A 107,913-nucleotide genomic window follows, 5' to 3' on the forward strand; every position below is an offset into this window, starting at 1 on the left:
CCTGATCCCATCCCGAACTCAGAAGTGAAACGATGCATCGCCGATGGTAGTGTGGGGTTTCCCCATGTGAGAGTAGGTCATCGTCAAGATTAAATTCCGGAACCCCAACTGCGAAAGCGGTTGGGGTTTTGTTTTGCCCGCAGGAAAGTTTCTGGACGCATCCAGCCGTCGCACCGGCACCACCGTTGAAGGAATTCCTTCTGAAGTGACCCGGCAGTTTTTGGTATGGTGCAGCTCGTTTTTTAACGGACTGATGTCACGCCCATGGATCGGCGCTCATTTTGTCAAAGAGTGGCTGCAGAAATGCCCGAACCCATTCCGATCAAGGATCACGAGAAAGAGACGCGCCTGGTCAACAAACGGCTGATCGCCTGCGCGTTGTTTGTCTTTGCGATCAGTTGCGCACTGGTGGTGCGCCTGTACATCCTGCAGGTGGTGGAGTTCGACTACCACTCGACCATCTCGGAAAACAACCGCGTACACGTCTTGCCGATCCCGCCGACCCGCGGCCTGATCTATGACCGCAACGGCGTACTGCTGGCCGACAACCGCCCCAGCTACAACTTGACCATCACCCGGGAACGCGCCACCAACGTCAGCCAGGAACTGGACGAGGTCATCGAGCTCCTGCACCTCCCCGCCGAAGACCGCACGGTGTTCGACAAGGCCATGAAGCAGTCACGCCACCCGTTCACGCCGGTGACGTTGTTCTACGAGCTGACAGAGGAACAGATCGCCGTACTGGCGGTGAACGAGTTCCGCTTGCCGGGCCTGGATGTCGAACCGCAGTTCGTCCGTCACTACCCGCTGGGTGCGCACTTTGCCCATTCCATCGGCTATGTCGGTCGAATCAACGAAAAAGAATCCAAGACCCTCGATTCCGTGGAATACCGCGGCACCCAGTCCATCGGTAAGACCGGCATCGAGCGCTTCTACGAGGCGCAGCTGCATGGCCACGTCGGTTATGAGGAAGTCGAGACCAACGCCCAAGGCCGTGTCCTGCGTGTGCTCAAGCATACCGATCCGGTGCCGGGCAAGAACATCGTCCTGAGTCTGGACGTCAAGCTCCAGGAAGCGGCCGAAGCGGCTTTGGGGGACCGGCGCGGTTCGGTGGTGGCGCTGGATCCGGCCACCGGTGAGGTGCTGGCCATGGTCAGCAACCCCAGCTTCGACCCGAACCTGTTCGTGACGGGCATCAGCTCCAAAGAGTACTCGGCGCTGCGCGACTCCATCGACCGGCCGCTGTTCAACCGCGTGCTGCGGGGCCTCTATGCGCCGGGCTCGACCATCAAGCCGGAAGTGGCCATCGCCGGGCTCGATGCTGGCATCGTGACGCCGCAGACCCGGGTCTTCGATCCCGGTTACTACCAACTGCCTGACTACGATCACAAGTACCGCAACTGGAACCACAGCGGCGACGGCTGGGTGGACATGGATGCCGCGATCATGCGCTCCAACGACACTTACTTCTATGACCTGGCGCACAAGCTCGGCATCGACCGCCTGCACGATTACATGGCGATGTTCGGCCTTGGCGAGAAGGTCTCGCTGGACATGTTCGAGGAGTCGCCGGGCCTGATGCCTTCCCAGGCCTGGAAGCGCGCCACCCGCCGTCAGGCCTGGTTCCCGGGTGAGACGGTGATTCTCGGCATCGGCCAGGGCTACATGCAGGTCACGCCGTTGCAACTGGCCCAGGCCACGGCGCTGATCGCCAACAAAGGCGTGTGGAACCGCCCGCGCCTGGCCAAGACGGTCGACGGTGTCGCGCCGGTGGACGAACACCCGATGCCGAACATCCGGCTCAAGGATCCGCGTGACTGGGAACAGGTCAACCACGGCATGCAGATGGTGATGCACGATGCCCGCGGCATCGCCCGTGCGGCGGCGGCCGGCGCGCAGTACCGCATCGCCGGCAAGAGCGGCACGGCGCAGGTGGTGGCGATCAAGCAGGGCGAGCGCTACAACCGCGAGAAGACTTTGGAACGTCACCGCGACAACGCCTTGTTCGTCGGCTTCGCCCCGGCGGAGCATCCGCAGATCGTGATCTCAGTGATGATCGAGAACGGAGAGGCGGGCGGTCGGGTCGCAGGTCCCGTGGTGCGGCAGATCATGGATGCCTGGCTGCTCGATCAGGACGGCCACCTCAAGCCGCAGTACGCCGCGCCGACCAAGCCCCAGGGCGATCCTCACGTCTGAGCCGGCAAAGGCTTACAGCACAGGCTCACGCAGGCTGAGCATGTGCTGGAAGCTGTCGAGGAACACGGTCTCGGCCTGGGTCATCTTCTGCTCGCGGTTCCACAGTAGCTGTATATCGAAATCCACCACCCCCTCTTCCGGCGGCAAACGCCAGAGCAGACCTTGCTCGACGTCCCGCCGCACCAGGTGAACCGGCAGGCAACCAATGCCGAACCCTGCGCAGATCAAGCGGTAAATCTCTTCGAAACTGGTGGATGAGGCAACGATCTTGCCGGTGAAGCCCTGCTGGTCACGGAACAGTGTCAGGGGTGAAAGGTTGCCGCCGAGCTGGTCGCTGGTGAAGCTGACGAAGTGTTCCGCCGCAAGCTGCTGAAGGGTCAGATTCTCCTGTCCGAAAAGTCGATGCCGTTGCCCGCAAAAGTACGCGTAACGCTCGCGGAACAGCACCCGCTGCTCAAGCCGCGGCTGCGGCAAGCGACACAGGCCGACGCCCACCGTGGCGGTTTTCTGCAGCAGAGAACTGATGATGTCCGAGCTGCCCATCACTTCGACTTCCAGCTCGATTTTCGGGTGGGTTTCATGGAAATCGGCGAGGAAGTCATCGTAATGCCGCGCCTGCACACCACTGACGGTGAGGATGCGGATCTTGCCGACCACGTCGTCGTGGCGATTCTCCACCACCGTCCCCAACCGTGAAATGTCGCCGTAGATGTCGGCGGCGATGCGCAAGACTTCTTCCCCGGTTTCCGTCAGGTCGAACCGCCGACCGCTGCGGGCGATCAACACGCAATCCAATTGCTCTTCGAGCCGTTTAAGCGCCTGGCTGACCGCCGACTGGGTGATGTGCAGCCGGGCGGCGGCGCGGCTCATGCTGCCTTCCTGGCCGATCACCAAATAGGTGCGCAACAGGTTCCAGTCGAGGCGGTCGTTGAGAAAGCGGCGGCCCGCCCAAGGGGTGGAAGTCGAGGTCATGCACGCTCCATGTAGTAGCAAGGCTAATAGTAAGGATAAGTTTTTGAAAATTGACTAATCCTTTCACGGAAGCGATAAAGCCCACAAGCGCCACAGAGCGCCACCGCCAGCCGCTTCGACACCTGCCCAAAACTATAAATACACAGGGTTCTTGCATGCACACCACCGCTCAGCCGCGCCGTGCCGCCGCCGCTGCCTTCATCGGCACGACCATCGAGTTCTACGATTTCTACATCTACGCCACGGCCGCCGCCCTGGTGCTCGGACAGGTGTTTTTCCCCAGCGGCGATCCGGTGACCAGCACGCTCGCCGCGTTCGGCAGCTTCGCCGTCGGCTTCATCGCCCGCCCCATGGCCGGCATGGTGTTCGGCCATCTGGGCGACCGCCTCGGACGCAAGAAAATGCTGCTGGTGACCATGGCCCTGATGGGGTTGGCGACCACCGGCATCGGCCTGTTGCCCAGCTATGCCAGCGTCGGCATCTGGGCGCCCGCGGGCCTGATCGTGCTTCGCCTCATCCAGGGCATTTCCGTCGGCGGCGAGTGGGGCGGGGCGGTGCTGATGGCCAGCGAGCATGCGCCGGCCGGGCGCAAGACGTTCTATGCCTCGTTCGCGCAACTGGGCAGCCCCGCCGGGTTGCTGCTGGCGTTGATCGCATTCCGCCTGGTGACGTCGCTGGAGCCTGAGGACTTTCTGGCCTGGGGCTGGCGTCTGCCGTTCCTGGCCAGCGGCGTGCTGATGACGGTCGGGCTGATGATCCGCTCCGGCGTGCACGAGTCGCCGGAGTTCGCCAAAGCCAAGGCCAGCCACCAGACCGCCCGGCACCCGGTGAAGGATGTGATCCGTCAGTGCTGGCGGCAGATCCTGTTCGCGGCCGCCGCCGTCACCATCGGTTCGGCCGGGTTCTTCTTCACCAACACCTTCATGATCACGTACGTCACCCAGTATCAGGGCATCCCGAGGGCGACGATCCTCGATTGCCTGTTTCTGGTGACGGTCATTCAGTTGCTGTCGCAGCCGCTGTCCGCGCTGTTGGCCGAGCGCATCGGCGAGGGCCGCTTCCTGACGCTGGTCGCGTTGCTGTGCATGGTCACGCCGTACCCGATGTTCCTGCTGGTCGGCACCCAGGACATCGTGTTGATGACGCTCGGCATCGCCGTGGCGGTAGTGATCCTGTCGGCGCTGTATGCGGTGGTCGCGGGGTACATGACCCAGGCGTTCCCGGTGCATCTGCGCTATTCGGGGATTTCCATCGCCTATCAGTTGAGCTGCGCGGTCGCCGGCGGCACCACGCCGCTGATCGGCACGCTGCTGGCCAGCAAGTTCTCCGGGCAGTGGCTGCCGCTGGCGGTGTTCTTCACGCTGCTGTCGGCCCTGTCCCTGATCGGCGTCTGCGGCCTCGCCCGGTTGCGCGCCAATCCCGCCGTCCTTCATTCCAACCAAGAGGTGTATTCGTGAGTGCTTTTATGAGTAGAACGGCCCAAACCGACCCGGTCGAATGGCAGGCGCGCTGCGAACTGGCCGCGCTGTATCGCCTGATCGCGCACTTTCGCATGACCGACCTGATCGACACCCACATCACCCTGCGCATTCCGGGGCCGGAGCATCATTTCCTGATCAACCGCTACGGGGTGATTTTCGACCGCATGCGCGCCTCCGACCTGGTGCGCATCGACCAGAACGGCCGCATCGTCGACTCCGCGTACGCCGGGCACCGGGTCAACGCCGCCGGTTTCGTCATTCATTCGGCGATCCATATGGCGCGTCCGGACCTGAACTGCGTGATCCACACCCACACCGCCGCCGGCATGGCGGTGGCGGCGCAAAAGCACGGGTTGTTGCCGATCAGCCAGCATGCGCTGAAGTTCTACGGAAAACTGGCTTACCACACCTACGAAGGCATCGCGCTGTCGCTGGACGAGCGCGAGCGACTGATCGCCGATCTCGGCCCGCACCGGGCGATGATCCTGCGCAACCACGGGTTGCTGGTGGGCGGTTCCGGCGTGGCCCAGGCGTTTCAGGAAATCCACTTCCTGGAGCGCGCCTGCCAGGCCCAGGTGCAGGCACTGGCCGGTGGCTCGGAACTTCACTTCCCGTCGCCGGAGGTCTGTGCCCACACCGCCGAGCAGTTCGACCGTGACGAGCAGGACAACATCATCGACCTGGCCTGGCAGGCCGCGTTGACCCTGATCGAGTCCCAGCGCGAGTCCTACACATCTTGAGCGCCGACATGAACACCGTCGCGCTGCTGTCCCGCGACACGCTGCTGCTCGCGCAATTGCAGGACGCCTTCGCCCGTCGTGCGCCGCACTTGTCGGCGGTGCTGGCCGAAGATCCGCAGGCGATCCAGGCGCAGGTGGCGGCGTGCTGGTTTCCGTTGCCGGGTAGCCTGGGCGCGTTGCCGAACCTGCAGGTGATCCATTCGGTGGCCGCCGGCATCGATCACCTGGCGCACGACCCGTCGTGTCCGGAACTGCCGGTGTGCCGGGTGGTCGATCCCGGCCACCGCCAAGGCATGACCGAATACGTGCGCTGGGCGGTGATCCACTATCACCGGGGATTCGACCGGGTGCTCGACCATCAGGCGGACCGACATTGGGAGCGCCCGCCGCAACGTCCGGCGAACCGCTTCAGGGTCGGGGTGATGGGGCTCGGTTCGCTCGGCAGCGCAATTGCGCAGGATCTGGCCGGCGCCGGTTACGGCGTGCGCGGCTGGGCCCGCAGCGCCAAGGCGTTGCCGGGGGTGCAGACGTTTGCCGGCGCCGGGGCCTTCGATACGTTCCTCGATGGGGTGGAGCTGCTGGTCAACCTGCTGCCGCTGACGGCCGAAACCCGGGGCATCCTCAACCGCCGCACGTTCGAACGCCTGGCCGATGGCGCCGCGCTGGTCAACGTCGGGCGCGGCGCGCACCTGAATGCCGATGACCTGCAACGGGCGCTGGCCAGCGGAAAACTGCGCGGCGCGCTGCTCGATGTGTTCGAACGGGAGCCGCTGCCCGCCGACCATCCGTTGTGGACGACCCCCGGCGTCACCGTCACGCCGCACATGGCGTCGGCGGCGTCCCACGACTGCATCGCCGAGCAGATCGCCGAGAACGTCCGGCGCCTGAACGCCGGCGAGCCGCTGCTGAACAGTGCGGACCGCCTGCTGGGTTACTGATCCGCCAGGCACGCCTGCAAGCGTTCGATGAACAGCGTTTCGGCGCGGCTCATGCGTTGCTCGCGGTTCCACAGCATGTGGATGTCGACATCGGCGATCCCCTCGTGGGGCGGCAGGCGCCAGAGCAATCCGGCCTCGACGTCCGCCGCCACCACGTGTTCCGGCAGGCAGCCGATGCCGAACCCGGCGATCACCAGTCGCCGGACTTCCTCCAGGCTCGGCGAGGACGCGACGATGCGCCCGCTGAAGCCTTGTTGATCACGGAAAATGGTCAGCGGCGAGAGCATCCCGCCGATCTGGTCGCTGGTGAAACTGACGAAGTTCTCGCGCTGCAGATCGCTCTGGCTGACGTCCTGCCGTCGGAACAACGGGTGGTGCTTGCCGCAGAAAAACGCGTAGCGCTGGCGCAGGAACAGGCGCTGTTCCAGGCGCGGCTGCGCACGCCGGTTGAGGCTCAGGCCCAAGGTCGCGGTCTTCTCTTGCAGGGCGCTGACGATGTCCGAGCTGCGCATCACCTCCACCTCCAGGTCCACGCGGGGGAATTGGCGGTGGAAGTCGGCGAGAAAATCGTCGAAACGCTGGGAAAAGATCCGGCTGATGATCAACAGCCGCACCTTGCCGATCACTTCGTCCGCCGGCTCGCCCAGCAGGCTGCTGACCTGGGACACCTGTCCGTAGATTTCGCCGGCCAGCGCCAAGAGCTGTTCGCCGACCTCGGTGAGGGCGAAGCGCGGGCCGCGCCGGGCGATCAGTTGGCGGCCCAGTTGTTCTTCCAGGCGCTTGAGGGCCTGGCTCACCGCCGGTTGGGTCAGGTGCAGGCGCGCGGCGGCGCGGCTGATGCTCAGTTCCTGGCCGATCACGCGGAAGGTGCGCAGCAGGTTCCAGTCGAGGCGGTCGTTGAGCAGGCGTTGCAGGTCGCGTTCGGCCATGGCGGCCCTCGATTATAAGGTGGCGTAATAATCGGAATAATAAATAGAAAATTGACTGATCATAGCCCCGGAACGATAAATCCCTCCACGACAGGCGCCAGCAGAGCGCCGCGATTTGCCGTTCAACTCCTGCCAGAAAAATAACCAAAGGAGCCCGACCCATGAAGCCCCACGCTTCGAACCAGCCGCGCCGTGCGGCGGCCGCCGCCTTCATCGGCACGATGATCGAGTGGTACGACTTTTACATTTACGCCACGGCCGCCGCGCTGGTGTTCGGCGCCTTGTTCTTCCCCTCCGGCGATCCGCTGTTCAGCACCATGGCCGCCTTCGGCACCTTCGCGGTGGGCTTCTTCGCCCGGCCCTTGGGCGGGATCGTTTTCGGCCACATCGGCGACCGCATCGGGCGCAAGAAATCGCTGGTCGTCACGCTGCTGATGATGGGCGTGGTCACCGTGTGCATCGGCCTGCTGCCGACCTATGCGCAGATCGGCGCGACCGCGCCGGTGCTGCTGATCCTGCTGCGGGTCGTCCAGGGCATCGCCGTCGGCGGCGAGTGGGGCGGGGCGGTGCTGATGGCCGGCGAGCATGCGCCGAAAGGCCGGCGCAATTTCTTCGCGTCGTTTGCGCAGTTGGGCAGTCCGGCAGGTCTGATTCTGTCGCTGCTGGCGTTCGGCGCCGTGACCCGTCTGCCGGAGGAAGATTTGATGAGCTGGGGCTGGCGGGTGCCGTTCCTGGCCAGCGCATTGTTGCTGGTGGTCGGTCTGGCCATTCGCCTGGGGGTGAACGAATCGCCGGAGTTCCTCGCCGGCCGCGAGCAGGCCCGGCAGCAGGCCCGCAAGGAACAGGCACCCGTGATGGAAGTGCTGCGCACCGCGTGGCGGCCGCTGCTGCTGTGCATCGGCGCCAACACCCTGGGCATCGCCGGGGTGTATTTCACCAACACCTTCATGATCGCCTACACCACCCAGCAATTGGCGCTGCCGCGCTCGCTGATCCTGGAGTGCCTGTTCTTCGTCGCGATCATCCAGTTCTGCATCCAGCCGCTGGCGGCGTGGATGGCCGAGAAAATCGGCGCGACGCGGTTCCTGTGCCTGGTGTCGCTGCTGGCGATGGCGTCGCCGTACCCGATGTTCGTGCTGGTCAGCTCGGCCCAGGCGCCTTTGATCATCCTCGGCATCGCCCTGGCGGTGGTGTGCATGGCCTCGTTCTATGCGGTGATCGCCGGTTACGTCAGCGGCATGTTCGAGACCCGCGTGCGCTACACCGCGATCTCGCTGGCCTATCAGGTCTGCGGCGCGCTGGCCGGCGGCCTGACGCCGCTGATCGGCACGATGCTGGCGCACCGGTTCACCGGCCAGTGGTGGCCGATGGCGGTGTTCTACAGCCTGATCGCCGCCGTTTCGCTGGTCTGCGTGCTGTCGCTGGCGCGCCGTCACGCCCTTGCCCACCGCGCGGAAACGGTCCGCGCCTGATGACTGTTCTGGAGAGTTTCATGCTGAAGATCAACGGTGAACGCCTGTGGGCGAGCCTGATGGCCATGGCCGAAATCGGTGCGACGGCCCGGGGCGGCAGTTGCCGGTTGGCGCTGAGCGACGAAGACAAGGCCGGTCGCGAACTGTTCGCCCATTGGTGCCGCGAGGCCGGCATGACCGTGAGCGTCGATGCCATCGGCAACCTGTTCGCCCGCCGCCCCGGCACCGACCCGGACGCCGCGCCTGTGATGATGGGCAGCCACCTCGACACCCAGCCCGAAGGCGGACGCTTCGACGGCGTCTATGGGGTGCTCGCCGGGCTGGAAGTGGTGCGCCGCCTCAATGACCTGAACATCAGCACCCGCAAGCCGCTGGAGGTGGCGGTGTGGACCAACGAGGAGGGCGCCCGGTTCACCCCGGCGATGTTCGGTTCGGCGGTGTTCACCGGCCTCATGGATCTGGACGCCGCGCTGGCCGTGCGCGACGCCGACGGCATCAGCGTCGCCCAGGCCCTGCAGCGCACCGGTTATGCCGGGAACCGTCCGTTGGGCGGCAAGGTCGACGCCTATTTCGAGGCGCACATCGAGCAGGGCCCGATCCTTGAGGACAACGCCAAGAGCATCGGCGTGGTGACGGGCGGCCAGGCGATCCGTTGGCTCGACGTGCGGGTCGAAGGCATGGCCGCCCATGCCGGCACCACGCCGATGGCGCTGCGCAAGGATGCCTTGTACGGCGTGGCGCGGATGATCCAGGCCATCGAAGGGCTGGCGGCGGATTTCGCGCCCGAGGGCCTGACCACGGTGGGCGAACTGTCCATCAGCAAGTCGTCGCGCAACACCATTCCGGGCCTGGTGAACTTCACCGTCGATCTGCGTCATCACCGCGACGATGCCATCGCGGCGATGGAAGCTCAGGTGCGCGCACGCTTGCAGGCGATCGCCGACGGACGGGGCCTGACCCTCACCGTCACGCCGCACTGGATCAGCCCGGCCACGCCGTTCGACGCCGGGTGCGTGGCGGCGGTGCAGGAGGCCGTCGATGCGCTGGGCTACGCTCAGCAACCGATCGTCAGCGGCGCCGGTCATGACGCGATCCACCTGGCCCGGCATTGCCCGACGGCGATGGTGTTCATCCCGTGCGTCGGCGGCCTGAGCCACAACGAGGCCGAAGACGTGCTGCCCGACGACGTGCGCCAGGGCACCGATGTGTTGCTCAACGCCGTGCTGGCCCGTGCCGGGCGGGCTGACTGAGTAGCGCCCTGACCGACGCCTTCGCGGGCAAGCCCGCTCCCACAGGAACCGCGTACAAAACTGTGGGAGCCAGCCTGCTGGCGATAGGGCCCGATCAGACACCCCTCATTTCGATGACACACCGCTATCGCCAGCAGGCTGGCCCCCACAAGGGATCGCAGCCGACTGCATGCCTTAAGCGGACAGACAGGAATTTCACCCCATGCGCAGTTTTTTCCACCCCGAACAATTGCTCCACCATCCTCGCAGCTACTACTCACGCGGGCAGATGCGCACGCCCCAGGAAGTCCCCGAGCGCGCGCAGCGGCTGGTCCAGGCCGCCCACGGTCTGGGCTTTGCCGTCGAGCCACCGGCCGATGCCGGCCTCGCGCCGTTGCTGGCGGTGCACGGCGCGCCCTATCTGGCCTTCCTGCAGGAAGCCCATGCGCGCTGGAAAGAGATCCCCGAAGACTGGGGCGACGAAGTGATGTCGAACATCTTCGTGCGTGAGCCCAACGCCTTGCGCGGCGTCCTCGCCCAAGCCGCGCGCTACCTGGCCGACGGCAGTTGCCCGGTCGGCGAACAGACGTGGCGCTCGGCCTACTGGTCGGCGCAGTGCGCGGTGGCCGGTGCCCAGGCGCTGATCGATGGCGAACCGGCGGCCTACGCCCTGTGCCGTCCGCCGGGGCACCATGCCCGTGCCGAAGCGGCGGGGGGCTTCTGCTACGTGAACAACGCGGCGGTGGCGGCGCAGGTGCTGCGCGGCGCCTTCGGCAAGGTCGCGGTGCTCGACACCGACATGCACCACGGCCAGGGCATCCAGGAAATCTTCTACGACCGCGATGACGTGCTTTACGTCTCGGTGCACGGCGACCCGACCAACTTCTACCCGGGCGTGGCCGGGTTCGCCGACGAGCGCGGCACCGGTGCGGGGGAGGGCTTCAACCTCAACCTGCCGATGGCCCACGGGGCGAGCGAGGCGGACTTCCTCGCTCAACTGGATATTGCGCTGGCGGCGGTGCGCGGGTTCGGGGCGCAGGTGCTGGTGCTGTCGCTGGGGTTCGACATCTATGAGCTCGACCCCCAGAGCAAGGTGGCGGTGACCCGTGAAGGGTTCGCCGCGCTGGGCGAGCGCATCCGCAGCCTGGGCTTGCCGTGCCTGATCGTGCAGGAGGGCGGGTATCACCTGGAGAGCCTGGAGGACAATGCGCGGGCGTTCTTTGTGAATGCCCAGGTGTGGCAGCGCTGAGTTTGTCGGTGAGGACGCCACAGGACAAACCACCTGCTCTCTCTGCGGACTTGGGTTAAACCCGGTATGTTCATTCAATGCCGCAACCCAGGCGCCATAAGGCTATTGCCATCGTCCTGACGTTAACGTAAACATTGGCGTCAGGACGCTTGAAAAAGCGCAAAGCGGACCGCTCCGGAGCGCTTGATGACTCTAATAAAAAACACCGGCCCCAAGCCCCACCCCGAAGCCCGCCTGGCCCGGGAACGCCTGCACCTGGAGGGGCAAGTCCCCGACGGCGTGCTGCGTGCCGAGATCGACGCCTCGTGGCGGCGCAGCCTGAGCCACGGCGTGCACTTCAACGCCAAGCATGAGCTGGCGCTGGCCTCCGGCGCGAGCCTGGAGGTGCTGCTGGCGGGCAACCGTTTGCTGATCGACGCCGCGACGCCGGCCATCGACTACCTGGCCGAGCGCCAAGGCAAGGAAGGCCTGATCATCCTCGCCAACGCCGACGCCACCATCCTGGCGGTCGAAGGGCGCGCCGACCGGCTCAAGGGCAGCGGCCTGCAGGACATCACCCTCGGCGCCTGCTGGAGCGAAGCGGCGCGCGGCACCAATGCTCTGGGCACGGCGCTGGTGGAGGCCCGGCCGACCCTGATCGACTGCGGCGAGCATTACCTGGACCGCCTCACCGATTTCTCCTGCACCTCGGTGCCGATCCGCTGTCCTCAAGGCGACATCCTCGGCGTCCTCGACCTGACCCGCGAAGGCCCGCTCGGCCGCGTGCACGACAGCACCGCGCTGCTGAGCCTGGCGGTCAGCCAGATCGAGAGCCGGGTGTTCCGCAACAGCTTTCCCGATCAGATCGTGCTGGCGTTCCACAGCCGTCGGCAGTACCTCGAATCGCCGTGGCAAGGGTTGCTGGCGGTCAGTCTCGGCGGGCAGATCCTGGCGGTCAGCGCCCAGGCCTGCCAATTGCTGGGGGCCGAGCGCGGGGCGCTGGTGGGGCGGCGCTGCGAAGAGTTTCTCGGCGTCGATGGCGTGCAACTGCTGAGCCGCCTGCAACAGGGCGGGGTCGGCAGCGTGCAGACCGCCAAGGGCGAATTCTTCTACAGAACCCTGCGTGCCCCGGCCCGTTCGGTCAACCTCGGCGGCCCGCCGCGCAGCGTGGCGAAAGCCGCCAAGCCGCAACCGGACCTGGACGCCCTGTCCGGCGGCAACGCCCGCTACGCCCGCGCCCTGCGCATGGCCCGCCAAGGCCTGGCCAATGAATTGCCGGTGCTGTTGCTGGGCGAAACCGGCACCGGCAAGGAAGTGGTCGCCCGTGCCCTGCACATGGCCGGCAGCCGTTGCGACAAGCCGTTCGTCGCGGTCAATTGCGCGGCCATCCCCGAAGGGCTGATCGAATCGGAACTGTTCGGCTACCGCGAAGGCGCGTTCACCGGTTCGCGCCGGGGCGGCATGGTCGGGCGCCTGCAGCAGGCCCACGGCGGCACGCTGTTCCTCGACGAGATCGGCGACATGCCGCTGGCCTTGCAGGCGCGGCTGCTGAGGGTGCTGCAGGACCGCAAGGTGGCGCCGCTCGGCGCCGGAGAAGAACAGGACATCGACGTGGCGCTGATCTGCGCCACCCACCGTGACCTCAAGCGCCAGGTCGAGGACAAGCAGTTTCGCGAAGACCTGTTCTACCGGGTCAACGGCATCAGCGTGAAGCTGCCGGCCCTGCGCGAGCGCGATGATTTCAGCGCGCTGGTCGCCCGCCTGCTGGGCAAGCTCGATGCGCCGCACGCGGTGCTGCACGATGAGCTGGCCCGGCTGTTCGCCGCCTATCACTGGCCCGGCAACATCCGCCAACTGGAAATGGTGTTGCGCACCGCTTTGGCCATGCGCGAACCGGGCGAGACCGTGCTGACCCTCGATCATCTGCCCGACAGCCTGCTGGACGAACTGACGGACATCGACAAGCCCCAGGCCGGCAGCCTGCGCGAGAATGAGCTGGACCTGATCCGCCAATCCCTCGACACCCATCAGGGCAATGTCTCGGCCGCCGCCGACGCCCTGGGCATCAGCCGCGCGACCCTGTACCGCAAACTCAAGCAGTTGCGCCCGTGATGCAGCGCCTGATCGTGCGCCTGATCGACAGCCAGAACCCTGCGGCACTGCAGGCGGCGCTGCGCTGGCTGTACGGTTTCGTGCGGCCGCAGCGCTGGGCGATTGCCGGCCTGCTGGCCCTGTCGGTGTGCGCGTCGCTGCTGGTGCTGGTGCAGCCGTGGCTGGTCAAGCTGCTGATCGACGACGGCCTGCTGGCGCGCAATTTCCCGGTGCTGGTGCTGATCGCGGTGCTGATGATCGTCGCCGGGCTGCTCGGCACGGCGCTGTCGGGGATCAACCGCTACCTGCACACGCGGTTGTCCGGGCGGATCCTGTTCGCCCTGCGCGACGACCTCTACCGGCATTTGCAGACCCTGTCGCCGGGCTTCTACGGCCAGCGGCGCATCGGCGACCTGATGTCGCGGCTGGACGGCGACGTCGCGGAGATCCAGCGCTTTGCCGTGGACTCGCTGTTCTCGGCGGTGTCGAGCGTGATCGGGCTGGTGGCGGCCATTGCCATGCTGCTGACGCTGTCGTGGAAGCTCTCGCTGCTGGCGCTGGTGCTGATTCCGCTCGACGTCGTGTGGCTGCGCTGGATGCGGCGCAAGGTCGAGCGCGATGTGCGGCATTTGCGCGAGCGTTCGGCGGACATGTCGTCGTTCATGGTCGAGACCTTGCCGGTGATGAAGTTCATCCAGTCCGCCGGCCAGCAGCAACGCGAGGCGCGGCGCCTGGAAACCCTGGGGCAGGGCTACATGGATCAGCTGCTGCGCCTGCAGGTCACGGAGTTCTTCACCCAAGCGGTGCCGGGGACGCTGACCTCGCTGTCCCGGGCCTGCGCGTTCCTGATCGGCGGCTATTGGGTGGTGCAGGGCACCTGGCAATTGGGCGCGCTGATCGCGTTTTCCACCTATCTGGGCATGGCCGTCGGGCCGGTGCAGAGCCTGCTGGGGCTGTACGTGGCGATTCAGCGCATGACCGTCAGCCTCGGCCGGGTCATGGAGCTGCGCGGCGAAGCGCCGACCGTGCGTTCGCCGGACGCGCCGCAACCGCTGCCGGCCTCGGGCGAACTGCGTTTCGAGCAGGTGCACTTCAGCCACCCTGGGCGGACGGGCACTTTGCGCGGGATCGAGGCGACGATTCCTGCCGGGGTGAAGGTGGCCTTGAGCGGCGCGTCCGGTGTCGGCAAATCCACGCTGATCGATCTGTTGCAGCGCCACCACGATCCGCAGTCCGGGCGGGTGCTGCTCGGTGGGGTGGATCTGCGTGAACTGGACCTGTTCGCGTTGCGTCGGCGCATCGCCGTGGTCAGTCAGGACATTGTGCTGTTTCGCGGCAGCCTGGCGGACAACCTGGCCTACGCAGTGCCGGATGCCGGCCGCGAGGCGGTGGCCGAGGTGGCGCGGCTGGCGCAGCTCGACAGCCTGGTGGACACGTTGCCCGAAGGCCTCGACAGCCCGTTGGGCGAGCGCGGCCAGCAATTGTCCGGCGGCCAGAAACAACGGATCGCCATCGCCCGGGCACTGTTGCAGGATCCACAGATCCTGGTGCTCGACGAGGCCACCTCGGCGGTGGATGAAGCCACCGAGCGCGAGGTGATCGAGGCCATCGACCGCCTGTTTGCCGGCCGTACGCGGATCCTGATCAGCCATCGGCCTTCGACGCTGGCGGATGCCGACCTGCGCTTCGAGCTGACCGACGGCGTCCTGGTGTGCAAGACCTGCCTTGAGAACGGTGCGGCATGATGCCTGAGTTGCGGATCGGTGTGGTGGACAGCGGGCATTCGGCGCCGCAGCAGGACCGGGTGCTGGTCGGGCAGCGTTTTGTGCTGGCGGACGAGGGGCTGACGCAATCGGCGCTGCAGGGTGATCCCCTGGGCCACGGCACCGCCGTGTTCGACGCCATCAGCCGCCGCGCTCCGGAAGCGCGGATGTGCGTGGCGCAAGTGTTCGACCGGCGTGGCGTCACCAGCGCCTTGCAGATTGCCGCAGCGATCGACTGGCTGGTGGCGCAGGACGTGCGTCTGATCAACCTGAGCCTCGGCCTGCGCCAGGACCGCAGCCTGTTGCGCGAAGCCTGCGCGGCGGCAGTGGCACGTGGGGTGCTGGTGTGCGCGTCGAGCCCGGCCCAGGGCGCGGCGGTATTCCCGGCCAGCTATCCGCAGGTGCTGCGGGTGACCGGCGACGCCCGCTGCACGGACGGACAATGGTCGTGGCTCGACAGCGCGCAGGCGGATTTCGCCGCGTGCGTGCACGGCACGCATCCGGGGCAGTCCGGCGCCAGCCTCGGGTGTGCGGCGTTGAGCGGGCACATCGGCGCCTTCCTGTCGGCCCATCCCGAGGCGAGCAACGGCCAGGTGCTTGATTGGCTGCGGGCCAACGCCTGCTATCGCGGCCCTGAGCGGCGGCTCGGCCCATGACCGCACGGATCGTGATTCTCGGTGCGGGGCCGGCCGGTGCGGCGGTGGCGCTGGGGCTGCGGCGCTTGGGCCACGCGGTGACGCTGGTCAGCGAATGGCGGCGCTTCGCGGCGCTGGAAGGCGTGTCGCAGCGGGTGCTGGAGGCCTTGCGCGGCGCGAGCCTGAATCGGGCGCTGGCGGAGGCGACGTTGCCGTCGCAACGGCAGGTGATCTGGAACGGTCAGCGGCATGCACAGAACATCGAATGGCTGTTGGATCGCCCGGCCTTCGACCGGGGGTTGCGCGAAGACTTGCGCCTGGCCGGTGTCGAGGTGGTCGAAGGTCGGGTGCTGAGCGTGCAGTCTTCGGCGGATGGCCAGCGGGTCGAACTGGACGGCGGTCAGGCGCTGGCGGCGGATTTTCTGGTGGAGGCCCGCGGACGCCAGGCGCCGGCGTCCGGCAAGGGCGTGCGCGGGCCGGAGACGGTCAGCCTGCTCAATCGCTGGCAAGGGACGCCGGGCGCGACCGCCAGCGCCGTGGAAAGCCTGGAGGAGGGTTGGGCCTGGATGGCGCGTCGGGCCGACGGCCAGTGTTATTGGCAGTGGACGGTGGACGTGAACAGCGCGCAATTGCCGGCCAAGGCGCAATTGCTGGAGCACTGCCGGGAGCGGCGCAGGTCATCGCCGCTGGCGCGGATGTTCTTCGCTGACGACGCCGAGACCGACCTGCAGCTGCATGCCCGCAGCAGCACGGCGATCCTGGCGCCGCAGGTGTGCGGCGAGCGTTGGATCCGCGTCGGCGATGCGGCGATGGCGGTGGATCCGTTGTCCGGCAACGGGATTTTCCAGTCGCTGTCGTCGGCCTTGCAGGCGCCGGCGGTGATCAACACGCTGCTGCGCAAGCCGGAACGGGCGGCGCTGGCGCAGCGCTTTCACCGGCAGCGGGTGGAGCAGTTGTTCCTGCGCTTCGCGCGCATCGGCCGGGATTTCTATGCCGATGAGCGACGCTGGGCGGACCGGCCGTTCTGGCAGGCGCGGCAGCAGTGGCCGGATGCTGAGGAGGCTCACGCGGCGGCGGACTTCACCGCGCTGCGGATCGAGCGGATGCCGGTGTTGCGCGACGGGTTTGTCGATGAGGCCGAGGTGGTGGTCACGCCGGATCAGCCGTTGGGGATCTGGCATGTGCACGGCGTCGAAGTGGCGCCGCTGATGCGACGGCTGCGCACCGAGCCGGCGCAGCAGGTGCTGGCCGACTTGACGGCGGAGCAGGGGCGGGCGGTGCGCGGCTGGCTGCTGGCCCAAGGGTTCAAGCCTTGAGCCGTGTGTCGGCAGGCCGGGCCTCTTCGCGGGCAAGCCCGCTCCCACAGGGATTTCAGGTGAATGCAGAGTCCGAGATCACAGCTGAAACCTGTGGGAGCGGGCTTGCCCGCGAAGGCGGCGCATCCAGCTCCGATGTGCCGGACAGGCCGCCATCGCTGGCAGCTGCGCACCGACGAAGAGGCCCTTGAAGGCACCGAAAGCCTTACAGCTTGATCAACACCGACTTCAGCTCGGTGTAATGCTCGATCGCCGCGTAGCCCATTTCCCGCCCGACCCCGGACATCTTGTAGCCGCCGAACGGCAGCGCCGGATCCAGCGCGCTGTGGCAGTTGACCCACACCGAACCTGACTTGATCCGCGGAATCATCCGGTGCACCGCCGCCAAGTCGTTCGACCAGATGCTGGCGCCCAGGCCGTAGGGGCTGTCGTTGGCCATGCGCAGTGCGTCGGCTTCGTCATCGAACGGTATCGCCACCAGCACCGGGCCGAAGATTTCCTCCTGCACCAGCGGGTGCTTCTGATCGACGTCGACGATCACCGTCGGCTTGACGAAGAACCCCGGCCCGAACTGCTCGCCGCCGCAGGCGATGGTCGCGCCGCTGTCCCGGCCGGTTTCGATGTAGCGGTAGACCCGCTCCTGCTGGCGGGCGGAAATCAGCGGGCCCATCTCCACGCTCGGGTCGAGGCCGTTGCCCAGTTTCATGGCGTTGGCGATGTCGCTGATGTCGGCCACCACGTTGTCGAAATGCTTGCGCTGCACATACAGGCGCGACCCTGCGCAGCAGACCTGGCCCTGGTTGAAGAAGATCGCGCTGGCCGCGCCGGCGGCTGCGGTCTTGAGGTCGGCGTCGGCCATGACGATGGTCGGCGACTTGCCGCCCAGCTCCAGGGTGACGCGGGTCATCGAGTCCATGGCGATCTTGCCGATCTGCTTGCCCACGGCGGTGGAGCCGGTGAAGGTCAGCTTGTCCACCAGCGGGTTGTGGGTCAGGGCTGCGCCTGCGGTGATGCCGGTGCCGGTGACCACGTTGAACACGCCTTCCGGGTATCCGGCCTCCATCACCAGCTCCGCCAGTTTCAGGGCGGTCAGCGGGGTTTCGTCGGCGGGTTTGAGCACCACGGTGCAGCCGGTGGCCAGGGCCGGGCCGAGTTTCCAGCAGGCCAGCAGCAGCGGGAAGTTCCAGGCGACGATGGCGCCGACCACGCCCACCGCTTCACGGCGGATGAAGCTGTGGAACTGGTCGCCGGGCATCAACGGCAGCGACACGTCGACGCTGGTGCCTTCGATCTTGGTCGCCCAACCGGCCATGTAGCGCAGGAAGTCGATGGCCAACTGCACATCCATCACCTGCGCGACCGCCGCGCTCTTGCCGTTGTTCAGGCATTCCAGCTGGGCCAGCAGTTCGGCGTCGCGCTGCATCAGGTCGGCGAGTTTCCACAACAGGTTCTGCCGCTCCCGAGGGCGGGTGCGGCTCCAGGCCGAATCGTCGAAGGCCCGCCGGGCGGCCAGCACGGCACGGTCGACGTCTTCCGGCGTGGCCCGGGGCACCACGCACAGCACCTCGCCGGTGGCCGGGTTGTGCAGGGGCATGGTCTGGCCGTCGGCGGCTTCGGTCCAGTCGCCGCCGATCAGCATGCGCGGCGGACGCTGGATGAAGGCCGAGGTGGCGGGAAGCAGATACGGCAGGGGCATGGCGAGAACCTCTTGTTGTTCGATGGGATCGGGAGGGGGGCTTTCGCAATGGCAGTCGCAATGGCCGTGCCAAGGGCTGTAAGCGGGTGTGGCTGTGCACTGGCGCGGAGCAGGACGGGCTAGAAGGAGGGGATTTGTCGCAAAACGCGACAGTCGGTGAGATGCCGGATACGGGGCGCCGCCGTTCAGCCTGGGCCGGATCCCGCTGGGCATGATCGGTCGAGGGCGCGATTGTGTGTCCGAGTGTTGAATCCGGCTGGTGGATTCAAGGGGCCGACGCTACCTTTCGTCTCCATGAACGTTTCGCAGGCGGCATGGGGGGCGGATTCCCGATTGCCGTCATGCGGTGAACCCTGCCACGGAGTTGGCGGGAGAATGTCTGGCAAGGATGTCGATGAACAACAAAACCATTCGATGGATGACCAACCTGCTGTTGTGCATCGGTACGGGATTCATGGTGACGGGGGCCGCGGCTTTGTTGATCGGCGACGTGGTCGAGGCTGAAGAGGTTCGTACGGGGGCCTCGATGGCTGTCGTCAGCTTCTTTGTGATCGTTGCGTCCTATGTGGTCGCGGTACTTGAGGAGGATTTATGACGGTTCTGATCTTGTCCTTGTGGTCGCTTGGCATTCTTTTGCTGATCGCCTTTGCGGTCTACAGGGATCTGCGTATGTCCCCACCGGCCAACCGGAGGCAGCGCCAAAGAGACAGGAAGCAGGCAAGCGGGGCGGTTCCGGCAGAGCAAGGGCTCGCCTGTCGCGAGCCGGGCGCACGGTACGAGGTGCATCCAGACAAGCCTGTTCGCTAGCGCCTGGTAAGGATCGAACGCGCCCGGAACGGGTGAAGGCCGATTCCGGGCAGGCACAACGAAGGACAATCAGGTGCCAGAGGGCTCTTGGCGGAATATTCAGCAGGCGACTTGGCGGGAGATCTCTTGGTAGGTGTCGCTGTCGGCGGCGATCAGCAGGCGGCGCCGGTCCTTGAGGGTCGCCAGGAACGTCACTTCGGTTTCGTGGCCGGCGAGCATGAACCCGGCGATGGCGCCGATGGGGCCCAGCAGCATGGCCCCGGCCACGCCGTAGCCGATGGCGTCCTTGAAGTTGCTGATCGACTCCTCGTTGGCGACTTCGAGGGTCTTGATCGATGAGAGCGGCAGGGTAAGGCCCGGCCATGGGTGCAACGTTGTCCTGAGCGTAAGGCTTCCGTCCCGGTACACGCCGTCACCTTGCAGAAAATCCCCCGCCAGGACCGTGATGTTTGCCATGACGCATCTCCCTGTCAGCACTGGGTGAACAACCATTTCGCGCCGGGACGGGGGGTACGTCAATCGCCGGGCGATGAACTGCCCTGTGACCGGTTGCCGCTGATCGGGCGCGCACGTACGGCCTGCCAGCCGGACGTCCGCGCCGTCAGCGGCGGTTATTGGGCGAAGACTTTGTGTCCGCCCTTCCAGGTTTCCCTCACGGTGATTTCACGGATCTTGCTGGCCGGGACTTTTTCGTCGAGCGGATCGTCGTCCAAGATCACGAAATCGGCGAAATGCCCGTCCTTCAGCGAGCCGGCCCACTGGTCGGCATGGCACTGCCAGGCCGCGTCGTAGGTGATGGCTTTCAGTGCCTGCTGCCGGGTCAGGCACTGGCCTTCGTTGAGCACCGGCTGGCGGGCGGCATCCGTGACGAACTTGCCGTTCTCACGCTTGCCTTCCATTTTGCGGGTGACGGCCTGTTCCATGGAGCGCAGCGGGCCCAGCGGCGTGACGGTGCAGTCGCTGTGCAGCGAGATGCGCAGGCCCCGGTCCAGGGCGTCCTGGCACAGGTCGAGCATGCGCGTGGCCTTGTCTTCGAAAATGGCGTTCTCGAACGCGTAGCCCCAGTAGCCGACGTGGCCGATCAGGAAGCTTGGGGAAATGCCCACGCTCTGCAACTGATCCAGGGTGCGCGGGGTGAGCAGCGAGCAGTGTTCGATGCGGTGACGCTTGTCCAGGCCGCTCTTGCCCTTCAGCGCGGTCTTGTAGGCCTGCAGCGTGAACTCGATGGCCCGGTCGCCGTTGGCGTGGATCATCAGCGGCCAGCCGGTGGCCACGGCGTTGTTGAGGGTGGTCTGGTAGGCGTCGGGGAGAGCTTCAGGGGTCGTGTTGTCCGGGCCTGGGTCGCAGAAGTTGAAGTTGCCCACCGGCCGGTCGGTTTTGCAGCAGTACGGTGTGGCCTGATAGCCGGTCAGCCCCTGGTTGGAGCCATCCGACACCAGCTTCACCGAGCCCTGGTAGAAGTGCCGGGCGGCTTCCTTGGTCACCGGCTTGTACGGTGGGATGTGGCTGAAGTCCACGCCGTTGCAGGAGGCCGCATAGCCGATGCGCAGGTTGCGCGGGTGGGTCAGGCCGTAGGCTTCCAGGATCAGTTTGGAGGTCGGGTCCACCATCGCGTCATACAGCAGCGTGATGCCGCGGCTGGACGCCGTATGGAAGTAGTCCTTCATGTACTTGAAGATGTTCACCACGTCCAGCGCCTGCACCAGCGGGATCGACAGGAGGGCGGGCGTGATGCCGGCCTCTTCCTGCAGGTTGCCCTTGGTCACCGACAGGAAATTCTCAAAGGTCTTGTAGGTGTCGCGCAGCGCCTGGCTGGCCTTGTCCTGATGGTGATACACCACGTCGCAGGCGGCGGTGTTGAGGTAGACGGTGTGCATGGAGGCGCTGATCAGCAGCAGCGGCCGCTCGGACACGATGCTGTCCAGGTTGCCGGTGGTGTCGGCGTCCTTGGCGAAATCGGCCTTGCAGTAGAACGCGGTGAGCGTGTTCAGCACGCCCGGCTGCCCGGATTCGGTGAACGGCATCAGCGCGGGGTCGACCATGCGCCCCAGGAACCAGCGCGATCGATCGGCGAAATCCGCTGTGCCGAGTCTGTCCTGGATCCTTGCCTTGAGCCAGGCCCAGTCATAGGGATCTTTGAGCTTCTGGGTTTTCTCCTCGATCGGCCCCAGGTCCTCCCAGCCTTCCATGACGCAGGACTGCACGATGTGCGCGTGCGGTTCGATGAGGCCCGGCAGCAGGGTCTTGCCGCCCAGCGAGCGGGTCTGGTAACGGATGCCCCGGGCTTTCATGCGGGCCTCCACCTCGGCCAGGCTGCCCGAGGCGACCACGTCGCCGCCGTGGATGCCCAGCGCTTCGACCCGTTGGGTCATGTTGCCGTCAATCAAGGGGTAGATGGTGCCGCCGGTGAAGACCAGCGATTCGCTGCCGGGCTCCGGCAGCAGCCCGGCGGCCTTGCCGGCGAAGGCCTTGAGGTCGACGGTGTGCTTGAGTGCGTTCCATACCGGGTTTTCGCAGCCGCAATGGGTGCAGCCGTGACCCTTTCCATGTGATCCCATGATCCATTCCTCAGGTTTTCGGTGGTGTGAGGCGTGACGCACTGGCTGTGCGAACAGCAAGCGTAGCAGGCACTTTGATATCGGGGTGTCAGTCGTCGGTCGCGGCGCCGCAGACGTGGCCGTTGTGCTTGTCTCACACTGCAACAGCTGTCGCGAAATGGGACGCGCGGGCCCGTCGCCGGCAGGGTACGGACGCTGCGGTGTGCACGTAACTGCTTGATCGCAAAGCCTGTCCGCAAGCTGGCACGCTCTGTGTATTGCTCAGCTCAGACGTTTCGCTTGCCTCCGTCCGCGCAGCGCCGCCGACGGCGAAACCATAAGAACGACAAGCCACAACAATAAGAAAGCACCGTGCGAGGTTCGACGTTGATGAAGAGAAGACTCCGATCAGGCATGGGCGCCAGCCTGCTGGCCGTGGCCGCTTGCGTGGCCCTGCATTCGCCGCACAGCCTGGCAGCCCGCGACGCCCAGACCATCCTCAGGGAAACCTGCCAGGGCTGTCACACCCCTGAAGCCGGCGACAAACTGAGCCGCATCAGCCACCAGCGCAAGACTCCGGAAGGCTGGCTGATGAGCATCGCCCGCATGCAGACCATGCACGGCCTGCAGATCAGCGACGAGGACCGGCGCACGCTGGTCAAGTACCTGGCCGACACCCAGGGCCTGGCGCCCAGCGAAACCGACGGCGTGCGCTATGCGCTGGAGCGGCGGCTCAACACCGTCGAGCAGTTCGACGAAAAGACCGCGCAGATGTGCGGTCGCTGCCACTCCGGCGCGCGCGTGGCCCTGCAACGGCGCCCGGCCCAGGAATGGGAGCGGCTGGTGAACTTCCACCTCGGCCAATGGCCGTCGCTGGAGTACCAGGCGCTGGCGCGTGACCGCGACTGGTTCGACATCGCCCGCAAAGAGATGGTGCCGCTGCTGGCCAAGCGTTATGCGCTGGACAATCCGGCGTGGCAGGCCTGGCTCAAGACCGCACCCAAGGCTGCGGCGCTGGCGGGGGACTGGAGCTTCAGCGGCCACCTGCCGGGCAAGGGCGAACTGGCCGGGGTGATGAGCGTCACCGCCGACGGCAGCGATACCTTCAAGGTCAGCGTCAAAGGCCAGTACGCCGACGGCAGCCCGTTCAACGGCGACGGCAGCGCCATCCTCTACAGCGGCTACGAATGGCGCGGCAACGTCACCGTCGACGGCGTGACCCTGCGCCAGGTGTTCGCCGCCCAGGGCTCGGCCATGCAAGGCCGGATGTTCGAGGCCGAGCACGATGAGCGGGGCCTGGATTTCGTTGCCGCCAAACAGGGCTCCCAGCGTCTGCTGGCGGTGCAGCCGGGGTATGTGAAGGCCGGCGGCGAGGCCGAAGTGACCCTGATCGGCAGCGGCCTGAACGGCAAACCGGACTTCGGCAAGGGCGTGCAGGTGCTTGCAGTGCTTGAGCAGGACGCCGACCGGATCAAGGTCAAGGTCAAGGCGGCGGCCGATGCCCTGCCGGGCCTGCGAACGGTCAGCGTCGGCGGCCTGAAAGGCCCGAGCCTGGCGGTGTACGGCACGGTCGACTCGGTCAAGGTGGTGCCGGCGTTTTCGGTGGCGCGGATCGGCGAGGGCGGCGGCTCGACGCCGAAAGTCCAAGGCCGTTTCGACGCCGAAGCCTGGGGCAAGGGCGCCGACGGCAAGCCGTACCGCATCGGTGTGTTCCCGGCGCAATGGAAAGTCGAAGCCTTCGACGAGCGCGCCAAGGAGGACGAAGACGTCAAGTTCGCCGGCACCATGCAGGGCGACGCGGGCGTGTTCACACCGGGCGATGCCGGGCCGAACCCGGCGCGCAAGATGTCCACCAACAATGCCGGCAACCTCAAGGTGATCGCCGCCGTCGACGATGCGGGCAAGTCCCTGACCGGCGAAGGTCACCTGATCGTCACCGTGCAGCGCTGGAACAATCCACCCATTCCGTGAGACGGCCTGAACGCACGAGCTTCAGACACTTTTAGGAATGACCGCCGGCCCCGCCAAGCGGGGCCTGCACAGGAGGTTTGCAATGGGCGCCATCTTGAATCTGGTCGAACGCAACCTGCACGAAGTGCACGTCGACGCCGACCGCATGCTGTTCCATATCCCCAGCAGTTCGCTGTTCGCCAGCGATGAACTGACCGGCACCATCATCGATGCGTTGCGCGGTTCCGGCTGCTCCCCGGAAGACCTGGTCCGGCGCCTCGGCGCGCAGTTCGACGGCGAGGCGATCCACGAGACCCTGCGCGAGCTGATCTCGCTGGAGCTGGTCAGCGACGGCTCGCCGCTGACCCCGGACATCGCCGCCAAACGGGTCGAGCGCACGGCCATCAACACCGTGGTGCTCAACGTCAATACCGGCTGCAACCTGAGCTGCACCTACTTCTACAAGGAAGACCTCGACAAGCCGTCCGCCGGCAAGAAGATGGACGTGGAGACCGCCGTCGCCTCGGTGGAAATGCTGCTGCGCGAGTCGCCGGACGAAGAGCGGTACACCGTGGTGTTCTTCGGCGGCGAACCGCTGAGCAACCGCAAACTCATCGAGTACATGGTCGATTACTGCGAAAGGCGTTTCGGCGAGGCCGGCAAGTCGGTGGAATTCGTCATGACCACCAACGCCACGCTGCTCACCGAAGAGACCGTGGACTACCTCAACGCCCACCGCTTCGGCTTGTCGGTGAGCATCGACGGGCCCAAGACCGTACACGACCGCAACCGCATCACCGTGGGCGGGCAGGGCACCTACGACGTGGTGCGGCGCAAGGCGCAGATGCTGCTGTCGCGCTACGACAGCCGCCCGGTCGGCGCCCGGGTGACGCTGACCACCGGTGTCACCGACGTCGAGACCATCTGGGATCACCTGTTCAACGAGCTGGGCTTTGCCGAGGTCGGTTTCGCGCCGGTGACCTCGGGCGACATCAGCAGCTTCAACCTCACCGGCGCCGAGCTGGTCGAGGTGTTCGCCAACATGAAGAAGCTGGGCCGGCGTTACCTGGAGGCGGCGCTGGAGCACCGCAACATCGGCTTCTCCAACCTGCACCAGTTGATCACCGACATCCATGAGGGCCACAAGAAAGCGCTGCCGTGCGGCGCCGGGCTGAAGATGCTGGCGGTCGACCACAAGGGCGAGTTGAACCTGTGCCACCGCTTCACCGGCTCGTCGCTGCCGACGTTCGGCAACGTTCACGGCGGCGTGAAACAGGTGGAACTGAACGACTTCCTGTCCCAGCGCCTGGACCGCACCGGCACCGGTTGCCACGACTGTCGGATCCGCAACCTCTGCTCCGGCGGCTGCTACCACGAGAGCTACGCCCGCTACGGCGATCCGGCCCACCCCACCTATCACTACTGCGAACTGATGCGTGACTGGGTGGACTTCGGCATCGAGGTCTACACCCGGATCATGGCCGTCAACCCTGCGTTCATCAGCCGCTACATCACTCCGCGCAAGGCTCACTGACATGAAACATCTCAAGGCAATCAACAACAAAGCGCAGAAGCTCGATCAAGCCGCGGCCGAGAACCGCATCGAAGAGGTGGTGGCGATGAGTTCCGTCGCCGGCTGCGCCTCGACCACGGACCCGGGCTGGGAAATCGATGCGTTCGGCGGGGTGTCGTCGCTGTGCCAGCCGATGGAGGCGGACCTGTACGGCTGCTCCGACCCGTGCTGGTGGCCGGCCCAGGTGCCGGACATGATGAGCACCTACCCGGACTGGAACAAGGATGCCCAGGCGTCCAACGACAATTGGCGCAACCTCGGCACCGTCTTCCCCAAAGACAAATGATCGGTCAGACAAAGGATTCCAGCATGCACAGCATCAAAGCCTGCGGCCTGGCCGCGTTCGCCGTCCTGAGCGCCTGTTCGCTCAGCGCCCTGGCCGATGAGAACACGGCGTTGCAAGACGGTCACGAATACATGTTGACCACCAACTACCCCAACAACCTGCACGTCATCGACCTGGCCACCGACAGCCTGTTCAAGACCTGCAAGATGCCCGACGCCTTCGGCCCCGGCACCGTGCAGCTGTCGCCGGACCGCAAGACCGCGTACGTGCTGAACAACCATTACGCCGATGTCTACGGCGTGGCGCTGGACACCTGCAAACAGGTGTTCCATGCCAGCATCACCCAGCAGCCGGGGGAAAAGGCGCGTTCGATGTTCGCCTTCACCGTCAGCCACGACGGCAAGGAACTGTACGCCATCGCCAACCCGACGCAGATGCTCAACGACCGCTACGAGGTCAAGCAGCCGCGCCTGGACGTGTACGCGACCGACGCCGGGATGAACGCCAAGCCGGTGCGCAGCTTCCCGGCGCCGCGGCAGCTGACGATCATGCAGAGCGGCGACGACGGCACGCTGTATGTGGCGGGGGCCGACGTGTACAAGGTCGACGTGAAGACCGGCAAGTTCGACGTGCTGATCCCCAGCCGCCATTGGAAACGCCCCAACTACAGTGCGCCGGACGTGCTCTATGTGTGGAACCAGCAGACCTATCGGCATGATTTCTCGCTGCTCTACACGGCGGCGAAGTTCAAGGACAAGAAGCAGGATCCGGCCACGGCCGACTACCTGTACGGCCTGTTCAGCGTCGACCTGAAGACCGGCAAGACCGAAACCACGGACTTCGGCCCGTTGACCGAGATCTACTTCAGCGGCATGCGCTCGCCCAAGGATCCGAACCTGATGTTCGGCGTGCTCAATCGCCTGGCCAAGTACGACATCAAGCAGAAGAAGCTGATCCAGGCGGCGAACCTGGATCACTCCTACTACTGCATTTCGTTCAACAAGGACGGCAGCAAGATCTACCTGGCCGGCACCTTCAACGACGTGGCGATCTTCGATGCCGAGACCCTGAAGCAGACCGGCAGCATCAAGCTGCCGGGCGGGGACATGGCGATCACCACGGCGCAGGTGTTTGTCCGGTAAGGGGCGGCGTCTTCGCTGACGCCATCGCCAGCAGGCGGGCTCCCACAGGGAATCGAGGTGTTCACGCATTCTCTGTGGGGGCCGCTGTTTCATTCGCGCCGCCGACCTTGTGCGAGCGGGCTTGCCCCGGGCGGCGATCCGACGATGAGGCCATCAGGGCCAGACAAGCATCAAGCGCCCGGCACCGGGCAGCCCAGGTCCCCTTCCTCGCATTTCAGGTACTGCTTGAGCGCCTCGGTCCGCGCCTTGGTCACCGAGGTGATGCAGTTGTTGTAGATCAACGGATAGACGCTCCCGCCCGTCACCCCGGACGCCGAGAACTTGCATTCGGCATCGCGGAAGCCGATCCACGCCCGTTGGGCGCCCACCAGCAGCTTCTTGCCGTCGGGGTTGTCCTTCAGGCGCGCGGTGATCTGCTGGTAGACCGCGTTCAGTTCCTTGTCCGCCGCTTTGTTTTCCTGCGCTGCGCACTGGTTCATGGTCGACTGGTCGCTGGCGTTGGCGCAATCGGCGGCCGCGTGGACGAGCGGGGTGAAAAGCAGTGGCGCAAGGGCCAGGAGCAGGCGTGGTGACATGGATTTTCTCGTTGTCTGCGTTAAGGGGACTGTGAAGTTTAGTCGCATCGGGTGCGACGTTTGATACAACTTCGCATTGGACATGTGGTCGAACAGGCCTAGTGTTCAAAACAGGAGGTGACGTATGAAACCAGTACCCAATAGCTTTGAACGCAAGATCACGCTCAAGTCGCCGCGCCCCCATGTCTGGCGCGCGCTGGTCGATGCCGAAGCGTTCGGCCAGTGGTTCGGCGTGGCGCTGGAAGGCCGGCGGTTCATCGCCGGCGAATGGACGCAAGGGCAGGTCACGTACCCAGGCTATGAGCACGTGCTGTGGAACGTGCTGGTGGAGCGGGTCGAGCCGCAGCAGCTGTTTTCGTTCCGCTGGCACCCCTATGCGGTGAACCCGAAGATCGACTATTCCCAGGAGCCGACCACGCTGGTCAAGTTCGAACTGCAGGACTACGAGAACGGCACGCTGCTGAAGGTGTCCGAGTCGGGCTTTGCGCACATCCCCGACGTGCGCCAGAAGGAGGCCTACTACATGGACAGCCGAGGCTGGGAAGAGCAGTTGAGCCGGTTGGAGCATTTCCTGACCGAGAGCGAACGGGCCCGCGAGCGTGAAGGTGGCTGAGCGCGACGTGTTCGGGCCGTGGCTGCGGCGCTGGGCGCTGGTGCCGGACGGCGAGCCGGTCATCACCCTCGGCAGCCGCCTGCTGCCGGTGCGTCAGGGCGATGCTCCGGCGATGCTCAAGGTCGCCGTGGACGCCGAAGAGAAATTCGGCAACCTGCTGATGACCTGGTGGGACGGCGAGGGCGCAGCGCGGGTGATCGCCCATCACGGCGACGGCCTGCTGCTGGAACGGGCCATGGGCCGCCGTTCGCTGATGCGCATGGCGCTCAACGGCGAGGACGACAAGGCCAGCCGGATCCTCTGTTCGGCGTTGGCGCGCCTGCATGCCCCGCGTCCGTCGCCGCCTCCGCCGCTGGTGGAGCTGGCGCCGTGGTTCGCCTCCCTGCGCCTGGCGGCCGAGCGCCACGGCGGGCCTTACGTGAAGAGCCTGCGCACCGCCGAAGCCCTGCTTGCCGAGCCGCAGGACGTGGTGGTGCTGCACGGCGACATGCACCACGACAACGTGCTCGATTTCGGGCCGCGGGGCTGGCTGGCCATCGATCCCAAGCGGGTGCGCGGCGAGCGTGGATACGACTACGCCAACCTGATCTGCAACCCCGAACTGCCGACGGCGGGCGATCCCGGACGCTTCCGCCGGCAGGTCGAGGTGATCGCCGAAGCGGCGGGGCTGGAACGCCGGCGGCTGCTGCAATGGGTGTTGGCGTTCGCCGGCCTGTCGGCCGCGTGGTTCCTGGAGGATGACGACCGCCAAGCCGCTGCCGGGCAGCTGCAAGTCGCGCAGTTGGCGGCTTCGGCCCTCGAAGCCTGACAGGCGTAGGGGATTTCGGAAGGGGTGCTATAGCGAATGTCTTACACGCACTGGTAGCTTTTTCGACTTTTCCAGATTGGATCCGATGCGTAATCTAGCCACATCAACTGAAGCACAGGGAGTGTTTCAGGATCATGGATGATCGACCATGAGCAAGGATCGCTGCCGACAGGGAGTCGATAATGGTCTTGGGAAAAACCCGCTTCGGCGGGTTTTTTTTCGTCTGCAGGAAAGTGCCCTTGTGGCAAGGGAGCTTGCTCCGGTTGGCGCGCGCAGCGGGCCAATAAAGCAGGCCCGCTGCGCAGTCCGACGGGCATGCGCCCCTCAGGACGCGATCAACTGCCGCAGCACGTAATGCAGGATCCCGCCGGACTTGAAGTACTCCACCTCGTTCAGGGTGTCGATGCGGCACAGCACCTCGACCTTCTCCTGACGCCCGTCCTCCCGGGTGATCACCAGCGTCAGGTTCATCCGCGGCGTCAGTTCCGCGCCGCTCAGGCCCTGGATGTCCAGGGTTTCCCGACCGGTGAGGTTCAGGCTCTTGCGGTTCTGATCCAGCTTGAACTGCAACGGCAATACGCCCATGCCCACCAGGTTGGAGCGGTGGATGCGTTCGAAGCTCTCGGCGATCACGGCCTTCACGCCCAACAGATTGGTGCCCTTGGCTGCCCAGTCACGGCTGGAGCCTGTGCCGTACTCTTGGCCGGCGATCACCACCAGCGGCGTGCCCGACGCCTGATAGCGCATCGCCGCGTCGTAGATCGCCAGTTTTTCGCCGGTGGGGATGTACAGCGTGTTGCCGCCTTCCTCGCCGCCGAGCATTTCGTTGCGGATCCGGATGTTGGCGAAGGTGCCGCGCATCATCACTTCGTGGTTGCCCCGGCGAGAGCCGTAGGAGTTGAAGTCCCGCGGCTCCACGCCCAGCTCGCGCAGGTAACGCCCGGCCGGGCTGTCGGCCTTGATGTTGCCGGCAGGGGAGATGTGGTCGGTGGTCACCGAATCGCCCAGCAGCGCCAGGATCCGCGCGCCCCGGACATCGCCGATCGCCGGCAGGGGGCCTGCGACGTCGTCGAAGAACGGCGGGTGCTGGATGTAGGTCGAGTCCGCCTGCCAGACGTAGGTCGCGGCCTGCGGGACCTGGATGGCTTGCCACTGCTCGTCGCCGGCGAACACCTCGGCGTACTCCTTGTGGAACATCGCGGTGTTGACCTGGTTCACCGCGTCGGCGATCTCCTGGCTGCTGGGCCAGATGTCGCGCAGGTACACCGGACGGCCTTGCGCGTCTTCGCCCAACGGCTCGCGGCTGATGTCGGTGCGCACGCTGCCGGCCAGGGCATAGGCGACCACCAGCGGCGGCGAGGCCAGCCAGTTGGTCTTCACCAGCGGATGCACACGGCCCTCGAAGTTGCGGTTGCCGGACAGCACCGACGCCACGGTCAGGTCGGCCTGCTGGATGGCTTTCTCGATCGGCTCCGGCAGCGGTCCCGAGTTGCCGATGCACGTGGTGCAGCCATAGCCGACCAGCGAGAAGCCGAGCTGGTCGAGGTACTTCGTCAGTCCCGCCGCCCGGTAATAGTCGGTGACCACCTTGGAGCCCGGCGCCAGCGAGCTCTTGACCCACGGCTTGCGGGTCAGGCCCTTTTCCACGGCTTTTTTCGCCAGCAGGCCGGCGGCCATCATCACGCTGGGGTTGGAGGTGTTGGTGCAGGAGGTGATCGCGGCGATCACCACCGCACCGTTTTTCAGGCGATAGGTACTGCCCTCGTACTCGTAATCGGTTTCGCCGGCCATGTCGGCGTTGCCCACCGCCACACCGCCGCCGCCCTCGCTTTCGAGGCGGCCTTCGTCTTTGCTGGCGGGCTTGAACTGCAGATCGAGGAAGTCGCTGAACGCCTGGCCGACATCGGGCAGCGCCACCCGGTCCTGCGGCCGTTTGGGACCTGCGAGGCTGGCTTCGACGCTGCCCATGTCCAACGCCAGGCTGTCGGTGAACAGCGGCTCCTGGCCGGGCAGGCGCCACAGGCCCTGGGCCTTGGTATAGGCCTCGACCAGTTTGACCACCTCAGCGGGGCGGCCGGACAGTCGCAGGTAGTCCAGCGTGACGTCATCGACCGGGAAGAATCCGCATGTGGCGCCGTATTCCGGGGCCATGTTGGCGATGGTCGCACGGTCGGCCAGCGGCAGGTCGGCGAGGCCGTCGCCGTAGAACTCGACGAATTTGCCGACCACGCCTTTCTTGCGCAGCATCTGGGTCACGGTCAGCACCAGGTCGGTGGCGGTGATGCCTTCCTTGAGCTTGCCGGTGAGCTTGAAGCCGATGACCTCCGGGATCAGCATCGACACCGGCTGGCCGAGCATCGCCGCTTCCGCCTCGATCCCGCCGACGCCCCAGCCGAGCACGCCCAGACCGTTGATCATGGTGGTGTGGGAGTCGGTGCCGACCAGCGTGTCCGGGAAGGCATACGTGCGGCCGTCCTCGTCCCGGGTCCACACCGTGCGTCCCAGGTATTCGAGATTGACCTGATGGCAGATCCCGGTGCCCGGCGGCACCACGCTGAAGTTGTCGAAGGCGCTCTGGCCCCAGCGCAGGAACGCATAGCGTTCGCCGTTGCGCTGCATTTCGATGTCGACGTTCTGTTCGAAGGCGCTGGCGGTGGCGAACTTGTCCACCATCACCGAGTGGTCGATCACCAGGTCCACCGGCGACAGCGGATTGATCCGCTGCGGGTCGCCGCCGGCCTTGGCCACGGCGGCGCGCATCGCCGCCAGGTCGACCACGGCGGGCACGCCGGTGAAGTCCTGCATCAGCACACGGGCAGGGCGGTACTGGATCTCACGGTCGGAGCGGCGCTCCTTGAGCCAGGCGGCGATCGCCTTGAGGTCGGCGCCGGTGACGGTCTTGCCGTCCTCCCAGCGCAGCAGGTTTTCCAGCAGCACCTTGAGCGACATCGGCAGCCTGTCGATGTCGCCCAGGCTTTTGGCGGCCTCCGGCAGGCTGAAATAGTGATAGGTCTTGCTGTCGACCGGCAGGGTCTTGAGGGTGTTCAGGCTATCGAGGGACGGCATTGCGATCACTCCTTTGAATCCGCACGGCTACGGATTGAGGGGACGAACTGAGCTTTAAACCTAGCCCCGTTTCCGGTAGCTGGCTAATCACTCGACTCTATAGACAGAACCAAGGTTCCGAACTCGGCTATCATGCGCCGGTTTTCGTGACAGGCTTTGCTACAGGGCAAGTTTGCGCATCGACCCATTGCCAGTTGCCCAGGAGATTCAATGAACACCCTATTCATGCACTGCCGGCCAGGCTTCGAAGGCGAAGTCTGCTCCGAGATTTCCGACCTCGCCGCCCGGCTGAACGTGGCCGGCTACGCCAAGGCCAAGCCGTCCAGCGCCTGCGCCGAGTTCGTGTGCAGCGAAGCCGACGGCGCCGAGCGGCTGATGCGTGGCCAACGCTTCGCCGAATTGATCTTCCCGCGCCAATGGGCCCGCGGTGTCTTCATCGATCTGCCGGAAACCGACCGCATCAGCGTGATCCTCGCGCATATGGCCGAGTTTCCGGTGTGCGGCAGCCTGTGGCTGGAAGTGCTCGACACCAACGACGGCAAGGAGCTGTCGAACTTCTGCAAGAAATTCGAGGCCCCTCTGCGCAAGGCGCTGACCGGCGCCGGCAAGCTGGTGGACGACGCCGGCAAGCCGCGCCTGCTGCTGACCTTCAAGAGCGGCCGCGAAGTGTTCCTCGGCCTGGCCGACGCCGGCAACTCGGCGATGTGGCCGATGGGCATTCCGCGCCTGAAGTTTCCCCGGGAGGCGCCGAGCCGCTCGACCCTGAAGCTGGAGGAGGCCTGGCACCACTTCATCCCGCGTGACCAATGGGAAGAGCGCCTGCACAGCGACATGACCGGCGTCGACCTGGGTGCCGCGCCGGGCGGCTGGACCTGGCAACTGGTGAACCGGGGCATGCTGGTGACGGCCATCGACAACGGCCCGATGGCGCAAAGCCTGATGGACACCGGCCTGGTGCAGCACCTGATGGCCGACGGCTTCACCTTCAAGCCCAAGCAGCCGGTGGACTGGATGGTCTGCGACATCGTCGAAAAACCGGCCCGCAACGCAGCGATGCTCGAGGAATGGGTCGGCGAGGGCCACTGCCGGGAAGCGGTGGTCAACCTCAAGCTGCCGATGAAGCAGCGCTACGCCGAAGTCAAACGCCTGCTCGAACGCATCGCCGACGGTTTCAAGGCCCGGGGCGTCAAGGTCGACATCGGCTGCAAGCAGCTGTACCACGACCGCGAGGAAGTTACCTGCCACTTGCGCCGGCACGACACGAAAAAGTCCAAATCCCGCGGATGACGGAAATGAACACGGTGGCGAGGGCCTTTGCCGCCCGGCGGGGGGGCGCTCGCTCGCCACGCGCCCGGCAATGCGCGACAATGCCGGCCTGCTTCAGGAGTGAACCATGAGTGAAATGATCGATACCCCGGTGGACGGCACCCTCGACGCCACCGGCCTCAATTGCCCGGAACCGGTGATGATGCTGCACCAGCACATCCGCGACCTGGTGCCCGGCGGCCTGCTCAAGGTGATCGCCACGGATCCCTCGACCCGCCGCGACATCCCCAAGTTCTGCACGTTCCTCGACCACGAACTGGTGGCCCAGCACGAAGAGGCCGGCACCTACCTGTACTGGATCCGCAAGAAGCAAGGCTGAACCCGGTAAGGGCTCAAAACCCACTGTGGGAGCCAGCCCGCTGGCGATGAGGCAGTCGGTTCAACATCAAGTTGACTGACTTGCCGCCATCGCCGGCAGGCGGGCTCCCACAGTTTTTTGTTTCGGCTGAACGGGCCTCAGCCCGCCGGATGGCCGGTGCGAATGCGCTTGCGGGCGCTGCGGATCAGCCGCACCGACAGCATCAGCGCCGCGCAGCTCAGGCCGACGATCAGGCCCTGCCACAGGCCGCTCGGGCCACGGGGCTCGCCGAGCCAGTCGGTCAGGCCCAGGGCGTAACCCACCGGCAGGCCGATGCCCCAGTAGGCGAACAGGGTCAGGATCATCGTCACCCGGGTGTCCTGGTAGCCGCGCAGCGCCCCGGCGGCGGTGACCTGGATCGCGTCGGAGAACTGGAACAGCGCCGAATACACGATCAGCATCGCCGCGATGTGGATCACCGTCGGGTCGGCGGTGTAGATCGCCGCGATCGGCTCGCGCAGCAACAGCATCATGCTCGCCGAGAGGCACGCGTAGGCCAGCGCGCTGCCCATGCCGACCCCGGCGGCGAAGCGCGCCTCACGCGGCTCCCCGCGCCCCAGGGCCTGACCGACCCGCACGGTCACGGCCATCCCCAGCGAATACGGGATCATGAACACCAGCGAGCTGACGTTGAGCGCGATCTGGTGCCCGGCCACCACCGTGGCACCCAGGCTGCCGATCAGCAGGGCGATCACGGCGAAGATGCTCGACTCGGCGAACACGGCGATGCCGATCGGCAGGCCGATGGCCAGCAGGCGCTTGATTACGGCCCATTGCGGCCAGTCGAAACGGCTGAACAGTTCGCTGGATTTGTAGGCGGGCGCCCAGCGCTCGTAACCGGCCAGGCCCAGCGCCATCACCCACATCACGATCGCCGTGGCCCAACCGCAGCCGACGCCGCCCATGGCCGGCATGCCGAAATGGCCGTAGATGAACACGTAGTTCAGCGGAATGTTCAGCGCCAGGCCGCACAGGCCCAGCACCATCGCCGGGCGGGTGCGGCCCAGGCCGTCGCTGAAGCAGCGCAGCACATGGTAGAGCGCCACCGCCGGCAGGCCGCTGGCGATGCCGTGCAGGTATTGCATGCAGGGGCCGATCAGCTCCGGATCGACCTTCATCAGGTGCAGGATCGGCTCGGCGCAGACCAGCATCGCGGTCGCCATCAGCCCCACCGCCAGCGCCAGCCACAGCGCCTGGCGCACCAGCGGACCGATTTCGCCGTGGGTGCCGGCGCCGAAGCGCTGGGCGACTTTCGGGGTGGTCGCCAGCAAGGTGCCGGTCATCAGCAGGAACACCGGCACCCAGATCGAGTTGCCCAGGGCCACGGCCGCCAGGTCCCGGGGCCCGACGCGGCCGGCCATCACCGCATCGACGAAGCCCATGGCGGTGGTCGCCAGTTGCGCGATGATGATCGGCAGGGCCAGGCCGAGCAGGCTCTTGAGCTCCAGACGGATCCGGGCGGGGCGGTCGGGGGAAACGGCGGCGGGGCGTTGGGTCACGGAGTTCACAGGCAAAGCGTCCAAGGGTTGATGCGCAGGGCGGCGCATTCTACGCTGCTGACGCATCGGTCAGGAAAAATCCCGTGTTGGGGATTTGTAATCGCGGCATGGGGCGGGAGGGCTCAGGGCGCGCAATGTCCGCTGGCTCATCGCAGTGTCAGCGCCTACACTGCCGATCCGCCCAAGGAGCCCCTGCCATGCTGATTGTCGCCGACGAAAACATCCCGCTGCTCGATGCGTTCTTTGCCGGTTTCGGCGAGATCCGCCGGGTGCCGGGCCGGGCCATCGACCGCGCCACGGTCGAACAGGCCGATGTCCTGCTGGTGCGTTCGGTGACGAACGTCGACCGGGCCCTGCTCGAAGGCAGCCACGTGCGCTTTGTCGGCACGTGCACCATCGGCACCGATCATCTGGATCTCGACTACTTCGCCGAAGCCGGCATCGCCTGGTCCAGCGCCCCCGGCTGCAACGCCCGGGGCGTGGTCGACTACGTGCTCGGCAGCCTGCTGACCCTCGCCGACATCGAAGGCGCGGACCTGAGCCGGCGCACCTATGGCGTGGTGGGCGCCGGCCAAGTCGGCGGGCGTTTGGTCAAGGTGCTCAAAGGCCTGGGCTGGAGCGTGAAGGTCTGCGACCCGCCGCGCCAGGCCGCCGAAGGCGGCGATTACGTGAGCCTTGAGCAGATCATCGAGCAGTGCGACGTGATCAGCCTGCACACCCCGTTGACCCGCACCGGCGACGACGCGACCTGGCACCTGTTCGACCGCGGGCGTCTGCAGCGGCTCAAGCCCGGCGCCTGGCTGATCAACGCGGCCCGCGGCCCGGTGATCGACAACGCCGCACTGCGCGAGGTGCTGCTGGCCCGCGAAGACCTTCAAGCGGTGCTCGACGTCTGGGAGGCCGAGCCCGAGGTGGACTTGGCGCTGGCCGACCTCTGCGTGCTGGCGACGCCGCACATCGCCGGCTACAGCCTCGACGGCAAGCAGCGCGGCACCGCGCAGATCTACCAGGCCTACTGCGACGTCATCGGTCATCCGGCCAGCATCCGTCTCGAAGACTTGCTGCCGGCGCCGTGGCTGGCCCAGATGACCCTGCATGCCGACACCGACCCGGCCTGGGCCTTGGCGGCGCTGTGCCGCGGCGTGTACGACCCGCGCCGGGACGATGCGGACTTCCGGCGCAGCCTGGTGGACGATGTCGGCGCGCAGCGGGCGGCGTTCGATGCGTTGCGCAAGGGGTATCCGGTGCGGCGCGAGATCGAAGGGCTCAAGGTCAGGATCGAGGGGGAGTCCCCGGCCCTGCGGCAGATCGTGGCGGCGCTGGGGGCTGTGGCGGTCTGATGAACCGGGGCGGCTTCATCGCCAGCAGGCTGGCTCCCACCGTGTCGGTCTGCGCCGCAACCGATGTGGGAGCCAGGCCGCTGGCGATGGCGTCAGTGAGTGCGTCGCGGCCCTTGGCCGGCAGGCATAAAAAACCCGGCCATCAGGGCCGGGTCAGGAAGACGTTGGCGACATCACTTTTGTTCGGCAGGCTTGACCAATCGCTGATCCAGTTCGCGGCAGGCCTTCTGGATCATCTCTTCGGTGATCGGCACTTCGCGGCCGTCCTCATCGATGATCGAGCAACCCAGAGCTTGACCGGGCTTGGTGCGGATCACTTGAATCTTGTCGTCGCTGCTGTTTTGCAAGGACATGGCCTGTCTCCTCATCAGGTTGTGTGCCTAGGGTAAAACCGTCAGGTGACCAGGCTGTGACAACTCCCTGCGGTCTGTCCGGGACGGCATCTCCACTCAAACAGAAATGGCGGTGTGTCTCAACCGTGAGATTAGACCAATAGCGTCTAGCCTCTAGTCGTGACGGTCATAATTAACCTGACTCGTTGTGATTCGCACAGTTCCACCCCATTTCAGCGTGTAGGCTGATCCCATTCACCTGCACAAGACGTGAACCCGAATGATCCCGATGCTTTCCCCGCGACACCGCCGGGCCCTGCGCCTGGCCAACCGGTTCCTGGCGCCGTACCGCTGGCAGGCGTTCGGCGCCTTGCTGGCGCTGATCGTCACCGCCGGCATCACCCTGTCGATGGGGCAGGGCAGCCGCCTGCTGGTCGACCAAGGGTTCATGACCCAGTCGCCGCACCTGCTCAACCAGTCCATCGGCCTGTTCATGCTGCTGGTGCTCGGGCTGGCCGTGGGCACGTTCGCCCGGTTCTACCTGGTGTCGTGGATCGGCGAGCGCTGCGTGGCCGACATCCGCCGGCAGGTGTTCAACCATCTGGTCTACCTGCACCCGGGCTTCTACGAAAACAACCGCAGCTCGGAGATCCAGTCCCGGCTGACCGCCGACACCACGCTGCTGCAATCGGTGATCGGCTCGTCGCTGTCGCTGTTCCTGCGCAATCTGCTGATGGTGCTGGGCGGGATCGTGCTGTTGTTCATCACCAACCCCAAGCTCACCAGCATCGTGGTGATCGCCTTGCCGCTGGTGATTGCGCCGATCCTGATCTTCGGCCGACGGGTGCGCAACCTGTCGCGCCTGAGCCAGGACCGGATCGCCGACATCGGCAGCTACGTGTCCGAGACCCTGGGCCAGATCAAGACCGTGCAGGCCTACAACCACCAGGTGCAGGACGAACAGCGCTTCGCCGCCACCGTCGAGCAGGCGTTCGACACGGCGCGCAAGCGGATCTTCCAGCGGGCGTGGCTGATCACCCTGGTGATCGTGCTGGTGCTGGGGGCCGTGGCGGTGATGCTGTGGGTGGGCGGCATGGACGTGATCGCCGGGCGCATCTCCGCCGGCGAGCTGGCGGCGTTCGTGTTCTACAGCCTGATCGTCGGCAGCGCCTTCGGCACATTGAGCGAGGTGATCGGTGAGTTGCAGCGGGCGGCCGGTGCCGCCGAGCGCATCGCCGAGCTGCTGCGCTCGGAGAACATCATCCAGCCGCCGGCCAACGGCCTGGTGACGTTGCCGGAGCGGGTCAAGGGTGAACTGGCCTTGCAGGATGTGCGGTTTTCCTACCCCTCGCGTCCCGACAGCTTCGCCGTCGACGGCTTGAGCCTGACGGTCAGGGCGGGGGAGACCCTGGCGCTGGTGGGGCCGTCGGGCGCCGGCAAGTCCACGGTGTATGACCTGCTGCTGCGTTTCTACGACCCTGACGCTGGCCGGATCCTGATCGATGGCGTGCCGCTCACAAGTCTGGATCCCTTGGACCTGCGCCGCTGCTTCGCGCTGGTGTCGCAGAGCCCGGCGCTGTTCTTCGGCAGCGTCGAGGACAACATCCGCTACGGCTGTCCCGACGCGACACCGGAGCAAGTCAGGGAGGCCGCCCGGATCGCCCACGCCCACGACTTCATCGAGCGGATGCCCGAGGGCTACCGCACGCACCTGGGCGACGGCGGGCTGGGCCTGTCCGGTGGCCAGCGCCAACGGCTGGCCATCGCCCGTGCATTGCTGGTGGATGCGCCGATCCTGCTGCTGGATGAAGCTACCAGCGCCCTCGACGCCCAGAGCGAACACCTGATCCAGCAGGCGCTGCCGAGCCTGATGCGCAACCGCACCACACTGGTGATCGCCCACCGGCTGGCCACAGTGAAAAACGCCGACCGGATCGCCGTGCTGGATCAGGGCAAATTGGTCGCGATCGGCACGCACCAGGAACTGATCGCCGGCAATCCGCTGTATGCGCGGTTGGCGGCGCTGCAGTTCAGCGATGGTGTTCTTGATTCGACTGCCCCGGTAACCGACTGACCCAACGGCTCGGTAGGACGCCATGAAAAATGCCCGCATCGGATGCGGGCATTTTCATTTCACGGGATTGCAGCTTCGGCTCACAGATCGTCAAAGTAGCGCTCGTGCCAATCCACTAGCGGTTGCGGCGAATTGAGCTTCTGGCCGTAGATCACCGAATAAGACAGCACGTTCTGCACATACTGACGGGTTTCGTCGAACGGGATGCTTTCGACCCAGACATCGAAGCTCAGGTGGTCGGCACCGCGCAGCCATTGGCGTACGCGGCCGGGGCCGGCGTTGTAGGCGGCGGAGGCGAGCACGCGGTTGCCGTTGAACTGGCTGTGCACCTGGCTGAGGTAGGCGGCGCCGAGCTGGATGTTCTTGTCCGGGTCGAGCACCTGCTGCGGCGAAGCCAGCGGGATGCTGAACTTGCGTGCGGTTTCCTTGGCGGTGCCGGGCATCAGTTGCATCAGGCCGCTGGCGCCGACGCTCGAGCGGGCGTCGTCCATGAAGGCGCTTTCCTGGCGGGTGATGGCGAACACCCAGCTCGAATGCAGGCCGCGCACCTTGGCTTCGCGCACCAGCGTGTTGCGGTGGGCCATCGGGAAACGGATGTCCAGGTCGTCCCAGTATTGGGCCTGGCTGATGGTGCGGATCGCCGGGAAGTACCATTTCAGGTCGTAGGCCAGCTTGGCCTGGGCGACCATTTCGTCGCGGCTGAAATGGCGGCTGACGTGATACCACTCGCGCCGTCCGTCGACGATCTGCCCGCGGGCGTGGAATTCCAGTGCCCGGCGCACGCCCGGGGTATTGCGCACCTTGTTGATGGTCGCCTGGCTGAGCACCAGCGGCTTGTTGACCAGCGAGTAGGGCGACTGGGAACGGTCGGCGGCGAGGAAACCGTAGAAGTCCCGCTCGCGGGCCAGGTTCTTGTACAGGGCCTGGGCTTCCGGGTTCTGCGGTTGCGCCAGTTCCAGGCTACGGGCCTGCCAGTAGCGCCAGCGGTTGGTGGTGGCCAGGTCCTGCGGCAGGCGGCGGGTCAGCTGGTAGGCGTCGTTCCAGCGGGCCAGGCGCAGCAGCAGGCGCAGGCGCCACTCCGACACGGTGTTGTCGCGCAGTTCCGGATCGTACTGGGTCATCACGTCCAGGGCGCGGCTGTCGAAGCGGCGGGCGAGGGTCAGGCCGATTTCCCGGGCGATCGCGACCTTTTCGTCGCGGGAGAAATGCATGCTGCTGGCGTAGCCGTCGAGCAGGGCCATGGCCTTGTCCGGATCCTGGCGGGCGAGGCGGCGCAGGCCGAGGCTGACCACGTCGGACATCGGCTCATCGGCAGGAATGAAGCGCGAAGGCTGGTTGAGCAATTCGGGCTTCTGCGCCACGTCCACCAGCAGGCGGCCGCGCGGGGCGAGGGTGGTCAGGCCGTTGACCAGGCTGTTGGCCAGCGGGTAATTGCGGTGCTGGGCGGCGAGTTTCGCCCGTTCCCAGCGCTTCTGCTCGGTCAACTGGCCTTCGGCGGCCCACATGCCGAACAGCGCGTCGCAGGCGGCGGGCTGGGACTTGCCGGTCAGCCACAGTTTCTCGGCGTTGGCATAGCCCTCGGCCTTCTTGTTGTGGCTGATCTGGTACTGCGCGTTCAGGCAGTCCAGTTCGGTGAAATTGAGTTTCGGGTCGTAGTACTTGACGAAGGTCGCCCAGTCATCGCGTTCGGCCAGCCAGCGCAACCAGCGCAGCTTCATCCAGTTGGCCTGGGGCAGGTCGCCGTGCTCGGCGAGGAATTTCTCGATCTCGGCGTTGCTCGCGGTCTTCAGCCGGGCGGTGAGTTCGTCGTAGGCCAGGTAGGGTTCCAGCGGATAATCGGCCAGGGCCTGGCTGTAGCGGAAGTACGGGCCGGTATCGCCCTTGGCCAAGGCGCGCTTGGCCTCATCGTAGTACTGGCGTTGGGTGGACAGATCCACCGCCTGGGCGGACTGGGCGGCAGCGGCGGAAAGCAGCAAGCAGGACAAGACACTGAAAAGGCGACTGCGCATGAGACATCCGGGCACATGAAAACAGGACAAGCGCCGGCAAGGACCGGCGCTGAATTGTCTGTAGCTTAGCCTTTTGCCAGCAGGCGGCGAAAGCTTTGCCGGGCTTGAGCCGCAAGATCGCAACAAATGTTATGCAGAGTGCTTCGACGGTGAAATTGCCGGCCTGCTGGAGCCCCGATTCAGGTAGAATGCGCGCCCGGTTTTTGGAGAAGCTCATGACCCTGCTCAAATTCAGCGATGTGTCCCTTGCGTTCGGCGCCATGCCGTTGTTGGACAAGGTGTCCTGGCAGATCGCCCGTGGTGAGCGGGTCTGCATCATCGGCCGCAACGGCACCGGCAAGTCCAGCATGATGAAACTGGTCAAGGGCGACCAGAAGCCTGACGACGGCGCGGTATGGCGTGCACCCGGTCTGAAGATCGGCGAATTGCCGCAGGAATTGCCGGTGGCCGACGAACGGACGGTGTTCGACGTGGTGGCCGAAGGCCTCGACGGCGTCGGCGCGCTGCTGGCCGAGTACCACCACCTGAGCCAGAACATCGTCACCGACGCCGATCTGGAAAAGCTTATGCACGTCCAGCACGACCTCGAAGCCCGTGACGGCTGGCGCCTGCAGACCCTGGTCGACAGCACCCTGAGCCGTCTGCAGCTGCCGGCTGACAAGACCCTCGCCGAGCTGTCCGGCGGCTGGCGTCGCCGTGTGCTGCTGGCGCAGGCGCTGGTGTCCGAGCCGGACCTGCTGCTGCTCGACGAACCGACCAACCACCTGGACATCGGCGCGATCGCCTGGCTCGAAGAGGCGCTGAAGGACTTCCAGGGCGCGGTGCTGTTCATCACCCACGACCGTTCCTTCCTGCAGAACCTCGCCACCCGCATCCTTGAGCTGGACCGCGGCGGGCTGATCGACTGGAACGGCGACTACGCCAGCTTCCTCGTTCACAAGGAAGCCGTGCTGGCGGCGGAAGAGACCGCCAACGCCTTGTTCGACAAGCGCCTGGCCCAGGAAGAAGTCTGGATCCGCCAAGGCATCAAGGCCCGCCGCACCCGCAACGAAGGCCGCGTACGTGCCCTGAAGGCCTTGCGGGTGGAGCGCAGCGAGCGCCGCGAACGCACCGGCAAGGCCAACATCCAGCTGGAGACCGCCGAGAAGTCTGGCAAGCAGGTGATGGTGCTGGAGAACGTCAGCTTCGCCCACCCGGGCGGCCCGTTCCTGGTCCGCGACTTCTCGATGGTGCTGCAGCGCGGCGACCGCATCGGCCTGCTGGGCGCCAACGGCACCGGCAAGACCACCTTGCTCAAACTGATGCTCGGCGGCCTGCAACCGAGCAGCGGCACGGTCGAGGAAGGCACCAAGATCGATGTGGCCTATTTCGACCAGTTGCGCCATCAGCTGGATCTGGAAAAGACCGTGATCGACAACGTCGCCGAAGGCCGCGACTTCATCGAGATCGACGGCCAGAGCCGCCATGTGCTGAGCTACCTCGGCGACTTCCTGTTCAGCCCGCAGCGTGCGCGCACTCCGGTCAAGGCCTTGTCCGGCGGCGAGCGTGCGCGCCTGCTGCTGGCCAAGCTGTTCAGCAAGCCGGCCAACCTGCTGGTGCTCGACGAACCGACCAACGACCTCGACGTGGAAACCCTCGAACTGCTCGAAGAGGTGCTGCTGACCTTCAGCGGCACCGTGCTGATGGTCAGCCACGACCGGGCGTTCCTCGACAACGTCGTCACCAGCACCCTGGTGTTCGAAGGTGAGGGCAAGGTGCGCGAGTACGTCGGCGGTTACCAGGACTGGATTCGCCAGGGCGGCTCGCCGCGCCTGCTGGGCGTGACCGAGAGCAAGTCGGGCAAGGCCGACCTGAACTCGGCGGTGGTCAAGGCCGAGCCTGCGCCGGTGGCGGCCCCGGTGGCCGAGGCACCGGCCGCGAAGAAGAAACTGAGCTACAAGCTGCAGCGCGAGTTGGAAGCGCTGCCGGGCGACATCGACGCCAAGGAGCAGCAGATCGCCGCCGTGGAGGCCGAAATGGCCGAAGCCGGCTTCTACCAGCGTCCGCCGGCGGAGACAGCTGAAGTGCTGGCGTCGCTGGAGCGCCTGCAGGCGGAGCTGGACGCCCTGGTGGAGCGTTGGGCCGAACTGGAGGCCTGACCGCCCCGCAGACGGAAAAGCCCGGCGTCCAGTGATGGGCGCCGGGCTTTTCGCATCCGGGTTGGACGCTGGAGAGAAACTCAGCGCTTGATCAGGTGCACCGCCAGCACATCGCACGGCGCGCCGTGCAGCACATCGTTGGCGGTCGAACCCAACAGCAGCGCCAGGCCGTGCCGGCCATGGCTGCCGACCACGATCAGGTCGCATTCCTGCTCTTTGGCGAAATGGTGGATTTCCTGGCGCGGCTGGCCGTAGGTCAGGTGGCAGTTGGCGCTTTCCAGCTCGCTGTACTTGTGCTTGAGGCGCTCCAGGCGTTCCTTGGCCTGGTCGAACTGCTGCTGTTGCAGTTGTGACAGATCCATCGGCACGTCACCGCCGAAGGCCATGGCCATCGGCTCGACGATGTGCACCAGCGACAGCTTGGCGCCGTTGCTCACCGACAGCTCGCGGGCGCGGTGGATCACGGGGTCGCATTCTTCGGTCAGGTCGACGGCGACCAGGATGTGGTGGTAGGGCATGGTGGCGCCTCCAGAGGATTCGATAGTGTTAAGTATGGCTGGTTTCAAGCGCATTGGTTCCGAACTGAAGCAATGGGCTCATCCAAAAACGGGAGTAGAGATATGACGGTCTGGCTGGTGGTGTCAATCCTGCTGGTGGTGTTGAGTCCGCTGGCATGGTTGCGCCCGTCACGTGTGCAGAGCGGCCGCATGGCCCTGCGCATGGAGGCGCGGCGCCTGGGCCTGGCCATGCAGTTGGCGCCCCAGGAATGGCCGCACTGGCTGTCGCAGGAGCCGCCGAGCCCGTGCGCGCAGTACCACCGGCCGCGGCGCGGCAGCCGGCCTGCGTGCTGGGCCTACTGGCAGAAGTCTGCCGGGGTCTGGGTCAATCAGTGGCAGGAGGCCTGCGAAGACCCGGCGCTGCTCGATCATTTCCTGAAGTTGCCGGCCAATGTCTTCAAGGTCGAGGCAGATAAGCAGATGATCGCCCTGTATTGGGGCGAGAAAGGCGAGGCCAGCGTCTTGCAGGACATAGACGCCACGCTGAAAGCGCTGGCGTGATCCAGGGACGTTTCGTGCCGCAACGGTGCGAAACGTCCGGCAGACGCGCAATAAAAAGCCCGACATGATTCATCGGGCGGGGTTGGCCAGGCAGGCCGGAAAATCTTCTGGGGCGTAGCGCGATCCTGTTCGTTCGCCTGGATGCGGCTGTTTTCCTGCGTCCTCCCGAGAGCGTAGCCCGTTGTGCGGGGCTCGCCGGGAATTAGGGCGACTTTTCTAATGATTGATCTTATGAATGTACTCACATGCAACCGTGAGCGGTGGCCTGTGTCCTACGGAAATGACCGTAAGGTCGCGTTTGAACCGGTATTTCGGGCGATTGACAATTGTCGGAAATTCCGTGAATGTGGCGTACCCAAATCAAACGGGCGTATGAATTGAGCGTTTGTATTGCAGACTGCTCCTACAGATTCCCGACTATCGCGTTGGCGGGTGTGCCGGGTGGATTGGCGTCAGCATCGACGAAAAAAACGTCCTGCGAGCCGGTTGCCTGCGTCCGACGTGTACTGTTCAGCTTCCATATCGTGGAGATCAGTTGATGATTTACGAAGGTAAAGCCATCACGGTTAAAGCTCTTGAAAGTGGCATCGTCGAATTGAATTTCGACCTCAAGGGTGAGTCCGTCAACAAGTTCAACCGTCTTACCCTGAACGAACTGCGTCAGGCCGTGGACACCATCAAGGCAGATGCTTCGATCAAGGGCGTGATCGTCAGCAGTGGCAAGGACGTCTTCATCGTCGGCGCCGACATCACCGAATTTGTCGACAACTTCAAGCTGCCGGATGCCGAGCTGGTTGCTGGCAATCTCGAAGCCAACAAGATCTTCAGCGATTTCGAAGACCTCAACGTGCCGACCGTGGCCGCGATCAACGGCATCGCCTTGGGCGGCGGTCTGGAAATGTGCCTGGCGGCCGATTACCGCGTCATGTCCACCAAGGCCAAGATCGGTCTGCCGGAAGTCAAGCTGGGCATCTACCCGGGCTTCGGCGGCACCGTGCGCCTGCCGCGCCTGATCGGTGCCGACAACGCCATCGAGTGGATCGCCGCCGGCAAGGAAAACCGTCCTGAAGACGCGCTGAAGGTCGGCGCCGTCGACGCGGTGGTCGCTCCCGAGAAGCTGCACGACGCCGCTGTGCAACTGATCAAGCGCGCCATCTCCGGCGAGTTCGACTTCAAGGCCAAGCGTCAGCCGAAGCTGGACAAGCTCAAGCTCAACGCCATCGAGCAGATGATGGCTTTCGAAACCGCCAAGGGTTTCGTGGCCGGTCAGGCCGGTCCGAACTACCCGGCCCCGGTCGAAGCGATCAAGACCATCCAGAAAGCCGCGAACTTCGGTCGCGACAAGGCCCTGGAAGTCGAAGCCGCCGGCTTCGTCAAACTGGCCAAAACCTCCGCTGCGCAGAGCCTGATCGGCCTGTTCCTGAACGATCAGGAACTGAAGAAAAAGGCCAAGGCCTACGATGAGATCGCCCAGGACGTGAAGCAGGCCGCCGTATTGGGCGCCGGCATCATGGGTGGCGGCATCGCCTATCAGTCGGCCTCCAAAGGCACGCCGATCCTGATGAAGGACATCAACGAGCACGGCATCGAGCAAGGTCTGGCCGAAGCGGCCAAGCTGCTGGTGAGCCGCGTCGACAAGGGCCGCATGACCGCAGCGAAGATGGCTGAAGTGCTCAACGGCATCCGTCCTACGCTGTCCTACGGCGATTTCGGCCACGTCGATCTGGTGGTCGAAGCGGTCGTCGAGAACCCGAAAGTCAAGCAAGCCGTGCTGGCCGAAGTGGAAGACCAGGTCAAGGAGGACACCATCCTGGCGTCCAACACCTCGACCATTTCCATCAGCCTGCTGGCCAAGGCCCTCAAGCGTCCGGAAAACTTCGTCGGCATGCACTTCTTCAACCCGGTGCACATGATGCCGCTGGTGGAAGTGATCCGTGGCGAGAAGTCCAGCGAGCTGGCCGTCGCCACCACCGTTGCCTACGCCAAGAAAATGGGCAAGAACCCGATCGTCGTCAACGACTGCCCGGGCTTCCTGGTCAACCGCGTGCTGTTCCCGTACTTCGGCGGTTTCGCCAAGCTGGTCAGCGCCGGCGTGGACTTCGTGCGCATCGACAAGGTCATGGAAAAGTTCGGCTGGCCGATGGGCCCGGCCTACCTGATGGACGTGGTCGGCATCGACACCGGCCACCACGGCCGTGACGTGATGGCTGACGGCTTCCCTGACCGTATGAAGGACGACCGTCGTTCGGCTGTGGACGTGCTGTACGAAGCCAAGCGCCTGGGCCAGAAGAACGGCAAGGGCTTCTACGCCTACGAGGCCGACAAGAAAGGCAAGCAGAAGAAGGTCGCCGACCCGTCGGTGCTCGAAGTGCTCAAGCCGATCGTCTACGAGCAGCGCGAAGTCACCGACGAAGACATCATCAACTGGATGATGATCCCGCTGTGCCTGGAAACCGTTCGTTGCCTGGAAGACGGCATCGTCGAAACCGCCGCCGAAGCCGATATGGGCCTGGTCTACGGCATCGGTTTCCCTCCATTCCGTGGCGGTGCGCTGCGCTACATCGATTCGATCGGTGTTGCCGAGTTCGTTGCCCTGGCCGACCAGTACGCTGACTTGGGCGCGCTGTACCACCCGACCGCGAAGCTGCGCGAAATGGCCAAGAACGGCCAGAGCTTCTTCGGTTAAGCGCCCCCAAACTAGAGTGAGAGTGAACGTATGAGCTTGAATCCTAGAGACGTCGTGATCGTCGACTTCGGTCGTACTCCGATGGGCCGCTCCAAGGGCGGCATGCACCGCAACACCCGCGCCGAAGACATGTCGGCGCACCTGATCAGCAAACTGCTGGAACGCAACACCAAGGTCGACCCGGCGGAAGTCGAGGACGTGATCTGGGGCTGCGTGAACCAGACCCTGGAGCAAGGCTGGAACATCGCGCGCATGGCGTCGCTGATGACCCAGATCCCGCACACCTCGGCCGGCCAGACCGTCAGCCGCCTGTGCGGTTCGTCGATGAGCGCCCTGCACACCGCAGCGCAAGCGATCATGACCGGCAACGGTAACGTGTTCGTGGTGGGCGGCGTCGAGCATATGGGTCACGTGAGCATGATGCACGGCGTCGATCCGAACCCGCACATGTCGCTGTACGCGGCCAAGGCGTCGGGCATGATGGGCCTGACGGCCGAAATGCTCGGCAAGATGCACGGCATCACCCGTGAGCAGCAGGACGCCTTCGGCCTGCGCTCCCACCAGCTCGCCCACAAGGCGACCGTTGAGGGCAAGTTCAAGGATGAGATCATCCCGATGCAGGGCTACGACGAGAACGGTTTCCTGAAAACCTTCGACTACGACGAAACCATTCGTCCGGAAACCACCCTGGAAAGCCTGGCGACCCTGAAGCCGGCCTTCAACCCGAAGGGCGGCACCGTGACGGCGGGCACTTCGTCGCAGATCACCGACGGTGCCTCGTGCATGATCGTGATGTCGGCGCAGCGCGCACAGGACCTGGGCATCCAGCCGATGGCGGTGATCCGTTCGATGGCGGTGGCGGGCGTGGACCCGGCGATCATGGGCTACGGCCCGGTGCCGGCCACGCAGAAAGCCCTGAAGCGTGCGGGCCTGGGCATCAATGACATCGACTTCTTCGAGCTCAACGAAGCGTTCGCGGCACAGGCCCTGCCAGTGCTCAAAGACCTGAAAGTGCTCGACAAGATGAACGAGAAGGTTAACCTGCACGGCGGCGCGATCGCCCTGGGTCACCCGTTCGGTTGCTCCGGTGCACGGATTTCCGGCACCTTGCTCAACGTGATGAAGCAGAATGGCGGCACCTTCGGGGTGGCCACCATGTGCATTGGTCTTGGCCAAGGCATCTCCACCGTCTTCGAACGCGTTTAAGCGACTCGTCGACGGAAGCCGGGGCCCAGTGCCCCGGTTTTTGTTTTTGCGGTTTTTTTGTTTTTATTTTGAAAAGATTTGAGTGAGGGCCGAAGCATGCCGATACAACCTGGGCTGTACCAGCATTACAAAGGTCCGCAGTACCGCGTATTCAGTGTCGCGCGGCATTCCGAGACCGAAGAGGAAGTGGTCTTTTACCAAGCCCTGTATGGCGATTACGGCTTCTGGGTACGTCCCTTGAGCATGTTTCTGGAGTCCGTCGAGGTTGACGGCGAGCAGGTGCCACGCTTTGCTTTGGTGCAGGCCGAACCGAGCATTTTTACCGGGCCGTGAGGCGAGTGCGCGCAGAACCCTGCGCTTGACCTCACCTTGTAGCCACTATATATAGCGGTGCCGCGTCAGGCGCCAACCGCCTTTCACTTCTAGAATTCAGGAATTTTCCGATCCATGGGCAAATCGCTGGTCATTGTGGAATCCCCGGCTAAGGCCAAGACCATCAACAAGTATCTGGGCAACCAATACGTGGTGAAGTCGAGTATCGGCCATATCCGAGACCTGCCCACCAGCGGTTCGGCTAGCGCCACCAAGGAGCCTGCCGCCAAGCGCGGCAAGGCCGCCGCCGGCGAGGCCCCCGCGCTGTCGCCGAAGGAAAAGGCGCGCAAGCAGCTGGTTTCGCGCATGGGTGTGGATCCCGACCACGGCTGGAAAGCCAAGTACGAGATCCTTCCGGGCAAGGAAAAGGTCATCGAAGAGCTGCGCCGCCTCGCCAAGGACGCCGACACCATCTATCTGGCGACGGACTTGGACCGCGAAGGGGAAGCCATTGCCTGGCACCTGCGCGAAGCCATCGGCGGTGACGACAGCCGCTACAAGCGCGTGGTGTTCAACGAAATCACCAAGAAGGCGATCCAGGACGCCTTCTCGGAGCCGGGCGAGCTCGACATCGACCGCGTCAATGCCCAGCAGGCCCGCCGTTTCCTCGACCGCGTCGTCGGCTACATGGTTTCGCCGCTGCTGTGGGCCAAGATCGCCCGTGGCCTGTCCGCCGGCCGCGTGCAGTCGGTGGCGGTGAAGCTGGTGGTCGAGCGCGAGCGTGAGATCCGTGCCTTCAACCCGGAAGAGTACTGGGAGGTGCACGCTGACCTCGGCACCGCCAAGGGCTCCACCGTGCGCTTCGAAGTGGCCCGCGAAAAGGGTGAAGCCTTCAAGCCGCTGAACGAGGCCCAGACCCTAGCCGCGCTGGAGAAGCTCAAGGCGTCCAGCTACAGCATCGTCAAGCGCGAAGACAAGCCGACCAGCAGCAAGCCGTCGGCGCCGTTCATCACCTCCACCCTGCAGCAGGCCGCGAGCAACCGCCTGGGCTTCGGCGTGAAGAAGACCATGATGATGGCTCAGCGCTTGTATGAGGCCGGCTACATCACCTATATGCGTACCGACTCCACCAACCTGTCGGCCGATGCCGTGGCGATGGCGCGCACCTACATCGAAAGCGAGTTCGGCAAGAAGTACCTGCCGGAGTCGCCGAACGTCTACAGCAGCAAGGAAGGCGCCCAGGAGGCTCACGAAGCGATCCGTCCGTCCGATGCCAACACCGTACCGAGCAAGCTGTCGGGCATGGAGCGCGACGCCGAGCGCCTCTACGAGCTGATCTGGCGCCAGTTCCTGGCCTGCCAGATGCTTCCGGCGCAGTACCTGTCGACCACCGTCAGCGTGGCGGCCGGCGACTTCGAGCTGCGCGCCAAGGGCCGCATCCTCAAGTTCGACGGCTACACCCGGGTCCTGCCGCAGATCGCCAAGCCCGGCGATGACGACGTGCTGCCGGACATGGCTCAAGGCGACGCGATGAAGCTGATCAAGCTCGATCCGTCCCAGCACTTCACCAAGCCGCCGGCCCGCTATTCGGAAGCCAGCCTGGTCAAGGAAATGGAAAAGCGCGGCATCGGCCGTCCGTCGACTTATGCGGCGATCATTTCGACCATTCAGGATCGCGGTTACGTGACCCTGCATAACCGTCGTTTCTATTCGGAAAAAATGGGCGACATCGTCACCGAACGTCTCTCGGAGAGCTTCTCGAACCTCATGGACTACGGTTTCACCGCCGGCATGGAAGAGAACCTCGACGACGTGGCCGAAGGTGAGCGCGACTGGAAGAACGTGCTGGACGAGTTCTACGGCGACTTCAAGAAGAAGCTTGAGGTGGCAGAGAACCCGGACAGCGGCATGCGCGCCAACCAGCCCGTGATGACCGACATTCCGTGCCAGACCTGCGGCCGTCCGATGCAGATCCGTACTGCGTCCACGGGTGTGTTCCTCGGCTGCTCGGGCTACAGCCTGCCGCCGAAGGAACGCTGCAAGGCCACCGTCAACCTGGTGCCGGGCGACGAAATCGCGGCGGACGACGAGGGCGAATCGGAGTCCCTGGTGCTGCGCGGCAAGCATCGCTGCCCGATCTGCAGCACAGCGATGGACGCCTACCTGCTCGACGAGAAGCGCAAGCTGCACATCTGCGGCAACAACCCGGATTGCGCCGGCTACGAGATCGAAGAGGGCAGCTACCGCATCAAGGGCTATGAAGGCCCGAGCCTGGAATGCGACAAGTGCGGCAGCGAGATGCAGCTCAAGACCGGTCGTTTCGGCAAGTTCTTCGGTTGCACCAATGCGACCTGCAAGAACACCCGCAAGCTGCTCAAGAGCGGTGACGCGGCGCCGCCGAAGATGGACCCGGTGAAGATGCCTGAGCTCAAGTGCGAAAAGGTCGATGATACCTACATCCTGCGCGACGGTGCTTCCGGTCTGTTCCTGGCCGCCAGCCAGTTCCCGAAGAACCGCGAGACGCGCGCGCCGCTGGTGCTTGAGATCCTGCCGCACAAGGACGAGATCGATCCGAAGTACCACTTCCTGTGCGAAGCGCCGCAGAAAGACCCTGACGGCCTGCCGACGGTGATCCGTTACAGCCGCAAGACCAAGGAGCAGTACGTGCAGTCCGAAGTGGACAGCAAGCCGACCGGCTGGAAGGCGTACTACGACGGCGGCAAGTGGACGGTCGAAGACAAGCGCCCGGCGAAAGCCAAGGCTTGATCGGGCAATAGCCCGGCATTGTCGGCGATCTGAACGCAAAGGCCGGATGGAACCCAAGGTTTCATCCGGCCTTTCTGTTTTGTGCTTGCGGACGCATCGGATGATCCATGACACTGTCCGACCTGTGTGACGCAATCATTTCGATGTGGGGACTGCCGGCATGGCACATGAGCTCTATACCCGTACCAACCAGAAAATCTATTTTGCCGGTTTGTCGCTGGAGGCCTTGGCCAGGGCCGAAGAAGGGCGGGCCATGAACGCGTTGGCGTTGATCCAGGCCGGGCGCGAGTCGGCGCTGTTTCACCTGTACGGTGCGTTGCTGGGGCTCTGCCATGAGATCGCCGGTTTCTACCGGCTGCCGCAGGCAGGTGCGTCACGGGCGGAAGCGTTGCTGAACCGCGATGTGCTGGAGTCGATCGCGATTCCGGAACTGGCCGAGATGATCGAGCTGGCGGGCAATCCGGAAACCTGGCTGGCGAAGCTGCTGGCTGCGCATTCGGCCATGTTCCAGCCGCCTCGGGTGCCGCACAAGCCCAAGGGGGATGTGACGCAGCCGTTGATTCAGGCGGTTAACCTGGATGAGGAAGAGGCGCCTGCAGAGCTGGGCCGGGAAGAGTTGGAAGCCTGGCGGCAGAATCTCAAGGAATTGGCGATTCGCTTCCGCGAAGGACTGAACGAGTGCTGACGGGCTGCGGGGCACGGGTGGCAGCCAACATGCTGCTGGTCAAGATCCCGAGCGAAGCCTTGACGATCTCTATATAATCGCTGCCTTTCGTGGAGAACAGACCCATATGCCAACGTCCTTTCTAGAGATTGTCGAGTTACCAGACGGCCGAATCGAACTGCGCAGGGCCGAAGATGAAGGCTCCCTGGTGACTCTGGATTTCTCCGAGGATGCCAAGGCGTTCCTTCAGGGTCAGCACGTGGAAATCGCCAAGGCGATGCTCAGCGTCGGTGTCCAGATGGCAGGTCGCATGGTCGAAGGCGAGTTCGACAAAGAGGAAGGGCCACGGGTTCTGCATTGATCCCGTCGGTCGGGCTTCTCTGTCCCTGGAGAGGCCCGGAGCTTGAAACAGAGCGTTCCTCGCTCAGTCAACCCAATCGAATGTTCAGGCTTTGAGCGTCCCCGGCACGGGCGGCGCCGATAAGCTGTTGTCGTGAGCCAGGGCTGAGAGGGTTGAGCCAGGTGACCACGGTGTGGCTGCGCCCCAGGCGCAATGCCTCACAGGCCAGTTGCTGAGCGCTTTGGGCGCCGCGTGGTTGCAGCAGCAGGATCCGTTCGCGGTTCAGGCCGGCATCCCGCAGCCAGGCCTGGGTCAGGCTTGCGGGTGGCGCGATCAAGGTCAGCCAGCGGGCGTCCTGCTCTTCGCTCAGGTCACGAAGAATGGGGGCCAGCAGGTTCAGGCAGTTCCCGGCAGCGCCTCGCAGTGACAGTTCGCTGAAGGCTTCGGGGGCGGCATTCCAGGGACGCTCGACGATGTCCTTCAGGACTGGCGCCATCGGTTGCGCCAAAAAAGCTTCGAACAATGGCAGTTGGGTTTGCTGAGGTGTGTGAGGGAACTGCATACAGCCTCCTTTAGCGGCGGATCACGCCGACACTCAAACCTTCGATGACCAGTTCCTGGTCCTGGAGGTTGACTTCGATAGGGGCGAACTCAGGGTTTTCGGCGATCAGCCAGACCTTGCTGCCGTCGCGCTTGAAACGCTTGACGGTCACTTCGTCACCGATCCGGGCCACGACGATCTGGCCGTTGCGGGCCTCCCGGGTGGTGTGAACCGCCAGCAGGTCACCGTCGAAAATGCCGATGTCCTTCATGCTCATGCCGTGCACGCGCAGCAGATAGTCGGCGCGCGGATGGAAGAAGGCAGGATTGATGTTGCAGGACTCTTCGATATGTTGCTGGGCCAGGATGGGGGCGCCGGCAGCCACGCGGCCGATGATCGGCAGTGTGGATTCGTCGACCTTGGCTTCGAAATCGGGAATGCGGATGCCGCGGGAAGCGCCGGGCGTCATCTCGATCGCGCCCTTTCGGGCCAGGGCCTTGAGGTGTTCCTCGGCGGCGTTGGGGGACTTGAAGCCCAGTTCCTGAGCGATTTCCGCACGGGTCGGCGGGTAGCCGTTGTCTTCGAGGCAGCGTTTGATAAAGGCCAGAATCTCGGCTTGGCGTGGCGTCAGCTTAAGCATATTGATCGCTCTGTCTTTTTATACAGTGACTGGGATTATATACAGTGGGAGAGGCTTGGCAATGCTCGTTTTTCGGCAGCCCGCCGGACGGTCGGCGACGGCGCCCGTCAAAGGCGCGGCCTTGTGTGGTTAAATACCTGACCGACCGTTCTCAAAACGAACCGGCAGGCTTGACAAGGCATGGGCTGAAACGTATGTTTCAAACAAGTGTTTGTCAGGCGGAGTAGCCATGGCCCAGTCGGAAACCGTTGAACGCATTCTCGATGCTGCCGAGCAATTGTTCGCGGAGAAAGGTTTCGCCGAAACCTCGTTGCGTTTGATCACCAGCAAGGCCGGGGTCAACCTGGCGGCGGTGAATTACCATTTCGGTTCCAAGAAGGCGCTCATCCAGGCGGTCTTCTCTCGGTTCCTCGGGCCGTTCTGCATCAGCCTCGACAAGGAGCTGGAGCGCCGCCAGGCCAAGCCGGAGCACAAGGCATCCCTTGAGGAGCTGCTGGAGATCCTGGTCGAGCAGGCCCTGGTGGTCCAGCCCCGCAGCGGCAACGACCTGTCGATCTTCATGCGCTTGCTGGGCCTGGCCTTCAGCCAGAGCCAGGGGCACCTGCGCCGTTACCTCGAAGACATGTACGGCAAGGTGTTCCGCCGCTACATGCTGCTGGTCAACGAGGCCGCTCCGCGCATTCCGCCCATCGAGCTGTTCTGGCGCGTGCATTTCATGCTCGGTGCCGCCGCGTTCAGCATGTCCGGGATCAAGGCGTTGCGCGCCATCGCCGAAACCGATTTCGGCATCAACACGTCCATCGAGCAGGTGATGCGTCTGATGGTGCCGTTCCTCGCCGCCGGCATGCGCGCCGAAAGCGGCGTCACCGATGACGCCATGGCCGCCGCGCAACTGCGCCCCCGCAGCAAAACCGCCCCGGTGGCCGCCAAGGCCTGACCAAACGGGTGGGCGCGGCGGCGGACATCCGCTAAGCTAGCCGCCCATGCCGACTCTCGTTCTGAACCCGTTCCCCGATGAAATCGCCGACCCGCCGGGCAATGCCCCGGGCGGCGGTTGTCCGTGGAGCGGGTTTTTCGTTATCAAGGAATTCCTATGACTGCTGGCCTGCAAGGCTCGTTGATGGTGGACGTCGCCGGTACCTGGCTGACGGCCGAAGATCGCCAACTGTTGCGTCAGCCCGAAGTGGGCGGCCTGATCATTTTCGCCCGCAACATCGAACACCCGCGTCAGGTGCGGGAGCTGAGCGCGGCGATCCGCGCGGTGCGTCCCGACCTGTTGCTGGCGGTGGACCAGGAGGGCGGCCGGGTGCAGCGTCTGCGTCAGGGCTTCGTGCGGCTGCCGGCCATGCGGGCGATCGCCGACAACCCGAACGCCGAATACCTGGCCGAACAGTGCGGCTGGATCATGGCCACCGAAGTGCTGGCGGTGGGGCTCGACCTGAGCTTCGCGCCGGTGCTCGACCTGGATCACCAGCGTAGCGCCGTGGTGGGCACCCGTTCCTTCGAAGGGGATCCCGAGCGTGCCGCGCTGCTGGCCGGCGCCTTCATCCGCGGCATGAACAGCGCCGGGATGGCGGCCACCGGCAAGCACTTTCCCGGCCATGGCTGGGCTGAGGCGGACTCCCACGTGGCGATTCCGAACGATGAGCGCAGCCTCGACGAGATCCGCGCCAAGGATCTGGTGCCTTTCGCCAGGCTGAGCAAACAGTTGGCCGCCGTAATGCCGGCCCACGTCATTTACCCACAGGTCGACGCGCAGCCGGCCGGGTTCTCCCGTCGCTGGCTGCAGGACATCCTGCGCGGCGAGCTGCAGTTCGACGGCGTGATCTTCAGCGACGACCTGTCAATGGCCGGCGCCCATGTGGTGGGCGATGCCGCCAGCCGAATCGAGGCGGCGCTCAGCGCGGGTTGCGACATGGGCCTGGTGTGCAACGACCGCGCCGCCGCCGAGCTCGCCCTGAGCGCGGCGCAGCGCCTGAAGGTCAAGCCGTCCGCACGCATTGCCAGGATGCGCGGGCAGGCGTTCGCCAGCACCGACTACCGTCAGGATCCGCGCTGGCTCACCGCCCTCGGCGCGCTCAAAGACGCTCAACTGATTGATTAAGGAGTCTTCGCTATGACGGTTTACGCGATTATCGGCGGCACCGGGCTGACCCAGCTGGAAGGCTTGAGCATCCGCCGCTCGCTGGCGCTGGACACGCCCTATGGAGCGCCCTCGGCCGAGGTGCAGATTGGTGAGTACGCCGGCAAGGAAGTGCTGTTCCTGGCCCGCCACGGCCACCCGCACCGTTTCCCGCCGCACAAGGTCAACTACCGCGCCAACCTGTGGGCGCTGAAGCAGGCCGGCGCCGAAGCGATCATCGCGGTCAACGCCGTGGGCGGGATCCATCCGGCAATGGGCACCGGGCATTTCTGCGTGCCGCACCAGATCGTGGATTACACCAGCGGCCGGGAGCACACCTTCTTCGCCGATGACCTGGAGCATGTCACCCACATCGACTTCAGCTTTCCCTACAGCGAGCCGCTGCGCCAGCAGTTGATTGCCGCGCTGGCGGCCGAGGGCTGCGAATACAGCGACCAAGGCGTCTATGCCTGCACGCAGGGCCCGCGCCTGGAAACCGTGGCGGAAATCGTGCGCCTGGAGCGTGACGGCTGCGACATCGTCGGCATGACCGGCATGCCGGAAGCCGCGCTGGCCCGTGAGCTGGAACTGGACTACGCCTGTCTGTCGCTGGTGGTGAACCCGGCGGCGGGCAAGACCACGGCGGTCATCACCATGGTCGAGATCGAACAGGCGCTGCACGACGGCATGGGCAAGGTGAAATCGACGCTGGCGCGGGTGCTCAAGGGCTGAATCCGGCCCTGCGCCGCGTTGCAGTTCATGGATCCCGTGGGCAGCCGAAATCCCTGTGGGAGCCAGTCTGCTGGCGATGGCGTCAGTGAGGACACCGCCGGTGCCGGCCTCATCGCTTGCAGGCAAACGCCCACAGGGGTTGCCCGCAAGCGTTCAAGGCCCTAGCGCTTGTCGAACTTGTCCGGCAACGGCGCAAACAACGCTTCGATGTCATCGTTCTGCAGCTTCCAGTCTCCGGCCTTGCGCCCATCCAGCACGCCGGCCGCCAGGTCGGACTTTTCTTTCTGCAGGTGCTGAATCTTCTCTTCGACGGTGCCCCGGGCAATCATCTTGTAGACGAACACCGGCTTTTCCTGGCCGATCCGGTAGGCGCGGTCGGTGGCCTGGTTTTCCGTTGCCGGGTTCCACCACGGGTCGTAGTGAATCACCGTGTCCGCTTCGGTCAGGTTCAACCCGACGCCACCAGCCTTCAGGCTGATCAGAAAGATCTGACGCTTGCCGCTCTGGAATTCCTTCACCGGCGTGCGTCGGTCCCGGGTCTGGCCGGTCAGCAGCGCGTAATCCACCTTGCGTTTCTTCAGTTCGTCTTCGATCAGCGACAGCATCGAGGTGAACTGCGAGAACAGCAGGATCCGCCGGCCCTCGTCGAGCAGTTCCTCCAGCATCTCCATCAGGCTGTCCAGCTTGCCCGACGTGCTGCCGCGGGCGGGCGGGGCGGCGTCGCTGACCAGGCGCAGGTCGCAGCAGACCTGACGCAGCTTGAGCAGGGCTTCGAGGATAATGATCTGGCTGCGCGCCACGCCTTTGCGGGTGATCTCGTCGCGGACTTTCTTGTCCATGGCCAGGCGCATGGTTTCGTACACGTCGCGCTGGGCTTCGTTGAGTTCGACCCAGTGGATGATCTCGGTCTTGGGCGGCAGCTCGGTCGCCACCTGTTCTTTGGTGCGGCGCAGCAGGAACGGCTTTATCCGACCGTTGAGGTGCGAAAGCCTGACTTCGCTGGCGCGCTTTTCGATCGGCACCCGGTAATCGGCATTGAAGCTTTTGACGTCGCCGAGCCAGCCGGGCAGCAGGAAGTGGAACAGCGACCACAGTTCGCCCAGATGGTTTTCCAGCGGCGTGCCGCTCAGGCACAGGCGCTGGCGGGCGTTCAGCTCACGGGCGGCCTGGGCAGCCTTGCTGCCGGGGTTCTTGATGTATTGCGCCTCGTCCAGCACCAGCACATGCAGCGGTTGCCGGACGAGGTGCTCGATGTCCTTGGGCAGCAGCGCGTAGGTGGTGAGGATCAGATCGTAATCCTCCAGGTGCCCGAAGTGCTTTTTGCGGCCGGCGCCGTACAGCGCGAGCACCTTGAGCTGCGGAGTGAAGTGCGCCGCCTCGTCGAGCCAGTTCGGGATCAGGCTGGTGGGCATCACCACCATGCTCGGGCGATCCAGGCGTCCGGCGTTCTTTTCGCAGAGGATGTGCGCCAGTGTCTGCAGGGTCTTGCCCAGGCCCATGTCGTCCGCGAGGATCCCGCCGACCTCCAACTGGCGCAGCGACTGCATCCAGCTCAGGCCTTCGAGCTGATAGGGACGCAGCGTCGCGTTCAGGCCTTTGGGCGCCTTGGCGGAGTAGTCGCGGATGTCGCGCAGGCGCTGGGCGAAACTGCGGATCTGCTCGCCGCCTTCCCACAGCAGCGGCAGGCCTTCCAGCGAATTGAGCCGGGTGGCGTCGGCCTTGCTCAGGCGCAGGGCGGTTTCGCCCGGTTCCTGCAGATAGAACTCGCCGAGCGTCGCCAGCACCGGTTTCAGTCGGCCTAGGGGCAGGGCCACTTGCAGGGGGCCATGCTCGCTGTTGCGCTGGGGGATGTTCACCAGGATCAATTCGTCGTCGCGCCGGCGGGCGAGACGTTCCGGGTTGAGAATCTCCGTGTGCGAGCGCATCAGGTTGAGCAGGATCGGCAGCAGGCTCAGGCGTTCGCCGTTGACGATGATCCCCAGTTCCAGGTCGAACCAGTCGCGCTCGGGCGTCTGTTCGACGGTGGCGTACCAATCGTCGACGGCGGTGAGGTCGAAGCCGAATTCGTCGTCGATCTGCAGCTCCCAGCCTTGGGTGCGCAGTTTCGGCAAGTCGTTGAGGGTGAAGGTCAGCCAGGCGCTGTCGTTGACCATCTCGTAGAGTTCGCCGGCGCTTTCGGGCAGGGCCTTGCTCTGCCGGGTGGCGATGCGGAACCCGAGGATGCGCAGTTGCTCGCGGTAGGTCTGCTCGATGTCCGGGTGGCGTTTGATCCGCAGCGTCTGCGCTTCCTGGCGGATCAGGATGTCGCTGTTCTTCTGCCCGCTGACGTACTCGTCCAGATAGCTGAACGACAGCGCCGCGCGGTGCTGAATGTAGCGCTGCATCTTGCCGTTGCGCGGCTCGAACGCGCTGAACTCGACGCTGGCCAGCCACAGGCGCGGCACCGGCTGGACATTGTCCACCAGCACTTGGGGCGGTGCCTTGGGGCTGCGGCTTTCGAGGACGGCCTGGAGTTTTTCCAGCAGTTCGGCGTCCTTCGCCGCCGCCGGGTACTCAAGGGTTTCCTGCACCTGCAAAAGGACCGCCGCGCAGTGTTTGCAGTTGCTGTGGGCCGGGCAGGTGCACGTGGCGTCGACCATCAGCAGCGTGCCCTTTGCCGACTCGCGCAGGCGAATGATCTGACGGTAGACGTTGCCGCCGGAGCCTTCGCAGCTGGCGGTGATGGTGGCGTCGCCGGCCTCGACGATCCGCACCCGGTTTTCCAGCGCGTAGCGGCGGCCGCGTTCCAGGCTCTGTTCCTTGAACCGGCCGGCCCAGGAGGGTGCCAGCGGTTTGCTCAGGGGCGATGGCATGACGACGTCGATCAGTCCGGCACGACTTCAGGCGCTTCGCGAGGCGCAGGCGCCGTCAGTGAAGTGATCTTGATCAGCAGGGCCAGGTGGCCGTTGTCGAGGTAGTTGAGCTGGCCGTTCTTGGTGTGGCTGTCCTGCTTCAGCCGTTCGCTGGCCGTGACCATGCCGTTGCCGTCGATTTGGTTGACCCAGAAATCGGCATTCACGTCGGTGAAGCGCCCCAGTTTCATTTCCAGCGTCCCTTCGATGGGGAACTGGCCGAACTGCTCCTGGCCTTCGCTGACCGCCACTTTCGCCGGCGCTTCGCCCAGGGTCTGCTGCCAGGCCTTGTGCATCAGCACGCTGTACTCGCCGCTGGCGGTGAGCTTGGCGGCGACGTCGCCCAGGGCCGGGGTGCGCCGGCTGTCGTCGCCCAGGCGCTGGGCGCCGGCGGCCCAGTCTTCCGGTGCGGCGCGGCTGACGATCGCCGGCACGGCGTTCTGGCGCACCAGGATCATTTCGACCTGATACAGGTCATCGGCAAACGCGGTGGGGGCGACCAGGGTCATCAACAAGGTCAGTGAGCGGAACAGGCGCATGCGGCGTCCTTCAAGCAGTTGTCGGGATGAGGCGCTCGAACAGCGCCTCCACAGTATTGAAGCGCTCTTCCGGGCGCTCCATCGGCACCATGAACTTGAACATCGTGGCGCCTTCGAATTTGTAGCGTTTGGGCTGGCCCTGGATCAGTTTGATCAGGGTCAGCGGGTCGACCGGCGTCTGGGCGGCGAACTCGATGCGCCCGCCCTGCGGGCCGCCGTCGACTTTCTTGATGCCCAGCTGTTCGGCCTTAAGCTTCAGCGCGGTGAGGCGCATCAGGTTCTTGGTCGGCTCCGGCAGCAGGCCGAAGCGGTCGATCATCTCCACCTGCAGGTCCTTCAGGCCTTCCTCGTCGGTGGCCGACGCGATGCGCTTGTACAGGATCAGGCGGGCGTGGACGTCCGGCAGATAGTCCTCGGGAATCAGCGCAGGCACCCGCAGGTTCACTTCCGGGCCGCCGCCGAGCGGCTGCTCCAGGTTCGGTTGCTCGCCCTTGCGGATCGATTTCACCGCGCGTTCGAGCATCTCCATGTACAGGGTGAAGCCCACGGCCTGGATCTGCCCGCTCTGGCCGTCGCCGAGCAATTCGCCGGCGCCGCGGATCTCCAGGTCGTTGGTGGCCAGCACGAAACCGGCGCCCAGGTCCTGGGTGTTGGCGATCGCCTCCAGGCGCTTCTCCGCGTCGGCGGTGATCTGCTGGCGCGGCGGCGTCAGCAGGTAGGCGTAGGCCTGGTGGTGGCTGCGTCCGACTCGGCCGCGCAGTTGGTGCAGTTGGGCCAGGCCGAACTTGTCGGCGCGCTCGATGATGATCGTGTTGGCGCTCGGCACGTCGATGCCGGTCTCGATGATGGTCGAGGCGATCAGCACGTTGAAGCGCTTGTGGTAGAAGTCGCTCATCACCTGTTCGAGCTCGCGCTCGCGCATCTGTCCGTGGCCGATGCCGATCCGCGCTTCCGGCACCAGTTCGGCCAGGTCGGCGGCGCACTTCTCGATGGTTTTCACGTCGTTGTGCAGGTAATAGACTTGGCCGCCGCGCAGTAGCTCACGCAGCAGCGCCTCTTTGACCGTGCTCTTGTTCTGCTCCATGACGAAGGTGCGCACCGACAGGCGCCGGGCCGGCGGCGTGGCGATGATCGACAGGTCGCGCATGCCCGACACCGCCATGTTCAGCGTGCGCGGGATCGGCGTGGCGGTCAGGGTCAGGATGTCGACTTCGCTGCGCAGGGCCTTGAGCTGTTCCTTTTGGCGGACGCCGAAGCGGTGCTCTTCGTCGATGATCACCAGCCCCAGGTTCTTGATCTTGACGTCGTCCTGCAGCAGCTTGTGGGTGCCGATGACGATGTCGATCTTGCCTTCGGCCAGGTCGGCCACGGCGGCGTTGACTTCCTTGGCCGACTTGAAGCGGCTCATCACCTCCACGGTCACCGGCCAGTCGGCGAAGCGGTCGCGGAAACTGTTGTAGTGCTGCTGGGCGAGCAGGGTGGTCGGCACCAGGATCGCCACCTGCCGGCCGCCGTGCACCGCGATGAACGCGGCGCGCATCGCCACTTCGGTCTTGCCGAAGCCGACGTCGCCGCAGACCAGACGATCCATCGGCTTGGGCGCGAGCATGTCCTCGCGCACGGCTTCGATGGTGGCCTGTTGGTCCGGGGTTTCCTCGAACGGGAAGCCGGCGCTGAACGTGGCGTAGTCGGCCTTCGGGTCGGCGAAGGCATAGCCTTCGCGGGCGGCGCGGCGGGCGTAGATGTCGAGCAGTTCGGCGGCGACGTCGCGCACCTGTTCGGCGGCCTTGCGCTTGGCTTTCTGCCAGGTCTCGGAGCCGAGGCGGTGCAGCGGCGCGAGTTCGTCGTCGCTGCCGGTGTAGCGGGCGATCAGGTGCAGGTTCGCCACCGGCACGTACAGCTTGGCGCCCTCGGCGTATTCCAGGGTGAGGAACTCGGCGGCCTGGTTGTCGATCTCCAGGATCGACAGGCCCAGGTAACGGCCGACGCCGTGGTCGATGTGCACCACCGGCGCGCCTTCGCGCAGTTCCGTGAGGTTCTTGATCACCGCGTCGTTGTTGGCGTCGGCGCGTTTTTCGCGGCGCCGGCGCTGCATCACCCGTTGACCGAACAGCGGGCTTTCGGCGATCAGCGCCAGCGACGGCTCGTCCAGCATCAGGCCTTCGTCGAGCGGGGCGATGGTGATCGCCAGGCGCTCCTTGCCGGCGACGAAGTCCGGCCAGCTGTCGACGGTCTTGGGGCGCAGCTTCAGGCGTTCGAGCAGTTCCAGCAGTACTTCGCGGCGGCCTGCGGATTCGGCGGTGAACAGCACGCGCCCGGGGAACGCGTCGAGGAAGGCGGAGAGGGCCGCCAGCGGCTGGCTGGCCTTGGCTTCGATGGCCAGGTTCGGCAATGCCTGAGCGGGGAAACGTTCGCGGCCGACGCCGGTGTCCGTCTCCTGCTGGCTGGCGGTGACGCGGGGCCAGCTCTTGAGGCGGGCGAAGCAGTCTTCCACCGGCAGGAACAGTTCGGCCGGCGGCAACAGAGGACGTGACGGATCGACGCGGCGTTCCTCATAGCGGTTGCGCACGTCGTTCCAGAAGTTTTCCGCCGCCTGCTCGATGCCCGGCAACGAGAACACCTGGGTGTCCTGGGGCAGGTAGTCGAACAGGGTCGAGGTCTCTTCGAAGAACAGCGGCAGGTAGTACTCGATGCCGGCCGGGGTGATGCCGCTGCTCAGGTCCTGGAAGATCGGGCAGCGACGGAAATCGACATCGAAACGTTCACGGAAGCGCGCCTTGAAGCGGGTCACCGCTTCCTTCTGCAGCGGGAATTCCTTGGCCGGCAGCAGCTTGACCGAGTCGACCTTGTCGATGGAGCGCTGGTTCTCCGGGTCGAAGGTGCGCAGGGTCTCGATTTCGTCGTCGAACAGGTCGATGCGGTAGGGCAGTTTGCTGCCCATCGGGAACAGGTCGATCAGCGCGCCGCGCACGGTGAATTCGCCGTGCTCGTAGACCGTGTCCACATAACGGTAGCCGCTGGCTTCGAGCCGGGTGCGCATCTGCTCGACATCGAGCTTCTGGCCGACGTCCAGCACCAGGCTGCTGCCGAGCAGGAACTGGGTCGGCGCCAGGCGGTGCAGGGCGGTGGTGATCGGCACCACCAGCACGCCGTGCGCAAGTTCCGGCAGGCGGTACAGGCTGGCGATGCGCTGGGAAATGATGTCCTGGTGCGGCGAGAACAGGTCGTAAGGCAGGGTTTCCCAGTCCGGGAAATGCAGCACGGGCAGATCCGGGGCGAAGAAGCTCAGCTCCTGCTCCAGCCGCTCGGCGCTTTGGCTGTCGGCGGTCAGCAGCAGCGTAAAGCGCTTGGCTGCGCTGGCAGCCTCGGCGATCACCAGGCTCAGGGCGGCACCGGGCAGGTTGCCCCAATGCTGTTTACCTGCCGCGGCAGGGAGTGGCGGTAGACGCAGAACGGGCACGGAAGGTCGGGCTCCAGGCGGTGCGACAAAGTCGGTAATTGTAGCGGCGTCGGGTGCCGCCTGTCAGTTGCAGACTGCGTCTATCTGCGCGGTTTGGGCAAAATGTAGTGGTAAAGACAAAAATGGGCGGTTTTTTGGTGGAAATGTAGTGCCGAAAACCAGGGGTGTTACGGAGGGTTACAGACATGGCTGTTTGGGTGTCGAAAAATTGACAGCGCTGGAAGCCCCGGTTTTGCTGGGCTGGCGAGGGGCGCAATTTTTTCGGCCGGTCATTTGTTACCGATTGCGCGACAGGCGCGCATTGCTACGCGAGGGACTCGGCGGCATAATGTAGCCCCTTTTTTCTGCCCCTACATGTGGAAGGTTCCCGTGACTCAGAAGCCCGACCAGTGTCTTGGTGAATGGATCGACCGTGAAGCACTCGCAGAAGCGATGATTCCGCTTATCGGTCAGCTCTACCGCAACAACAACGTGGTGAGCTCGATCTATGGCCGCAGCCTGATCAACCAGTCTGTCATCGCGATTCTCAAAGCCCACCGCTTTGCCCGCCATCGCGCTGCCGACGACAGCGAACTCTCCGTCCACGAAACATTCCCGCTGCTCAAGGCCATGAGCGAGCTCAAGCTCGGCGCGGCTTCGGTAGACCTGGGCAAGCTGGCGTTCAAGTTCCGCAACGAAGCCAACGGCCGCACCGCCGAGCAATTCGTGCGTGAAGAGATGGCCGAAGTGGTCGGTCAGCAGAACGCTTCGGCCCGCAAGGGCACCGACGTCGTCCTGTACGGTTTCGGCCGCATCGGCCGTCTGCTGGCGCGCATCCTGATCGAGAAGACCGGTGGCGGCGACGGCCTGCGCCTGCGGGCCATCGTGGTGCGCAAGGGCGCCGAGAACGACCTGACCAAGCGCGCCAGCCTGCTGCGCCGCGACTCGGTGCACGGTTCGTTCAACGGCACCATCACCATCGATGAAGCCAACAACACCATCACCGCCAACGGCAACCTGATCCAGGTGATCTACGCGAAGAACCCGACCGAGGTGGACTACACCCAGTACGGCATCAAAGACGCGCTGCTGGTGGACAACACCGGTGTGTGGCGCGACGCCGACGGCCTGGGTCAGCACCTGCAGTGCCCGGGCATCGACCGTGTCGTTCTGACCGCGCCTGGCAAGGGCAAGCTGAAGAACATCGTTCACGGCATCAACCACAACGAAATCACCGCTGACGACAAGATCGTCTCCGCCGCTTCCTGCACCACCAACGCCATCGTGCCGGTGCTGAAGGCTGTGAACGACAAGTTCGGCATCGTCAACGGCCACGTCGAGACCGTTCACTCGTACACCAACGACCAGAACCTGATCGACAACTTCCACAAGGGCGACCGCCGTGGCCGCAGCGCTGCGCTGAACATGGTGATCACCGAGACCGGCGCCGCCACCGCTGCCGCTAAGGCCCTGCCTGAGCTGGCCGGCAAGCTGACCGGCAACGCGATCCGCGTTCCGACGCCGAACGTGTCCATGGCCATCCTCAACCTGAACCTTGAGAAGGCCGCCACCCGCGAAGAGATGAACGAGTACCTGCGCTACATGGCGCTGCACTCGGACCTGCACAAGCAGATCGACTTCGTCAATTCGCAGGAAGTGGTTTCCACCGACTTCGTGGGCTCGCGCCACGCAGGCGTGGTGGACGCCGAGGCGACCATCACCCAGGACAACCGCGTCGTTCTGTACGTCTGGTACGACAACGAGTTCGGCTACAGCTGCCAGGTGATCCGCGTGATGGAAGACATGGCCGGCGTGAACCCGCCAGCGTTCCCGCGCTAAGCCTTAGCGGTAGATGAAAACGCCCCGACCTTGGTCGGGGCGTTTTTGTTTGTGTGCCTGTCGCAATTGGGCTGGCCCCATCGCTAGCGGGGCGGGCTCCCACAGGGGCTGTGGCGATGCAAAATCCCTGTGGGAGCCAGCCCTGCTGGCGATGGCGGCCGGTCAGGCACCGCCGCCCACGGCCGCCTGCGCCGCGCGCTGTTCGTGCCGGTTGCCGCGGAACAGCACCAGCGTGGCAATCAGCCCCAGCACCGCCGCGCCGCTGAGCCAGATGCCCGGCGCCGCCTTGTTGTCCAGCACATGGATCAGGTAAGTGCACGCCGCCGGGGTGAAGCCGCCGAACGTGGCGGTCGCCAGGCTATAGGCCAGCGAGAAGCCGGTCGTGCGCACCTCCACCGGCATGATCTCGGTCAGCGCCACCACCATGGCGCCGTTGTACGAGCCGTACAGGAACGACAGCCACAACTCGACGATCAGCAGATGGCTGAAGCTCGGGTTCGCCACCAGCCACGACAGTGCCGGGTAGGCCGTGACGATGGCCAGGATCGTCGCCGCCAGCAGCAGCGGTTTGCGTCCGATCCGGTCCGACACCGACCCCATCACCGGCAGCCAGAAAAAGTTCGACAGGCCGATGCACACCGTCACCAGCAAGGCATCGAAGTCAGACAGATGCAGCTCGGCCTTGCCGAAGGTCGGCGTGTAGGCGGTGATCAGATAGAACGACACGGTGGTCATCACCACCAGCGCCATGCCGGCGATGACGATGCCGAAGTTCTGGCTGATGGAGCGGACAATGTCCGACAGGGTAGGGCGATGCTTGCGCGCCTGGAACTCCGGGGTTTCCTCCAGCGAGCGGCGGATGATGAAGATCGCCGGGACGATCATGCAGCCGACCAGGAACGGCACGCGCCATCCCCAGTCGCCCATTTGCTCGGGGCTCAGCCAGTGGTTGAGGCCGACGCCGAGCAGGCCGGCGAAGACCACGGCCGCCTGTTGGCTGGCGGACTGCCAACTGACGAAAAAGCCCTTGCGCCCTGGCGTGGAGATTTCCGCCAGGTACACCGAAACCCCGCCCAGCTCGACACCGGCGGAGAAGCCTTGCAGCAGGCGTCCGAGCAGCACCAGCAGCGGTGCGGCGACGCCGAGGGTCGCGTAGCCGGGCACGCAGGCGATCAGCACGGTGCCGGCGGCCATCAGGGCCAGCGTGATGATCAGGCCCTGGCGGCGGCCGTGGCGGTCGATGTAGGCGCCGAGGAAGATCGCCCCCAGAGGGCGCATCAGGAAGCCGGCGCCGAAGGTCGCCAGCGACAGCATCAGGGAGGCGAAGGCGCTGTCGGCCGGAAAGAAGGCTTTGGCGATGGCCGTGGCATAGAAGCCGTAGACCATGAAGTCGAACATTTCGAGGAAGTTGCCGCTGACAACGCGAAAGATCGCCTTGCCTTTGCCCGGGGAGGAGGACATATCCAGATACTCGCTGTTGGATTTTGTATGAGGGCGTTGCGTACGTGCGGAGCGCGCGGGCGCTTTGATTCATAATGGCCGGCGCGGTTTTGCGGGGAGATGAAGAATTGTTAACTGGACGGTGGCTTGGGCTTGTGATCCTGGCGGGTGCGCTGTGCGCCTGTGGCGCCGGCGACACCCTGGAAACCCTGGGCGGGCCGACCATGGGCAGCACCTGGTCGGTCAAGTACGTGCGGCACCCGGGGCTGCCCGATCCTGCGCAGATGCGCGGCGAAGTCGAGGGCATCCTGGCCGGCGTCGACCGGCAGATGTCCACCTACCGCAGCGACTCCGACATCTCGCGCTTCAACGGCTTGCCCGCCGGTGGCTGTCAGGCCATGCCGGCGTCGGTGCTTGAGTTGGTTCGGGTCGGCGAGCGTCTGTCGCAGCAGAGCGAAGGTTCCTACGACCTGACGGTGGAACCGCTGATGAACCTGTGGGGCTTCGGCCCGCAAGGCCGTGAGGAAAAGGTGCCGGATGACGCGGCGCTGGCGCAGGCTCGGCAGCGTGTCGGCCATCAGCATCTGCGCATCGAGGGCGAGCGGCTGTGCAAGGACGCCGCCGTCGAAGTCGACTTCGACAGCATCGCGGCCGGTTACGCGGTCGATGCGATCGCCGCCAGGCTCGAAGCCCTGGGCATCCACGATTACCTCGCCGAGGCCACCGGCGAACTCAAGGCCAGCGGCAAGAAGCCTGACGGGGCTGCGTGGCGCATCGCCCTGGAGGAGCCCCGTGACGACCGACAGGTGACGGAACGCGTCATCGAAGTCGACGGCTACGGCGTTTCCACCTCCGGCGACTACCGCAACTATTTCCGGCAGGACGGCCAGCGTTATTCCCACACGTTCGATGCCCGCACCGGCAGGCCCGTCCTGCACGATCTGGCGTCCGTGACGGTGATTGATCCTTCGGCGCTGATGGCCGACGGGCTCTCGACGCTGCTGCTGATCCTCGGGCCCGAAAGGGGTTGGGACTATGCGCAAAAGCACGGCGTCGGTGCATTTTTCGTGATTCGTGCCGATACAGGTTTCGTCACGCGCGCAAGCCCTGCTTTCGAGCGGCTCAGTCGCGGGAAACCTGACTGAGGACAATGCGAAAACTGGCGTTGTAGTGCAGGCAGAAGTAGCCTACGACGCGACCAAGGGTTAATGTGCGCGGCGTTGACGCTTCTATAGACTGTGTCCGGGTTTTTTCACTGGCCCCCAATTGTTCCTTCGCGCCGCCATCCGGCGTGATTTAGCCGCCGGTGCCGTTGGCGCCGCGGCCTGTTCTGAGGAGTACGCATGGCTGTCTACAACTACGACGTGGTGGTGCTGGGTTCCGGCCCGGCGGGAGAAGGCGCGGCAATGAACGCCGCCAAGGCGGGGCGCAAGGTGGCGATGGTCGACAGCCGCCGTCAGGTCGGCGGCAACTGCACCCACCTGGGCACCATCCCGTCCAAGGCCTTGCGTCACTCCGTGCGGCAGATCATGCAGTTCAACACCAACCCGATGTTCCGGGCCATCGGCGAGCCGCGCTGGTTCTCCTTCCCGGACGTGCTGAAAAGCGCCGAGAAGGTCATCTCCAAGCAAGTCGCCTCGCGCACCGGCTATTACGCCCGCAACCGCGTCGATGTGTTCTTCGGCACCGGCAGCTTCGCCGACGAGCAGACCATCGAAGTGGTCTGCGCCAACGGCGTGGTCGAGAAGCTGGTGGCCAAGCACATCATCATCGCCACCGGTTCGCGTCCGTACCGTCCGGCGGATATCGACTTCCACCACCCGCGCATCTACGACAGCGACACCATCCTCAGCCTCGGCCACACCCCGCGCAAACTGATCGTCTACGGCGCCGGCGTGATCGGCTGCGAATACGCCTCGATCTTCAGCGGCCTGGGCGTGCTGGTGGAGCTGGTGGACAACCGCGGCCAACTGCTGAGCTTCCTCGACTCGGAAATCTCCCAGGCGCTGAGCTACCACTTCAGCAACAACAACATCACCGTGCGCCACAACGAAGACTACGACCGGGTCGAAGGCGTGGACAACGGCGTGATCCTGCACCTGAAGTCCGGCAAGAAGATCAAGGCCGACGCCTTGCTCTGGTGCAACGGACGCACCGGCAACACCGACCAGTTGGGTCTGGAGAACATCGGGATCAAGGTCAACAGCCGCGGCCAGATCGAAGTCGACGAAAACTACCGCACCTGCGTGCAGAACATCTATGGCGCCGGTGACGTGATCGGCTGGCCGAGCCTGGCCAGTGCCGCCCACGACCAGGGCCGTTCGGCCGCCGGCAGCATCGTCGACAACGGCAGCTGGCGTTTCGTGAATGACGTGCCGACCGGCATCTACACCATTCCGGAGATCAGTTCGATCGGCAAGAACGAGCAGGAGCTGACCCAGGCCAAGGTGCCGTACGAAGTGGGCAAGGCGTTCTTCAAGAGCATGGCGCGGGCGCAGATCGCCGGCGAGCCTCAAGGCATGCTGAAGATCCTGTTCCACCGCGAGACGCTGGAAGTGCTGGGCGTTCACTGCTTCGGCTATCAGGCCTCGGAGATCGTGCACATCGGCCAGGCGATCATGAACCAGCCGGGCGAGCTCAACACCCTGAAGTACTTCGTCAACACCACGTTCAACTACCCGACCATGGCCGAAGCCTATCGGGTAGCGGCGTACGACGGCCTCAACCGGCTTTTTTGAGCGGCTCCGGCCGGTGGCCTGAGCCGGCCGGGGAGACCGATTTCAGCAATTCTCGAGGGTGGCAGTGGCCAAACCGGGAAAGTCTGTAATCAGGCTGTCAACGCCGAAGTCGGCGAGCCTGCGCATCAGCGCGGGCTCGTTGACGGTCCACACCGAGACGTGCAGTCCTTGGCGCTGCGCCTTCTGCAGGCGCTCCGGCGTGCACAGCGTCCAGTTCAGGGCCAGGATCTCGCAACCGTAGTTCTGCGCGACCTTCAGCGGGTCCAGCCAGGCGTACTCGGCCACCAGGCCGCGGGACACGTCCGGCACCAGGTCCTGCGCTGCCTTCAACACTTCCCGTGAGCTCGAGGTGATCGTCACCTTGTCGAGCAGGCCATGCCTGACCGCCATTTCGCGGATCGCCAGCACCGTGGTCGCGGCGCGGGTGCGCGAGGCGCTCTTGACCTCCAGTTGCCAGTGCTCGAAGTCGCATTTCTCGAACAGCTCTTCCAGCGTCGGGATCGGGCAGGGCTTGATCCAGCCCGGGCCGCCCTTGCGCGCATCGTAGGTCACCAGTTCGGCGGCCGTGTGCTCGACGACCTTGCCGCGCCGCTCGGTGGTGCGCTTGAGGGTCGGGTCGTGGATGACCATCAGTTCGCCGTCCTTGGACAGGTGCAGGTCCAGTTCGCAGCGGCGCACGCCGTGCTTGAGGCATTCCTGAAAGCTGGTCAGGGTGTTTTCCGGTGCTTCGCCCTTGGCGCCGCGGTGGCCGTAGATGAGGGTCACGGTTCTTCCTTAATTCAAATGCCTGATTCGTTCTGTTCGCGGGCCAGGCGTCGTTCCTGGGCCTGCTTCTGCAGGATGTAGCGGGCGAGCAATTGGCGCTGGGCATCGGTCAGGTGCTCGAACTCGGTGCCGACGTCATAGCCGTCGCCCTTGCGGTCGCAATGGGTCACGCGGGCGCGCAGCAGCAGGCCGAGGGCCTGGGGCATCAGCACCAGCTTGACCGACAGCCGCGCGCCGACGGCCACGGGCGTCGGGTGCTGGAAGTCGATGCCGCCTTCGGAGATGATCACCGGCTGCGGCTCGCCGATGTGGCCGAGCACGGTCAGGGCGACCACCTGGCTGAGCAGGTCGATGCGTTTGTTCTGGGTCTTCAGGAACGCGGCGATGGCGCGGTCGCGCTCGCTGATCTGGCGCAGCAGGTGCTGCGACTCGAATTCGCTCAGGTGCAGTTCGCTGAGCAGGTTGAAGAGGGGGGAAGCATCCTGCAACACTTCCTCGCCCGCCGCTTCGGGAGCGGACAGGGGCCTAATTTCCAGTGCGATCATGTCCTCGATACGGTAGTATTCGCGGCGATCTTCTTCATCTAATGTCGACATGGCGAACCCATGGTAGCGGCGGTGGTCTGAGTGTAAAGCTGGTTATCGACCCCCGCCACAAGGACGTTCCTTTTCCCTCCGAACAAGCCCCGACATGTTCAGACCTCTCTTCGTATTCATCGGCACGCGTTACACCCGTGCAAAGCGTCGCAATCATTTTGTCTCCTTCATTTCCCTGACTTCGATGATCGGGCTCGCCCTTGGCGTGGTCGTGATGATCGTGGTGCTGTCGGTGATGAACGGCTTCGACCATGAGATGCGCACCCGCGTGCTGGGCATGGTGCCCCACGCCACCGTCGAGTCCGGCGAAGCCATCAGCGACTGGCAGGGCCTGGCCGACAAGGTCAGGCAGAACCCTCAGGTGACGGCCGTCGCGCCGTTCACCCAGATGCAGGGGCTGCTGACCAACAACGGTCAGGTGTCCAAGGTGCTGCTCAACGCCATCGACCCGGCGCTGGAGCGCAACGTGTCGATCATCGACAACTTCATGCGGCAGGGCAAACTCGACGACCTGACCCCGGGCAGCTTCGGCATCGTCATCGGCGACAAGGCCGCGGCCAAGCTCGGCGTGGGCCTGGGCGACAAGATCACGTTCGTGGCGCCGGAGGTCAGCGTGACCCCGGCCGGCATGTTCCCGCGCATGAAACGCTTCACGGTGGTCGGCATCTTCCACGTCGGCGCCGGCGAGATCGACGGCTACCTGGGCGTCACCAACCTGCAGGACCTGGCGAAGCTGCACCGCTGGAAGCCGGATCAGGTGCAGGGTTTGCGCCTGAAGTTCGACGACCTGTTCCAGGCCCCGCGCGAGGCGTGGAACATCGCCCGGCAGCTGGGCGAAGACCGTTACTACGCCCGCGACTGGACCCGCACCCACGGCAACCTGTACCAGGCGATCCGCATGGAAAAAGCCATGATCGGCCTGCTGTTGCTGCTGATCGTCGCCGTGGCGGCCTTCAACATCATTTCCACGCTGGTGATGGTGGTCAACGACAAGAAGGGCGACATCGCGATCCTGCGCACCCTGGGTGCCACGCCCGGGACGATCATGCGCATCTTCATGGTGCAGGGCACCGTGATCGGCGTGGTCGGCACCGCCATCGGCGCGGTGGTCGGGATCTTCGCCGCGCTCAACGTCAGCGCCGCGATCTCGGCCCTCGAAGGCCTGATCGGCCACAAGTTCCTCAACGCGGACGTGTACTTCATCGATTACCTGCCGTCGCAGGTGCAGAGCCAGGATGTGGTGATGGTCTGCTCCGCCGCGTTGGTCCTGAGTTTCCTCGCCACCCTGTATCCCGCCTGGCGTGCCGCACGCACCCAGCCGGCGGAGGCGCTACGTTATGAGTGAGTCGGGCATGAGTCAAAAAGCGATCTTGAGCTGCCGCAGCCTGGGCAAATCCTACGAGGAAGGCCCGGAGTCGGTGGAAGTGTTGGCCAATCTGCAGCTGGAGTTGTTCCCCGGCGAGCGGGTGGCCATCGTCGGTACGTCGGGTTCGGGCAAGAGTACCTTGCTCAACCTGCTGGGCGGCCTCGACACGCCGACCAAGGGCAGCGTCTGGCTCGCCGGCGAAGAGCTCTCGGCACTGAGCGAGAAGGGCCGCGGCCAGCTGCGCAACCGCGCGCTGGGTTTCGTGTACCAGTTCCACCACCTGCTGCCGGAGTTCACCGCGCTGGAGAACGTCTGCATGCCGCTGCTGATCGGCAAGACGCCGATCCCGGAAGCCCGTCAGCGTGCGACGGCGCTGCTGGAGCGGGTCGGCCTGGCCCATCGTCTGGAGCACAAGCCCGCCGAGCTGTCCGGCGGTGAGCGTCAGCGTGTGGCGATCGCCCGCGCGCTGGTGAACAAGCCGGGGCTGGTGATGCTCGACGAGCCGACCGGCAACCTCGACTCCCACACCGCCCAGGGCATTCAGGACCTGATGCTCGAACTCAGCACCTCGATGCGCACGGCGTTCCTGGTGGTGACCCACGACATGAACCTGGCCCGCCAGATGGACCGCGTCCTGCACCTGCAGGAAGGTTGCCTGACCCCCATCTGACGCCCGCAGCCCGATGCCGGTGAAGGTGTCGGGCCTTTTATTCCCAAACGGTGCCCCAGCGAATGTTCAGACCGTTATCGATCTTCATCGGCGCGCGCTACACCCGCGCCAAGCGCCGCAACCGCTTTGTTTCGTTCATCTCGATGACTTCGATGATCGGGCTCGCCCTCGGCGTGCTGGCGATGATCGTGGTGCTGTCGGTGATGAACGGCTTCCAGCGCGAAATGAGCTCGCGCATCCTCGGCATGGTGCCCCATGCGACCATCGTCGGCGTCAACCCCATCGACGACTGGCAACCGGTGGCCGCCGCCGCGCTGAAGAACCCTGAAGTCACCGCCGCCGTGCCGTTCACCGAAATGGAAGGCATGCTCTCCTACAAGGGGATGATGCAGCCGATCCAGATCAGCGGCGTCGACCCGGCCCAGGAAGGCAAGGTGTCGATCGTCGCGCAGCACATCGTGCAGGGCCGTCTCGATGCCTTGAAGCCGGGCGAATACGGCGTGGTGCTCGGCGAGATCACCGCGCGGCGCTTCCGCCTGAACGTGGGCGACAAGATCACCCTGATCGTGCCTGAAGTCAGCACCGCACCCGGCGGCATCACCCCGAGGATGCAGCGCCTGAACGTGGTGGGCGTGTTCAAGGTCGGCGCCGAGCTCGACGGCTCCATGGGCCTGATCCATGTGGCCGACGCCGCGCAGATGCAGCACTGGGAACCGAACCAGGTGCAGAGCGTGCGCCTGGCGGTGAAGGACCTGTACGCCGCGCCGAAGGTTTCCTCCGACATCGCGACGGGCCTGGGCGCCGGCTACAAGGCCGACGACTGGACCCACACCCAGGGCAGCCTGTTCAGCGCGATGAAAATGGAAAAGACCATGATTGGCCTGCTGTTGCTGATGATCGTCGCGGTGGCGGCGTTCAACATCATCGCGACCCTGATCATGGTGGTGAACGACAAGGGCGCGGACATCGCGATCCTGCGCACCATCGGCGCCACGCCCCGGCAGATCATGGCGATCTTCATGGTGCAGGGCACGGTGATCGGGATCGTCGGCACGCTGATCGGCGGCGTGCTCGGCGTGATCGCCGCGCTGAACGTCAGCGAGATGGTGGGCTGGATCGAACGGGTCACCGGGCAGCACATCTTCAGTTCGGACGTGTACTTCGTCAGCAACCTGCCGTCGGAGCTGCAAGGCGGCGACGTGCTGCTGATCTGCTCGGCGGGCTTCATCATGAGCTTCCTGGCCACCGTGTATCCGGCGTGGCGGGCGGCGAAGGTCGAGCCGGCGCAGGCCTTGAGATACTCCTGAGCCTCAGGATCGCCATCGCCAGCAGGCTGGCTGGTTCCCACAGGGATGGATGACACAGATCCCATGTGGGAGCCAGCCTGCTGGCGATGAGGCCGCAACGGCCGGCCTCAATCCCCCTTCGGCAACTCGATCACAAACCGCGTCCACCCTTGGGCCGATTCGCAATGAATCTGCCCGCCATGGGCGCGGACGATGGATTGGGTGATCGCCAACCCCAGCCCGGCGTGTTCCTGGCTGCCTTCCTGGCGGGCCGGATCGGCCCGGTAGAAACGGTCGAACAGGCGCGGCAGCAGCTGCGCCGAAATCCCCTCGCCGGTGTTTTCCACGCTCACCCTCAATGACGTCGGCTGCTCGGCGATCAGCAAGCGCACCTGGCCCTCGGCCGGGGTGAAGCGCAACGCGTTGTCCAGCAGGTTCGACAAGGCCCGGCGCAGCATGCCGCGGTCGCCGTCCAGGCGCCCGTGGCCTTCGCGGCTGAGCGTCACGCCGGCGTCTTCGGCCAGCGGCGCGAAGAATTCCAGCAGCGTGTCGGTCTCGTCGGCCAGTTCCAGCGGCTCGCGCGTGGGCATCAGCAAACCGTGGTCGGCCTTGGCCAGGTACAGCATGTCGTTGACCAGTTGCGCCATCCATTGCAGCTCTTCGAGGTTGCTGTGCAGGGCTTCGCGGTAGTCCTCCATGGAGCGCGGGCGGGTGAGGGTGACCTGGGTGTGGGTCAGCAGGTTCGACAGCGGCGTGCGCAGTTCATGGGCGATGTCGGCGGAGAACGCCGAGAGCCGCTGAAAGGCGTCGTCCAGGCGGCCGAGCATGGCGTTGAAGCTTTGCGCCAGTTCCGAAAGTTCCGGCGGCATCTGCTCCTGGGGCAGCCGTGCGTTGAGCGATTGCGCCGAGACGCCGCGCGCCACCGCACTCATGCGCCGCAGCGGACGCAGGCCGCTGCGCGCGGCCCAGGCGCCGAGCAGCGCGGTGGCCAGCGCCGACAGACCGACGGTCAGCCAGATCAGGTGCTGCATGCGTTGCAGGAAGTGTTGGTGATGGGTGATGTCCAGCAGCAAGGTCAGCTGTGGTGAGTCGGCCTTGTCCGGATAGAGTGCCGCGTTCAGCACCCGGTAATCGGTGCCGTCGTCGCTGACCGTGGCCAGGCCGCTCGCCCGGGGCAGCGTTTCGGGCAACCGGTCCGAACTGTCGTACCAACGCTGGCCATCGCTGCCGCTGATGCGCAGCGACAGGTCGGCCTGTCGGCTCAGTTCGTCGGCCAGCCGCGCCTGGCGCTGATGGTCCGGCACGTCCTGCAGGGCCCGGCGCAGGCCGATGAGCTTGCTGTCGAGCAACTGCTGATCCAGTTCAATGAAATGCGCCTCGCTGGCGCGGCTGAACAGCACCCCGGCCACCAGCGACACAGCGGCGGTGCAGGCGGCGAACAGCAAGGCCAAGCGCCCGCTCAAGGAAAGCCTGCGCATCAGTCGGCCCGCTCTTCGAGGACGTAACCCATGCCGCGCACGGTGTGGATCAGCTTGTTGGGGAAATCGTCGTCGATCTTCAGGCGCAGCCGCCGGATCGCCACTTCGATCACGTTGGTGTCGCTGTCGAAGTTCATGTCCCAGACCTGCGAGGCGATCAAGGATTTGGGCAGCACTTCGCCCTGGCGGCGCAGGAGCATTTCCAGCAGGGCGAATTCCTTGGCCGTGAGGTCGATGCGCTGGCCGCTGCGCTCTACCCGGCGGCGGATCAGGTCCAGGCGCAGGTCCGCCAGTTGCAGGCTGGTCTCCTGGGGCGTGGCGCTGCCGCGCCGCAGCAGGCTGCGCACCCGGGCCAGCAGTTCGGAGAAGGCGAACGGCTTGACGAGGTAGTCGTCGGCGCCCAGCTCCAGGCCGTGCACCCGGTCTTCCACCGCATCCTTGGCGGTCAGGAACAGCACCGGCGTATCCAGGCCGGCGCCGCGCACGGCCTGCAGGATCTGCCAGCCGTCCCGGCCGGGCAGCATCACGTCGAGGATCAGCAAGGCATAGTCGCCGCTCAGCGCCAGTTGCTGGCCGCTGTTGCCGTCGGCCACAAGTTCGGTGTTGAACCCCGCTTCGGTCAGGCCCTGGCGCAGGTAATGACCGGTTTTCGGTTGGTCTTCGACGATCAGCAGTTTCATGGGCGGCTCGGGTGAGGTTTCGGGGCGTTATACCGTGGACGGTCGCCACGCAGGCCAACCTGACAAAGTTGTAATCTGCCTGTCAGGTTCGCGCCAGCGCAGACGGGCTAGAGTTTCCCACAGGCTGAACCTTTCTTTGTTGGAGTACGACCATGTTTTTGCGCAACCGTCTGACCGTCGCCGCCTGTCTGCTGGCGCTGAGTTCGCCTGTGTGGGCGGCCGGGGCGCACACCTACGATTTCGGCCAGCCGGCCCCGGCGGCCAAGGCCAGCCGCAGCATCGAAGTGGTGATGGGCGACATGTCGTTCGATCCCAAGGCCATCGAGGTCAAGGCCGGTGAGACCGTTCGTTTCGTGCTGGTGAACAAGGGGCAACTGCTGCACGAATTCAACCTGGGCGATGCGGCGATGCATGCCAGCCATCAGCAGGAAATGCTCAAGATGCAGCAAAGCGGCATGCTCACGCCTACGGGCATGAAAGAAATGTCCCACGACATGGCCGGCATGGACCACCGCGCGATGGGCCACGACGCCATGGCGATGGGCGCGATGAAGCAGGGCATGAAGCACGACGACCCCAACAGTGTGCTGGTGGAGCCAGGCAAAACCGCCGAGTTGACCTGGACGTTCAGCAAGGCCGTCAATCTTGAGTTTGCCTGCAACATCCCCGGCCATTATCAGGCCGGCATGGTCGGCAAACTGACGGTCAGTCAGTAAGCACTCAAAGGCGGGGGCAAAGGCTGGTAGAATCCGCTGATTCTTCAGTCAGGTTTCCGCCATGCATCCCGCAGCCGAACATTCGCCGCTGGGCAAATCCAGCGAATACATCGCCACCTACACGCCGTCCCTGCTGTTTCCGATCCCGCGTACCGCCAAATGGGCGGAGCTGGGGCTGACCGCAGACACCCTGCCGTACAAGGGCGTGGATTTCTGGAACTGCTTCGAGCTGTCGTGGCTGCTGCCGTCGGGCAAGCCGGTGGTGGCGATCGGCGAGTTCAGCATCCCGGCGGATTCGCCGAACATCATCGAGTCCAAGTCGTTCAAGCTGTACCTGAACTCGCTGAACCAGACGCCGTTCGCCGACACCGCCAGCCTGGAGGCGACGCTGGTCAAGGACCTGTCCGCCGCCGCCGGCAAGCCGGTGGGCGTGCGGATCCGCAGCCTGAAGGACGTCGAGGCCGAAGGCGTCACCGCGCTGCCGGGCGTGTGCATCGACGACCTGGACATCCGTGTCAGCAACTATGAGCATCCGCGCCCCGAACTGCTGCGTTGCGACGATTCGCGAGTGGTGGAGGAGAGCGTGCACAGCCACCTGCTCAAGTCCAACTGCCCGGTGACCAGCCAGCCGGACTGGGGCAGTGTGGTGGTGGAGTACCGCGGCGCGGCGCTGGACCATGCCAGCCTGCTGGAGTACATCGTCAGCTTCCGCCAGCATTCGGACTTCCACGAGCAGTGCGTGGAGCGGATCTTCCTCGACCTGCAACGGTTGCTCAAGCCAGAGAAACTGACCGTCTATGCCCGCTACGTGCGCCGCGGCGGCCTGGACATCAACCCGTACCGCAGCACCGAAAGCGCGCAGTGGCCGAACCTGCGTCTGGTTCGCCAGTAAAGACTTTCGCCACAGGCGGTGTTCGCGCCGGCCTCATCGCCAGCAGGCTGGCTCCCACAGGGTTCTGCGGTGAATCCAGAATCTGTGTTCACCGCCAAACAGGGTGGGAGCCAGCCTGCTGACGAAGGCGCCCGTGAAGGCACCGCACATGAAAAAGCCCTGCCGGCGACGGCAGGGCTTTTTTTGTGCTGGGGTTCAGATGCCCATGCTGACCAGTGAGTTCATGATGTTGCGCAAGGTGCCGGCGATGGCAGGGTGTTCGACCTCGAAGCGTTCGACCGCCAGGTTCACGCCATCGGCAATGTTGGTGTCCTGAGTGGATTTATCCAGATCGAGCTCGGATTTGATCTGCTCCATGAGCTGGTGCAGATGTTCGCGCTCGGCATCGGACAGCGGCGGATTCTGTTCCAGTTGCTCGCGCAGGGTGTTGAGCTGTTCTTGCAGTTCGCGGGCGGGCATGGCGGTTTCCTTTTGTCGAGAGGCACTGGCATAGACAGCAGCCGGGCGCCAAAGGTCTATGGCTCCCCTTAAGACTAATCCACTCTCGAGGCGCGTGCATGATCCCGGTCAGGGCTTCTCGCCTTTGAGCCTGCGCAGGCTGATGTCGGCCAGGCACGTGTCGAGCTCGCCCAGATGGTCGATCACCGAGTGCACGCCCAAGCCGTACAGCTGCAGCGTCGCCTTGCCGCGCAACTGTTCGCGTTCCTTCTGCTCCAGGGCGTGCCATTGCTCCGGCGACAGGCCGCAGAGCGGGCCGCAGGAGGCCAGCCCGATGGTCCACAGCCCGGCGTTCAGGCCCGATTGCAGCAGGCGCGGTTCGCCGCTGACCAGCACGCAGCCGTCGAGCCGTTCGACGTTCAGGGACATCAGCGCTTGCCAGCAAGCGCCCGGGGCCGGCCATGGATTGATTGTTGCCGAATATTGCGACGGCTGGATCCATGACGGCAACGCGGCGGTCAGGGGGTGGGCGAGGGCGGGCGGCAGTTCGTCGAGCCAGGCGCAGGGGATTTGCTGGCGCTGCAGGCTGTCGAGGCTGTCCAGGGCGCCGGGGGTGGCCTGGGTGTGCTCCTGCAGGACTTCGCCGTGGCGGGCGCGGGCGCCGAAATCCACCAGGCAGCCGCTGAGCCCGAACAGCACGGCGGTCAGGTTGGAGGCGCAGTGGGGCAAGGTTTCGGCGTGCGGCATGAAAACGTCCCTGAAATAGCCAAAGGCTAGGGGAGGCCGGTGACAGTTGGATGACACATTGGTGAAAGCGGCCGTAGGAGATGTCGCACGTTGTCAGCGCGACTGCCTGCCCAAAGCGGCTTTTGCGCTTATACTAGCGCCCATATCGCCGGGGCGGATTCGTCCTGCGCCATCCCCATCCAAGGAGTTTCCTTTTATGCGCTGGAGCAATCCTCTCGCTCAGATCTGTCTATGTGCCGGTGTGTTGCTGGCCCCGTTCGCCGCCCAGGCCGCGACGGAAGAAGACCCTTGGGAAAGCGTCAACCGTCCGATCTTCCAGTTCAACGATTTCGTCGACACCTACGCGCTGAAGCCGCTGGCGCAGGGCTATGAATATGTGACGCCGCAATTCCTCGAAGACGGCATCCACAACATGTTCCGCAACGTCGGCGACGTCACCAACTTCGCCAACAACGTCCTGCAGGCCAAGCCGGCCGCCGCCGGCGTCGATGCGGCGCGCCTGATCTTCAACACCACCTTCGGCCTGCTCGGCTTCTTCGACGTCGGCACCAAGATGGGCCTGCAGCGCAGCGACGAAGACTTCGGCCAGACCCTCGGCTACTGGGGCGTGGGCAGCGGCCCCTACGTGATGCTGCCGCTGCTGGGCCCGAGCACCCTGCGCGATGCGCCGTCGAAGTACGTCGACAGCTACACCGGCCCTTACCGCTACATCAACGACGTGCCGGTGCGTAACTCGATCTTCGGCCTGAACATCGTCGACACCCGCGCCAGCCTGCTCTCCAGCGAGAAGCTGATCAGCGGCGACAAGTACACCTTCATCCGCAACGCCTACCTGCAGAACCGCGAGTTCAAGGTCAAGGACGGCCAGGTCGAAGACGATTTCTGATCGTCTGCGTCGATCGCCGGACATCGAAGGCGGCCGTCAGGCCGCCTTTTTTCATGGCGACGACCTTCCAACGGGTTACGGATGGATGGGTTCTTATAACTCTCTGTGATTTGACAAACAAAGTCGTCAGGTGGCGATCGGCGCATGCTTGAAACGCCCCGCGGATGGGAGTACCGTCTGCGCCTTAGAAGGGCACCTCTGGTGTGATCGCGTTCGGGACCGTTGTCCGAAAGCGCTGCAACAGAGAGGCTAGAAAGCGAATCCAGTAGTCTGCGCCGGGCCTGTCGCCCCGCCTGCTACGCCAACCCCATTCTGGCGCCGTTTGCCCACATGCCAAAAACCAGTGCCACGCTGCTGATAATCGATGATGACGAAGTAGTGCGCGCGAGCCTCGCGGCCTATTTGGAAGACAGTGGTTTCAGCGTCCTGCAGGCCGGCAACGGTCAGCAGGGACTTCAGGTATTCGAGCAAGACAAGCCCGATCTGGTCATCTGCGATCTGCGCATGCCGCAGATGGGCGGTCTCGAACTCATCCGTCAAGTCACCGAACGCTCGCCGCAGACGCCGGTGATCGTGGTATCGGGTGCCGGCGTGATGAACGATGCGGTGGAGGCCCTGCGCCTGGGCGCCGCCGATTACCTGATCAAGCCCCTCGAAGACCTGGCTGTGCTCGAGCACTCCGTGCGCCGGGCCTTGGATCGTGCGCGGCTGCTGCTGGAGAACCAGCGCTACCGCGAGAAGCTCGAAAAGGCCAACCGCGAGCTCGAAGCCAGCCTGAACCTGCTGCAGGAAGACCAGAACGCCGGGCGCCAGGTGCAGATGAACATGCTCCCGGTCAGCCCCTGGAGCGTCGACGAACTGCGCTTCGAACACCAGATCATCCCGTCCCTGTACCTGTCCGGCGATTTCGTCGACTATTTCCGGGTCGATGACCATCGGGTGGCGTTCTACCTGGCGGACGTCTCGGGCCACGGCGCGTCCTCCGCGTTCGTGACCGTGCTGCTGAAGTTCATGACCACGCGCCTGCTGTTCGAGTCCAAGCGCAACGGCACGCTGCCGGAGTTCAAGCCGTCGGAAGTCCTTGGCCATATCAACCGGGGACTGATCAGCTGTAAGCTGGGCAAGCATGTCACGATGGTCGGTGGCGTCATCGACGAGGAGACCGGTTTGTTGACCTATAGCATCGGCGGCCATCTGCCGTTGCCTGTGCTGTACACGCCTGAGGGCGTGCGCTACCTCGAGGGCCGCGGGCTGCCCGTGGGGCTCTTCAACGAGGCCACCTACGAGGATCACGTGCTGGAGCTGCCGCCGACGTTCAGCCTGACGCTGATGTCTGATGGCATTCTGGATCTTTTGCCAGAGCCCACACTCAAAGAAAAAGAAGCCGCCTTGCCCCAACGGGTCAAGACGGCGGGCGGCAGCCTGGATGGTCTGCGCCAGGTGTTTGGATTGGCCACGCTCGGGGAGATGCCGGATGATATCGCCCTGTTGGTGTTGAGCAGGAACCTTCAATGAGTACCGGTAGAATCCAGTTCGCCGAGCAGGACGGCACCTTTGTCCTGAAGTTCGTCGGTGAAGTACGCCTGACCCTGTGTTCGGCGTTGGATGCGACTATTGAGAAAATCTTCACCGCGTTGAACTTCAACGCGATCGTGATCGATTTGACCGAAACCCGCAGTATCGACAGCACCACCCTGGGCCTGTTGGCCAAGCTGTCCATTCTGTCGCGGCAGAAGGTCGGCCTGTTGCCGACCGTCGTCACCACCCACGATGACATCACCCGTCTGCTGCAGTCGATGGGCTTCGAGCAGGTGTTCAACATCGTCAACCACCCTGTGCCGTGTCCGGAGTGTCTCGACGACCTGCCGGATCAGGACCAGTCGGAGGAGGTGGTGCGGATCAAGGTGCTAGAGGCGCACAAGATCCTCATGGGGCTGAACGAGTCCAACCGTGAGGCGTTCCATGACCTGGTGAACGCGCTCGAGCGGCATTGACCGTCCCGGCGGCGGGAGCAAGCTTCCTCGCCACACGAATGAAAAAGGGCGAACCCGTGAGGGTTCGCCCTTTTTGCGTTGGCCGTCAGCCGGTCACAGCTTGGCTTTGAGCAGCGCTTCGAGCTTTTCCTGGTCGCGGGCGAACTGGCGGATGCCTTCGGCCAGTTTCTCGGTGGCCATCGCGTCTTCGTTGGACAGCCAGCGGAACTGCGCTTCGTTCAGCGGCAGACGGGCTTCGCCGGTGTGGCCCGGCGCCAGTTTGCGCTCCAGCTTGCCGGTGTCTGCGGCCAGCTTGTCGATCAGGTCGGGGCTGATGGTCAGGCGGTCGCAGCCGGCCAGCTGTTCAATCTGGCTCAGGTTGCGGAAGCTGGCGCCCATGACCACGGTCTTGTAGCCGTTGGCCTTGTAGTAGTTGTAGATGCGGGTCACCGACTGCACGCCCGGATCGTCGGCACCGGTGTACTCGTTGCCGTTGGCCTTCTTGTACCAGTCGTAGATGCGGCCCACGAACGGCGAGATCAGGAACACGCCGGCATCGGCGCAGGCGGCGGCCTGGGCGAAGGAGAACAGCAGGGTCAGGTTGGTCTGGATGCCTTCTTTCTCCAGGATCTCGGCGGCGCGGATGCCTTCCCAGGTAGAGGCGATCTTGATCAGCACGCGGTCGCGGCCGATGCCGGCCTTGTCGTACAGCTCGATCAGGCGGTGCGCACGCTTGAGCATGGCGTCCTGGTCGAACGACAGGCGCGCATCCACTTCGGTGGAGATGCGCCCGGGGATCACTTTCAGGATTTCCTGGCCCACCGCGACGCCGAAGCGGTCGCTGGCCAGGCCCACGTCGCCCTTGCAGTCGCTGACGCTGGCGTTCAGCAGCTCGGCGTAGGCCGGAATGGCGGCCGCCTTGAGCAGCAGGGAAGGGTTGGTGGTCGCATCGACCGGCTTGACCCGGGCGATGGCTTCGAAGTCGCCGGTGTCGGCAACGACGGTGGTGAATTGTTTCAGTTGTTCCAGCTTGGAAGTCATGAGCGTGCTCTGTCCTAGGGGTCTGATGACATTACCCGAGCGCTGACAGCCGCTCAAGGGCATGAACGCGGATCGGCGGCCCCCGGGGCAACAACCTGAAAACGGCTGTTTGAAAGGCGGGGGCGCGGTGTCGATGGATTCGATGGCGAAACCGCCCGCAGGTTCAAAGCGACAGATGGGTGGAGGGCGGCTATTGCGCGTTCAGTTGCGTGCGGGCCGTCAGTTGCGCCGGTTTCGGCTGGCCGTCGGAGGTCAGCAGGCCGAAGTTGCGTTCCCGGTCGTTGCTGCCCGAATCGCTGTTTTTCCATTCATAGATCGAGGTCAACGGGATGTTGAGCCGTTTAACGTCGCCGATGAACGCCCCGATCTTGCTGGCCTGGCCTTCGGGGCCGCCGTTGGAGCCGAGCGCCGAGATGCCCCATTCGCTGATGACCCCCGGCAGGTGGAAGTTCTGCTGGATGAACGCCTGGGCATTGCCGATCTGCGCGGCGGTCATGCCGTAGGGGTGATAGGACACCGCGTCCAGGCAGTCGGGGTAGGCGCTGACGATGCTGTTCAGCGCAACGGTCGAGGCCGACCCTGCGCTCGGCGGCCGGGCGAAGCCGAAGCCGATCACGGGTGTGGATGTGATTTTGCCTTGCAGCGACTGGCACATGGCTTTCATGAACGGCGCGAACGTCGTGTCGAAGTTGCCGGTCGGCCAGTACGTGGCCAGATCCGGTTCGTTCCAGATTTCGATCGCCACCAATTGCGTGCGGTAGGACGCTTCCAGGCTCGTCACCGCGCCGGCGAACGCGCCGCCCGCCGCTGCGGGCTCTGCGCTCAGGGGGCGGGTGGCGCGCACGGTCATCAGCACTGGCAACCCGGCTGCCCGGGCGACGGCGAAGGCGTCGCCGATCTGCCGCTGATAGGCCGGATCACCCAGGCTGTCGCTCCAGACGCCCAAGCGCACGAAGCTGAAGCCCGCCGCCTTGATCTGGGCGGCGTCGGCGGAAGAGAAGTTCTGGATCTTGACCTGAACGCCGATGGTGCGGGTGCCGGTCAGGGCCGGAAACAGTTCGCTGGCGTGGGCCTGGGCGCTGGCGCCGAGCAGCAAGAAGGCGAGGGCGCCGAGCCGTTTGAGATGTGCTGAATACATGTCTGCTCTCCTGATGAGAAATGACACTAGCAATCGTTGTTTGCGTTATCTGATTCGATAGGCGCAAGTGCGCGAAGTGCACGAATGTTATTTTTTGTCAGGAATCAACTTGTGAAAATCACAGTTATTTTTGGTCCGGCAATTCTGGTTGGGGGACTTTCCGACGGCATGGTACTTAATGCACTCAATTAACAGGGCGAATCTATTTCTGAACGCAGAAATGTCTCGTGGGTTCATTAAGACCGCGAGCGGTATTGGCAGAATGATATTACACAGGAAAGTAAACCTTGTTCAAAAAGATCCTTGTCGTCTGCGTGGGCAACATCTGCCGAAGTCCGACAGCCGAACTGTTGTTGCGTGATGCACTGGCGCCGGCCGGCGTCACGGTCGCGTCCGCCGGGCTGTCCGCCCGGGTCGGCGAAGCCATGGAAGCGTCCGCGCGCCAGGTGGTGGAAGAACACGGCCACAGCGCCGAAGGTTTCCGGGCGCGGCAGATCACGTCGGACATCGTCAATGATGCCGACTTGGTCCTGGTCATGGAAAAAGAACATGTAAAACAAGTATTGAAGATCGCGTCCCACGCCAGGGGCAAAGTGTTTCTGCTCGGCAAGTGGCAAAGCGAGCGGGAAATACCGGATCCGTACCGTCAGGGAAAGGCCGCTTTTATTCATGCGCATGCATTGATTGAAGATGCTGTTTGCTCTTGGGCGCAACGCCTCGGGCGTTGATGAATATTCTTCAGTTCAGTGAATGGTAAGAAAAGACTTATGCAGTTACCGTCAGTAGTCGGCACCCGGGATAATGATCAAGACAGCATTGATATCCTCGGCATCTTTGGTTCGTTGATCGACCGCAAATGGTTGATCGGCGCCTTCACCGGCGCCTTCATGATGACCGGCGTGGCCTACGCCGTGCTGTCGACGCCGGTGTACCTGGCGAACGCGCTGGTCCAGGTCGAACCGAAAAAGAACGACATGCTCGGGTTCTCCGACCTGAGCAGCATGCTGGGCGGGCAGTCGCCGTCGGTGACCGAGATCGGCATCATCAAGTCCCGGGCAGTGATCGGCCGCACCGTCGACGACCTGCGCCTGGACATCGACGTCACGCCCAACACCTTCCCGGTGATCGGCGGCTTCCTGGCCCGGCGCTATCGGGGCGACAGCGAAGACAGCGTCTCGCGCCCGCGCTTCGGCCTCAACAGCTACGCCTGGGGCGGCGAGCGCCTGGACATCGAGCGCCTTGACCTGCCCAAGGAACTGCTGGGCAAGAAACTCACCCTGATCGCGGGCGAGCAGCACCGCTTCCAGCTGTTGGACGACAACGACAACCTGCTGGCCGAAGGCGTGGCCGGCAGCGCCTTCGACCAGGACGGCGTCGCCGGGCTGATCGGACGGCTGCAAGCCAACCCCGGCACCCGTTTCGAGGTGGTGCGCAACCCACGCATCGTCACGATCCAGAGCTACCAAGACGCCCTGGACATCGCCGAGCAAGGCAAGGAATCGGGGATCATCCGCCTGGCCCTGGCCAGCAGCGATGCGCCCGAGGCGGTGCGGATCCTCAACAAGATCTCGGCGCTGTACGTGCAGCAGAACGTGCAGCGCACCTCGGCCGAAGCGGCGCAGAGCCTGAACTTCCTCCAGGGCCAACTGCCCCAGGTCAAGCGCGACCTGGCCAAGGCCAGCGAAGCGCTCAACGCCTACCAGACCCGCGGCAAGACCGTGAACATCTCCCTGGAGACCCAGTCGGTGCTGGGCCAGGCCGTCGGCCTGGACACCAAGCTCTCCGAGCTGAAGATGCAGCAGGCGGAGATGGACCGCAAATTCACCAAGCAGCACCCGGCCTACCGCGCCCTGATGACCCAGATCGGCGAGCTGACCCAGCAGCAGCGCTCGCTGGAGAGCAAGGTGCAGGATCTGCCGGCCACCCAGCAGGAACTGCTGAACCTGACCCGCGACGTGGAAGTGGCCTCGCAGATCTACACCCAATTGCTGAACAAGGCCCAGGAGCTGGACATCGTCCGCGCCGGTGCCGTGGGCAACGTGCGGCTGGTGGATCCGGCGGATGTGGACATGACCAACCCGATCAAGCCGCGCAAGGCCTTGATCGTGCTGATCGCGACGTTCTTCGGTGCCTTTGTCGGCGTGGCGCTGGTGCTGGTGCGCAAGTCGATGAGCCGGGGGCTGGAAGGCCCGGAGGCCATCGAGCAGCTCGGCCTGCCGGTGTACGCGTCGATTCCCTACAGTGCCCTGCAGAAGGAAGAGGACAGCAAGAAGGTCCGGGCCAAGCAGGCCGAGACCCAACCCGCTTACCTGCTGGCCCTGCGCAACCCGACGGACCTGTCCATCGAATCGATCCGCAGCCTGCGCACCTGCCTGCATTTCGCCGGGCTGGACTCGACCAACAACCGGATCATGATCTCCGGCCCCAGCCCGCAGGTCGGCAAGACGTTCGTGTCTTCGAACCTGGCGGCGGTCATGGCGCAAAGCGGCCAGCGGGTGGTGCTGATCGACGCGGACATGCGCAAGGGGCATCTGCACAAGACGCTGAACACGCCCATCGCCAATGGCCTGTCGGACCTGTTGGTCAAGCGCTGCAGCCTTGAGCAGGCGATCCACAAGGTCGAGGTCGACAACCTGCACTTCATCAGCCGCGGGCAGGTACCGCCCAATCCGTCGGAACTGCTGATGCACGCCAACTTCCGCGATCTTCTGGCCGAGCTCAGCGAGCGCTACGACGTGGTGATCATCGATACGCCGCCGCTGCTGGCCGTGACGGACGCGGCCATCGTCGGCCGCGAAGCGGGGATCAGCCTGATCGTCACCCGGTTCGCGGTGAACCCCGCCAAGGAAATCGAACTGACGATCCGCCGGTTCGCCCAGAACGGCATCGAACTCAAAGGCGCGGTGTTCAACGGCGTCGAGAAGCGCGCGGCCAGTTACTACGGCAACGGCGGCTACGGTTACTACAGCTACGAATACGCGTCCGACAAGTCCTGAGTCGGGCGACGGTTCCATTTGGCAAGGAAGTGGGTGGGTTGTGAAAAAAATTCTGCACGTGGCTGAAACGATAAAAGGCGGCGTCGCGACGGTGATCCGCACGATATCGGCGTCGCCCGACGACGAAACCTCGAACTACGAACTGATCTATCTGGTGCCCAAGGATCAGAAACAGGAGCTGCACGGCATCGACGGAGGGCAGATCCGCACCTTCGAAAGGAGTGGGCGCAATGCGCTGTCGATGCTGCGCTTCGCCTGGCGGCTGATGCAGGTAATGCTCAAGGAAAAGCCCGATGTGGTGCACCTGCACAGTACTTTTTCCGGGGTGATCGGTCGTTGCGTGTGCCTGCTTCTGCGGCCCTGGCGGTCGCCGAAGATCGTCTATTGCCCCCATGCCTTTTCGTTCCTGATGGAAGGCTCGCCGGCCAAGCGCAAGCTCTATTCGCTGATCGAGCGGCTGCTGCAGAACGTCACCGACAAAATCATCTGCGTCAGCCGCTACGAGCTGGACAAAGCCGCCGCGTTCGGCATCGACCGCAAGCGCATGACCCTGATCTACAACGGCATACCGCCCAAGGACGAGGTGCCCAAGGCCGCCGGCGCGGAGCCGATCCGCCTGTTGTTCGTGGGCCGTCTCGACTACCAGAAGGGCTTCGATGTGCTGCTCAAGGCCTTTGCCGAAGTGCGCCGCACCGACCTCAAGCTCACGGTGGTGGGCAGCGCGGTCAACGAAGACGCGGTCGCGCCCCCGCCGATGGACGGGGTCGAGTACCTGCCGTGGGTGACCCCGGCCGAAGTCCACGCCTTGTACCGCCAGGCCGATGCGCTGATCGTGCCCAGCCGCTGGGAAGGGTTCGCGATGGTGCCGCTGGAGGGCATGTCCATGGGCGTGCCGGTGATCGCCAGCGACTGCACGTCCCTGCCGGAACTGGTCACCCACGGGGTGTCCGGCTACATCTTCCCCGCCGGCGACCACCAGGCGCTGGCCGACCGCCTGATGCGGATCCACAAGCCGGGGCTGACCGCCCTGGGCCTTGAAAGCCGCCGGATCGTGCGCGAGCGCTTCAGCGCCGAGCTGATGATCCGCCAGACCTATGACGTGTATTGCGCCCCCACTTGTTAAGTAGAAATCAGCTTATGAACGTAACGATCTTGCATGGCTACAGTGCGTCCAACTCCGGTGACGGCCTCTTGGTGGACCTGGCCATCGCCCTGGTGCAGCGAAACTTCGGCGCCGACACGTCGATCAATGTCGTGGCGTCCGACCCGCAGTCCTTCAGCTACCTGCCGCACAAGCGCTTCGATGCGCCGGTGATGGCGGCCAAGGGCCTGGGGCGGGTCAAGGAGGCGGTGTTCCTCAACCGCTCCTACGCCGCGCTGGCGGACCTTTTGAAGAACACGGACCTGATCGTCGGCGTCGGCGGCGGCTACATGCGTTCCAAGAGCGCCTTCGAACACATCAAGCTGAAGCTGGGGCACGCCAAGCAACTGGAAACGGCGATCCTCAGCAAGGTGCCGTCGGTGTACCTGCCGCAGAGCATCGGGCCGTTCCACGGCGAAAGCAGCAAGATCGTCGAGCACTACGCCAGCGCCGATGCGGTGTTCGTGCGCGACAACCGCTCTTCGGCGATGTTCGAAGCCTGCGAGAACGTTTACCGGGCACCGGACCTGGCGGTGCAGGCCCTGGCCGGCAAGATCCTCATGCAGCCCAAGTTCACCCGCTGCGCGTCGACGCCGGCCACGGTGTGCGTGGTGCTGCGCAAGCCGCCGGCGTGGAGCCCGGAAAAGAAGGCCGCCTACGTCGCCAACCTCAAGGTGCTGCTGCAACGCCTGAAGGACAAGAGCAAGGTGGTGTGCGCGGTGCAGAGCGCCGTGCGCGGCAACGACGACGGTGCGTTCTACCGCGAGCTGGGCATCACCGAAGACCTGCTGCCGCTGAAGGCGACCCTGGCCAAGCACCAGCCGGACCTGGTGATCTCCGTGCGTTTGCACGGCGCCATCGAGTCGCTGCTGTCGGGCGTTCCGGCCTACCACATCAGCTACGAGCGCAAGGGCTTCGGCGCCTACCAGGACATGGGCGTGGAGGACTGGGTGATCAACGGCGGCGACATCGACGTCGACACCATCATCGACACGGTCTACGCGCCGGACGCCCTGAGCCGCTTCGGCAAGCGCCTGACCGACACCTGCCGCGAGATCGAAGCCAAGACGGTGATGATGGACGAGATCATCAAAGGCGTCGTTCGATGATCTTCAGGCTCCTGCTGCGGGGCGGATCGCTGGGCGCCAAGTTCCTGCTGGTGCTGGCCGTCACCCATTACCTGGGCTATGAAGCCTTGGGCTTCTACGGGGTGGTGGTCGCGGCGTCGCTGATTGCGTCGAAGTTCTACAGCGCGGGCTTCAGCTCCGAGATCAACCGGCTGATCAGCGTCGGCGGCAGTTCGCGCCGGGTCATCGACAAGGTGCTGTGGCTGTACCTGGCCGTGGGCCTGGTGCTGTCGCTGGCGACGGTGGCGGTCTACTCGCTGTTCCAGTCGATGCCGGCGACGCCCGCGCTGATCGCCTGCGTGACCCTGGTGCTGCTCACCGAACACCTGTCCTTCGAGATCAACTCTTTTGTGTTTTCCGCCCAGAAGGCCACGTGGGGGGCGCTGCTGTTCTTCATCAAGACCGGCCTCTGGGCGCTGCTGGCGGTGGCCGGGCTGATGCTCGGCCAGGTCGCGGACATCACGAGCGTCCTATGGCTGTGGGTGGTGGCCAACGTCGTGGTGATCGTCGCCGGGTACGCCATCGTGGCCAAGGTGCATCGCGGGCGGGCGGAAGGGACGCTGGCGGCCGCGACCGTGTGGAAGGCCGGCTTGCCGTTCTATCTGGGCACCGGGCTGATCGCGTTGAGTCAGTACGCCGAGCGCTTTCTGATCGCCGACCTTGAGCCCTACGCCAACCTGGGCGTTTACGTGTACGCCTGGTCGGCGGCCAACACCTTGCAGGCGCTGTCCTATGCGGTGGTGGCGGTGGTGGGCATCCCGGTGCTGGCCAAGCGGTTTCAGGCCGACGGGCAGCCGTTCACGGTCGGGCAACTGTTCGTGAACAAATGGGTGATGCGTTCGCTGGCGGTGTCGGCCGTGGTGGCGGTGCTGATCTACCTGTTCTTCAACGTCGTGCTCGACTATGTCGGCGCGCCGGTGCCGCGTCCGGACAACGGGATCCTCGGCGTGCTGATCGTGTCCTTTGCCTTGCGCGGGGTCGGCGACATCGTCTGGGGCGGGTTGATCGCCTCGAAAAACAGTCGGGCGTCGCTCGCCGGAGCGGCCATCTGCCTGCTGGTGTCGGTGCCGGTCAGCTACGGCCTGATCAAGCACTATTCGATCGAGGGCGCCGCCTGGGGCAACGTCTTCGCCATTGTCGTGCAGTTGGGCGCGATTGCGCTGCTGACCCGCGCGGGTCAGGCGAAAAGGGCGCTGGCATGGGGCTGAAGTTGCCATGCATCGAGTTTCGCGGGGTGAAGCTCGATTCGTCGATGTCGTTCCTGATCCTGTTCAGCGGCCTGTTCCTGTCGGTGGCCATGCCGCTGCTGGTGCCCCGGGCGCCGGGGCCGGACGCCATGACCCTGTGGATGTCCTACGCCCGGGCCGACAACTGCAACTTCTGGAACCCGTTCTCGCCGGACCGCTCGTCCTACGAGTGCTCGGCATTCCTGCTGCGGCCCACCGGCATCGACCTGACCAATGCCTGGGCCTACGGCATGTTCTGCAATTTCTTCCTGACGGCGATCCCGGTGGTCGTCTTCCGGCGCATGCCGCTGGCGATCTTCGGCACCCTGTGCCTGTGGGGCATCGTCCGTTCGTTTTTCCTGGAGAACCTGACCAAGGAAATCATCGTGTCGGTGGCGGTGCTGAGCATTCTCCTGAGTTCGCTGACGCGCAAGTACCGCGGCGGCTTCTTCCTGTCGGCGGTGATCTACGGCGTGCTGATCCGGCCCTACTGGATTCTGTTTTCGCTGTCGTGGGTCGGCGTCTGCGTGATGAAGAAGTATGTGTCGCGCGTCACGTTCTTCCTGATGCTGTTCCTGTTCTACCTGGCGGTCGCCATGGCGATCCAGGTGGCGCTCGGTTTTCCGGTGTCGTCGATCCGCGCCAGCAACAACGAGCTGCGCACGGCGGGCGAGGAGGGCTCCAAGTCGCTGATCGTGTCGTGGCTCAGCGGCAGCGACTTCGTCTCCCAGGCGCTGGACTCGATGATCATCTTCTTCCGGCTGTCGTTTCCCGCCGAGCTGATCCTGCTGTCCGGGCCGGGGCAGGTGATCTTCGTGGCGTTGATGATCATGACCGCGCTGCTGCTGTTCAAGGTCATCACGTCCAAGGACTACAAGGGCATCCCCATTCAGACCAAGGCCAAGGAACTGATCGCGATCCCCCTCGCGTTCCTGCTGGTCCAGGGGCTGTTCGAGCCGGACTTCGGCTCCTTCGCCCGGCACTTCTCCATGGTGGTGCCGGTGCTGTTCGTCGGGCTGGGGCTGATGCTGCAAGGCAAGAAGCCCGTGCGGGCCGAATCAACCAATCGCGAGATGAGGCGGGTGCCGTAATGTCGAGCAAGAGAAAGTCGCTGGAGATCGAGACCCTGCGCGGTCTGGCCTGCCTGCTGTTGGTGCTGTATCACGTCATCGGCCCGCTGGGCGGCGGCCTGAAGATCGACCTGGGCTCGCCGTTCCGGGTCATCGCCGATTCCATGGTGTACGTGCGCATGCCGCTGTTCACCTTCATTTCGGGCTACATCTATTCGCTCTACAAGATCCGCGGCAACGACTTCGGGGCGTTCTTTCGCGGCAAGGTGCGGCGGCTGATCGTGCCGCTGTTCTGCGTCGGCGTGCCGTTCTCCGTGCTGCAGGCGGTGGGGCCCGGGGTGAACAAGGACGTGGGCGTGATTGATGCGCTGCTGTCGTTCTACATTCCGGTGAACCACTTCTGGTTCCTGCAGGCGGTGTTCATCATTTTCATGTTCGTCGGCCTGCTGGAATGGCGCGGCCTGCTGCGCACGTCGACGCGCCTGTACCTGCTGCTGGCGTTCGCGGCGGTGGTGTTCCTGCTGCCGACCTTCAAGGTCGATGCGTTCGGCATCAACGGCGCGACCTACCTGCTGCCGTTCTTCGTGGCGGGGATGATCGGCCAGGAAAAGGTCGACACCTTCCGGCATTTCTTCAAGGTGATCGGGCCTTGGGTGTTCGTGATGATTTCGCTGGCGCTGCTGTATGTGGCCGCGACGGACCGCGAGCTGATCGTCGACCGTCGCAGCCTGATCGGGCTAACGGTGGGCTGCGTGTCGTGCTTCGCGCTGCTGTCGAGCGAGATGCGCTCGAAGTGGCTGACCTGGCTGGGCGGCTATTCCTACGCGATCTTCCTGTTCCATGTGCTGTTCGCCGCCACGTCGCGGGCGTTGCTGGGGCGTCTGGGCGTGAAGGACGAAAGCGTGCTGGTGGCCTGCGGCCTGACCCTGGGTCTGTTCGGGCCGGTGCTGCTGTCGACGGTGTTCAGCCGCTTCAACTTCACTTCCGTGCTGTTCCTGGGGGAGCGGGCCACGGTCAAGAAGCCTGTCGGGCAAGCGGCCTCGGTGCCGCAAACCTGATGGTTGCGCACAAGGAAAAGCGCCATGTTCGCAGTCGATGACTTCAGCCCGGTCGCGGCCTCGGTGGTTCAGGTCGGCGACGCCCGTGAGCGATTCGGCCAGTGGCGCGAAGGGAAGGCGGGGCCGGTGCTGTCCATCTCCGTGATCGGCGACAGCTACAGCGCCGGGCAGGATTTCTACCTCAATCGCTTGGTGCAGCGGCTGGCGTCGGAAGCGGGGTTCGCCGGCCCCGGCTACATTGGCTTCAACCACGGCGCGGCCCTCGGCGGCACGCATTTCAAGTACACCCGCAGCAGCGAAAAACACTTCGGTGGCGGCTGGCAGGTGTCCGGCCTCGGCCAGGCCAGCCCCGACAGCCGCACCGTCACCGGGCGCCCGGGCGCATGGCTGCAGATCGATGCCCATCCTTCGGCGGCCATCGACACGACGGTCACGGAGGCGAAACTGCTTTACCTCGGCACCGGCGAACCCAGCGACGTGCGTTACCGCTGGGCGCCTTCTCAGGCCTGGCGCCCGTTGAGGCTTGACGGCGAAGGCGTCCGCGAAGCGCCGTTGGCGGATCCGCCGCCGGTGCCGGACTGGGCGTTGCGGCTGGAGGTGGCGAGCGGTACGCCGACGCTGTTCGGCGTGTGGATGAGCAATGGCCAACGTGGCGTGCGGGTGTCGAAGCTGGCGGCGTCCGGCGCGGCCTCGGCGGACTTCTACCATGACGATGCCGGTTGGCAGGCGCAGTGGAAAGCGGCGGTGGCGAAGATTCCGGCGGACATTTACCTGATCATGCTCGGCGGCAACGATCAGGGCTTCGGGGTCAAGCCCGCGCAGTACCTGAAGAACATCCAAGGCCTGGTGGCGATGCTGCGCGAGATCCAGCCGACGGCGAGCATCAACCTGATCCTGCGCCAGGACACCTCGCGCTCCAGCGCCTACCCGATGTCGGCGTATGCGCAGGTGCTGCAGCCCTGGGCCCGAGAGGCCCACCTGGGCTACGCCGACATGCAGTGCGCATTCGGCGCCGACGTCAGGCGCTATGCGGCCGGCGGGCCGATGCCGATGATCGGGCCGGACAGGATTCATCCGGACCCGGCCACGGGAGGGAAGGTGATCGCCGGGTTTTTCCATCGTCTGATGGTCGGCGGCCGTGAAGCGGTGTCGCCCCAGGATCGCTGCGGCGACGTCCAGCGCTAGGCGTTCAGCCTGGGGCGCGTTCGAAGGCGTCCAGATGGCCGAGCAGCTCGGCGGTCCGGCGCGGCATCCCGTGCGTGTCGCAGCGGGTTTCCACCGTGACGATGACCGCCGGCTCGTTGCAGCACAGGCGCACCCGGAACCGCCAGTCGCTGAAGATCACCTTCAGGCCGTCGCGGTCGTCGATTTCCAGCGCCTGTTCGGCATACAGCCGTTTCAGGTGGGCGAGCAGGGGATAGGGATCGGCCAGCGGCCGGCGGATGTCGCCGGACGAAGGAAACATGCCGATGCGCTCCACCAGCAAGATCGTGCCCAGCCAAGACTCGTTGGCGCTGGGCAGCGGCTGATGGCGGGACAGCCAACTCATCACGCCGAGGTTGTCCACCGACCGTTCGAGGTCCGCCGCGTGTTGTGCAATGTTCATAGGGGTTTGCCTGAATGAGGGGTGGACGTTACGGGTGCGCTGGTTGGGCTCAGCGCCCCTTCAGGTAGACGTTGTCGTAGCAGAAGTTGGTCGCCTGGAGGTAACCCTCGGCGTCGCCGCAGTCGAAGCGCAGGCCCTTGAACTTGTAGGCCAGCACGCAGCCGTTCTGCGCCTGTTTCATCAGCGCGTCGGTGATCTGGATTTCCCCGCCCTTGCCCGGTTGGGTGTCGGCGATCAGGTCGAAGATGTCCGGGGTCAGGATGTAGCGGCCGATGATCGCCAGGTTGGACGGGGCGTCCTGCGGGGCGGGTTTCTCCACCATGTTGTCGACCCGGTAGAGGCCGTCGCTGATCGGCTCGCCGGCGATCACGCCGTATTTGTGGGTCTGGTCGCGGGGCACTTCCTGGATGGCCACGATGGAGCAGCGGAAGCGCTTGTACAGCTGGATCATCTGGGCGAGTACGCCGTCGCCTTCCAGGTTCAGGCACAGGTCGTCGGCCAGCACCACGGCGAAGGGTTCGTCGCCGATCAGCGGACGGCCGCTGAGGATCGCGTGGCCCAGGCCTTTCATCTCCACCTGACGTGTGTAGGAGAAGGTGCAGGTGTCGATCAGCTCGCGGGTGCCGGCCAGGAACTTCTCCTTGTCGGTGCCGCGGATCTGGTGTTCGAGCTCATAGCTGATGTCGAAGTGGTCTTCCAGCGCGCGCTTGCCCCGTCCGGTGACGATCGCCATGTGTTGCAGGCCGGCGTCCCGGGCTTCTTCGACGGCGTATTCGATCAACGGTTTGTTGACGATCGGCAGCATTTCCTTGGGCATGGCTTTGGTGGCCGGCAAGAAACGCGTGCCATAGCCGGCCGCGGGGAACAAGCATTTACGAATCATAGAAATATCCTGGACATTCATGGCGCACAGCCAATGGCGTGCAATAACGAAAGGTTGCAAGTTTCAATGTTGATTGAACGCTTACTTTAATACCCGAGTCAGGTAATTGATGGCAAATGGCAATGTGCGCGGAAGGCGACAATGTTATTAGATGTCGGCCTTATTGTTGTTGGTTATTTTTAGTCGGTATCTGCCGATAGTGGCAAGAGTGCGGTGATGTTAATAAATAGCAGGCAATACAGTTTGGGCTGGAAAAATATTTTTCGCCAGTCGTTGAACTTGTTTTGTTTAAGGTTGTTGTCGGCCTAGTTTGTGTGAATTGCGACACATATTCAACAGGCCAGGCTTGACGCGCTACTGGGAAGTTTCCCGACTAAGGACCGCGCTATGAAGATTCTGGTAACCGGTGGCGCCGGCTATATCGGCTCGCACACCACACTTGCGCTGCTTGAGGCAGGCTATGAAGTTGTTGTCCTGGACAATCTCTGCAACAGCAGCGATGCGGCCCTGCACGCGGTGGAGGCCATCTGCGGCAGAAGTGCGCAGATGATCCGCGGCGATGTCTGCGACAGGGCGCTGCTGGACCGGATCTTCCGGGAACACGCGATCGACGCGGTGCTGCACTTCGCCGGGCTCAAGGCCGTGGGCGAGAGCGTGCGCAAGCCGCTGGAATACTACGAGAACAACGTCGGCGGCAGCGTGACGCTGTGCCAGGCGATGGCGGCGGCCGGGGTGTTCCGCCTGGTGTTCAGCTCCTCGGCCACGGTGTACGGCGCGCCGGAGCGGATGCCGATCCGCGAGGACTTCCCCACCGGCCAGCCCACCAGCCCCTACGGCCAGTCCAAGCTGATCGTGGAGAACGTGCTGCGTGACCTGTGCCAGGCCGAGCCGCGCTGGAGCATCGCCCTGCTGCGCTACTTCAACCCCATCGGCGCGCACCACAGCGGCCGGATGGGCGAAGACCCCAACGGCATCCCCAACAACCTGGTGCCGTACATCAGCCAGGTGGCCGTCGGCAGCCTTCAGGAATTGTCTATCTTCGGCAACGACTACCCCACGGCCGACGGCACTGGCGTGCGCGACTACATCCACGTCGTGGATCTGGCCGACGGGCACCTGAAGGCCCTGGAAACCATCGCCGGCCGCACCGGCATCCACACCTGGAACCTGGGCACCGGCGACGGCTACAGCGTGTTGCAGGTGCTCCAGGCCTTCGAGCAGGCCTGCGGCCAGCCGGTGCCGTACAAGGTCATGCCGCGCCGCTCCGGAGACGTGGCCGAGAGCTGGGCCGACCCCTCCAAGGCCGCGGCGGAACTGGGCTGGAAAGCCACGCGCAGCCTGCAGGACATGGTGACTGACACCTGGCGCTGGCAATCGAGCCACCCGCAGGGCTACCGCGGATGATGTCAATTTGGACCGATGTTAGTTTCGGTCAGGCTGTTAGATAACGTCGGGAAATTACGCTGGAATTGCCCGGTTCAAGTCCGTAGATATAAACGTGCCGTTCGACATTTATAAGTCGGGATTGATTGTGAATGAACGACGGCTCATGTTCGCGCAGTTTGCGACGTGATCCCTAACATCCAGCGGACGGCCTGATGTTATTAAAGTCGAATGCCGGAAAGGAGTGGGTATGAAAAAAGTGATGGCGATCGCCTTGTTGTCGTTGTTCGGCAACTTGGCCATTGCAGCCGAAGCGCCGCTCACGGCGGTGACCAATGTGTCGGGCAACGTGGCGGCTTCCCAAGCGCCCGCCGCCAGTACCGCAATGGTTGCCAGTGCCGTAGCGGCATCCAACAGCGGAGGAAGTGCGAACGGCGGTACAACCGGTACCACAGGTACGACGGGTACAACCGGCACGCACAACTAACGGTAACAACTGTTGTTGCAGTACAAGGTCGCCCGACGCAAGTCGGGTGACTTTGTTTTTGGATTCGCCCTTGAATAGCGTAGTGCCATTATGACTCGTAGTGTTTATCTTTTAATGTTGGCAAGTCTCGCTCTGCAAGGTTGCATGTTTTCCCCCGGCCAGCACCTGAACACCTTCGGCATCACCCGCCAGGGCGCCAGCGAAAGCAGCCGGGTCGAACTGATCCCGATCACCCCCAAGCTGATCTCCATGAACCGGGCCACCCAGAAGCGCGAAACGCTGCCGCCCGAGTTGCTGGAGGCGCCGGCCGAGTACCGCATCGGCCGCAACGACGTGCTCTACATCACCGTGTGGGATCACCCCGAACTGACGGCCCCGTCCGGCGCGCAGCAACAGATCGACGCCAACGGCCGACTGGTGCGCTCCGACGGCACGCTCTATTACCCGTTCATCAAGGAAGTGCAGGCGGCCGGCCGCACCATCCAGCAACTGCGCTCGGACATCGAGCAGCGCCTGTCGGCGTTCATCGCCGAGCCGCAGGTGGATGTCGCCGTGCTGCGTTTCGCCAGCCAAAAGGTCGTGGTGTCCGGCGCCGTCGCCAAGGCCGGTCCGCAAGCCATTTCCACCAACCCGCTGAGCGTGGTCGAAGCCCTGGGCTCGGCCGGCATCGACACCAACAACGCGGACTTGTCCGGCCTGCTGCTGACGCGCAACGGGCGGGTGTACCCGCTGAATCTCGACAGCCTCAACCAGCAGGACTCCGAGCTGCAGAACGTTTACCTGCGGGGCGGCGATCAGCTGTACCTGCCGTACAACGACAACAAGCGCATCTACGTCATGGGCGAGGTCAACCAGCCCCGTGCGCTGAGCTTCAAGACCGCCACCATGAACCTCTCCGACGTGCTCGGCTCGGTCGGCGGACTGAGCCAGACCACCGCCAACGGCAACGCCGTGTACGTCATCCGCGGGGTCGAGAACCTCGATGTCGAGCCGGCGAAGATCTACCAGCTCGAAGCCGAATCGCCCACCGCCATGGTGCTGGCCACGCACTTCGAGGTGCGTCCCCAGGATGTCGTCTATGTCGGGCCTGCCAACGTGACTCGCTGGAACCGTCTCATCAGTCAATTGGTGCCATCGGCGTCGATTGTCGGTACGGGCGCTTCCGCTGCGAAGAACTGGAGCGAATACAGCAACAACAGCAAATAAGGCCGGGCCCGACAGTGAATACGTTGAAAGCAGGCATTGGCCTGAGCGCGGTCCTGTGGCTGTGCGGCTGCAACCCGTTGATGGTCGCTTCGTTGACCAACCTCAAGTCGGCGGCCATCGGCCCGGATGAGCTGGACGTGACGGCGGCCCAGGTGGCCGAGGTGCGCTATCCGCAACTCAAGCTGACCACGCCTTCCGGCTCCGGTGTGCTGGCGCTGGTGCGTGAGCGCGGCGACCTGCAGTTCTGGGTCGCTTCCGGCAAGCAGGTGCTGCTGATGCGCGACGGCCTGGCGGTGCGCAGCATCGGCCTGGGCCTGGAAGGCGATCTGGACGGCACGCGGCTGTCAGACGCCGCGCCTTTTAAACAAGGCCTTCAGCACGTCGCCGACGGCTACACCAGCCAACGCTGGATCGACCTCTACAAGGGCCAGGAAGTCGGGTTGCAGGTGAACAGCCGCTTCGCGCGCCAATCCATGGAAACCCTCGACATCCTCGACAAGGCATACGCCGTGCTGCGCATCGACGAGCGGATCGACGTCCCGGCCATCGGCCTGCGCGCGACCAACCGCTATTGGGTCGATCCCAAGGACGGCTTCATCGTGCAGAGCGAGCAGCAACTGACCTCTCAGTTGCGGGTGAAGATCGTGCACCTGACCCCTGACCGCAGGCATGTGCCATGAAGCGGCTGAGGATGTTGTCCGCCGGCCTGCTGCTGGCGGCCGGGGCAGGGCAGGCGGCGGTGCTGGTGTCCGGCGATGTGGCCAACCCGGGGCCGGTGGAGTTGCCGGCGGGCGGGCGTTTGACCGACGTGATCAGCGTCGCGGTGCCCAACGCCGAAGGCTACTGGCTGGCGGGGGTGCTGCTGCGTCAGTCCTTGCTGGAGCAACAGACCCGGCTCAAGGCCGGGGTGCTGTTCGACCTGGACGTGCTGCTGCGCATGGCCGTGCTGTTCGACCGCCCGAGCCGCGAAGCCTTGGCGCTGCGCACGGCCGAAGAAGTGCGGCAGATGCCGGTCACCGGGCGCCAGGTCGCGAACCTGGATCCGGTGGCGCTGGAGGTCGGCTTCGCCCTCAACCTGCGGCTGGACGACGGCGACCGGCTGATCTACCCGGCGCGGGTCGATGAGGTCGAGGTGCTGGGCGCCGTCGCCGAGCCGTGCCGCTTGCCCTATCAGCCGTTGCAGGAGGCCAGTGACTACCTGCAAGGCTGCGCGCTGCTCGAAGACGACGCGGACGCCGATTACCTGTGGCTGATCCAGCCGGACGGCGCGGTGCGGCGGATCGGCATCGCGCACTGGAACCGCGAGAGCGGGCACTTGCCGGTGGCGGGCAGCCGGATCCTGGTGCCGTTGAAGAATGACGACCTGGATCCGCCCATTCCTGAACTGAATCAGCAGTTGGCCGAGTTCATTGCCACGCAGTTGGCTGAGGTGGTTCGTTGAAGTTACGTTTTGCAGCCGTGTTGCTATTGCCGTGCGGGTTGGCCCAGGCCGAGCCGCGCATCACCCAGAACGATTTCGGCGGCGCGGGCCTGTTGCAGACCCCGACCGCTCGCATGTCGCCCGCCGGCGAATTGAGCGTGAACGCCAACCGCACCAGCCCCTACAGCCGCTACAGCGTGTCGCTGCAGCCGCTGGACTGGCTGGAAGGCTCGTTCCGCTATACCGCCATCACCAACCGGCCCTACGGCCCGTCGTCGATGAGCGGTGACCAGAGTTACAAGGACAAGGCGGTCGACGTGAAGGCCCGCCTGTGGGAGGAAACCCACTGGGTGCCCGAAGTGGCCCTGGGCTTCCGGGACGTCGGCGGTACGGGCCTGTTCGCCAGTGAATTCGTGGTGGCCAACAAGCGTTTCGACAACTTCGATTTCAGCGCCGGCCTCGCCTGGGGCTACATCGGCAACCGCGGCGACATCGACAACCCGTTCAGCGTGCTGGGCGACCGGTTCAAGACCCGGCCGGCCATGGAAGGCACCGGTGACGTCAACGCCGGCTCGTACTTTCGCGGCAGCCCATCGTTCTTCGGCGGCGTCAGCTACCAGACGCCCTGGGAGCGGCTCAGCCTGAAGCTCGAATACGAAGGCAACGACTACAAGCACGAACCCAAGGACAACGTGATCAAGCAGGATTCGCCGATTAACCTCGGCGCGGTGTTCAAGGTCACGGACTCGGTCGACGTCAGCGCGGCGTGGGAGCGGGGCAACACGGCGATGTTCGGCATCACCTTCCACACCAACTTCGTCAGCCGCAAGGCCCCGGCCAAGACCTTCGACCCGCCGGCCGAGCCGCTGCCGGCCAAGGCGCCGGTCAAGCCGATGGAGCAGGTCGACTGGGCCGACGTGTCCCAGCGCCTGCAACAGAACGCCGGCTACAAGGTCGAGCGCATCAGCCAGCGCGGCTCCGAACTGCTGGTCTACGGCGAGCAGCAGCGGTACTTCCACTCGGCCAAGGCGGTCGGGCGGGCGAGCCGGATCCTGGACAACAGCGTCAACGACGAGATCGACTGGTTCACCGTGGTCAACAAGCGCTACGACCTGGCGCTGGAAGAGACCAGCGTGCCCCGGCAGACCTTCCGCGAAGTGATCAACAACGAAGAGCCGCTGCAGTCGCTGCACCGCACCACCGAGGTCAACCCGGCGATGCCGCACAACGAGAAGACCCTCTACACCCAGCCGCTGCAGCGCTTCAGCTACGGCATGGGCCTGGGCTTCAAGCAGAACGTCGGCGGTCCGGACGGCTTGCTCTACCAATTCAGCGCGGACGCGGACGCCGAGTTCCGCTTCAATCGCAACACCTGGTGGAGCGGCATGCTTAGCCAAAACCTGGTGAACAACTTCGACAAGTTCACCTACGACGCGCCCAGCGGCCTGCCGCGCGTGCGCACGGATCTGCGCCAGTACCTGACCACCTCCGACACCACCATGCCGCTGTTCCAGCTCAGCCACGCCGAGCAGTTGGACAAGGATCTGTACGGCATGGTCTACGGCGGCTACCTGGAATCGATGTTCGCCGGGGTCGGGGCCGAAGTGCTGTTCCGGCCGACCGGCGAGCGCTGGTCGGTCGGCGCGGACCTGAACTACGTGCGTCAGCGCGAGTTCGACCAGGGCTTCGGCCTGCGCGACTACTCGGTGCTGACCGGCCATATCACCGGCTACACCGACTTGCCCTACGAAACCCTCGCCGCCATCAGCGTCGGCCGCTACCTGGCCGGCGATTGGGGCGTGACCTTCGACATCTCGCGGGAGTTCTCCAACGGCGTACGCTTCGGCGGTTGGGCGACGATGACCACCGCCAGCGGGGCGGAGTACGGCGAGGGTAGCTTCGACAAGGGCATCTACCTGTCCATCCCATTCGACGAGATGATGAGCATGTCGACCATGCGCCGCGCCAACCTCGTCTGGGCCCCCCTGACCCGCGACGGCGGCGCACGGCTCAACCGCAGCTTCCAGCTGCACTCGATGACCGACAGCCGCGATGACGACATGTTCTACCGCAACTTCGAGAAGATCACCGAGTGACCTGAAATCCTGTGGGCGTTTGCCTGCAAGCGATGAGGCCGGCATTGCCGGCATCTTTGTTGACTGACCCATCGCCATCGCCAGCAGGCTGGCTCCCACAGGTATCTCCGGTGCCCGCAGGATTCATGTGCACCACAAAACCTGTAGGAGCTTGCCTGCAAGCGATGAGGCCGGCACAGCCAACATCTCTATTGCCTGACCCACCGCCATCGCTGGCAAGCCAGCTCCCACAGGTATCTCCGGTGCCCGCAGAATCGATGTGCACCACAAAACCTGTAGGAGCTTGCCTGCAAGCGATGAGGCCGGCACTGCCGACATCTCTATTGCCTGACCCACCGCCATCGCCAGCAGGCTGGCTCCTACAAGGGATCTCGGCTGTCCGCGACATCCCGGCACACCACAGAACCCTGTGGGAGCTGCGGTGCGACGATTCGACTTGCCTGCGATGGCGCCCTTGCAGGCGCCGCAGGCAAACGCACCCTCCACACAAAAACACCACCCACAAAAAAGGGGACTTTCGTCCCCTTGCGGTGCCTGTTGCCTTGCCCTCAATAGATGTCCTTCGACAACAACGTGAACGGCGTCTTCACCAGGATCTTCACATCCAGCCACAACGACCAGTTGTTGATGTACTGAAGGTCGATCTCCACGCGCTTCTGCATCTTGTCGAGGGTGTCGGTCTCGCCCCGGCAGCCGCTGATTTGGGCAAGGCCGGTGATACCCGGTTTGATTCGGTGGCGTGCCATGTACGCGAGAATCTTGCCCGAATAGTAGTTGTTGTGCGCCACGGCATGCGGACGCGGGCCCACCAGCGCCATGTGCCCTTGCAGCACGTTGAACAGCTGCGGCAACTCATCCAGCGAGGTGCGGCGGATGAAGCGGCCGACCGCCGTGATGCGCGAATCGTTGCGGCTGGCCTGCTTGACCTCACGGTCGTCGTGCACGCGCATCGAGCGGAATTTCCACACCTGGATCACCTTGCCGTTCCAGCCGTGGCGGTCCTGCTTGAAGAACACCGGACCCGGCGAGCTGAGCTTCACGGCCAGCGCGATCAGCAGCAGCACCGGGCTCAGCAGGAGGATGGCCACCAGCGCCACGGCTTTCTCCACCAGGCTTTTGCTCAGCGCCGCGGTCGGTCGGCTGGTCAGCGGGCTTTCGTTCAGGTAGATCGCCGGCAGGCCGTCCACGACTTTCACCGAGTGGTTGAGCAGCGTCAGGCTGTTCAGGTCCGGCACCCACACCACGTCGACGTTGGCATCCAACAGATCGACGTACATGGCTTCGATCTTCGCCGCTTCGCTCAGGGGCAGGGTGATGTACAGGCGACGGATGCCATGGCGGCGGATCAGCTCCAGCAGTTCCTCCTGGGCGCCGACGACGCGCGGTGCGCCGGCCTCCAGCGCGGGAACGGTGCCGTTGCTCACCAGCCCCACCAGCGGCAGGTTTTCGCTCTGGTTCAGCTTCTTCGCCAGGCCCAGGGCCAGTTCGCCGGTGCCGACGATCAGGGTCTTGTGCTCGCTCTTGCGGGTGCGCTGGTAGTACTTGGAGAACGCATGCAGCGGCGCGTACAGCAACGCCTGGCCGAGGAAACCGTATACGGCCCAGTCGAGGATCACCGGCGGCGAGAACAGCTCATCGGCCTTGCACACGAACGCAATGAACGCCAGGGCGCCCATGGTCATGGACCAGCCCGCCAGCAGGCGACCGAGCCCGGTCAGGTAATTGTCCCGCTTTCGGTACGCGCCGCTGAACGTGTAGGCCGGCACCGAGGCCAGCACCGCCAGCATGGTGCACATCCGGTAATAGAACTCGACCTTGCCGGTGTGCTGCTCGGCCAATATGAACAGCAGTGAAACAATAAAGCACTGCGCCAATGCCCATTGGCCCCAGAAGGTAAGTCCCTTGAGGCCGGTGTTTCTGTTGATACGAAGAGTAAGATCCATACGATATCCCCAAAAGACGTCCATTCAGGTTTCGACAGTTGAAAACCGAGTTGTTAAATAGACTTGTTGTTTTTGTTGGAGCCAGTGTCCTGAGGTAACAGCGTCGATATGCCGAACTGTCGTCATTGAATAGACTAAGTTATTGCCGGGGATGGTGTCTGACGAGTTCTAACAAGATGGCACAGTGCCAACTATCGAGTCGCAAGGAAGTTCCGGACGTTAGAAAAGGTCAAAAGCGGAGGGGTGAATAAATGATGTTGTGTTTGATACTGTAGGAGGCGTGGGAGGCGGGATCGTTCGGAAAAGGGAGGAGGTCAAACAGGAGTGCTTTTTTATTTTTGTTTTTGCACTGTTTCCGTTTGTTTTACATATTCAAAGCCGTGGTTACGCGACGACTTCCTGAATCAGGCAGTAGCCTCGGTTGCGCACGGCACGAAACAGTCGCTCACCGTTGCTGGCGCTCTTGAACTTGTCCTGCAGGCGGCTCAGGCACATCTCCAGTCCGCGGTAGTGCTCAGGCTCCCGGCCGATGCTGAGGATCAGCTCGTCACGGCTGACGACGCGCTCCTCATGGTGCAGCATCTTGCGTACCAGCGCCGTCTCAAGGCCGGTGAGGCTGATCTCCACACCCTGCTTGACCAATACGCCATGATCGTCGTCCAGGTGCCAGGCCTCGGTGCCGCCGGCGTCGACGTCGATCGTTCGGGCAATGCCGCCGGTGTCCGCCGTCGCGGGCGGATGGCTGTGGAACGGGTTGGCCGATTGGGCCGCCAGCCACTCGGATTCGAGGGTGGCCAATATCTTTTGCGTGTCGTGTTCGATACTGCGCGCGACATTCTTCCTTGTGACGCTCGGGTAGGTGAACTCCATCAGCATGGGGGCGGAAGAGGGCGACGCAACACCTTCGATGAACATTTGTGCCTGGGACGTGCCGAACGAGTTGAACCGCTCACTGGACAGGATCGATTCAAGTTCACGTTGCGACGAAGTGCTGTGTGTCACGACGACAAAATATTTTCGGTGGAGGGTGGTACTGGTTTCCATGTCTCTCTCCTAAAACTGCACGCCAAAATTTGGCTAAAAGATATTCGGCAGGCGAGTAATAACCACCTTGGCAATAACCATAAGGCAGGGTCTGGGCTCGAAAGTGGCCCTCGAATAGACTTCACTCGATCTGCTGCGTGAAACAGGGCTTTATTGTTATGGTTCGGTGTTGCCACCGCGCTCATGCAATCGACAACTTATTATTGAATTTGAAACATGAATGAAACGACGAGATCCAGGATCTTTATATGGTTGCATCAGACGCTCCTTCGTATGCATGCAAAAAAACGGCTTATCCTTGGTTCAGGCGGTTGAGATCAACCCCCTCATCAGACGGTATCCGTATCCACGGATACTCTGAATGGCGTTTGTACCATACATGTCTTTGATTTTTCCACGTAGACGGCTGATCGACTTCTCCAGCGCCCGGGGGTCGTAGAAATTGGTGTTGAGCCCCATGATGTTGGCGATTTCATCATGGCTGAGTATGTGATTGCCGGTCTGCGCAAACGCTTCCAGGATCTTCATTTCAGCGAAGGAGATGTCCAGCTTCTTGCTGGTGTCGGACAGGCAGATGCGCGTGGGATCGAGCACCAGGTCGATATCCCGTTGCCATTCTTCGCTGTTGAAGAACTCGGCCAGCAGTTCTGCGCCTTCGTCGGCGAGGGTATTGAGCTTGATGCAGAAGTCGGCGCCGGCCAGGTAGTACTTGATCTTGTTGAAGGCGCCGCGGCCGGTGAGCACGGCGCAAATGATCGGCTTGAGATTGTCGCTGCGCAGCGCTTCCACCAGCGCCAGGCTTTCTTCGAGCGCCTGGGGGCTGTCGATCACGATGAAGATGGCCCGATACGAACCGCAATGTTCATGTTGCTTAAATGAACGGCCGTACGAGTTGGCCTCGATCTCCATGTCGGCCCGCACGTGCCTGGCGACCAGCGCACTGAAATGTTCAGCCACGCCACGGGTGCGGGCCAGGGTGAGGACACCTGGCTCGTCGTTTGTCCGGCGTTGGCTTCTAGTGGTCGCCAAGTTCCCTGTAAGCATCATGCATTGACTCGAAAAAGTGCTGACATCGGGATGTTAAAGCACAGTTTCTCATCTGTGACTGACAATTGGTAACATTTGCGCGGATTTTAGACGTGGCTCCCGAGTTTTCTAACAATAACTAAGCTTTTCAAGCTTTTAGTTGATTTTCTCGGAGGGGTGAACTAGTGGAAGAGGAGGCGTTAGATGATGGCGATGTGGAATTGTGCCATCATTTTGTATCTGTGGCGATTTGTTTTTTATGCCCTTTTGCCACTATCTGCCTGCGCATCGATCATTGTTCAAGTGAATGGATAATGTGAGGCGGGTCACATTTTATTGGGCCGAAGCCGATTTTTCCACCCGGGCCCTAAATTTATTTCGATGAATTCGTATTCGGACGATTAATAACATGGCTTGAGTGCGTCTTTTGATAAGGCCTATTCTCCGTCGCCGAGTAGAACAGTCGGGTATGGATACACGAACTGTTTAACATCATAGACGCAATTTCTGAATGCAATGGACGAAGTGCTCTTCAAGAGCGATCTGACGGAGGATTAATGGATTTCTGGACCTTATTCCAGGTGTTGATACTAGGGGCTGTAGAAGGTCTGACCGAGTTCTTGCCCATTTCCAGCACAGGCCACCAGATCATTGTCGCGGATCTGTTGGAGTTCGGCGGCGAACGCGCCATGGCGTTCAACATCATCATTCAACTGGGGGCGATCCTGGCCGTGGTCTGGGCGTTCCGGCCCAAGATCTTCGAAGTCGTCAAAGGCCTGCCGACCCAGCGCAATGCCCAGCGTTTCACCGCGAACCTGCTGATCGCCTTTCTGCCTGCCGTGGTGTTGGGCGTGCTGTTTGCTGACCAAATCCATCACTACTTGTTTAACCCGATCACCGTCGCCGTCGCGTTGGTGGTGGGCGGGGTGGTGATGCTGTGGGCGGAACGGCGGGAACACGTGGTGAGCGTCGACCATGTCGACGACATGCGTTGGTCTGACGCGCTGAAGGTGGGTTTCGTACAGTGCCTGGCGATGATTCCGGGCACTTCCCGCTCCGGGTCGACCATCATCGGTGGCTTGCTGTTCGGCCTGTCGCGCAAGGCTGCCACCGAGTTCTCGTTCTTTCTGGCGATGCCCACCATGGTCGGTGCGGCGGTGTACTCGGGCTACAAGTACCGGGAACTGTTCCAGGCCGGCGACCTGCCGGTGTTTGCCCTGGGCTTTGTGATCGCCTTCATCTTCGCGATGATCGCCGTGCGCGGGCTGCTGAAGTTCATTGCGAACCACAGCTACGCGGCGTTCGCCTGGTATCGGATCGCCTTCGGTCTGCTGATCCTGGCGACCTGGCTGTTCGGCTGGGTGAACTGGACCGCTGCGGCGGCCTGACGTCTATTCGGCCAGGCGGAGCGATCCGCCTGGCCAAACAGTTTTCAACGTCCTTCGAGCAGCCCGGCGGCCTGATCCAGCAGCGCCAGCGGATCCTTGGCCTTGTGGATGTCCACCGACAGCAACTGACGAAACTTGCGCGCCCCCGGAAACCCGGTGCCCAGCCCCAACACATGGCGGGTGATGTGGTGCATCGCGCCGCCGGCCAGCAGATGCTCGGCGATGTACGGCCGCAGCTGCGCCAGCGCCTCGGCCCGGCTGATCACCGGCGCCTGGCTGCCGAACAGTTGTTGGTCCACCTCGGCCAGCAGGTAAGGGTTGTGGTACGCCTCACGGCCCAGCATCACGCCGTCGAAGGTCTGCAGATGCTCGTGGCAGGCCTCCATCGTCTTGATCCCGCCGTTGAGGATGATCTCCAGCTCCGGAAAATCCGCCTTCAGCCGCGCCGCCACGTCATAGCGCAGCGGGGGAATGTCACGGTTCTCCTTCGGCGACAGCCCCTCCAGAATCGCAATCCGCGCATGCACCGTGAAACTGGTGCAGCCGGCGTCGCGCACCGTACCGACGAACTCGCACAGCTCTTCATAACTGTCCCGCCCGTTGATCCCGATCCGGTGCTTCACCGTCACCGGAATCGACACCGCATCACGCATCGCCTTCACGCAATCGGCCACCAACTGCGGATGCCCCATCAGGCACGCGCCGATCATGTTGTTCTGCACCCGGTCGCTCGGGCAACCGACGTTCAGGTTCACCTCGTCATACCCATGCGCCTGCGCCATGCGCGCACACGCCGCCAGATCCAGCGGCACACTGCCGCCCAACTGCAACGCCAACGGATGCTCCGCCTCGTTGTGCCGCAGGAACCGCTCGTGATCGCCGTTGAGCAACGCACCGGTGGTGACCATTTCGGTGTAGAGCAGGGCATTCTTCGACAGCAGGCGTAGGAAGAACCGGCAATGACGATCGGTCCAGTCCATCATCGGCGCGACGGAAAAACGGCGGGAGAGCGGGGCGGGTGCGGCGGTAATCGGGGACATGGGCGGTTCTGGAATGGGTGGGGCTGGGA

Annotated in this window: 90 protein-coding genes and 1 rRNA gene; 60 read left to right on the forward strand and 31 right to left on the reverse strand. The window is 64.3% G+C overall.

What is annotated here, in order from left to right:
* Together rrf and mrdA are read left to right on the forward strand one after the other, a co-directional pair.
* Nucleotides 1–89, forward strand: a 5S ribosomal RNA gene (gene rrf / locus CAG33_RS23045); the annotation flags it as partial.
* Between the two features lie 214 nt (nt 90–303).
* The gene (mrdA, locus tag CAG33_RS23050) at nt 304–2,196 is read left to right on the forward strand and encodes a penicillin-binding protein 2 (protein WP_085584632.1); all 1,893 of its coding nucleotides are present in this window, start codon (nt 304–306) and stop codon (nt 2,194–2,196) included.
* A gap of 12 nt (nt 2,197–2,208) precedes the next feature.
* On the opposite strand, the gene CAG33_RS23055 is transcribed toward mrdA, so the two are convergent.
* Nucleotides 2,209–3,168 carry a LysR family transcriptional regulator gene (locus CAG33_RS23055; RefSeq protein WP_085640644.1) on the reverse strand — a complete coding sequence of 320 codons (960 nt, stop codon included), beginning with the start codon at nt 3,166–3,168 and terminating at the stop codon, nt 2,209–2,211.
* A gap of 155 nt (nt 3,169–3,323) precedes the next feature.
* Here CAG33_RS23055 and CAG33_RS23060 point away from each other — a divergent pair, with 155 nt between their 5' ends.
* From CAG33_RS23060 to CAG33_RS23070, 3 genes are read left to right on the forward strand one after another with little or no spacing between them, the layout of a single operon-like run.
* Entirely contained in the window at nt 3,324–4,625 is a 1,302-nt protein-coding gene (locus CAG33_RS23060; protein WP_085640646.1) for an MFS transporter, read from the forward strand.
* An 8-nt stretch (nt 4,626–4,633) separates the two neighbouring features.
* Entirely contained in the window at nt 4,634–5,389 is a 756-nt protein-coding gene (locus CAG33_RS23065; RefSeq protein WP_085640648.1) for a class II aldolase/adducin family protein, read from the forward strand.
* Between the two features lie 8 nt (nt 5,390–5,397).
* On the forward strand, nt 5,398–6,327 hold the full coding sequence (locus CAG33_RS23070) for a glyoxylate/hydroxypyruvate reductase A (protein WP_085640651.1): 930 nt from the start codon (nt 5,398–5,400) through the stop codon (nt 6,325–6,327).
* On the opposite strand, the gene CAG33_RS23075 is transcribed toward CAG33_RS23070, so the two are convergent.
* Nucleotides 6,321–7,256 (reverse strand): LysR family transcriptional regulator, encoded by a 936-nt coding sequence (locus CAG33_RS23075; RefSeq protein WP_085640653.1) that lies wholly within the window; start codon nt 7,254–7,256, stop codon nt 6,321–6,323. The genes CAG33_RS23070 and CAG33_RS23075 overlap by 7 nt on opposite strands.
* Before the next feature lie 161 nt (nt 7,257–7,417).
* On the opposite strand from CAG33_RS23075, the gene CAG33_RS23080 reads away from it, so the two are divergent.
* From CAG33_RS23080 to CAG33_RS23110, 7 genes are all read left to right on the forward strand, one after another.
* Entirely contained in the window at nt 7,418–8,728 is a 1,311-nt protein-coding gene (locus tag CAG33_RS23080; RefSeq protein ID WP_085640655.1) for an MFS transporter, read from the forward strand.
* A 20-nt stretch (nt 8,729–8,748) separates the two neighbouring features.
* Complete coding sequence (locus CAG33_RS23085; protein ID WP_085640657.1) at nt 8,749–9,978, forward strand: Zn-dependent hydrolase; 1,230 nt, start codon at nt 8,749–8,751, stop codon at nt 9,976–9,978.
* A gap of 202 nt (nt 9,979–10,180) precedes the next feature.
* A complete protein-coding gene (locus CAG33_RS23090; protein WP_085584617.1) occupies nt 10,181–11,206 on the forward strand; it encodes a histone deacetylase family protein in 1,026 nt (341 codons plus the stop codon).
* 186 nt (nt 11,207–11,392) lie between these two features.
* A complete protein-coding gene (locus CAG33_RS23095) occupies nt 11,393–13,297 on the forward strand; it encodes a sigma-54-dependent Fis family transcriptional regulator (RefSeq protein WP_085584615.1) in 1,905 nt (634 codons plus the stop codon).
* The gene (locus CAG33_RS23100; protein WP_085640659.1) at nt 13,297–15,021 is read left to right on the forward strand and encodes an ABC transporter ATP-binding protein; all 1,725 of its coding nucleotides are present in this window, start codon (nt 13,297–13,299) and stop codon (nt 15,019–15,021) included. Before CAG33_RS23095 ends, CAG33_RS23100 begins: the two co-directional genes overlap by 1 nt.
* Nucleotides 15,018–15,695 (forward strand): S8 family serine peptidase, encoded by a 678-nt coding sequence (locus CAG33_RS23105; protein ID WP_085584611.1) that lies wholly within the window; start codon nt 15,018–15,020, stop codon nt 15,693–15,695. Before CAG33_RS23100 ends, CAG33_RS23105 begins: the two co-directional genes overlap by 4 nt.
* Complete coding sequence (locus tag CAG33_RS23110; protein WP_085640661.1) at nt 15,692–16,990, forward strand: NAD(P)/FAD-dependent oxidoreductase; 1,299 nt, start codon at nt 15,692–15,694, stop codon at nt 16,988–16,990. Before CAG33_RS23105 ends, CAG33_RS23110 begins: the two co-directional genes overlap by 4 nt.
* Before the next feature lie 205 nt (nt 16,991–17,195).
* On the opposite strand, the gene CAG33_RS23115 is transcribed toward CAG33_RS23110, so the two are convergent.
* Complete coding sequence (locus tag CAG33_RS23115; RefSeq protein ID WP_085630825.1) at nt 17,196–18,686, reverse strand: aldehyde dehydrogenase; 1,491 nt, start codon at nt 18,684–18,686, stop codon at nt 17,196–17,198.
* Nucleotides 18,687–19,080: 394 nt separating this feature from the next.
* Here CAG33_RS23115 and CAG33_RS23120 point away from each other — a divergent pair, with 394 nt between their 5' ends.
* Entirely contained in the window at nt 19,081–19,281 is a 201-nt protein-coding gene (locus CAG33_RS23120) for a hypothetical protein (protein ID WP_085584605.1), read from the forward strand.
* Nucleotides 19,282–19,592: 311 nt separating this feature from the next.
* Here CAG33_RS23120 and CAG33_RS23130 read toward each other — a convergent pair whose 3' ends face one another.
* Nucleotides 19,593–19,949: a hypothetical protein gene (locus CAG33_RS23130; RefSeq protein WP_085584601.1), complete on the reverse strand. Its 357-nt coding sequence runs from the start codon at nt 19,947–19,949 to the stop codon at nt 19,593–19,595.
* 155 nt (nt 19,950–20,104) lie between these two features.
* Entirely contained in the window at nt 20,105–22,051 is a 1,947-nt protein-coding gene (locus CAG33_RS23135) for an amidohydrolase (RefSeq protein ID WP_085640663.1), read from the reverse strand.
* Nucleotides 22,052–22,420: 369 nt separating this feature from the next.
* Here CAG33_RS23135 and peaA point away from each other — a divergent pair, with 369 nt between their 5' ends.
* The 4 genes from peaA to peaD all read left to right on the forward strand — a co-directional run bounded on the left by peaA (nt 22,421) and on the right by peaD (nt 26,981).
* Nucleotides 22,421–24,001, forward strand: coding sequence for a quinohemoprotein amine dehydrogenase subunit alpha (peaA, locus tag CAG33_RS23140; protein WP_085584597.1), 1,581 nt, complete (start codon nt 22,421–22,423; stop codon nt 23,999–24,001).
* An 82-nt stretch (nt 24,002–24,083) separates the two neighbouring features.
* Nucleotides 24,084–25,514 carry a quinohemoprotein amine dehydrogenase maturation protein gene (gene peaB / locus CAG33_RS23145; RefSeq protein ID WP_085640665.1) on the forward strand — a complete coding sequence of 477 codons (1,431 nt, stop codon included), beginning with the start codon at nt 24,084–24,086 and terminating at the stop codon, nt 25,512–25,514.
* 1 nt (nt 25,515) lies between these two features.
* Entirely contained in the window at nt 25,516–25,839 is a 324-nt protein-coding gene (gene qhpC / locus CAG33_RS23150; protein WP_033061173.1) for a quinohemoprotein amine dehydrogenase subunit gamma, read from the forward strand.
* Between the two features lie 23 nt (nt 25,840–25,862).
* On the forward strand, nt 25,863–26,981 hold the full coding sequence (peaD, locus tag CAG33_RS23155; protein WP_085584593.1) for a quinohemoprotein amine dehydrogenase subunit beta: 1,119 nt from the start codon (nt 25,863–25,865) through the stop codon (nt 26,979–26,981).
* Between the two features lie 170 nt (nt 26,982–27,151).
* Here peaD and CAG33_RS23160 read toward each other — a convergent pair whose 3' ends face one another.
* A complete protein-coding gene (locus CAG33_RS23160) occupies nt 27,152–27,556 on the reverse strand; it encodes a lysozyme inhibitor LprI family protein (RefSeq protein WP_085584591.1) in 405 nt (134 codons plus the stop codon).
* A 124-nt stretch (nt 27,557–27,680) separates the two neighbouring features.
* On the opposite strand from CAG33_RS23160, the gene CAG33_RS23165 reads away from it, so the two are divergent.
* Entirely contained in the window at nt 27,681–28,169 is a 489-nt protein-coding gene (locus CAG33_RS23165) for an SRPBCC family protein (protein WP_085584589.1), read from the forward strand.
* Entirely contained in the window at nt 28,162–28,977 is an 816-nt protein-coding gene (locus tag CAG33_RS23170; protein ID WP_085630859.1) for an aminoglycoside phosphotransferase family protein, read from the forward strand. Before CAG33_RS23165 ends, CAG33_RS23170 begins: the two co-directional genes overlap by 8 nt.
* 324 nt (nt 28,978–29,301) lie before the next feature.
* Here the strand turns inward: CAG33_RS23170 and acnA are convergent, their stop codons facing one another.
* On the reverse strand, nt 29,302–32,043 hold the full coding sequence (gene acnA, locus CAG33_RS23175) for an aconitate hydratase AcnA (protein ID WP_085630812.1): 2,742 nt from the start codon (nt 32,041–32,043) through the stop codon (nt 29,302–29,304).
* Nucleotides 32,044–32,253: 210 nt separating this feature from the next.
* Here acnA and rlmM point away from each other — a divergent pair, with 210 nt between their 5' ends.
* Together rlmM and tusA are read left to right on the forward strand one after the other, a co-directional pair.
* Nucleotides 32,254–33,330, forward strand: a complete 1,077-nt coding sequence (rlmM, locus tag CAG33_RS23180; protein WP_085584585.1) for a 23S rRNA (cytidine(2498)-2'-O)-methyltransferase RlmM — start codon at nt 32,254–32,256, stop codon at nt 33,328–33,330.
* 106 nt (nt 33,331–33,436) lie between these two features.
* Nucleotides 33,437–33,688 carry a sulfurtransferase TusA gene (tusA, locus tag CAG33_RS23185; RefSeq protein WP_085584583.1) on the forward strand — a complete coding sequence of 84 codons (252 nt, stop codon included), beginning with the start codon at nt 33,437–33,439 and terminating at the stop codon, nt 33,686–33,688.
* Between the two features lie 137 nt (nt 33,689–33,825).
* Here the strand turns inward: tusA and CAG33_RS23190 are convergent, their stop codons facing one another.
* Nucleotides 33,826–35,235, reverse strand: a complete 1,410-nt coding sequence (locus tag CAG33_RS23190; RefSeq protein WP_085584581.1) for an MATE family efflux transporter — start codon at nt 35,233–35,235, stop codon at nt 33,826–33,828.
* A 188-nt stretch (nt 35,236–35,423) separates the two neighbouring features.
* Between CAG33_RS23190 and pdxB the strand changes: the two genes are divergently transcribed.
* The gene (pdxB, locus tag CAG33_RS23195) at nt 35,424–36,566 is read left to right on the forward strand and encodes a 4-phosphoerythronate dehydrogenase PdxB (protein WP_085640667.1); all 1,143 of its coding nucleotides are present in this window, start codon (nt 35,424–35,426) and stop codon (nt 36,564–36,566) included.
* A 173-nt stretch (nt 36,567–36,739) separates the two neighbouring features.
* On the opposite strand, the gene CAG33_RS23200 is transcribed toward pdxB, so the two are convergent.
* Nucleotides 36,740–36,919 (reverse strand): PA1571 family protein, encoded by a 180-nt coding sequence (locus CAG33_RS23200; protein WP_085584577.1) that lies wholly within the window; start codon nt 36,917–36,919, stop codon nt 36,740–36,742.
* A gap of 259 nt (nt 36,920–37,178) precedes the next feature.
* Here CAG33_RS23200 and CAG33_RS23205 point away from each other — a divergent pair, with 259 nt between their 5' ends.
* Nucleotides 37,179–38,972, forward strand: a complete 1,794-nt coding sequence (locus CAG33_RS23205; RefSeq protein ID WP_170930073.1) for an ABC transporter transmembrane domain-containing protein — start codon at nt 37,179–37,181, stop codon at nt 38,970–38,972.
* Nucleotides 38,973–39,052: 80 nt separating this feature from the next.
* Here the strand turns inward: CAG33_RS23205 and CAG33_RS23210 are convergent, their stop codons facing one another.
* The gene (locus tag CAG33_RS23210; protein ID WP_085640669.1) at nt 39,053–40,981 is read right to left on the reverse strand and encodes a transglycosylase SLT domain-containing protein; all 1,929 of its coding nucleotides are present in this window, start codon (nt 40,979–40,981) and stop codon (nt 39,053–39,055) included.
* A gap of 215 nt (nt 40,982–41,196) precedes the next feature.
* Between CAG33_RS23210 and CAG33_RS23215 the strand changes: the two genes are divergently transcribed.
* Nucleotides 41,197–43,119, forward strand: coding sequence for an ATP-binding cassette domain-containing protein (locus CAG33_RS23215; protein WP_085584644.1), 1,923 nt, complete (start codon nt 41,197–41,199; stop codon nt 43,117–43,119).
* A gap of 80 nt (nt 43,120–43,199) precedes the next feature.
* Here CAG33_RS23215 and CAG33_RS23220 read toward each other — a convergent pair whose 3' ends face one another.
* Nucleotides 43,200–43,637, reverse strand: a complete 438-nt coding sequence (locus CAG33_RS23220; protein ID WP_085584573.1) for a universal stress protein — start codon at nt 43,635–43,637, stop codon at nt 43,200–43,202.
* 102 nt (nt 43,638–43,739) lie between these two features.
* On the opposite strand from CAG33_RS23220, the gene CAG33_RS23225 reads away from it, so the two are divergent.
* The 7 genes from CAG33_RS23225 (at nt 43,740) to CAG33_RS23260 (ending at nt 52,172) form a co-directional block, all read left to right on the forward strand.
* Nucleotides 43,740–44,177, forward strand: coding sequence for a hypothetical protein (locus CAG33_RS23225; RefSeq protein WP_085630804.1), 438 nt, complete (start codon nt 43,740–43,742; stop codon nt 44,175–44,177).
* 538 nt (nt 44,178–44,715) lie between these two features.
* On the forward strand, nt 44,716–46,863 hold the full coding sequence (gene fadB / locus CAG33_RS23235; protein WP_085584569.1) for a fatty acid oxidation complex subunit alpha FadB: 2,148 nt from the start codon (nt 44,716–44,718) through the stop codon (nt 46,861–46,863).
* Between the two features lie 30 nt (nt 46,864–46,893).
* Complete coding sequence (gene fadA / locus CAG33_RS23240; RefSeq protein WP_085640671.1) at nt 46,894–48,069, forward strand: acetyl-CoA C-acyltransferase FadA; 1,176 nt, start codon at nt 46,894–46,896, stop codon at nt 48,067–48,069.
* Between the two features lie 96 nt (nt 48,070–48,165).
* Nucleotides 48,166–48,402: a DUF1653 domain-containing protein gene (locus CAG33_RS23245; RefSeq protein ID WP_085584565.1), complete on the forward strand. Its 237-nt coding sequence runs from the start codon at nt 48,166–48,168 to the stop codon at nt 48,400–48,402.
* A gap of 114 nt (nt 48,403–48,516) precedes the next feature.
* Nucleotides 48,517–51,147 (forward strand): type I DNA topoisomerase, encoded by a 2,631-nt coding sequence (topA, locus tag CAG33_RS23250; RefSeq protein WP_085584563.1) that lies wholly within the window; start codon nt 48,517–48,519, stop codon nt 51,145–51,147.
* A 160-nt stretch (nt 51,148–51,307) separates the two neighbouring features.
* Entirely contained in the window at nt 51,308–51,832 is a 525-nt protein-coding gene (locus CAG33_RS23255; RefSeq protein WP_085584561.1) for a DUF6586 family protein, read from the forward strand.
* A gap of 106 nt (nt 51,833–51,938) precedes the next feature.
* Nucleotides 51,939–52,172 (forward strand): hypothetical protein, encoded by a 234-nt coding sequence (locus tag CAG33_RS23260; protein ID WP_003226592.1) that lies wholly within the window; start codon nt 51,939–51,941, stop codon nt 52,170–52,172.
* A gap of 67 nt (nt 52,173–52,239) precedes the next feature.
* Here the strand turns inward: CAG33_RS23260 and sulA are convergent, their stop codons facing one another.
* Both sulA and lexA read right to left on the reverse strand, forming a co-directional pair.
* Nucleotides 52,240–52,713 carry an SOS-induced cell division inhibitor SulA gene (sulA, locus tag CAG33_RS23265; protein ID WP_085640673.1) on the reverse strand — a complete coding sequence of 158 codons (474 nt, stop codon included), beginning with the start codon at nt 52,711–52,713 and terminating at the stop codon, nt 52,240–52,242.
* A gap of 10 nt (nt 52,714–52,723) precedes the next feature.
* Nucleotides 52,724–53,332: a transcriptional repressor LexA gene (gene lexA, locus CAG33_RS23270; protein ID WP_085584557.1), complete on the reverse strand. Its 609-nt coding sequence runs from the start codon at nt 53,330–53,332 to the stop codon at nt 52,724–52,726.
* Nucleotides 53,333–53,561: 229 nt separating this feature from the next.
* Between lexA and CAG33_RS23275 the strand changes: the two genes are divergently transcribed.
* The 3 genes from CAG33_RS23275 to CAG33_RS23285 all read left to right on the forward strand — a co-directional run bounded on the left by CAG33_RS23275 (nt 53,562) and on the right by CAG33_RS23285 (nt 56,186).
* Entirely contained in the window at nt 53,562–54,269 is a 708-nt protein-coding gene (locus CAG33_RS23275) for a TetR/AcrR family transcriptional regulator (protein ID WP_085584555.1), read from the forward strand.
* A 168-nt stretch (nt 54,270–54,437) separates the two neighbouring features.
* Nucleotides 54,438–55,436 carry a beta-N-acetylhexosaminidase gene (gene nagZ / locus CAG33_RS23280; protein WP_170930076.1) on the forward strand — a complete coding sequence of 333 codons (999 nt, stop codon included), beginning with the start codon at nt 54,438–54,440 and terminating at the stop codon, nt 55,434–55,436.
* 12 nt (nt 55,437–55,448) lie between these two features.
* Nucleotides 55,449–56,186, forward strand: coding sequence for an S-methyl-5'-thioinosine phosphorylase (locus CAG33_RS23285; RefSeq protein WP_085640678.1), 738 nt, complete (start codon nt 55,449–55,451; stop codon nt 56,184–56,186).
* A gap of 161 nt (nt 56,187–56,347) precedes the next feature.
* Here the strand turns inward: CAG33_RS23285 and CAG33_RS23290 are convergent, their stop codons facing one another.
* The 3 genes from CAG33_RS23290 to mfd are packed head-to-tail and all read right to left on the reverse strand — an operon-like array spanning nt 56,348 to nt 63,076.
* Nucleotides 56,348–59,038 carry a DEAD/DEAH box helicase gene (locus CAG33_RS23290; protein ID WP_085640680.1) on the reverse strand — a complete coding sequence of 897 codons (2,691 nt, stop codon included), beginning with the start codon at nt 59,036–59,038 and terminating at the stop codon, nt 56,348–56,350.
* An 11-nt stretch (nt 59,039–59,049) separates the two neighbouring features.
* Nucleotides 59,050–59,616, reverse strand: a complete 567-nt coding sequence (locus CAG33_RS23295; RefSeq protein ID WP_085584547.1) for a CsiV family protein — start codon at nt 59,614–59,616, stop codon at nt 59,050–59,052.
* A gap of 10 nt (nt 59,617–59,626) precedes the next feature.
* Nucleotides 59,627–63,076 (reverse strand): transcription-repair coupling factor, encoded by a 3,450-nt coding sequence (mfd, locus tag CAG33_RS23300; RefSeq protein WP_085640682.1) that lies wholly within the window; start codon nt 63,074–63,076, stop codon nt 59,627–59,629.
* Nucleotides 63,077–63,430: 354 nt separating this feature from the next.
* Here mfd and CAG33_RS23305 point away from each other — a divergent pair, with 354 nt between their 5' ends.
* Nucleotides 63,431–64,894: a glyceraldehyde-3-phosphate dehydrogenase gene (locus tag CAG33_RS23305; RefSeq protein ID WP_085630799.1), complete on the forward strand. Its 1,464-nt coding sequence runs from the start codon at nt 63,431–63,433 to the stop codon at nt 64,892–64,894.
* 162 nt (nt 64,895–65,056) lie between these two features.
* Here CAG33_RS23305 and CAG33_RS23310 read toward each other — a convergent pair whose 3' ends face one another.
* Nucleotides 65,057–66,355: an MFS transporter gene (locus tag CAG33_RS23310; protein ID WP_085584541.1), complete on the reverse strand. Its 1,299-nt coding sequence runs from the start codon at nt 66,353–66,355 to the stop codon at nt 65,057–65,059.
* 74 nt (nt 66,356–66,429) lie between these two features.
* Here CAG33_RS23310 and CAG33_RS23315 point away from each other — a divergent pair, with 74 nt between their 5' ends.
* A complete protein-coding gene (locus CAG33_RS23315) occupies nt 66,430–67,479 on the forward strand; it encodes an FAD:protein FMN transferase (protein WP_085640684.1) in 1,050 nt (349 codons plus the stop codon).
* Nucleotides 67,480–67,677: 198 nt separating this feature from the next.
* Complete coding sequence (gene sthA / locus CAG33_RS23320) at nt 67,678–69,072, forward strand: Si-specific NAD(P)(+) transhydrogenase (RefSeq protein WP_085584537.1); 1,395 nt, start codon at nt 67,678–67,680, stop codon at nt 69,070–69,072.
* Nucleotides 69,073–69,114: 42 nt separating this feature from the next.
* On the opposite strand, the gene CAG33_RS23325 is transcribed toward sthA, so the two are convergent.
* Together CAG33_RS23325 and CAG33_RS23330 are read right to left on the reverse strand one after the other, a co-directional pair.
* Nucleotides 69,115–69,837 (reverse strand): glycerophosphodiester phosphodiesterase, encoded by a 723-nt coding sequence (locus CAG33_RS23325; RefSeq protein WP_085584535.1) that lies wholly within the window; start codon nt 69,835–69,837, stop codon nt 69,115–69,117.
* A 14-nt stretch (nt 69,838–69,851) separates the two neighbouring features.
* Nucleotides 69,852–70,433, reverse strand: a complete 582-nt coding sequence (locus CAG33_RS23330) for a PilZ domain-containing protein (protein WP_085630795.1) — start codon at nt 70,431–70,433, stop codon at nt 69,852–69,854.
* 94 nt (nt 70,434–70,527) lie between these two features.
* Between CAG33_RS23330 and CAG33_RS23335 the strand changes: the two genes are divergently transcribed.
* The 3 genes from CAG33_RS23335 to CAG33_RS23345 all read left to right on the forward strand — a co-directional run bounded on the left by CAG33_RS23335 (nt 70,528) and on the right by CAG33_RS23345 (nt 73,776).
* Entirely contained in the window at nt 70,528–71,778 is a 1,251-nt protein-coding gene (locus tag CAG33_RS23335) for a lipoprotein-releasing ABC transporter permease subunit (protein ID WP_085584531.1), read from the forward strand.
* A gap of 7 nt (nt 71,779–71,785) precedes the next feature.
* The gene (gene lolD, locus CAG33_RS23340; protein ID WP_170930074.1) at nt 71,786–72,469 is read left to right on the forward strand and encodes a lipoprotein-releasing ABC transporter ATP-binding protein LolD; all 684 of its coding nucleotides are present in this window, start codon (nt 71,786–71,788) and stop codon (nt 72,467–72,469) included.
* Nucleotides 72,470–72,531: 62 nt separating this feature from the next.
* Entirely contained in the window at nt 72,532–73,776 is a 1,245-nt protein-coding gene (locus CAG33_RS23345; RefSeq protein WP_085584527.1) for a lipoprotein-releasing ABC transporter permease subunit, read from the forward strand.
* Nucleotides 73,777–73,883: 107 nt separating this feature from the next.
* On the opposite strand, the gene CAG33_RS23350 is transcribed toward CAG33_RS23345, so the two are convergent.
* Both CAG33_RS23350 and CAG33_RS23355 read right to left on the reverse strand, forming a co-directional pair.
* Nucleotides 73,884–75,233 (reverse strand): heavy metal sensor histidine kinase, encoded by a 1,350-nt coding sequence (locus tag CAG33_RS23350; protein ID WP_085584525.1) that lies wholly within the window; start codon nt 75,231–75,233, stop codon nt 73,884–73,886.
* On the reverse strand, nt 75,233–75,913 hold the full coding sequence (locus tag CAG33_RS23355) for a heavy metal response regulator transcription factor (RefSeq protein ID WP_085584523.1): 681 nt from the start codon (nt 75,911–75,913) through the stop codon (nt 75,233–75,235). The genes CAG33_RS23350 and CAG33_RS23355 overlap by 1 nt, the downstream gene beginning before the upstream one ends.
* A 152-nt stretch (nt 75,914–76,065) precedes the next feature.
* On the opposite strand from CAG33_RS23355, the gene CAG33_RS23360 reads away from it, so the two are divergent.
* Both CAG33_RS23360 and queF read left to right on the forward strand, forming a co-directional pair.
* Nucleotides 76,066–76,629 carry a plastocyanin/azurin family copper-binding protein gene (locus CAG33_RS23360; protein ID WP_085640686.1) on the forward strand — a complete coding sequence of 188 codons (564 nt, stop codon included), beginning with the start codon at nt 76,066–76,068 and terminating at the stop codon, nt 76,627–76,629.
* 61 nt (nt 76,630–76,690) lie between these two features.
* On the forward strand, nt 76,691–77,521 hold the full coding sequence (queF, locus tag CAG33_RS23365; RefSeq protein ID WP_085630789.1) for an NADPH-dependent 7-cyano-7-deazaguanine reductase QueF: 831 nt from the start codon (nt 76,691–76,693) through the stop codon (nt 77,519–77,521).
* A gap of 195 nt (nt 77,522–77,716) precedes the next feature.
* Here queF and CAG33_RS23370 read toward each other — a convergent pair whose 3' ends face one another.
* The gene (locus tag CAG33_RS23370) at nt 77,717–77,980 is read right to left on the reverse strand and encodes a DUF4404 family protein (RefSeq protein WP_085640688.1); all 264 of its coding nucleotides are present in this window, start codon (nt 77,978–77,980) and stop codon (nt 77,717–77,719) included.
* A 108-nt stretch (nt 77,981–78,088) separates the two neighbouring features.
* Nucleotides 78,089–78,706 carry a phosphatase gene (locus CAG33_RS23375; protein ID WP_085640690.1) on the reverse strand — a complete coding sequence of 206 codons (618 nt, stop codon included), beginning with the start codon at nt 78,704–78,706 and terminating at the stop codon, nt 78,089–78,091.
* 196 nt (nt 78,707–78,902) lie between these two features.
* Here CAG33_RS23375 and CAG33_RS23380 point away from each other — a divergent pair, with 196 nt between their 5' ends.
* The 3 genes from CAG33_RS23380 to rssC all read left to right on the forward strand — a co-directional run bounded on the left by CAG33_RS23380 (nt 78,903) and on the right by rssC (nt 81,586).
* Nucleotides 78,903–79,592 (forward strand): VacJ family lipoprotein, encoded by a 690-nt coding sequence (locus CAG33_RS23380; RefSeq protein ID WP_085640692.1) that lies wholly within the window; start codon nt 78,903–78,905, stop codon nt 79,590–79,592.
* Between the two features lie 330 nt (nt 79,593–79,922).
* A complete protein-coding gene (gene rssB / locus CAG33_RS23385) occupies nt 79,923–81,107 on the forward strand; it encodes a two-component system response regulator RssB (RefSeq protein WP_085640694.1) in 1,185 nt (394 codons plus the stop codon).
* The gene (rssC, locus tag CAG33_RS23390; RefSeq protein WP_085584507.1) at nt 81,104–81,586 is read left to right on the forward strand and encodes an anti-sigma factor antagonist RssC; all 483 of its coding nucleotides are present in this window, start codon (nt 81,104–81,106) and stop codon (nt 81,584–81,586) included. The genes rssB and rssC overlap by 4 nt, the downstream gene beginning before the upstream one ends.
* Before the next feature lie 93 nt (nt 81,587–81,679).
* Here the strand turns inward: rssC and tal are convergent, their stop codons facing one another.
* A complete protein-coding gene (gene tal, locus CAG33_RS23395) occupies nt 81,680–82,606 on the reverse strand; it encodes a transaldolase (protein WP_085584505.1) in 927 nt (308 codons plus the stop codon).
* A 190-nt stretch (nt 82,607–82,796) separates the two neighbouring features.
* Nucleotides 82,797–83,744 carry a glycosyl hydrolase family 5 gene (locus CAG33_RS23400; protein WP_085584503.1) on the reverse strand — a complete coding sequence of 316 codons (948 nt, stop codon included), beginning with the start codon at nt 83,742–83,744 and terminating at the stop codon, nt 82,797–82,799.
* 287 nt (nt 83,745–84,031) lie between these two features.
* Here CAG33_RS23400 and CAG33_RS23405 point away from each other — a divergent pair, with 287 nt between their 5' ends.
* Genes CAG33_RS23405 through CAG33_RS23440 form a run of 8 tightly spaced genes read left to right on the forward strand, consistent with a single transcriptional unit; the run spans nt 84,032 to nt 93,547 of the window.
* Nucleotides 84,032–84,472, forward strand: a complete 441-nt coding sequence (locus CAG33_RS23405) for a low molecular weight protein-tyrosine-phosphatase (protein ID WP_085584501.1) — start codon at nt 84,032–84,034, stop codon at nt 84,470–84,472.
* A 39-nt stretch (nt 84,473–84,511) separates the two neighbouring features.
* Nucleotides 84,512–86,740: a polysaccharide biosynthesis tyrosine autokinase gene (locus tag CAG33_RS23410; RefSeq protein ID WP_085584499.1), complete on the forward strand. Its 2,229-nt coding sequence runs from the start codon at nt 84,512–84,514 to the stop codon at nt 86,738–86,740.
* A 40-nt stretch (nt 86,741–86,780) separates the two neighbouring features.
* Nucleotides 86,781–87,863 carry a glycosyltransferase gene (locus CAG33_RS23415; RefSeq protein WP_085584497.1) on the forward strand — a complete coding sequence of 361 codons (1,083 nt, stop codon included), beginning with the start codon at nt 86,781–86,783 and terminating at the stop codon, nt 87,861–87,863.
* Nucleotides 87,864–87,877: 14 nt separating this feature from the next.
* Nucleotides 87,878–88,990 (forward strand): polysaccharide pyruvyl transferase family protein, encoded by a 1,113-nt coding sequence (locus CAG33_RS23420; RefSeq protein ID WP_085630783.1) that lies wholly within the window; start codon nt 87,878–87,880, stop codon nt 88,988–88,990.
* Nucleotides 88,987–90,216 carry a phosphoribosylaminoimidazole carboxylase gene (locus CAG33_RS23425; protein WP_085640696.1) on the forward strand — a complete coding sequence of 410 codons (1,230 nt, stop codon included), beginning with the start codon at nt 88,987–88,989 and terminating at the stop codon, nt 90,214–90,216. Before CAG33_RS23420 ends, CAG33_RS23425 begins: the two co-directional genes overlap by 4 nt.
* Complete coding sequence (locus CAG33_RS23430; RefSeq protein ID WP_085640698.1) at nt 90,207–91,325, forward strand: hypothetical protein; 1,119 nt, start codon at nt 90,207–90,209, stop codon at nt 91,323–91,325. Before CAG33_RS23425 ends, CAG33_RS23430 begins: the two co-directional genes overlap by 10 nt.
* Nucleotides 91,325–92,362, forward strand: coding sequence for an acyltransferase family protein (locus CAG33_RS23435; RefSeq protein WP_085630779.1), 1,038 nt, complete (start codon nt 91,325–91,327; stop codon nt 92,360–92,362). The genes CAG33_RS23430 and CAG33_RS23435 overlap by 1 nt, the downstream gene beginning before the upstream one ends.
* Before the next feature lie 24 nt (nt 92,363–92,386).
* A complete protein-coding gene (locus tag CAG33_RS23440) occupies nt 92,387–93,547 on the forward strand; it encodes an SGNH/GDSL hydrolase family protein (RefSeq protein WP_085640700.1) in 1,161 nt (386 codons plus the stop codon).
* 4 nt (nt 93,548–93,551) lie between these two features.
* Here the strand turns inward: CAG33_RS23440 and CAG33_RS23445 are convergent, their stop codons facing one another.
* Together CAG33_RS23445 and galU are read right to left on the reverse strand one after the other, a co-directional pair.
* A complete protein-coding gene (locus tag CAG33_RS23445; protein WP_085640702.1) occupies nt 93,552–93,968 on the reverse strand; it encodes a mannose-1-phosphate guanylyltransferase in 417 nt (138 codons plus the stop codon).
* A 49-nt stretch (nt 93,969–94,017) separates the two neighbouring features.
* Nucleotides 94,018–94,851 carry a UTP--glucose-1-phosphate uridylyltransferase GalU gene (gene galU, locus CAG33_RS23450; RefSeq protein ID WP_085640704.1) on the reverse strand — a complete coding sequence of 278 codons (834 nt, stop codon included), beginning with the start codon at nt 94,849–94,851 and terminating at the stop codon, nt 94,018–94,020.
* A gap of 387 nt (nt 94,852–95,238) precedes the next feature.
* On the opposite strand from galU, the gene galE reads away from it, so the two are divergent.
* The 6 genes from galE (at nt 95,239) to CAG33_RS23480 (ending at nt 101,443) form a co-directional block, all read left to right on the forward strand.
* The gene (gene galE, locus CAG33_RS23455) at nt 95,239–96,255 is read left to right on the forward strand and encodes a UDP-glucose 4-epimerase GalE (RefSeq protein ID WP_085584480.1); all 1,017 of its coding nucleotides are present in this window, start codon (nt 95,239–95,241) and stop codon (nt 96,253–96,255) included.
* A 229-nt stretch (nt 96,256–96,484) separates the two neighbouring features.
* Nucleotides 96,485–96,721, forward strand: coding sequence for a hypothetical protein (locus tag CAG33_RS23460; protein WP_085584478.1), 237 nt, complete (start codon nt 96,485–96,487; stop codon nt 96,719–96,721).
* A 144-nt stretch (nt 96,722–96,865) separates the two neighbouring features.
* Nucleotides 96,866–97,927 (forward strand): polysaccharide biosynthesis/export family protein, encoded by a 1,062-nt coding sequence (locus tag CAG33_RS23465; protein WP_085584476.1) that lies wholly within the window; start codon nt 96,866–96,868, stop codon nt 97,925–97,927.
* 14 nt (nt 97,928–97,941) lie between these two features.
* Nucleotides 97,942–98,607 carry a YjbF family lipoprotein gene (locus CAG33_RS23470; RefSeq protein WP_085640706.1) on the forward strand — a complete coding sequence of 222 codons (666 nt, stop codon included), beginning with the start codon at nt 97,942–97,944 and terminating at the stop codon, nt 98,605–98,607.
* Nucleotides 98,604–99,368 (forward strand): capsule biosynthesis GfcC family protein, encoded by a 765-nt coding sequence (locus CAG33_RS23475; RefSeq protein ID WP_085630774.1) that lies wholly within the window; start codon nt 98,604–98,606, stop codon nt 99,366–99,368. Before CAG33_RS23470 ends, CAG33_RS23475 begins: the two co-directional genes overlap by 4 nt.
* The gene (locus CAG33_RS23480; RefSeq protein ID WP_085640708.1) at nt 99,365–101,443 is read left to right on the forward strand and encodes a YjbH domain-containing protein; all 2,079 of its coding nucleotides are present in this window, start codon (nt 99,365–99,367) and stop codon (nt 101,441–101,443) included. Before CAG33_RS23475 ends, CAG33_RS23480 begins: the two co-directional genes overlap by 4 nt.
* Before the next feature lie 548 nt (nt 101,444–101,991).
* On the opposite strand, the gene CAG33_RS23485 is transcribed toward CAG33_RS23480, so the two are convergent.
* From CAG33_RS23485 to CAG33_RS23495, 3 genes are all read right to left on the reverse strand, one after another.
* Nucleotides 101,992–103,386 carry an undecaprenyl-phosphate glucose phosphotransferase gene (locus CAG33_RS23485; protein WP_085584467.1) on the reverse strand — a complete coding sequence of 465 codons (1,395 nt, stop codon included), beginning with the start codon at nt 103,384–103,386 and terminating at the stop codon, nt 101,992–101,994.
* Nucleotides 103,387–103,770: 384 nt separating this feature from the next.
* On the reverse strand, nt 103,771–104,430 hold the full coding sequence (locus tag CAG33_RS23490; RefSeq protein WP_085640710.1) for a helix-turn-helix domain-containing protein: 660 nt from the start codon (nt 104,428–104,430) through the stop codon (nt 103,771–103,773).
* A gap of 303 nt (nt 104,431–104,733) precedes the next feature.
* Nucleotides 104,734–105,477 carry a winged helix-turn-helix domain-containing protein gene (locus CAG33_RS23495; RefSeq protein ID WP_085584463.1) on the reverse strand — a complete coding sequence of 248 codons (744 nt, stop codon included), beginning with the start codon at nt 105,475–105,477 and terminating at the stop codon, nt 104,734–104,736.
* 536 nt (nt 105,478–106,013) lie between these two features.
* Here CAG33_RS23495 and CAG33_RS23500 point away from each other — a divergent pair.
* Nucleotides 106,014–106,844 (forward strand): undecaprenyl-diphosphate phosphatase, encoded by an 831-nt coding sequence (locus CAG33_RS23500; protein ID WP_085584461.1) that lies wholly within the window; start codon nt 106,014–106,016, stop codon nt 106,842–106,844.
* Nucleotides 106,845–106,888: 44 nt separating this feature from the next.
* Here the strand turns inward: CAG33_RS23500 and dusA are convergent, their stop codons facing one another.
* Complete coding sequence (dusA, locus tag CAG33_RS23505; RefSeq protein WP_085640712.1) at nt 106,889–107,884, reverse strand: tRNA dihydrouridine(20/20a) synthase DusA; 996 nt, start codon at nt 107,882–107,884, stop codon at nt 106,889–106,891.
* Between the last annotated feature and the right edge of the window lie 29 nt (nt 107,885–107,913).

The organism is Pseudomonas sp. B3(2017) (assembly GCF_002113595.1).
GTDB lineage: Bacteria > Pseudomonadota > Gammaproteobacteria > Pseudomonadales > Pseudomonadaceae > Aquipseudomonas > Aquipseudomonas ekonensis.

Bases quoted from the DNA above. Each gene is read 5' to 3' on its own strand.
- mrdA (WP_085584632.1), top strand. From the start codon at position 304: ATGCCCGAACCCATTCCGATCAAGGATCACGAGAAAGAGACGCGCCTG.
- CAG33_RS23055 (WP_085640644.1), bottom strand. From the start codon at position 3,168: ATGACCTCGACTTCCACCCCTTGGGCGGGCCGCCGCTTTCTCAACGAC.
- CAG33_RS23060 (WP_085640646.1), top strand. From the start codon at position 3,324: ATGCACACCACCGCTCAGCCGCGCCGTGCCGCCGCCGCTGCCTTCATC.
- CAG33_RS23065 (WP_085640648.1), top strand. From the start codon at position 4,634: ATGAGTAGAACGGCCCAAACCGACCCGGTCGAATGGCAGGCGCGCTGC.
- CAG33_RS23070 (WP_085640651.1), top strand. From the start codon at position 5,398: ATGAACACCGTCGCGCTGCTGTCCCGCGACACGCTGCTGCTCGCGCAA.
- CAG33_RS23075 (WP_085640653.1), bottom strand. From the start codon at position 7,256: ATGGCCGAACGCGACCTGCAACGCCTGCTCAACGACCGCCTCGACTGG.
- CAG33_RS23080 (WP_085640655.1), top strand. From the start codon at position 7,418: ATGAAGCCCCACGCTTCGAACCAGCCGCGCCGTGCGGCGGCCGCCGCC.
- CAG33_RS23085 (WP_085640657.1), top strand. From the start codon at position 8,749: ATGCTGAAGATCAACGGTGAACGCCTGTGGGCGAGCCTGATGGCCATG.
- CAG33_RS23090 (WP_085584617.1), top strand. From the start codon at position 10,181: ATGCGCAGTTTTTTCCACCCCGAACAATTGCTCCACCATCCTCGCAGC.
- CAG33_RS23095 (WP_085584615.1), top strand. From the start codon at position 11,393: ATGACTCTAATAAAAAACACCGGCCCCAAGCCCCACCCCGAAGCCCGC.
- CAG33_RS23100 (WP_085640659.1), top strand. From the start codon at position 13,297: ATGCAGCGCCTGATCGTGCGCCTGATCGACAGCCAGAACCCTGCGGCA.
- CAG33_RS23105 (WP_085584611.1), top strand. From the start codon at position 15,018: ATGATGCCTGAGTTGCGGATCGGTGTGGTGGACAGCGGGCATTCGGCG.
- CAG33_RS23110 (WP_085640661.1), top strand. From the start codon at position 15,692: ATGACCGCACGGATCGTGATTCTCGGTGCGGGGCCGGCCGGTGCGGCG.
- CAG33_RS23115 (WP_085630825.1), bottom strand. From the start codon at position 18,686: ATGCCCCTGCCGTATCTGCTTCCCGCCACCTCGGCCTTCATCCAGCGT.
- CAG33_RS23120 (WP_085584605.1), top strand. From the start codon at position 19,081: ATGAACAACAAAACCATTCGATGGATGACCAACCTGCTGTTGTGCATC.
- CAG33_RS23130 (WP_085584601.1), bottom strand. From the start codon at position 19,949: ATGGCAAACATCACGGTCCTGGCGGGGGATTTTCTGCAAGGTGACGGC.
- CAG33_RS23135 (WP_085640663.1), bottom strand. From the start codon at position 22,051: ATGGGATCACATGGAAAGGGTCACGGCTGCACCCATTGCGGCTGCGAA.
- peaA (WP_085584597.1), top strand. From the start codon at position 22,421: ATGAAGAGAAGACTCCGATCAGGCATGGGCGCCAGCCTGCTGGCCGTG.
- peaB (WP_085640665.1), top strand. From the start codon at position 24,084: ATGGGCGCCATCTTGAATCTGGTCGAACGCAACCTGCACGAAGTGCAC.
- qhpC (WP_033061173.1), top strand. From the start codon at position 25,516: ATGAAACATCTCAAGGCAATCAACAACAAAGCGCAGAAGCTCGATCAA.
- peaD (WP_085584593.1), top strand. From the start codon at position 25,863: ATGCACAGCATCAAAGCCTGCGGCCTGGCCGCGTTCGCCGTCCTGAGC.
- CAG33_RS23160 (WP_085584591.1), bottom strand. From the start codon at position 27,556: ATGTCACCACGCCTGCTCCTGGCCCTTGCGCCACTGCTTTTCACCCCG.
- CAG33_RS23165 (WP_085584589.1), top strand. From the start codon at position 27,681: ATGAAACCAGTACCCAATAGCTTTGAACGCAAGATCACGCTCAAGTCG.
- acnA (WP_085630812.1), bottom strand. From the start codon at position 32,043: ATGCCGTCCCTCGATAGCCTGAACACCCTCAAGACCCTGCCGGTCGAC.
- rlmM (WP_085584585.1), top strand. From the start codon at position 32,254: ATGAACACCCTATTCATGCACTGCCGGCCAGGCTTCGAAGGCGAAGTC.
- tusA (WP_085584583.1), top strand. From the start codon at position 33,437: ATGAGTGAAATGATCGATACCCCGGTGGACGGCACCCTCGACGCCACC.
- pdxB (WP_085640667.1), top strand. From the start codon at position 35,424: ATGCTGATTGTCGCCGACGAAAACATCCCGCTGCTCGATGCGTTCTTT.
- CAG33_RS23200 (WP_085584577.1), bottom strand. From the start codon at position 36,919: ATGTCCTTGCAAAACAGCAGCGACGACAAGATTCAAGTGATCCGCACC.
- CAG33_RS23205 (WP_170930073.1), top strand. From the start codon at position 37,179: ATGATCCCGATGCTTTCCCCGCGACACCGCCGGGCCCTGCGCCTGGCC.
- CAG33_RS23210 (WP_085640669.1), bottom strand. From the start codon at position 40,981: ATGCGCAGTCGCCTTTTCAGTGTCTTGTCCTGCTTGCTGCTTTCCGCC.
- CAG33_RS23215 (WP_085584644.1), top strand. From the start codon at position 41,197: ATGACCCTGCTCAAATTCAGCGATGTGTCCCTTGCGTTCGGCGCCATG.
- CAG33_RS23220 (WP_085584573.1), bottom strand. From the start codon at position 43,637: ATGCCCTACCACCACATCCTGGTCGCCGTCGACCTGACCGAAGAATGC.
- CAG33_RS23225 (WP_085630804.1), top strand. From the start codon at position 43,740: ATGACGGTCTGGCTGGTGGTGTCAATCCTGCTGGTGGTGTTGAGTCCG.
- fadB (WP_085584569.1), top strand. From the start codon at position 44,716: ATGATTTACGAAGGTAAAGCCATCACGGTTAAAGCTCTTGAAAGTGGC.
- fadA (WP_085640671.1), top strand. From the start codon at position 46,894: ATGAGCTTGAATCCTAGAGACGTCGTGATCGTCGACTTCGGTCGTACT.
- CAG33_RS23245 (WP_085584565.1), top strand. From the start codon at position 48,166: ATGCCGATACAACCTGGGCTGTACCAGCATTACAAAGGTCCGCAGTAC.
- topA (WP_085584563.1), top strand. From the start codon at position 48,517: ATGGGCAAATCGCTGGTCATTGTGGAATCCCCGGCTAAGGCCAAGACC.
- CAG33_RS23255 (WP_085584561.1), top strand. From the start codon at position 51,308: ATGGCACATGAGCTCTATACCCGTACCAACCAGAAAATCTATTTTGCC.
- CAG33_RS23260 (WP_003226592.1), top strand. From the start codon at position 51,939: ATGCCAACGTCCTTTCTAGAGATTGTCGAGTTACCAGACGGCCGAATC.
- sulA (WP_085640673.1), bottom strand. From the start codon at position 52,713: ATGCAGTTCCCTCACACACCTCAGCAAACCCAACTGCCATTGTTCGAA.
- lexA (WP_085584557.1), bottom strand. From the start codon at position 53,332: ATGCTTAAGCTGACGCCACGCCAAGCCGAGATTCTGGCCTTTATCAAA.
- CAG33_RS23275 (WP_085584555.1), top strand. From the start codon at position 53,562: ATGGCCCAGTCGGAAACCGTTGAACGCATTCTCGATGCTGCCGAGCAA.
- CAG33_RS23285 (WP_085640678.1), top strand. From the start codon at position 55,449: ATGACGGTTTACGCGATTATCGGCGGCACCGGGCTGACCCAGCTGGAA.
- CAG33_RS23290 (WP_085640680.1), bottom strand. From the start codon at position 59,038: ATGCCATCGCCCCTGAGCAAACCGCTGGCACCCTCCTGGGCCGGCCGG.
- CAG33_RS23295 (WP_085584547.1), bottom strand. From the start codon at position 59,616: ATGCGCCTGTTCCGCTCACTGACCTTGTTGATGACCCTGGTCGCCCCC.
- CAG33_RS23305 (WP_085630799.1), top strand. From the start codon at position 63,431: ATGTGGAAGGTTCCCGTGACTCAGAAGCCCGACCAGTGTCTTGGTGAA.
- CAG33_RS23310 (WP_085584541.1), bottom strand. From the start codon at position 66,355: ATGTCCTCCTCCCCGGGCAAAGGCAAGGCGATCTTTCGCGTTGTCAGC.
- CAG33_RS23315 (WP_085640684.1), top strand. From the start codon at position 66,430: ATGGCCGGCGCGGTTTTGCGGGGAGATGAAGAATTGTTAACTGGACGG.
- sthA (WP_085584537.1), top strand. From the start codon at position 67,678: ATGGCTGTCTACAACTACGACGTGGTGGTGCTGGGTTCCGGCCCGGCG.
- CAG33_RS23330 (WP_085630795.1), bottom strand. From the start codon at position 70,433: ATGTCGACATTAGATGAAGAAGATCGCCGCGAATACTACCGTATCGAG.
- CAG33_RS23335 (WP_085584531.1), top strand. From the start codon at position 70,528: ATGTTCAGACCTCTCTTCGTATTCATCGGCACGCGTTACACCCGTGCA.
- lolD (WP_170930074.1), top strand. From the start codon at position 71,786: ATGAGTCAAAAAGCGATCTTGAGCTGCCGCAGCCTGGGCAAATCCTAC.
- CAG33_RS23345 (WP_085584527.1), top strand. From the start codon at position 72,532: ATGTTCAGACCGTTATCGATCTTCATCGGCGCGCGCTACACCCGCGCC.
- CAG33_RS23350 (WP_085584525.1), bottom strand. From the start codon at position 75,233: ATGCGCAGGCTTTCCTTGAGCGGGCGCTTGGCCTTGCTGTTCGCCGCC.
- CAG33_RS23355 (WP_085584523.1), bottom strand. From the start codon at position 75,913: ATGAAACTGCTGATCGTCGAAGACCAACCGAAAACCGGTCATTACCTG.
- CAG33_RS23360 (WP_085640686.1), top strand. From the start codon at position 76,066: ATGTTTTTGCGCAACCGTCTGACCGTCGCCGCCTGTCTGCTGGCGCTG.
- queF (WP_085630789.1), top strand. From the start codon at position 76,691: ATGCATCCCGCAGCCGAACATTCGCCGCTGGGCAAATCCAGCGAATAC.
- CAG33_RS23370 (WP_085640688.1), bottom strand. From the start codon at position 77,980: ATGCCCGCCCGCGAACTGCAAGAACAGCTCAACACCCTGCGCGAGCAA.
- CAG33_RS23375 (WP_085640690.1), bottom strand. From the start codon at position 78,706: ATGCCGCACGCCGAAACCTTGCCCCACTGCGCCTCCAACCTGACCGCC.
- CAG33_RS23380 (WP_085640692.1), top strand. From the start codon at position 78,903: ATGCGCTGGAGCAATCCTCTCGCTCAGATCTGTCTATGTGCCGGTGTG.
- rssB (WP_085640694.1), top strand. From the start codon at position 79,923: ATGCCAAAAACCAGTGCCACGCTGCTGATAATCGATGATGACGAAGTA.
- rssC (WP_085584507.1), top strand. From the start codon at position 81,104: ATGAGTACCGGTAGAATCCAGTTCGCCGAGCAGGACGGCACCTTTGTC.
- tal (WP_085584505.1), bottom strand. From the start codon at position 82,606: ATGACTTCCAAGCTGGAACAACTGAAACAATTCACCACCGTCGTTGCC.
- CAG33_RS23400 (WP_085584503.1), bottom strand. From the start codon at position 83,744: ATGTATTCAGCACATCTCAAACGGCTCGGCGCCCTCGCCTTCTTGCTG.
- CAG33_RS23410 (WP_085584499.1), top strand. From the start codon at position 84,512: ATGCAGTTACCGTCAGTAGTCGGCACCCGGGATAATGATCAAGACAGC.
- CAG33_RS23420 (WP_085630783.1), top strand. From the start codon at position 87,878: ATGAACGTAACGATCTTGCATGGCTACAGTGCGTCCAACTCCGGTGAC.
- CAG33_RS23425 (WP_085640696.1), top strand. From the start codon at position 88,987: ATGATCTTCAGGCTCCTGCTGCGGGGCGGATCGCTGGGCGCCAAGTTC.
- CAG33_RS23430 (WP_085640698.1), top strand. From the start codon at position 90,207: ATGGGGCTGAAGTTGCCATGCATCGAGTTTCGCGGGGTGAAGCTCGAT.
- CAG33_RS23435 (WP_085630779.1), top strand. From the start codon at position 91,325: ATGTCGAGCAAGAGAAAGTCGCTGGAGATCGAGACCCTGCGCGGTCTG.
- CAG33_RS23440 (WP_085640700.1), top strand. From the start codon at position 92,387: ATGTTCGCAGTCGATGACTTCAGCCCGGTCGCGGCCTCGGTGGTTCAG.
- CAG33_RS23445 (WP_085640702.1), bottom strand. From the start codon at position 93,968: ATGAACATTGCACAACACGCGGCGGACCTCGAACGGTCGGTGGACAAC.
- galU (WP_085640704.1), bottom strand. From the start codon at position 94,851: ATGATTCGTAAATGCTTGTTCCCCGCGGCCGGCTATGGCACGCGTTTC.
- galE (WP_085584480.1), top strand. From the start codon at position 95,239: ATGAAGATTCTGGTAACCGGTGGCGCCGGCTATATCGGCTCGCACACC.
- CAG33_RS23460 (WP_085584478.1), top strand. From the start codon at position 96,485: ATGAAAAAAGTGATGGCGATCGCCTTGTTGTCGTTGTTCGGCAACTTG.
- CAG33_RS23465 (WP_085584476.1), top strand. From the start codon at position 96,866: ATGTTTTCCCCCGGCCAGCACCTGAACACCTTCGGCATCACCCGCCAG.
- CAG33_RS23475 (WP_085630774.1), top strand. From the start codon at position 98,604: ATGAAGCGGCTGAGGATGTTGTCCGCCGGCCTGCTGCTGGCGGCCGGG.
- CAG33_RS23485 (WP_085584467.1), bottom strand. From the start codon at position 103,386: ATGGATCTTACTCTTCGTATCAACAGAAACACCGGCCTCAAGGGACTT.
- CAG33_RS23490 (WP_085640710.1), bottom strand. From the start codon at position 104,430: ATGGAAACCAGTACCACCCTCCACCGAAAATATTTTGTCGTCGTGACA.
- CAG33_RS23495 (WP_085584463.1), bottom strand. From the start codon at position 105,477: ATGATGCTTACAGGGAACTTGGCGACCACTAGAAGCCAACGCCGGACA.
- CAG33_RS23500 (WP_085584461.1), top strand. From the start codon at position 106,014: ATGGATTTCTGGACCTTATTCCAGGTGTTGATACTAGGGGCTGTAGAA.
- dusA (WP_085640712.1), bottom strand. From the start codon at position 107,884: ATGTCCCCGATTACCGCCGCACCCGCCCCGCTCTCCCGCCGTTTTTCC.